89 protein-coding genes, 4 tRNA genes and 6 rRNA genes (2 of these 99 only partly in view) are annotated in these 115,343 nt (G+C 61.0%); 67 read left to right on the top strand and 32 right to left on the bottom strand.

From position 1 onward, the window contains the following. From mnmE to FG13_RS30705, 4 genes are all read left to right on the top strand, one after another. A protein-coding gene (gene mnmE / locus FG13_RS17500) for a tRNA uridine-5-carboxymethylaminomethyl(34) synthesis GTPase MnmE (RefSeq protein ID WP_035822920.1) crosses the window boundary here: on the top strand, positions 1-224 show its 3' end. It extends 1,156 nt beyond the left edge of the window; the window shows 224 of its 1,380 coding nt (coding positions 1,157-1,380); its start codon lies off the left edge, out of view; the stop codon is at positions 222-224. A gap of 9 nt (positions 225-233) precedes the next feature. Beyond that, complete coding sequence (locus FG13_RS17495; protein ID WP_035822918.1) at positions 234-533, top strand: hypothetical protein; 300 nt, start codon at positions 234-236, stop codon at positions 531-533. A gap of 246 nt (positions 534-779) precedes the next feature. Continuing rightward, positions 780-1,349, top strand: coding sequence for a hypothetical protein (locus FG13_RS17490; protein ID WP_035822916.1), 570 nt, complete (start codon positions 780-782; stop codon positions 1,347-1,349). Positions 1,350-1,469: 120 nt separating this feature from the next. Continuing rightward, entirely contained in the window at positions 1,470-1,670 is a 201-nt protein-coding gene (locus FG13_RS30705; RefSeq protein WP_035822914.1) for a hypothetical protein, read from the top strand. Positions 1,671-1,679: 9 nt separating this feature from the next. Here the strand turns inward: FG13_RS30705 and FG13_RS17480 are convergent, their stop codons facing one another. Beyond that, positions 1,680-2,315 (bottom strand): Hpt domain-containing protein, encoded by a 636-nt coding sequence (locus FG13_RS17480; RefSeq protein WP_035822911.1) that lies wholly within the window; start codon positions 2,313-2,315, stop codon positions 1,680-1,682. A gap of 108 nt (positions 2,316-2,423) precedes the next feature. Then, positions 2,424-3,377 carry a CAP domain-containing protein gene (locus FG13_RS17475; RefSeq protein WP_327062369.1) on the bottom strand — a complete coding sequence of 318 codons (954 nt, stop codon included), beginning with the start codon at positions 3,375-3,377 and terminating at the stop codon, positions 2,424-2,426. A gap of 270 nt (positions 3,378-3,647) precedes the next feature. Here FG13_RS17475 and pssA point away from each other — a divergent pair, with 270 nt between their 5' ends. Next, positions 3,648-4,388 (top strand): CDP-diacylglycerol--serine O-phosphatidyltransferase, encoded by a 741-nt coding sequence (pssA, locus tag FG13_RS17470; protein WP_225243950.1) that lies wholly within the window; start codon positions 3,648-3,650, stop codon positions 4,386-4,388. Here pssA and FG13_RS17465 read toward each other — a convergent pair. The 10 genes from FG13_RS17465 to FG13_RS17420 all read right to left on the bottom strand — a co-directional run bounded on the left by FG13_RS17465 (position 4,385) and on the right by FG13_RS17420 (position 14,180). Continuing rightward, complete coding sequence (locus tag FG13_RS17465) at positions 4,385-5,311, bottom strand: aldo/keto reductase (RefSeq protein ID WP_035822910.1); 927 nt, start codon at positions 5,309-5,311, stop codon at positions 4,385-4,387. The two genes, pssA and FG13_RS17465, sit on opposite strands and share 4 nt — an antisense overlap. Positions 5,312-5,458: 147 nt before the next feature. Next, positions 5,459-6,604 (bottom strand): D-alanyl-D-alanine carboxypeptidase family protein, encoded by a 1,146-nt coding sequence (locus FG13_RS17460; RefSeq protein ID WP_035822908.1) that lies wholly within the window; start codon positions 6,602-6,604, stop codon positions 5,459-5,461. Positions 6,605-6,719: 115 nt separating this feature from the next. Beyond that, a complete protein-coding gene (locus tag FG13_RS17455) occupies positions 6,720-7,373 on the bottom strand; it encodes an alpha/beta hydrolase (RefSeq protein ID WP_035828394.1) in 654 nt (217 codons plus the stop codon). A 62-nt stretch (positions 7,374-7,435) separates the two neighbouring features. Then, positions 7,436-7,753: a (2Fe-2S) ferredoxin domain-containing protein gene (locus tag FG13_RS17450; protein ID WP_034781335.1), complete on the bottom strand. Its 318-nt coding sequence runs from the start codon at positions 7,751-7,753 to the stop codon at positions 7,436-7,438. Positions 7,754-7,793: 40 nt separating this feature from the next. Continuing rightward, a complete protein-coding gene (locus FG13_RS17445; RefSeq protein WP_035822906.1) occupies positions 7,794-8,981 on the bottom strand; it encodes a VanZ family protein in 1,188 nt (395 codons plus the stop codon). Beyond that, the gene (locus FG13_RS17440) at positions 8,978-9,592 is read right to left on the bottom strand and encodes an ABC-type transport auxiliary lipoprotein family protein (RefSeq protein ID WP_035822904.1); all 615 of its coding nucleotides are present in this window, start codon (positions 9,590-9,592) and stop codon (positions 8,978-8,980) included. Before FG13_RS17440 ends, FG13_RS17445 begins: the two co-directional genes overlap by 4 nt. 12 nt (positions 9,593-9,604) lie before the next feature. Continuing rightward, the gene (locus FG13_RS17435; protein ID WP_035822902.1) at positions 9,605-10,564 is read right to left on the bottom strand and encodes an MlaD family protein; all 960 of its coding nucleotides are present in this window, start codon (positions 10,562-10,564) and stop codon (positions 9,605-9,607) included. After that, on the bottom strand, positions 10,564-11,469 hold the full coding sequence (locus FG13_RS17430) for an ABC transporter ATP-binding protein (RefSeq protein WP_035822900.1): 906 nt from the start codon (positions 11,467-11,469) through the stop codon (positions 10,564-10,566). Before FG13_RS17430 ends, FG13_RS17435 begins: the two co-directional genes overlap by 1 nt. Next, positions 11,469-12,602 carry an MlaE family ABC transporter permease gene (locus FG13_RS17425; protein ID WP_035822898.1) on the bottom strand — a complete coding sequence of 378 codons (1,134 nt, stop codon included), beginning with the start codon at positions 12,600-12,602 and terminating at the stop codon, positions 11,469-11,471. Before FG13_RS17425 ends, FG13_RS17430 begins: the two co-directional genes overlap by 1 nt. A 57-nt stretch (positions 12,603-12,659) precedes the next feature. Then, positions 12,660-14,180 (bottom strand): B12-binding domain-containing radical SAM protein, encoded by a 1,521-nt coding sequence (locus tag FG13_RS17420; RefSeq protein WP_035822895.1) that lies wholly within the window; start codon positions 14,178-14,180, stop codon positions 12,660-12,662. A gap of 133 nt (positions 14,181-14,313) precedes the next feature. On the opposite strand from FG13_RS17420, the gene FG13_RS17415 reads away from it, so the two are divergent. The 19 genes from FG13_RS17415 to rrf (FG13_RS17325) all read left to right on the top strand — a co-directional run bounded on the left by FG13_RS17415 (position 14,314) and on the right by rrf (FG13_RS17325) (position 39,852). Continuing rightward, positions 14,314-15,930 carry a DUF2138 family protein gene (locus tag FG13_RS17415; RefSeq protein WP_051959177.1) on the top strand — a complete coding sequence of 539 codons (1,617 nt, stop codon included), beginning with the start codon at positions 14,314-14,316 and terminating at the stop codon, positions 15,928-15,930. Further along, positions 15,927-16,598: a DUF1175 family protein gene (locus tag FG13_RS17410; protein WP_035822893.1), complete on the top strand. Its 672-nt coding sequence runs from the start codon at positions 15,927-15,929 to the stop codon at positions 16,596-16,598. The genes FG13_RS17415 and FG13_RS17410 overlap by 4 nt, the downstream gene beginning before the upstream one ends. Further along, entirely contained in the window at positions 16,595-21,145 is a 4,551-nt protein-coding gene (locus tag FG13_RS17405; protein ID WP_235211757.1) for an alpha-2-macroglobulin family protein, read from the top strand. Before FG13_RS17410 ends, FG13_RS17405 begins: the two co-directional genes overlap by 4 nt. Continuing rightward, complete coding sequence (locus tag FG13_RS17400) at positions 21,145-22,836, top strand: DUF2300 domain-containing protein (RefSeq protein WP_051959175.1); 1,692 nt, start codon at positions 21,145-21,147, stop codon at positions 22,834-22,836. Before FG13_RS17405 ends, FG13_RS17400 begins: the two co-directional genes overlap by 1 nt. 29 nt (positions 22,837-22,865) lie before the next feature. Beyond that, positions 22,866-23,594 (top strand): DUF2135 domain-containing protein, encoded by a 729-nt coding sequence (locus tag FG13_RS17395; RefSeq protein ID WP_051959630.1) that lies wholly within the window; start codon positions 22,866-22,868, stop codon positions 23,592-23,594. 431 nt (positions 23,595-24,025) lie between these two features. Further along, positions 24,026-25,556, top strand: a 16S ribosomal RNA gene (locus tag FG13_RS17390). Between the two features lie 98 nt (positions 25,557-25,654). Further along, positions 25,655-25,731: transfer RNA gene (locus FG13_RS17385), tRNA-Ile, on the top strand. Positions 25,732-25,755: 24 nt separating this feature from the next. Next, positions 25,756-25,831, top strand: a tRNA-Ala gene (locus FG13_RS17380). A gap of 249 nt (positions 25,832-26,080) precedes the next feature. Further along, positions 26,081-28,956: ribosomal RNA gene (locus FG13_RS17375) — 23S ribosomal RNA — on the top strand. 138 nt (positions 28,957-29,094) lie between these two features. Then, positions 29,095-29,207, top strand: a 5S ribosomal RNA gene (gene rrf / locus FG13_RS17370). Together the 16S, 23S and 5S rRNA genes with 2 tRNA genes alongside form the textbook arrangement of a ribosomal RNA operon. A 225-nt stretch (positions 29,208-29,432) precedes the next feature. Beyond that, the gene (locus FG13_RS17365; protein WP_035822888.1) at positions 29,433-30,122 is read left to right on the top strand and encodes a hypothetical protein; all 690 of its coding nucleotides are present in this window, start codon (positions 29,433-29,435) and stop codon (positions 30,120-30,122) included. Between the two features lie 62 nt (positions 30,123-30,184). After that, positions 30,185-31,663 carry a DUF2868 domain-containing protein gene (locus FG13_RS17360; RefSeq protein ID WP_035822886.1) on the top strand — a complete coding sequence of 493 codons (1,479 nt, stop codon included), beginning with the start codon at positions 30,185-30,187 and terminating at the stop codon, positions 31,661-31,663. Next, a complete protein-coding gene (locus FG13_RS17355) occupies positions 31,660-33,150 on the top strand; it encodes a DUF3482 domain-containing protein (protein WP_051959174.1) in 1,491 nt (496 codons plus the stop codon). The genes FG13_RS17360 and FG13_RS17355 overlap by 4 nt, the downstream gene beginning before the upstream one ends. 38 nt (positions 33,151-33,188) lie before the next feature. Then, positions 33,189-34,268 carry a tartrate dehydrogenase gene (locus tag FG13_RS17350; protein ID WP_035822884.1) on the top strand — a complete coding sequence of 360 codons (1,080 nt, stop codon included), beginning with the start codon at positions 33,189-33,191 and terminating at the stop codon, positions 34,266-34,268. A 402-nt stretch (positions 34,269-34,670) separates the two neighbouring features. After that, positions 34,671-36,201 (top strand): 16S ribosomal RNA (locus tag FG13_RS17345). A 98-nt stretch (positions 36,202-36,299) separates the two neighbouring features. Further along, positions 36,300-36,376 (top strand) — tRNA-Ile (locus tag FG13_RS17340). Between the two features lie 24 nt (positions 36,377-36,400). After that, positions 36,401-36,476, top strand: a tRNA-Ala gene (locus FG13_RS17335). A 249-nt stretch (positions 36,477-36,725) separates the two neighbouring features. Then, a 23S ribosomal RNA gene (locus tag FG13_RS17330) occupies positions 36,726-39,601 on the top strand. A 138-nt stretch (positions 39,602-39,739) separates the two neighbouring features. Next, positions 39,740-39,852, top strand: a 5S ribosomal RNA gene (gene rrf / locus FG13_RS17325). 213 nt (positions 39,853-40,065) lie between these two features. Here the strand turns inward: rrf (FG13_RS17325) and FG13_RS17320 are convergent. After that, positions 40,066-40,626: an acyloxyacyl hydrolase gene (locus tag FG13_RS17320; protein WP_035822882.1), complete on the bottom strand. Its 561-nt coding sequence runs from the start codon at positions 40,624-40,626 to the stop codon at positions 40,066-40,068. Positions 40,627-40,894: 268 nt separating this feature from the next. Between FG13_RS17320 and FG13_RS17315 the strand changes: the two genes are divergently transcribed. Continuing rightward, positions 40,895-41,791 (top strand): NAD(P)-dependent oxidoreductase, encoded by an 897-nt coding sequence (locus tag FG13_RS17315; protein ID WP_442905207.1) that lies wholly within the window; start codon positions 40,895-40,897, stop codon positions 41,789-41,791. A 1-nt stretch (position 41,792) separates the two neighbouring features. Here the strand turns inward: FG13_RS17315 and FG13_RS17310 are convergent, their stop codons facing one another. Beyond that, positions 41,793-42,986 (bottom strand): M20 aminoacylase family protein, encoded by a 1,194-nt coding sequence (locus tag FG13_RS17310; RefSeq protein WP_035822878.1) that lies wholly within the window; start codon positions 42,984-42,986, stop codon positions 41,793-41,795. 206 nt (positions 42,987-43,192) lie between these two features. On the opposite strand from FG13_RS17310, the gene FG13_RS17305 reads away from it, so the two are divergent. From FG13_RS17305 to FG13_RS17290, 4 genes are all read left to right on the top strand, one after another. After that, positions 43,193-45,268, top strand: coding sequence for a molybdopterin-containing oxidoreductase family protein (locus tag FG13_RS17305; RefSeq protein WP_035822876.1), 2,076 nt, complete (start codon positions 43,193-43,195; stop codon positions 45,266-45,268). A 2-nt stretch (positions 45,269-45,270) separates the two neighbouring features. Next, a complete protein-coding gene (locus tag FG13_RS17300) occupies positions 45,271-46,320 on the top strand; it encodes an aminopeptidase (RefSeq protein ID WP_035822874.1) in 1,050 nt (349 codons plus the stop codon). A gap of 276 nt (positions 46,321-46,596) precedes the next feature. Further along, positions 46,597-48,279 (top strand): long-chain fatty acid--CoA ligase, encoded by a 1,683-nt coding sequence (locus tag FG13_RS17295; RefSeq protein WP_035822872.1) that lies wholly within the window; start codon positions 46,597-46,599, stop codon positions 48,277-48,279. Between the two features lie 55 nt (positions 48,280-48,334). Continuing rightward, positions 48,335-50,017 (top strand): long-chain-fatty-acid--CoA ligase, encoded by a 1,683-nt coding sequence (locus FG13_RS17290; RefSeq protein ID WP_035822870.1) that lies wholly within the window; start codon positions 48,335-48,337, stop codon positions 50,015-50,017. A 112-nt stretch (positions 50,018-50,129) separates the two neighbouring features. Here FG13_RS17290 and FG13_RS17285 read toward each other — a convergent pair whose 3' ends face one another. Then, on the bottom strand, positions 50,130-51,311 hold the full coding sequence (locus tag FG13_RS17285; protein WP_035822867.1) for an acyltransferase family protein: 1,182 nt from the start codon (positions 51,309-51,311) through the stop codon (positions 50,130-50,132). Between the two features lie 158 nt (positions 51,312-51,469). On the opposite strand from FG13_RS17285, the gene FG13_RS17280 reads away from it, so the two are divergent. Next, the gene (locus tag FG13_RS17280; RefSeq protein WP_035822866.1) at positions 51,470-52,336 is read left to right on the top strand and encodes a LytTR family DNA-binding domain-containing protein; all 867 of its coding nucleotides are present in this window, start codon (positions 51,470-51,472) and stop codon (positions 52,334-52,336) included. On the opposite strand, the gene FG13_RS17275 is transcribed toward FG13_RS17280, so the two are convergent. Both FG13_RS17275 and FG13_RS17270 read right to left on the bottom strand, forming a co-directional pair. Continuing rightward, on the bottom strand, positions 52,333-53,925 hold the full coding sequence (locus FG13_RS17275; protein ID WP_035822864.1) for an alkaline phosphatase D family protein: 1,593 nt from the start codon (positions 53,923-53,925) through the stop codon (positions 52,333-52,335). The two genes, FG13_RS17280 and FG13_RS17275, sit on opposite strands and share 4 nt — an antisense overlap. A gap of 36 nt (positions 53,926-53,961) precedes the next feature. Further along, a complete protein-coding gene (locus FG13_RS17270) occupies positions 53,962-54,327 on the bottom strand; it encodes an acyl-CoA thioesterase (protein ID WP_223278886.1) in 366 nt (121 codons plus the stop codon). A 136-nt stretch (positions 54,328-54,463) separates the two neighbouring features. Here FG13_RS17270 and FG13_RS17265 point away from each other — a divergent pair, with 136 nt between their 5' ends. The 10 genes from FG13_RS17265 to FG13_RS31115 all read left to right on the top strand — a co-directional run bounded on the left by FG13_RS17265 (position 54,464) and on the right by FG13_RS31115 (position 64,142). Continuing rightward, positions 54,464-56,314: an ABCB family ABC transporter ATP-binding protein/permease gene (locus FG13_RS17265; RefSeq protein WP_035828383.1), complete on the top strand. Its 1,851-nt coding sequence runs from the start codon at positions 54,464-54,466 to the stop codon at positions 56,312-56,314. A 195-nt stretch (positions 56,315-56,509) separates the two neighbouring features. After that, positions 56,510-57,466, top strand: coding sequence for an amino acid ABC transporter substrate-binding protein (locus FG13_RS17260; protein WP_035822862.1), 957 nt, complete (start codon positions 56,510-56,512; stop codon positions 57,464-57,466). A gap of 98 nt (positions 57,467-57,564) precedes the next feature. Beyond that, positions 57,565-58,314, top strand: a complete 750-nt coding sequence (locus FG13_RS17255) for an amino acid ABC transporter permease (RefSeq protein WP_035828381.1) — start codon at positions 57,565-57,567, stop codon at positions 58,312-58,314. A 1-nt stretch (position 58,315) separates the two neighbouring features. Beyond that, positions 58,316-59,008: an amino acid ABC transporter permease gene (locus FG13_RS17250; protein WP_035822860.1), complete on the top strand. Its 693-nt coding sequence runs from the start codon at positions 58,316-58,318 to the stop codon at positions 59,006-59,008. Between the two features lie 19 nt (positions 59,009-59,027). Further along, on the top strand, positions 59,028-59,753 hold the full coding sequence (locus FG13_RS17245; RefSeq protein WP_035822858.1) for an amino acid ABC transporter ATP-binding protein: 726 nt from the start codon (positions 59,028-59,030) through the stop codon (positions 59,751-59,753). Positions 59,754-59,910: 157 nt separating this feature from the next. Beyond that, positions 59,911-60,975, top strand: a complete 1,065-nt coding sequence (gene pyrC / locus FG13_RS17240; RefSeq protein ID WP_035822857.1) for a dihydroorotase — start codon at positions 59,911-59,913, stop codon at positions 60,973-60,975. A gap of 6 nt (positions 60,976-60,981) precedes the next feature. Continuing rightward, complete coding sequence (locus FG13_RS17235; RefSeq protein ID WP_035822854.1) at positions 60,982-61,800, top strand: DUF3025 domain-containing protein; 819 nt, start codon at positions 60,982-60,984, stop codon at positions 61,798-61,800. Position 61,801: 1 nt separating this feature from the next. Further along, positions 61,802-62,806, top strand: coding sequence for a Gfo/Idh/MocA family protein (locus FG13_RS17230; protein ID WP_035822852.1), 1,005 nt, complete (start codon positions 61,802-61,804; stop codon positions 62,804-62,806). Next, positions 62,803-64,017, top strand: coding sequence for an MFS transporter (locus tag FG13_RS17225; protein ID WP_081922621.1), 1,215 nt, complete (start codon positions 62,803-62,805; stop codon positions 64,015-64,017). Before FG13_RS17230 ends, FG13_RS17225 begins: the two co-directional genes overlap by 4 nt. Beyond that, positions 64,017-64,142: a hypothetical protein gene (locus FG13_RS31115; protein WP_255206293.1), complete on the top strand. Its 126-nt coding sequence runs from the start codon at positions 64,017-64,019 to the stop codon at positions 64,140-64,142. Before FG13_RS17225 ends, FG13_RS31115 begins: the two co-directional genes overlap by 1 nt. 13 nt (positions 64,143-64,155) lie before the next feature. Here the strand turns inward: FG13_RS31115 and recG are convergent, their stop codons facing one another. Continuing rightward, the gene (gene recG / locus FG13_RS17220) at positions 64,156-66,258 is read right to left on the bottom strand and encodes an ATP-dependent DNA helicase RecG (protein WP_051959172.1); all 2,103 of its coding nucleotides are present in this window, start codon (positions 66,256-66,258) and stop codon (positions 64,156-64,158) included. Positions 66,259-66,436: 178 nt separating this feature from the next. On the opposite strand from recG, the gene queA reads away from it, so the two are divergent. From queA to FG13_RS30480, 9 genes are all read left to right on the top strand, one after another. After that, a complete protein-coding gene (queA, locus tag FG13_RS17215; protein WP_035822850.1) occupies positions 66,437-67,492 on the top strand; it encodes a tRNA preQ1(34) S-adenosylmethionine ribosyltransferase-isomerase QueA in 1,056 nt (351 codons plus the stop codon). A 1-nt stretch (position 67,493) separates the two neighbouring features. After that, positions 67,494-68,633, top strand: coding sequence for a tRNA guanosine(34) transglycosylase Tgt (gene tgt / locus FG13_RS17210; RefSeq protein WP_035822848.1), 1,140 nt, complete (start codon positions 67,494-67,496; stop codon positions 68,631-68,633). A gap of 196 nt (positions 68,634-68,829) precedes the next feature. Beyond that, a complete protein-coding gene (yajC, locus tag FG13_RS17205) occupies positions 68,830-69,162 on the top strand; it encodes a preprotein translocase subunit YajC (RefSeq protein ID WP_035822846.1) in 333 nt (110 codons plus the stop codon). A 97-nt stretch (positions 69,163-69,259) separates the two neighbouring features. Continuing rightward, positions 69,260-71,125 carry a protein translocase subunit SecD gene (gene secD / locus FG13_RS17200; RefSeq protein ID WP_035822844.1) on the top strand — a complete coding sequence of 622 codons (1,866 nt, stop codon included), beginning with the start codon at positions 69,260-69,262 and terminating at the stop codon, positions 71,123-71,125. Between the two features lie 90 nt (positions 71,126-71,215). Then, positions 71,216-72,238, top strand: a complete 1,023-nt coding sequence (gene secF / locus FG13_RS17195; RefSeq protein WP_035822841.1) for a protein translocase subunit SecF — start codon at positions 71,216-71,218, stop codon at positions 72,236-72,238. A gap of 74 nt (positions 72,239-72,312) precedes the next feature. Next, positions 72,313-73,062: a hypothetical protein gene (locus FG13_RS17190; RefSeq protein WP_152598794.1), complete on the top strand. Its 750-nt coding sequence runs from the start codon at positions 72,313-72,315 to the stop codon at positions 73,060-73,062. Continuing rightward, the gene (locus tag FG13_RS17185) at positions 73,059-73,760 is read left to right on the top strand and encodes a helix-turn-helix transcriptional regulator (RefSeq protein WP_035822837.1); all 702 of its coding nucleotides are present in this window, start codon (positions 73,059-73,061) and stop codon (positions 73,758-73,760) included. Before FG13_RS17190 ends, FG13_RS17185 begins: the two co-directional genes overlap by 4 nt. Positions 73,761-73,833: 73 nt before the next feature. Next, entirely contained in the window at positions 73,834-74,460 is a 627-nt protein-coding gene (locus tag FG13_RS17180; RefSeq protein ID WP_035822835.1) for a glutathione S-transferase family protein, read from the top strand. A 187-nt stretch (positions 74,461-74,647) separates the two neighbouring features. Next, complete coding sequence (locus tag FG13_RS30480) at positions 74,648-74,821, top strand: hypothetical protein (protein WP_161784187.1); 174 nt, start codon at positions 74,648-74,650, stop codon at positions 74,819-74,821. Here FG13_RS30480 and FG13_RS17175 read toward each other — a convergent pair. The 3 genes from FG13_RS17175 to FG13_RS17165 form a co-directional block, all read right to left on the bottom strand. Further along, complete coding sequence (locus FG13_RS17175; protein ID WP_035822834.1) at positions 74,818-75,666, bottom strand: HDOD domain-containing protein; 849 nt, start codon at positions 75,664-75,666, stop codon at positions 74,818-74,820. The genes FG13_RS30480 and FG13_RS17175 overlap by 4 nt on opposite strands. A 151-nt stretch (positions 75,667-75,817) precedes the next feature. Beyond that, positions 75,818-76,102, bottom strand: coding sequence for a hypothetical protein (locus FG13_RS17170; protein ID WP_034745526.1), 285 nt, complete (start codon positions 76,100-76,102; stop codon positions 75,818-75,820). 58 nt (positions 76,103-76,160) lie between these two features. Beyond that, positions 76,161-76,589 carry a MarR family winged helix-turn-helix transcriptional regulator gene (locus FG13_RS17165; RefSeq protein WP_035822833.1) on the bottom strand — a complete coding sequence of 143 codons (429 nt, stop codon included), beginning with the start codon at positions 76,587-76,589 and terminating at the stop codon, positions 76,161-76,163. 131 nt (positions 76,590-76,720) lie between these two features. Between FG13_RS17165 and FG13_RS17160 the strand changes: the two genes are divergently transcribed. From FG13_RS17160 to FG13_RS17115, 10 genes are all read left to right on the top strand, one after another. Beyond that, positions 76,721-77,665: a GlxA family transcriptional regulator gene (locus FG13_RS17160; protein WP_035822832.1), complete on the top strand. Its 945-nt coding sequence runs from the start codon at positions 76,721-76,723 to the stop codon at positions 77,663-77,665. A gap of 139 nt (positions 77,666-77,804) precedes the next feature. Continuing rightward, positions 77,805-79,046, top strand: coding sequence for an acetylornithine/succinylornithine family transaminase (gene astC / locus FG13_RS17155; protein ID WP_035822831.1), 1,242 nt, complete (start codon positions 77,805-77,807; stop codon positions 79,044-79,046). A 107-nt stretch (positions 79,047-79,153) separates the two neighbouring features. Then, positions 79,154-80,185, top strand: a complete 1,032-nt coding sequence (locus tag FG13_RS17150; RefSeq protein WP_035822830.1) for an arginine N-succinyltransferase — start codon at positions 79,154-79,156, stop codon at positions 80,183-80,185. A 13-nt stretch (positions 80,186-80,198) separates the two neighbouring features. Beyond that, entirely contained in the window at positions 80,199-81,263 is a 1,065-nt protein-coding gene (astA, locus tag FG13_RS17145) for an arginine N-succinyltransferase (protein ID WP_035822829.1), read from the top strand. After that, positions 81,256-82,752 (top strand): succinylglutamate-semialdehyde dehydrogenase, encoded by a 1,497-nt coding sequence (gene astD / locus FG13_RS17140; RefSeq protein ID WP_051959170.1) that lies wholly within the window; start codon positions 81,256-81,258, stop codon positions 82,750-82,752. The genes astA and astD overlap by 8 nt, the downstream gene beginning before the upstream one ends. 11 nt (positions 82,753-82,763) lie before the next feature. Then, positions 82,764-84,104 carry an N-succinylarginine dihydrolase gene (gene astB / locus FG13_RS17135; RefSeq protein ID WP_035822826.1) on the top strand — a complete coding sequence of 447 codons (1,341 nt, stop codon included), beginning with the start codon at positions 82,764-82,766 and terminating at the stop codon, positions 84,102-84,104. A 151-nt stretch (positions 84,105-84,255) separates the two neighbouring features. After that, positions 84,256-88,983: an NAD-glutamate dehydrogenase domain-containing protein gene (locus FG13_RS17130; protein ID WP_035822823.1), complete on the top strand. Its 4,728-nt coding sequence runs from the start codon at positions 84,256-84,258 to the stop codon at positions 88,981-88,983. Continuing rightward, positions 88,983-89,990: a succinylglutamate desuccinylase gene (locus FG13_RS17125; protein ID WP_035822820.1), complete on the top strand. Its 1,008-nt coding sequence runs from the start codon at positions 88,983-88,985 to the stop codon at positions 89,988-89,990. The genes FG13_RS17130 and FG13_RS17125 overlap by 1 nt, the downstream gene beginning before the upstream one ends. A gap of 146 nt (positions 89,991-90,136) precedes the next feature. Next, positions 90,137-91,105, top strand: coding sequence for a DUF2167 domain-containing protein (locus FG13_RS17120; protein ID WP_081922620.1), 969 nt, complete (start codon positions 90,137-90,139; stop codon positions 91,103-91,105). A gap of 68 nt (positions 91,106-91,173) precedes the next feature. Next, positions 91,174-91,683, top strand: coding sequence for a DUF1993 domain-containing protein (locus tag FG13_RS17115; protein WP_035822818.1), 510 nt, complete (start codon positions 91,174-91,176; stop codon positions 91,681-91,683). On the opposite strand, the gene FG13_RS17110 is transcribed toward FG13_RS17115, so the two are convergent. After that, entirely contained in the window at positions 91,680-92,252 is a 573-nt protein-coding gene (locus tag FG13_RS17110) for a glycine zipper 2TM domain-containing protein (RefSeq protein ID WP_035822816.1), read from the bottom strand. The genes FG13_RS17115 and FG13_RS17110 overlap by 4 nt on opposite strands. Positions 92,253-92,413: 161 nt before the next feature. Here FG13_RS17110 and FG13_RS17105 point away from each other — a divergent pair, with 161 nt between their 5' ends. Continuing rightward, positions 92,414-93,526 (top strand): NADH:flavin oxidoreductase/NADH oxidase, encoded by a 1,113-nt coding sequence (locus FG13_RS17105; protein WP_035822814.1) that lies wholly within the window; start codon positions 92,414-92,416, stop codon positions 93,524-93,526. 38 nt (positions 93,527-93,564) lie between these two features. Here the strand turns inward: FG13_RS17105 and FG13_RS17100 are convergent, their stop codons facing one another. Both FG13_RS17100 and FG13_RS29080 read right to left on the bottom strand, forming a co-directional pair. Further along, positions 93,565-95,025 carry a DUF3443 family protein gene (locus tag FG13_RS17100; protein WP_161784186.1) on the bottom strand — a complete coding sequence of 487 codons (1,461 nt, stop codon included), beginning with the start codon at positions 95,023-95,025 and terminating at the stop codon, positions 93,565-93,567. A 47-nt stretch (positions 95,026-95,072) separates the two neighbouring features. Continuing rightward, a complete protein-coding gene (locus FG13_RS29080; protein WP_161784185.1) occupies positions 95,073-95,555 on the bottom strand; it encodes a DUF2844 domain-containing protein in 483 nt (160 codons plus the stop codon). A 611-nt stretch (positions 95,556-96,166) separates the two neighbouring features. Between FG13_RS29080 and FG13_RS17090 the strand changes: the two genes are divergently transcribed. The 5 genes from FG13_RS17090 to FG13_RS17070 all read left to right on the top strand — a co-directional run bounded on the left by FG13_RS17090 (position 96,167) and on the right by FG13_RS17070 (position 103,929). Next, positions 96,167-97,750 (top strand): ABC-F family ATP-binding cassette domain-containing protein, encoded by a 1,584-nt coding sequence (locus FG13_RS17090; protein WP_035822812.1) that lies wholly within the window; start codon positions 96,167-96,169, stop codon positions 97,748-97,750. Positions 97,751-98,004: 254 nt separating this feature from the next. Beyond that, the gene (locus tag FG13_RS17085) at positions 98,005-98,463 is read left to right on the top strand and encodes a RidA family protein (RefSeq protein WP_034778908.1); all 459 of its coding nucleotides are present in this window, start codon (positions 98,005-98,007) and stop codon (positions 98,461-98,463) included. 130 nt (positions 98,464-98,593) lie between these two features. Continuing rightward, entirely contained in the window at positions 98,594-100,024 is a 1,431-nt protein-coding gene (locus FG13_RS17080; protein WP_035822809.1) for an amino acid permease, read from the top strand. A 412-nt stretch (positions 100,025-100,436) separates the two neighbouring features. Beyond that, on the top strand, positions 100,437-101,909 hold the full coding sequence (locus FG13_RS17075; RefSeq protein WP_081922617.1) for an amino acid permease: 1,473 nt from the start codon (positions 100,437-100,439) through the stop codon (positions 101,907-101,909). A 67-nt stretch (positions 101,910-101,976) separates the two neighbouring features. Then, the gene (locus FG13_RS17070; RefSeq protein WP_235211755.1) at positions 101,977-103,929 is read left to right on the top strand and encodes a S9 family peptidase; all 1,953 of its coding nucleotides are present in this window, start codon (positions 101,977-101,979) and stop codon (positions 103,927-103,929) included. Positions 103,930-103,940: 11 nt separating this feature from the next. On the opposite strand, the gene FG13_RS17065 is transcribed toward FG13_RS17070, so the two are convergent. Next, a complete protein-coding gene (locus tag FG13_RS17065; RefSeq protein WP_035822803.1) occupies positions 103,941-106,091 on the bottom strand; it encodes an FUSC family protein in 2,151 nt (716 codons plus the stop codon). Between the two features lie 91 nt (positions 106,092-106,182). Beyond that, on the bottom strand, positions 106,183-107,871 hold the full coding sequence (locus FG13_RS17060) for a M14 family zinc carboxypeptidase (protein WP_035822801.1): 1,689 nt from the start codon (positions 107,869-107,871) through the stop codon (positions 106,183-106,185). Between the two features lie 149 nt (positions 107,872-108,020). Between FG13_RS17060 and FG13_RS17055 the strand changes: the two genes are divergently transcribed. Then, complete coding sequence (locus FG13_RS17055; protein ID WP_035822798.1) at positions 108,021-108,602, top strand: hypothetical protein; 582 nt, start codon at positions 108,021-108,023, stop codon at positions 108,600-108,602. 68 nt (positions 108,603-108,670) lie between these two features. On the opposite strand, the gene FG13_RS17050 is transcribed toward FG13_RS17055, so the two are convergent. The 6 genes from FG13_RS17050 to purB all read right to left on the bottom strand — a co-directional run bounded on the left by FG13_RS17050 (position 108,671) and on the right by purB (position 114,979). Continuing rightward, complete coding sequence (locus FG13_RS17050; protein WP_035822796.1) at positions 108,671-110,824, bottom strand: S46 family peptidase; 2,154 nt, start codon at positions 110,822-110,824, stop codon at positions 108,671-108,673. 306 nt (positions 110,825-111,130) lie between these two features. Beyond that, positions 111,131-111,400, bottom strand: coding sequence for a GlsB/YeaQ/YmgE family stress response membrane protein (locus FG13_RS17045; protein WP_034778894.1), 270 nt, complete (start codon positions 111,398-111,400; stop codon positions 111,131-111,133). A 173-nt stretch (positions 111,401-111,573) separates the two neighbouring features. Beyond that, a complete protein-coding gene (locus tag FG13_RS17040; RefSeq protein WP_035822793.1) occupies positions 111,574-112,149 on the bottom strand; it encodes a YceI family protein in 576 nt (191 codons plus the stop codon). Between the two features lie 139 nt (positions 112,150-112,288). Further along, positions 112,289-112,843 (bottom strand): YceI family protein, encoded by a 555-nt coding sequence (locus FG13_RS17035; protein WP_035822791.1) that lies wholly within the window; start codon positions 112,841-112,843, stop codon positions 112,289-112,291. Positions 112,844-112,889: 46 nt separating this feature from the next. Further along, entirely contained in the window at positions 112,890-113,414 is a 525-nt protein-coding gene (locus FG13_RS17030) for a cytochrome b (protein ID WP_035822789.1), read from the bottom strand. Positions 113,415-113,599: 185 nt separating this feature from the next. Then, a complete protein-coding gene (gene purB / locus FG13_RS17025; RefSeq protein ID WP_035822787.1) occupies positions 113,600-114,979 on the bottom strand; it encodes an adenylosuccinate lyase in 1,380 nt (459 codons plus the stop codon). Positions 114,980-115,256: 277 nt separating this feature from the next. On the opposite strand from purB, the gene FG13_RS17020 reads away from it, so the two are divergent. Then, on the top strand, positions 115,257-115,343 hold the start of the coding sequence (locus tag FG13_RS17020; RefSeq protein WP_035822784.1) for a glutathione S-transferase N-terminal domain-containing protein. It continues 528 nt past the right edge of the window; only the first 87 of its 615 coding nucleotides appear in the window; its start codon is at positions 115,257-115,259; its stop codon lies beyond the right edge, outside the window.

Raw genomic sequence — 115,343 nt, 5'->3', positions numbered from 1 at the left:
GCGAATCGCTGTACCTGGCGCGCGAACGCCATCTGATCGCCTTGAAATCGGCCGGCAAGCACCTGGACATCGCCGCCGAACACGCGGCGCAGGACGACCAGTCGCTGGACCTGTTCGCCGAAGAACTGCGCCTGGCGCAGGTGCAGCTGTCGAGCATCACGGGCGAGTTCTCGCCTGACGATCTGCTGGGCGTGATTTTCAGCCGTTTCTGCATCGGCAAATAAGGAGGTTCGATGAAGCTGCTGCTTGCTCTGCTGTTCAGTTGCCTGCCCCTGCTGGCCAGTGCGCAGGAAAAGTTGCCGAAGGACGTGGCGCGGTTCGTCGAGAACGCCCAGATGTGCGAGCATTTTGCCGGCGAGTGGGATGACAACGACAAGGCGCGCCAGCGCGAGATCACGCAAGCCGTGGCCAGTTCGTGCGGGCAGGCGCAGCGGCAGTGGAAGCGGCTGCGCGTGAAATATGCGCAGCAACCAGCAATTCACAAAGTCATCGACGCGCATGCGAATGATGCGGTCAGGAGCTTTCGGAAATAAGTATCAGAGGTGTTTTTTTGCATACACCTCGAACGGCGAAAAGACCGGGGTTCGATCTGTTCGCCGAAGAGCTGCGCCTGGCGCAGGTGCAACTGTCGAGCGCCACGGGCGAATTTTCGCCTGATGATTTATTGGAGGTGGTTTTCAGCCGGCTCTGTATCTGCAAGCAAATTCATATTGATTGCGGAACAGCAATATCTTGCCGTGTGACGGTTTTATAGTCGGAATTCCCAACCAGGAGTTCCTATGACATATCCTTCATTCCCGCGTGGCACCGCTATTGTTTTTTTCGCATTGGCGCTTGTTTCTCCTATCGCGGTTTTGGCTGCCGCCCCATTGCAGTTGACGATCGACACTGTGCTACCGCCTGATCCTGGTGCTGCTGGCAAACAAACGCTTGCCGGTATTGATAGCAATGATAATGGCGTGCGCGATGATGTCGAGTTGTTTCTGCTGCGGCATTTTTCGCGAGATGCCCGGCTTCTGCGGGGCATGGCAAATGTTGCCATCAGCACCCAGGCGGCTATTCTGGCAACCACACCCTCGGAATCGTCACATGCGCATTCGATGGCGATACGCAGCGGTGAATGCCTGGCTGGCCTTGGCGAGCTGGTCCCCGAGGATGAAAACAAGGTAGGTCAAGTGATGGCCTTGCTTGTCAATACACCCCAGCGCAAGGAAGCCATCCAGGCGCACGGTGCGCGTCTTGCCAATATGACTTTCGTCATGCGGCAGAAGACAGAGTGGGAGCCTTACTGCATGGAACGGGCCGATCTTGTGGGGCCGAGTGTGCAAAGCCAGCCTCGTCGCGAATAGCGCCATTTGCTGCCATGTATCCCACGGGAGCGCTGTCTATTGAGCATGCTCATACCGCATCAACTTTAATGACGTAATCTTGCTGAGCGGCCTTGAAGTGCCGCTAGGAAAGGAAGCGCCATGGACCGCAAACAGCCCGATGTCGTGGAGTGCGAGGATGAGGTAGTGGCGCGGCCACTGCCGGCCATGCCGGAATTGATCGCAGCGCTGCCGCCAAAAGGCGCGTGCTGGTATTGCGACAAGCCGCTCGACGCCGTGCGCCGCTTTTGCGGCAAGAGTTGCGGCATGGCTTACGCGGAAGAGGCGCAGTACCACCCTTGAGCGTGGGGACTAGCGCCGCCGCAGCAGCGCCGCCAGTGCGCCGTCGAAATCGAACTCATGCGCGGCGGCCGCCACTTCCTGGTAGACGTGCACGCCCAGGCTGGCCGCCAGCAGGCTGGCCGAGTTTTCCAGGATGTCGATGGCCGCGCCGTCGCCTTCGCGCAGGTGGCTGGCCAGGCGCGCCAGCAGCAGCTGGATGGCAGGTGCGGCCGGATCGGGCGCCACGTCCTGCGCCGCCGTGTGGGTTGCCTCTGGCGTGCCCAGCATGCTGCTGACCGCGCCGAGCAATTGATCCTGGGCCAGTTCCAACTGCAGCATCTGCCGGGCCAGGTCGGGCGCTTGCGCGCGCAGTGCGGACTCCAGGGTGGCCGCCAGGCCGTGCACGTGGCGCGCGCCGATCATGCCGGCGGCGCCTTTTAATGTATGCGCCTTCAGGCGCGCGGAAGCGTAATTGCCCGTGTCGAATTCGGCGCGGATCTGGCACGGCGTGGTGCCGTGGTCATGCAGGAAGCGGCGCAGGATTTTCAGGTACAGGATGCGGTCGCCCATGATGCGGCCCAGTCCGTTCTCGACATCGAGAATCCGGACCATGTCGGACGCCGCAACGGCGGCATCATCATCGCAAGTGGCGTGTGGTTTCATCATGCCTGGTGTGCAGAGGGCCCCAAAACTTGTCAATTGCATTCATGCAATATCCGCTATTTTACATCCAGTTGCCCTTGCTACTGCGTCCGCTTGGCAGACACTGCCAGACTAACGCGTCGTGAATGACCAGCTGCGCGTGACGTTCGCGCCATTGACTTTGCCGATGAAACTCACGTCATAGGTGGTGGCCGCCAGCAGGGGGGCCAGCGGGATGATGGCCGCCACCGAGCGCGATGTATTGATGGCATCGCTCTCCTTGCTGAGCAGGCGTACCGTCAGGTCCGCGCCGGCGCCACGCGGGCGCATGGTGAAGGTCGTCACGCTGAGGGTGGCGTCGAAATTCGCATGGACGCTGATCGGGTAGCCGACCACGTTCTGGTTGGGCACGGGATCGGGCTCTTCTTCATCGCTGGAGAAACTGGTGGCGACCTTGGTCTGTCCGTTGAAAGGGTAGCTGACGATCTGTCCGGCCGGCAAGCCGGGGCCATAGCGGCTATTGCCGGCCAGGTCGGTGGTGAAATAGGCATAGCCGCTGTTGTTGACGGCCGCACCGGCGCCACCTTCCTTGAAGATAGGTTCAAAGATGAGGAAGCGGTGATACACGGCCGTGATCAGGTTTTCCGCCATGTAGAAACCGGAGTTGGTCGCCACGCCCGCGATGACTTCGCCCCAGACGGAGGTGACGCCATAGTTCGATGCAGTCAGGCGGTCATACAGTGTTTCGCCGGTAAAGCCGGGTTTGCCTTTAACTTGATTGTGCACCACCACATTATTGCTGTTCAGATAGTTGGAGTGGCCGAGTGCCGCGTTGTCGATCAGGCTATTGCGTACCAGTGGCGCCAGGCCGATCTGGCTGCGCCGGTAATTGATCCAGTTGAAACCATCGGTGGCGATATTGTTGCTGACGACGGGAGCGCCCGGTTCCTGTATCAGCTGCCCGGCCGCGGTCGAGGTGCTCAGCGACGTCTTGTCGCCGCCATCGCCACCGCCACAGGCGCTCAGCAGGGCTGCGCTCAGCAGGGCGGGTATCCAGTATTTCCAACGCAGTGACGAGGCAATCAAGTTGACTCCTGTATAGGTAGGCGGACAGCGGTGGGTGCCAGCGTGCTGCCCTGTGAAATGATTCTAAGGCATTTTTATATGCCGTAGAGCATCCATGACAAGATATGTCGCGCGCTCGTGCGCAGACGGTGCCGCAGCTGCGCAGGGTAGAATGAGCATAGTGCAGCGTTTGCCGCTGCGTAGCCTCATTACCGATTTCTTTGATTGCCCACAAATTTGAACACATTGCCCAAGTCGCGCCTGCAGCGCGCCAAGTACGCCTTGCCCAGCATGGTGACTTTGCTTTCGATAGCCTGCGGTTTTGCCAGCATCGTCATTTCCGTCGATAACGCGACTGTCGGCGACGCCGATGCCTACCGCCTGGCGGCCGCCTTGCTGGTGCTGGCCGGAGTATTTGACGCGCTCGACGGTTATGTCGCGCGCCTGACGAACACCAGTTCGCAGTTCGGCGTGCAGCTCGATTCCATCGCCGACGTGATGAATTTCGGCTGCGCCCCGGCCGTCTTGTTGTACTGCTATGGTTTTGTGCAGATGGGCGTGCACGATCCGCTGCTGCTGCGTTTTGGCGGCATGGCCAGCTTCTTCTTTGTGGCCTGCGGCGCCATGCGCCTGGCGCGTTTCAATGTGAATGTGGGGCGCACCGATCCCCTGTATTTCGTCGGCATGCCGATCACGGCCGGGGCCGCCTGCGTGGCGGCCGTGGTGGTGGCGTGGCCAGCGCCCATCGATTCCATGCTGCACAGCTATCTGCTGATGCTGCTGCTGGTCGGCGTGGGCAGCCTGATGGTGTCGACCTTGCGTTTCCCCAGCTCCAAGCAAAAGAAAAGCCTGGCCGCGCTGCTGGTGCTGATCGTCGCCATCGCCCTGCTGGTGTGGCTGAAGACCAGTTTCTTTGCGCTGTTCTTCGCCGTCTACATCGCCGCCACCCTGCTGCTCAACCTGGCGTGGTACCTGGGCTGGCGCGGCATTGCGCTGCCTCAAGTATTCAACGATCCGGACGAGATAGATTAGGCTACCTCGTGCCCGCGCGCGGCGCGCAGGATGGCGAACCAGTCGCTGCGGCTGAGCGTAAACTGCGTGCCTTCCACGGCCACGCCCACGGCCTCGATGCGGCCCGTGCCCGTCAGCGGCAGGGGACGGCAAGGCAGTTGCATGATCCAGGCAAACACCACGCTGGCAAACGGACGCTGCAGCTGATCCGCGATCTGCTTGATGACATTGCGCAAGTTCTCCACATTCGCATCGCCGCCCTGGAACAGCCGGCCGCCCGCCAGCGGCGACCAGATCATCGGCGCCACCCCCACGTCCTGCAAGCCGTCGAAGGTTTCATCGAACAGGGGCGCCACGTGCAGCGGTGAGCATTCCACCTGGTTCGTCACCAGCGGGAAGCGCCGGTGCAGGCACTCGAACTGGTGGCGGCTGAAATTCGACACGCCAAAGTGCAGCACCTTGCCCGCCTGTTGCAGCTGAGTGAAGGCACCGGCGATCTCGTCGAAATCCATCAGCGGGTCGGGACGGTGGATCAGCAGCAAGTCCAGGCGGTCCGTGTGCAACTGGTGCAAGGTGTGCTCCACGGAACTGGTGATGTGGGCCGCGCTCGTGTCGTAATGCTGGATGGCATGGCCGGGGCGGTGCGGCGACAGCAGTTTGATGCCGCATTTGCTGACCAGTTCCATCTTGTCGCGCAAGCCCGGCTGCAAGGCCAGTGCTTCGCCGAACAGCCCTTCGGCGCTGTAATCGCCATAGATATCGGCATGGTCGAAACTCGACACGCCCAGCGCCAGGCATTGCTCGATGAAAGCCAGGCGCTGCTGCGCCGACATATTCCACTCGCCGATGCGCCACATGCCGGCGACGATGCGCGACAGTTCGGGACCGTTGCTGCTCAAACGGCTGCGCGGCGCTTGCAGGCTGGCGGGAAATACATGGCTCATGGGCTGGCTTTCAGGTGGTGGAGACGAAGGTGACGCCACGATTATAGCCAGCTACGCTACAGCATGCTGCGGAGAAAGCGGCGGCGAGACAGACGAAAAAAATGCCCGCAGCATCTGCGGGCATTTTTCATGTGGTACGAGAAATAATTACTTCATCCACAGGCGCATCGAATCCCAGGCGCGGCCGAAGATCGTTGCCTGGTTGATGGTTTCCAGCGCCACGACAGGCAGTTCCAGCAGAACTTTGTCGTCGACCATCATTTTCAGCTTGCCGACCGGGGCGTTCTCAGCCAGTGGCGCGACCAGCGGGTCCTTGCGTTCCAGCACCGGTTTCATCTTGGCAGCCGTGCCTTTTGGTACGGTGACGAGCACATCGCGTGCGAAGCCGATTTTCACGGTGCCTTTCGAGCCCTTCCACACTTCCGGCGTAGCCACGGCCTGGCCTTTCGAGTACAGCTTGACCGTATCGAAGTTCTGGAAGCCCCAGTTCAGCAGCTTCTGGCTTTCCTGCGTGCGGGCCTGGTCCGACGTCGTGCCCAGCACCACGGAGATCAAGCGGCGCTCGCCGGTGCCGCCCGGACGGCGTGCCGAGGCGATCATGCAATAGCCAGCCGCTTCCGTGTGGCCCGTTTTCATGCCATCGACGGTTGGGTCCAGCCACAGCAGGCGGTTGCGGTTAGGCTGGGTGATCTTGTTGTACGTGAAGCTTTTCACGGAATCGATTTTGTAGAATTCCGGGTAATCGGCGATCACGCGCTTGGCCAGCACGGACAGGTCTTGCGCCGTGGAATAGTTATCGGGGCTAGGCAAGCCATGCGGATTGGCAAAACGCGTGTTTTTCAGGCCCATGCGCTGGGCTTCGCGGTTCATCAGCACGACGAACGTGCCTTCATCGCCGGCAACGGCTTCTGCCAGGGCCACGGCGGCGTCGTTACCCGATTGAATCATCAGGCCGTGCAGCAAGTCGTCGATCGAGACGGGGGTGGCCGGGTCGATGAACATCTTCGAGCTGCTCGAATCGACTTTCCATGCACGCACGGACACGTTCACTTTTTGGTCCAGCGCCAGTTTCTTTTCGCGGATGGCGGCAAACGTCAGGTAAGCCGTCATGATTTTGGTCAACGAAGCCGGCTCGATGCGGGCGTCCGGATCTTGCGAAGCAATGATCTGGCCGCTGGTGGCGTCAAGCAACAGCCAGGACTTGGCGGCGATGGTCGGGGCTGGAACGCTCTGGGCGTAGGCGGCGGAAAAGAAAAATACACTGGAGGCCAGTGCCGCTAAAAGTTTTTTCATGGAGGCTGGTCTGCGAGAAAAAGATGAAGGCTGAGGGCCATGTCGTTGCAACTTACATGGCCGCGTGGAAAAAACGGATCAATTATAGCCGTGGAGGCGCTAGTAAGCCCACACTTCAATGATCATCTGCTGCTATTGCGGGTTTGTCACCATGCCACAGGGCAATCACGAGGTTCTTGATGTGATTGAGCTTGCGGTGGAAAAAGTGGTCGGCGCCGGGGATCACGATCACGGGTATGTCTTGTGGACGGGCCCAGTCGAAGACGGCGGACAGGGGGATCGTGTCGTCCAGTTCGCCGTGGATCAGGATGGTGTCGGCGGGAATATCGGCCATGGCCCATTTGCCGGCCGCGCTGCCGATCAGCGCCAGGCGCTCGACGGGCGTGCCGGCGGCGGCCAGACGTTCCTGCAGTTTCGATTGCACGAAGGTGCCGAACGAGAAACCGGAGAGTGCGACGGGCAAGCCCGGGTACAGGCCGCGCATGTGTTCATATAACAACTGCATGTCGTCCGTCTCGCCCGCGCCATGGTCATGCACGCCTTCGGAAGCACCGACGCCGCGGAAGTTGATGCGCGCCACCACGTAACCGAGGGCGACAAACGCGCGCGCCAGGGTTTGCGTGACCTTGTTATCCATCGTGCCGCCGTACAGCGGGTGCGGATGGGCCACGAGGGCGATGCCGCGCGGGGTGTCTGCCGGGAAATCGAGCAAGCCTTCCATGCTGCCTGCATGGCCGGCGAGGGTAAATTTTTCCGAGTTTCTGTTCATGATGCTCATACTGGTGGCGTAGGCTTAATTTGAAGTTAAAACGTTGAAATTAAATATGCGGCTCAGATTTTCAGGCGTTCGACGATCTTGCCGCCCACCAGGTGCGTATCGATGATTTCATCGATATCGCTGGTGTCGACATAGGTGTACCAGGTCGCTTCCGGATAGATCACCAGCAGCGGGCCTTCCTCGCAGCGGTCCATGCAGCCGGCCTGGTTGATGCGGATCTTGCCCGCGCCATTCATGTCGAGTTCCTTGATGCGGCGCTTGCAATGCTTTTGCGCCGCTTCCGCGCCATGGTCGCCGCAACTGTTGCGGCCGTCTTCACGTTTATTCATGCAGAAAAAAACGTGGCGTTCAAAATACGGTGCGTCGCTCATACTATTCTCCCGCTGATTCATCAATGCGCCATGATAACGCTTATGGGTGGTCTTCGCGACGCTGGCGCTGCGCGTCATCCTGCCGGTTCAGGCGGTGCGAGGGCAGGCACAGGAACCACAGGGCCATGAAGGGCCACAGCAAGGCGAGGAATTGCGCCGCGCCATTGAAGTTGAGGAACTTGCCTTGAAACCAGCCTTGCAAGGTCGACATGAAGTAGGGGTTGATCGGCGTCGTATTCACCATCACCAGGCTCAGCAGCAAGGTGGCGGCCGCGATGCGGCGCTGCGCCACGTGGGGCGCGAACGCCAGGCCGCCCAGCATGATCAGGCCGATCAAAAAGCCGCCCTGGGCGCCCGGCGTGATCCAGACGAAAGCATTTTCCGGCGCAAACAGCAGCGCGCTGGCCATCGAGCGCACGGTCAGGGCGGCGGCGATGAGGGCCAGCATTAATATCGTGCGCGGCGCGGCGCGGCGCAACAGGCACAGCAAGGTCAGCACGGCGCCCGTCATGCCGCAAGCCGTGATGATGGTTTCCGAAAGCCAATATTGCTCGACGGTCAATATCACGTCGGGGCGCAGATACGCGGCCAGGTCGATCTCCATGCCCGCCAGGCGCGACAGCCAGTCCGACAGGATGGGCAGCAACTGGCCCAGGCCGAACAGATAGCCTTGCGGATAAATCTGCGCCAGCGGCCACAGGGCCACCAGCACCAGGCCCTGGCTGGCGTGCTGGGCAAACCAGCGCTGGCGCAAGCGGTACAAATGGCTGTGGTCGAGCAGCTTGCGCGCCGTCAGGGCGCCGATGATGGAACCGATGCAGCAGCCGGCCGCATTCGTATAAAAATCGAGGTTCGACGAGACGCGGCTGGGCAAATAGGTTTGCACGGCTTCCATGCTGCCGGAAATCAGCATGCCGCACAGGCTGGCGACGATGACGGCAAAGAAACCCGTGATCCTGGGAAACAGCGAATACACGATCAAGGCGCCCAGCGGGATGTAGCCGACGATATTCACGCCGACATCGAAGCCCGTCCAGTAACGGGGCATACGCGTGTTTTCCAGGAACGTCAGCGGCGACAGGCCATTGCTGTGCCAGCCCGTGAACGGGAACCAGCTGGCGTACACGATCAGGAAGACGTAGGCGAGCAGGGTCGCGCGCGACACGGGCGAGGAACGGACGGGCGGCAGCGGCGCCGCCGGACTGGCTGGGGATGCGGGCTCGGTCATTCTTTCGTGATATTCAGCGTGCCCAGCCAGGTCAGCAGGTCGGTGGCGATGGCGTCCGAGGCCGCGGCCAGCGCCTGCGCGCCGCCTTGCGCGTCGGCGCTGCCGGCCGGGCCGCTGCGGCTGAAGGTTTTCTGGTCGATCAGGTGGTGGCCGCGGAATACCGAGGCGCGCAGCGACACGTGGCCACTGCTGTGCGTCTGCGTGTCGAAGTTTTGCGAAAAATCATCGACGTCGATGCGCAGCAGGGGCATGCCGGCGGCCGCGTCCGTGGTCGACAGCACTTTCACGCCGCTTTGCGCGACGCGGGTTTTCAGGCGCTGGCTTAATAGTTGCAGCGGCGGCGTGTTCCAGCGGTTGTAGGCGTACGGACGCGATTGCTGCGCATCGGCGTACAGCAAGCGGTAATACATGCGCTGGCTGTCCAGCCAGGACGGACCGTTGGCGTCGGCGATCACCAGCACGGGCACGGCTGGCGCTGCGGCTTGCGTTGCCGCCTGCGGTGCTGCCGGGCCGAAATCATAGAAGGTGGGGACGGGGCCGCGGCTGGCGCAACCGCCCAGCAGGAATGCGGCGGCCAGAATGAGTGCGCTGAAATGGCGAGGGATAGGCATGCGGTGTTCTCCTTATTTGCCCGGTGCCGAAAAACCGGGCTCGCCCGGGCCGGGCGGGATGTCTGGGGCGCCGAACAAGATGCTCTGCGGCTGTTCATTGAGCGTGCTCATGGTGGTTTTCAGGGCGCGCATCGAGGAACGGGCTTCGCCGCTCAGCTCGATTACCTGCGGCAGCACTTCCAGCGACACGCCATTGGCCACCGTTTCCACGGAAGTGCCGACCCGGTCGACCGTGCCATTGACCTTGTCGAGCACGCCGCCGGGCGCCTGGATGTCGTTGCCCAGCTTTTTCCACGTGGCCGTCAAGTCCGACACGTTCTTGCTGGCCGTACTGACGGCCGTCAAGGTTTGCCGCGTTTGTTCCGTCAGTTGCGGCAATTGCGTCAGGGTCGGCTCCAGCTGCTGCGGAATGGCGCCGAAGGCCTTGGCCGCCTTGCCCACTTCCGTGAAGGCGCCCAGCATGGCCGCCTGGTTGTCGGGGCTGAGCAGGTTGTTGACTTTGTTGGTGATCTGCTCGGCTTGGTCAAGAATGCGCTTGCCACGCTTTTCCAGCTGGTCGAGCAAGCCCGCGCGCAGGGGAATCTGCGACGGCTTGTCCTTGCTGGTGCCCAGCAGTTTCGAGCCCACGTGTTCATCGTCGAGCTGGATGTAGGCGATGCCCGTCACGCCCTGGTAGCCGAGGGTGGCAAAAGTGGTATTGGTGACGGGGGTGTCGGGCGCCACGCTGATGTGCACGAGGATTTGCCCCGCCTTTTGCGTGTCGAAGTCGATGGCGTCGACCTTGCCCACTTCCAGGCCCCGGTAGCGCACGGTGGCCTGCGGGTTCAGGCCCGGCACGGACAGGGTGGTGGCGAGCAGGTAGGGGACTCTTTCCACGCGGTCGCGGTTGAACCAGACGCCGAACAGAATCGCGGCCACCAGCAAGGTGAGTGTAAAAAATCCCGTCATCAGGGCATGTGATCTGTTTTCCATTACTTCTCCGCTTTCTTGTCTGTGCCGGCGTCGTCGCCTGGCTGCGCCGCCTTGCCCGCCGCCGCCTGTTTCTCATCGAGGACGGCCAGCGCGCGCTTGCCGCGGTCGCCGAGGAAAAATTGCTTGATGAACGGGTGGTCGACTTCGATCACCTCGCGTGTGGGGCCGATGGCGATCACGTGTTTTTCCGCCAGCACGGCGATGCGCGTGGACAGGGCGAACAAAGTGTCGAGGTCATGCGTGACCATCACCACCGTCAAGCCCAGCTCGCGGTGCAGCGACTGGATCAGGGCAACAAAACTTTCCGACAGGTCCGGGTCCAGGCCCGCCGTGGGTTCGTCGAGGAACAGCAGCTTCGGCTCCAGCGCCAGGGCGCGCGCCAGCGCCACGCGCTTGATCATGCCGCCCGACAAGTCCGACGGCATTTTGAGCGCATGTTCCGGGCCCAGGCCCACCATATTCATCTTTAATAGTACCGCGTCGTGCACCAGCGCTTCGGGCAGCACGCGCAATTCGCGCATCGGCTGGGCCACATTGTCGAACACGGTCAGTGCCGAATACAGTGCGCCTTGCTGGAACAGCATGCCCCAGTGGTTGCGCAATTGCTGCAACTGGTCGGAACTTGCCTGGTTGATATCTTCGCCAAACACTTTGACGCAGCCGCGCGCCGGATGTTCCAGGCCCAGCATCTGGCGCAGCAGCACCGTCTTGCCCGTGCCGGAGCCGCCCACGATGGAAAGGATTTCGCCCCGTTCGATTTCCAGGTTCAAGTCCTGGTGCACGACGGTACGGCCGAACTTGGTCCACAGATTGGTGATTTCCACCACGGGCGCGCTGCCATGCAGGTTGAACTGGCCCCCGTTGCCTTCGCTCACCTTGCAAGCGATTTCGGTATCGTCCGTCATCAGTAGCCCACTCCATTGAAGACGATGGCGAACACGGCGTCGGCCAGGATCACGACCGTGATGGCCGTGACGACGGCGGTGGTGGTGCCGCGTCCCAGGCTTTCCGTGTTGGCCTTGATGCGCAGGCCGAAATGGCAGGAGACCAGTGCGATCAGCATGCCGAAAATCACGCCCTTGCCCAGGCCGATCATGTAGTTGGCCAGCGGCACGGCATCGGGCAGCTTCTGGATGAAATAGCGCGCCGACAAATTCAGTTCCACCTTGGCCGCCACCATGCCGCCGATCAGCGCGGCCGTATCCGTCCAGATGACGAGCAGGGGCATGGAAATGGCCAGGGCCAGCACTTTTGGCATGATCAGGCGGAAACCGTGCGAAATGCCCATCACCAGCATGGCGTCGAGCTCTTCCGTGACGCGCATGACGCCCAGCTGCGCCGTGATGGATGAACCGGAGCGCCCGGCCACGAGGATGGCGGCCAACAAAGGCCCCAGTTCGCGGATGACGCTCATGCCCAGCAGGTTGACCAGGTAGATGTCGCCGCCAAAGGCGCGCAGCTGCTGTGCGGACAGGTAGGACAGCACGACGCCGATCAAAAAGCCGACCAGGGCCGTGATGCCCAGCGCCTGGAAGCCCGCATGGAAGATATTGGCGGAAATTTCACGCCATGGCCCGCGCATGGGATGGCGCGCGAAGCGGCCGATATCCTGTGTCACCTGGCCGACCAAGGCAATAAAACCCTTCAAATGTTCGAAAAACAGCAGGATGGCCATGCCCAGCTTCATTACGGGCGTGAGGCGGTTGGCGCGCGAGGGCGGCGTTGCCAGCGGCCCCGTTTCTTCGATGCGCCGGAAAAACTCTTCCTGCGATGGCGCCAGGGTCAGCTGCGCGGGGCGCTGCTTGCCCCAGGCATTCCAGAACAGCTGGGCGCCAATATGGTCCATGCTGTCGATGGCCGACAGGTCCCATTGCACCTTGGCATCGCCCTGCAAGGGCTTGAGCTGGGCATCGATGGCCTTGATGGCATTGTCATGCGCCAGCGCGTGCACCTGCCAGGTGCCGCTGGCAGTGACAAGGGCTCCCTGTTGGGAGCTGGTCTGGGAGAGGGTCAGTTTCGGCGATTGTACAGTCGGCATCGTGCCAGTTTAAGGGAGAATGGCGCAGACCGCCACCGCTGTTCAATCGCCGGCCCCTCAGGACGCCAGGTGGCGCGCCTGCCGCTGCGGCAGGGCGACGTCCGGGCGCAGCTTGGCGCTGCCAGTACCCACTTCGGCTGGCTTGGCATGTGCGGCGGCCTGCGCGCCGCCCGCATAGTCGCTCGCCACGAGGGCGTTGGCCTCGACCGCGCTCATGCCGCGCGTCTGCAGCCATTGCGCTACCAGCTTGGCCAGGCGTTCCATGGCGATGCGGTGGGTGGCGTCCGTATGGGCATACAGCCAGTTCGAAAAATCCATGAAGTTTTCAAACGGCGCATCGCCGAGCATCCATTGCACCGTATTGGCGAAGCGGCCCGAGTTGGCGACCAGGTCCCAGTAGCGGGCGAAGCGCACGAGACGCTGCATGCTCATGAAATCGAGCTGTTTATTCGCCAGGATGGTGTACGGCGGGTGCGGGTCGAACACCATGCCATAGTTTTCCGTATGGCGAATGATGGGCGTGCCGCGCAGCCGCTTTAAGATGCCGAACTGGATTTCATGCGGTTTCAAGGCCACCAGCTTGTTGAAACCGGCCGCGAAGCTCGCTTCATCCTCGCCCGGCAAGCCGGCGATCAAGTCCACATGCAGGTGGGCGTTTGATTTTTCGCAAAGCCAGCGGATATTGTCGGCCGCCTTTTGGTTGTCCTGCTTGCGGCTGACCAGCGATTGCACGTCCGGATTGAAACTCTGGATGCCGATCTCGAACTGCAGCGCGCCGGGCGGAAACTTGCTGATGCCTTCTTTCAAGGCGTCGGGCAAATGGTCGGGCACCAGTTCGAAGTGGGCGTAGATCGGGTCGTCCGGATTCGCCTCGATCTTGTCCAGGAAGAACTGCATGATCTTCAAGCTGGTCTTGATATTCAGGTTGAAGGTGCGGTCGACGAACTTGAACAGGCGCGCGCCGCGTGCATGCAGGGATTCCATCTCGGCCAGGAAATTTTCCAGCGCAAAGGGCCAGGCCGTCTTGTCCAGCGCCGACAGGCAGAACTCGCACTTGAACGGACAGCCGCGCGACGCTTCCACGTAAATCGTGCGGTGGCGGATATCGTCGTCTGTATACAAGGAGTAGGGCAGTTGCAGTTCCGCCAGCGGCGCTTGCACGCCCGCGTGGATCTTCATCAGCGGTTTTGGTCCGTTGAGGATCTCGCCGCACAGCTTGGGGAAGGTGACGTCGCCCCAGCCCGTGATCAGGTAATCGGCCAGTTTGACGATTTCCTGCTCGCCCGCCTCATGCGACACTTCCGGCCCGCCCAGCACGATGATGACCTCGGGCGCGACCCTCTTGAGCATGGCCACCAGCTTGGTGGTTTCCTCGACGTTCCATATGTATACGCCAAAACCGATGATGCGCGGCTTGTTGACGAGGATGCGTTCGACCAGTTCCGTGGTTTTCGTGCCGATGACGAATTCCTGCAGCCGCGTCTGCGCTTGCAGCGGCCCCATATTGGCCAGCAAATAGCGCAATCCCAGCGAGGCGTGGGTGTAGCGGGCGTTCAGGGTGGAGAGCAGGATGGTCATGGCGGCGATGGAAACGGCGAAACCGCTATTTTACGCTGTCGCGTCAGCTGTGCGCTGCGGCCACAAATGCCATGTTACCATTTGTCAATAATTACTAACTTGTCAATGCTACGGCAGGGTAAAGGGATACACGGTGCTGGCGAAAAACGTACTCAATAAAAAAGTCCTGGTCGGGACGCTGGCCGGGGTGGCCGTGGTAGCCGCCGCGCTGGTCGGCTACCGGGTCTTCGGCTGGGGCGCGATGGGGCCGGTCAACGGCTTGAAGCTCGATTTGTCGCGGCCCGACGCGCTGGTCCGCACGAAAAGCCTGTCGGCCTTGCCGCGCGACTTGCTGACGGTGCCGCTGGCGCGCGACGTGCTGCGCGAGGATTTCCTGTTCTATTACGAGCAGAGCGAAGACCGGCTGGGCCTCAAGGGCAGCTTGCGCCGCATCGCTTATGAGCATGAATTGGGCTGGGGCGACCAGCTGCTGCGCATGGTGCTGGACCAGCCGGCGGAAGTGGCCTTGTGGCGCGACGCCGACGGCTCGCTCAAGCACTTTGCCATTGCCGTGTCGCGCAGCCAGCTCACGCGCCTGCTCGAGGAAGCGGGCAAGATCGCCTTGAAGGATACGCAGATGCGCGTGGCCGGCAGCTTGCGCGTCGATGGCGACAGCGTGCCCGTCTACGCGCTGAACTATGCCTACCAGCGCACCTTGCTGTTTGCCGCGCACGGCCAGCGCCTGGTCATCCTGTCCCATCCCGGCATGCTGTATGGCGGCAGCGATGGCAAGCATGGCGATGGCACGGCCGAGAAAACCGTGGCCAGCCTGCTGGCGCCAGAGCCGGCCAAACAAAACGTTTTTCATCCGCAGTTCCATCTCGACGGCGCCGCGCCCGAGGGCCACAGCATCGCCGTCAAGGCAGATTTCCTGTCGTTCGGCTACCAGCCCTTCTTTGGCGCCTTAGAGGCGCTGCGCTTCGATTTTCAACAGGGCGCCTGGCAATCGAAGGTGCTGCTCAATGCCGATAAGTTGAACAAGAGCGGCAAGGACGGCTACGACAGCAGCGCCTTGTGGCCCGTGCTGCCGCACAACCCGAGCGCCTGCTTCAGCGTGCCCGTCGACTGGACCGCGCTGCAGCCCGTGTTGAAGCACCTGGGCAGCAAGACATCGGAACCGGTGGCGCCGCTGGCCGAACACTTGCAAGGCCCTGCCGCCGCCTGCTGGTACGGTAACTCGCGCCTGCATACACCGGTGTTTGTCGCCACGCGCAGTGCGCAGGCCGGTGATGACGCTGTCTATGGCAGCCTGTTCGAGGCGGCCATCGGCGGCAAGGATCCCGTGCGCAAAACGACAGGTAAAGATGGCGCCGTTCGCTGGGAGCGCAGCGTCGCCACGGCGCTGGGCCAGTCCACGCCGGCGCTGGCCGTGGCCGGCAATACCGTCGTTTTTTCCGCCGACGGCAAGCTGGTGGACCAGGTGCTGGCCGTGCGCCGCAAGCAGGCGCCGGCCGCCAGCGACCTGCTGCCCGATGGCGCGCGCACCATCGGCCTGATCGCGCCGGCGTCGCTGGCCCGGCTGATCCAGCTGGAAGCCTTCGATACCCTGCCGGCGAATAACGAACCGGTCTTGCGCGCAGCCGCCAACGAACACCTGGTGCCGCGCCTGAACGCCTTGAAAAAATATCCGCCGCTGCGCATGGTGCTCAAGCGGCAGCCAGCCAGCGGCACGTCGTGGGAAACGCTGGAATGGCAAGAGGCCGCGCGATGACGCTGTGGCATGGACGCCGTGCCGCCTTGCGATCGCTGGCGGCTTGCGCCGCCACCGTGGCAATGCCCGCCTGGGCCTTGCGCGTGGCCGCCGAACCGCAGGTGCAGCTGTCGCAGGCGCAGAGCCGCGCCTTCCAGGCCTGGATGCTGCGCATCGTCAACGCGCAGATCGAACGGGGGCCGTCGCCGCGCTGGACGCACCGCGATTGCGCCGGCCTGGTGCGCTTTGCCGTCAATGAAGCGCTCACCGTGCATGACGCGAAGTGGCTGCATGCGAACGGCATCGCCAGCGACCGTCGCCTGCCGCCCGAGCTGGAACTGGACGCGAAGCAGGCCGCCTTGCGCAACCGCTGGGTACAGACGGGCGGCCAGGTCGGCCACTTCGTCACGGCGCTGGCGCTGGTGCAGCACAACAGCCGTTTCATCGCCCGCGAAATCAGCCAGGCGCTGCCCGGCGACCTGCTGTTTTTCGACCAGGGCGACGAACAGCACCTGATGGTCTGGATGGGGGCGCGCATCGCCTACCACACCGGCACCGTCACCCCCGACGACAATGGTCTGCGGACCGTCGATATCAAAGAACTTACGAGCTGGAAGGACACGCGGTGGCAACCTGTGGTCAACAATCCCAATTTCGCCGGTGTGTTCCGGCTGGCGTTTTTATCATGAAGCTGCTATTTATGGGCCTTCTCGCGCTGCTCATGCTGGGCAGCGCCTCCGCGCAGGAACGCGAGCCGAGCAACGAGTCTAGCAACTACGCCACCTTCAAGGGTGAACCCTTCTTCCTGCTGTCGGACGCCAGCTACGGCAGTGTTGATGAAGCGCGCGTGCGCCTGGAAGTGCCGGGCCGCGACATGGGGCGCATGAATCTGGAAGCGTATTCGGGCGCCGACATCGTCGTCTACCGCGTGCCCGAACCGATGGAATTCCTGAAAAAGCAGCGCAATCTGCACCGCATCCAGGTCGAGGGCAATTACCAGGGCGAGGGCCTGGCCAACACCTTGAGTTTTCTGTGGGATCGCTGGTGGAAGCAGTCGCGCCTGGCCTGGCGCAAGCTGTTTTCCGGCGAGGCGCGCCTGGCCGTTACCAAAGAGCAGCCGCAGCTGGCGACGAATGACGCGATCCGCCGGCGCACCGTGTTCGCCAATCATCCGCAGTACAAGCCGATCAAGGGCATGGAGCTGGTCGACAGCTTCCGCTATCCGATCTGGCAGGCCAGGGCCATCGCGCCGCCCAAAGGCGTCAAGCTCGATGGGTCCAGCAGCGACTTCATCGTCGCCGGCGCCGGCAACGTGATGATCCCGTTGGGCAAACGCAAGCCGGGCTTGTACCTGATCGAAGCGATCATCGGCGAGCACCGCGCCACCACGCTGGTATTCGTGTCGGACACGGTGGCCGTCACCAAGGTATCGTCCGGCCAGATGCTGGTGTGGACGGCACGGCGCGACAACAGCGCCGCCGTGGCCGGCGCCAATGTGGCATGGACGGACGGTACCGGCGTGCTGCAATCGGCCACCACGGGTGTCGACGGCGTCGCCTCGCTCGAGCGCGGCAGCCCGGAACACACGTATGTGCTGGGCCAGGACCGCGACGGTGGCGTGTTCGTATCCGAGAATTTTTACTATGACAGCGAGATCTACAACACCAAGATCTATGCGGTGACGGACCGGCCCCTGTACCGGCCCGGCGACGAGGTCAACGTCAAGTTTTTGGGCCGCGAATTCACCTCCGCGCGCAACTCGCAGGCAGCCGCCGCTGCGCCGATCAGCTTGAGCGTGCTCAATCCGAATGGCACGCCGCTGCTGACGCAAACGCTGCAGCTGTCCGGCGACACGGGCGCGGACACGCGCTTCCGCCTGCCCACGGAAGCGACCGCCGGCGGCTATGAACTGCGCTTCAATTACAAGGATGGCGTGTATGGCGCGGCCTTCCGCGTGGCCGAATACGTCAAGCCGCACTTTGAAATCAACGTCCAGCCCTCGAAGCCGGAATTCAAGACGGGCGAGGCCGTCAAGGGCAGCATCGCGCTGCGCTACCCCGATGGCAAACCGGTGAAAAATGCGAAGATGACCTTGTCGCTGCGCGGCCAGCAAAACACCATGGTCGAAGGCGAACTGCGTTACAGCGGCCTGTTCCCGGTGGCCTTGAAGACCGAGGAAGTGACGAGCGACGGCAGCGGCAATGTGGACTTCAGCTTGCCTCCGGCCGCCGATCCTTCGCGCTACATCCTGACCGTGCTGGCGACCGATGGCGCGGCCTACCGCGTCAAGGCGACGCGCGAGCTGATGATAGAACGCTCGAGCAGCAGCTACCAGCTGAAGGCCACGCGCCAGTTTTCCGATCCGGGACAAAACGTGCATTTTGACTTGCTGGCCGATGGCCAGGGCGCGGCCAAGCCCGTGCGCTGGGAGATGGTGCAGCTGGAAAAACAGAGCAAGACCGACGGCGCGTTCGACCCAAACGCCAAGGGCTGGGACGTGACGTTCCCCGCCTCGGGCTCGTATCAGCTGGCGCTGCGCGACGAGCGTGGCAACTTGCTGGCCGCCGCCAGCCACTGGGTGTCGGGTGATGGCGTGCAAACGACGCCGGGCAGCATCGAGATCGTGCTGGACCGCGCCCGCTATCGTCCGGGCGACACGGCCGAAGCCCTGATCACCTTCTCCGACAAGGTCGAGCAGGCGCTGTTCACGTTAGAACGCGACAAGGTGGAGCACCATGGTTTGATGGCCGGCGGCGCTGACTGGTACCAGGCGAAACGCGTGGCGCCGCGCCAGTGGCGAGTGCGCATTCCGGTAAAAGAAGAGCATGGCCCGAACATGACGTTCTCTGTGGCGTACACGCGCGATGGCGACTTCGTCTTCGAGAACGCCGGCCTGCAAGTGATCGAGCCGCGCATCGCGCTGCAGTTCAAGGCGGACAAAGAGGTCTACCAGCCGGGCGAGAAGGTCACGCTCGATGTGAAGGCGACGCTGGACGGCAAGCCTTTGAGCACGATGGTGGCGCTGGGCGTGGTCGATGAAATGATCTATGTGCTGCAGCCGGAAATCGCGCCGGACATCGGCGACTTCTTCTATCACCCGCGCCGCAACAACGTGCGCACCACGGCCAGCCTGTCTTTCATCAGCTACGACATGGCGCAGGGCCGCACGGCCGGCGCACCGGCGCGCCACAATTACAACGAGCGCGGCGTCAAGGTGCTCGAACGTCCTCGCCGCGACAATATCGATACGGCTTACTGGGCGCCTTCGCTGAAGACCGATGCGAATGGTAATGCGCGCGTGAGTTTCACCATGCCCGATGCGCTGACCCGCTGGCGTATCACGGGCCGCGCGATGGATGAGCAGGGGCGCGTCGGCCAGCGCACCGCCTATCTGCGTTCCGATAAAAACTTCTATGCCAAGTGGACGGCGCCCGACTGGATGCGTGCTGGCGATGCGCCGCGCGCTTCGGTGGCCGTGTTCAACCAGACAGGCAAGGAGCAGGCGCTCGACGTCGTTCTCTCTGGCGGAGCGCAGCCGAAGACGGAAAAACTGTCTGCCAAACCGGGTGTCAATTACGTCGAATTTCCGTTGACTGCTGGCGGTGGGCCGCTGCGCCTGGAAGTAAAACAGAATGGCAAACTGGTCGACTCCTTGGACACGGCCATGCAAACCTTGCCCGCGGCCTGGAGCAGCCCTCGCTCGCTGGTGCTGCCGCTTGATGGCGCCACCGGTGATATTCCACTCAAGCTGCCGGCGGACGCGCGCAATATCCGCGTCTCGTTCGCGCAAGGCGCGGCCAGCCAGTTCGCGCGCATCGCCGACGATCTGATCGACTATCCATATGGCTGCGTGGAGCAGACGGCCAGCCGCTTGATTCCGCTGGCGCTGGCTACGCAAAGCCTGGGGCCGGACGCGGGTGCTGCAAGCGAGCGCCTGCAAACGCTGCTGACTGCGCAGCGCCTGCGTCTGGTGTCCATGGCCGGTCCGAACGCCGTCTTCGGCTGGTGGGGTAATGCCACGGCCGGCAATGCCCTGATGACTGCCTACGCCTATTACGCGGACTGGTACGCGGCGCGCGCGCTGCGCATCGAGCTGCCGCCCGAGCACTGGAACAAGCTGCTGGCCGTCTACAGCGAACATGGCTTGAAGGATGCGATGGGCGACCGTGCGCTGGTGTTGTGGATGGCGCGCGAGATGGGCCTGCCCACGCAGACGCTGGCGGCGGGCCTCGTGGACGACAGCGCCATCGCCGTCCTGGGCGGCAAGCCGCGCCAGCCTGGCGACACGAGCAGCCTGCTGCTGGGCGGCGCACTTGACCGCGAAGCGCAAGCGATGGGCCTGGGTCTGGTGGCGCTGGTGGCCGCCCAGAACGGCATCGCCCTGCCGCATTCGCTGCAGCTGCAAGTGGCCAGCTCATGGCAGGTGTTGAGTGTATCGAAAGCGCCGGTGGCGCAGGCCTTGCTGATGCTGGCCGGTGAAGTGCCGGCTACCCAGGCCGAGGTGGTGCTGGCCAGCGTGCGCGCCGAGATGCCGACCCTGGACCGCGCGATGACCTTGATGTGGGTGCAAAAGAAGCTGGGCGGTGCATCGTTCGGCAAGGGGCCGGTCGTTACGCTGGACGGCGCCTGGCAAAAACGCGACAGCCGCAGCGGCCAGCCGGTCTGGCGCTGGAGCGATACCAAGAGTATTCCCGATAAATTGCGTCTCGCCGCATCGACCGCGGCGCCGGCCGGCACGGTGGCCGTGCTGCAGTACGATAGCCACGCGGCCGAAGCGCCAACCTTGCCGGTTGCCGTCGAACGGCGCATCCTGCGCATGAAGGCGGGCAAGGGCGGTTACACGACGGAGCTGGTCAAGCCGGGCGAGGCGCTCAGCACGGACGCGCTCTACCTCGATGAAATTACCTTGAAAGCGGCGCCGGGCGCGAAGCACCGTTTTGGCTTGCTGGAAGTGGCGCTGCCGCCGGGCGCCATGGTCGAATCGACCACCTGGGGCATGGTCATGGCGGGCGACAAGCCGGCGGCGCTGGAACGCGCGCGCCACACCGAGCGCCGCGACGGCTACGCCGTGCCGGTCGAGCCTTTGGCCGGCGAGGTGACGGTGCGTCATTTGATTCGCTTTGCGCAGAAGGGCAGTTACGTGCTGCCGCCAGCGCGCTTTTACCGCATGTATCAGCCGGAGCAGAAAGCCTTCGAAGGCGGCGGCAAGACCACGCGCGCGTTGAAGGTCGAGTGATGGGCTTTGTACGTCCGGCCTTGATGCTTGCCACGCTGCTGGCGACGCCCGCTTTTTCGGCCTCCTTGGATGTGGCCTGGTGGCGTGACGGCAAAATCGAAGTGCGGCAGCTGCGCCAGGGCGGCGCCACGCTGCCACTCTCGCCGCCGTTTGACGGCGCGCGGCAAGTGCCGCTGGCCAGCCTGTGGAAGCTGTTCGTATATGTGTATGCGAGTGATAACAAGGTGGCGATGCCGGACTACCGCTGCGGCGGCCGTGATCCGGAAGAAGTGTATTGCTGCGATGCGGGCCAGAGCATCGGCCACGACGCGGCGCTGGCGCAATCGTGCGGCCCATTTTTCTCGCCCAAGCGCCTGATGATCGCGCCAGCGTCATGGCGGCAGTACTGGACGGGCCGCCTGGGTAGTGCGCCGGCAGGGGACTTTGCCTGGCTGTCGGATCCCGCGCAGCTGGCACCAAATCGCATGGTGCGCCTGGACAGCCTGCTGCGCGCGCTCGACAGCATCCCGGCCGCCAGCCGCGTGGACGCGGAAGCGGCGCTGCTGCGCGTGGTGCTTGATGGACGCGGCGCCGGCACTGCCCGCTGGTTCGGTAGCCAACTGCGCGTCAAAACGTATTCCTGGCACGAGCAGCGCCGGGCGGACGAACGCATCGGCGGCGCGGCCGGCTGGCTGGCCGACGGCACGCCGATCTGGTTTGGCGGCGCGGGCGGCAGCAGCAATGTCTTTGAACAGTGGGCGCCCAGGCTGGCCGCCAGCTTGCCGAAAGTGGGCGCGGCCGACGATGGCGGCTGTGTGGTGGTCGATTACTTCAAGCGCTATCCGATTCGCGCCGTGCGCGGCGAGCGTGGCGTGGCTGCGGTTGGGCCGCTGAATGGCCGCTACCATGTGCAGTTCGACAATGGCCAGAACCTGGCCTTGCGCAGCAGCGGTGAACTGATGCTGCTACAAGAGAAGGGCGGCCGCCCGCAACTGCGCGGCCGCTTCGGCGTCAATGAGTATGTGGCGCGCGTGCTCGATCGCGAAGCGAGTACTGGCGAGCCGGAAGCGGCCAAGGCGCTGGCAATCGCCGCGCGCACGTATCTGCAGCAGAACGCGGTGACGGTGGCCGGCTGCCAGCAGATTGCCGACAGCAGCGCGACCCAGCGCGTCAGTCCCAGCCCGGCCACGCCGGCGGCGCTGGCCATTGCGCGCTGGACCGACCAATTGATCATCGATGGCGTCACCGTGCGCTATCACAGCAACCAGGCGTCCGAAGGGACCATGGCGTGGAGCGAGGCGGTGCGCCAGGCGAAACAAGGCAAGCACTATGATGAATTGCTGGCGACGGCCTATCCTGGGGGTGCGCTGAGCACCTTTGGCAATACGGGCGCGCGTTGCCGGCGTCTGGCGCAGAACGAGGAGTGGCTGGCGCGCTCCGTGCCGCGCTGGCAGCGCGTGCTGCTGCGCGAGGCCGGCTACGAGGCGCCGCCGCAAGCGCCGCTGGTCTGCGCCTTGCAGAGCGGCGCGCCGTATTCGGAGCAGTCGCGCAACCGCATCTACATGCGGCCGCTGGCCACGCGCGAAGACCGCATCACCCTGGCCCATGAATACCTGCATCTTGGCCTGCGCAACCATCCGCGCGGCCAGGACGAAGAATATGTCGAGCGGCTGGCCCGCCGGCTCGTCGACCTTAACCTGGAGGCCCTGTGAGTTTTTATATCCGTTGCGCGATTCCCCTGATGCTATTGCCACTCTGGGCGCAGGCCCAGGTCACCATCGACGCCCCCAAGAGTGGCTGGCGCAATTCGGCCGGCGCTAGCGAGGAATACACGCAAGCGGTCAACTACCCCGCCGCGTCGGTCAACCTGCAGCCGGGCCAGGCCGAAACGGCGCAGATACGGGGGCGCATCGCCGGCGCCGTCAAGGGCAAGCCCGCTACGTTGGTGGTCAATGGCGTGGCGATGCCGATGGAAGTGGGTGAGGATGGCAGCTACAGCCGTCCCTATGGCTTCGGCAGCGGCTCGAACAGCGTGGAAGTGCGCTCGCCCGATGGCAGGAGCCGCGCGCGGACCCAGTTCGTCGACAGCTACCAGGGCAAGACCCAGGCGCGCTTGCGCGTCGTGCTGTCGTGGGACAGCGCCGGCACCGACCTCGATATGCACGTGGTCACGCCGGACGGTGGCCACGCCTGGTACGGCAATCGCGTCTTGAAAGATGGCGGCGCGCTGGATGTGGACGTAACCACCGGTTATGGCCCGGAGATCTTTTCCAGCGCGGCGCCCCTGAAGGGCAATTATCACGTCTACGTCAATTACTACGGCAGCGGCGAGAATACCGCCATGCTGACCGTCGCCCGCATATCGGTCATCACCAACGAAGGCACGCCGCGTGAAAAGCTGCAGAGCTTCCAGGTGCCGATGCGGGCCGCCGGGGAGCTGACCCTGGTGAAGTCATTCGTGTTGCCATAAATGGCTCTTGCGGAGCCGCGGCACCTTGGCTATAATTCGCCCCCTCGCTGAACGACGCATGCAAATGCCGAGTGAGACGAGAGAAAAGAAGGAGTTGACGGATTTAGCGAAATGCTTCATACTCTTCCTTCTTCGCAGCTGACAAACACAACGCTTTGTCGATAGCGCGAGAGTAGTAAATAAGCAGCACCGAATACAGTTCTTTAACAATTAACAGTCGATAAGTGTGGGCATTTGATGTAAGTGCAGCGTCAATCTTCGGATTGGCGTCTAACTTAAAATATCAAATGTTCACAAGAAATAATGAAATAGGATACTTCTTCGGAAGTAGCCTGTCAGTTTTTTGAGTGAGCAAACACCTCGCAATGCGAGGGGTTTGAACTAGTTAAATAGTTCGACCATGCCGGTAAAACGGCAAAGTAACAGAGATTAAACTGAAGAGTTTGATCCTGGCTCAGATTGAACGCTGGCGGCATGCCTTACACATGCAAGTCGAACGGCAGCACGGAGCTTGCTCTGGTGGCGAGTGGCGAACGGGTGAGTAATATATCGGAACGTACCCTAGAGTGGGGGATAACGTAGCGAAAGTTACGCTAATACCGCATACGATCTAAGGATGAAAGTGGGGGATCGCAAGACCTCATGCTCGTGGAGCGGCCGATATCTGATTAGCTAGTTGGTAGGGTAAAAGCCTACCAAGGCATCGATCAGTAGCTGGTCTGAGAGGACGACCAGCCACACTGGAACTGAGACACGGTCCAGACTCCTACGGGAGGCAGCAGTGGGGAATTTTGGACAATGGGCGAAAGCCTGATCCAGCAATGCCGCGTGAGTGAAGAAGGCCTTCGGGTTGTAAAGCTCTTTTGTCAGGGAAGAAACGGTGAGAGCTAATATCTCTTGCTAATGACGGTACCTGAAGAATAAGCACCGGCTAACTACGTGCCAGCAGCCGCGGTAATACGTAGGGTGCAAGCGTTAATCGGAATTACTGGGCGTAAAGCGTGCGCAGGCGGTTTTGTAAGTCTGATGTGAAATCCCCGGGCTCAACCTGGGAATTGCATTGGAGACTGCAAGGCTAGAATCTGGCAGAGGGGGGTAGAATTCCACGTGTAGCAGTGAAATGCGTAGATATGTGGAGGAACACCGATGGCGAAGGCAGCCCCCTGGGTCAAGATTGACGCTCATGCACGAAAGCGTGGGGAGCAAACAGGATTAGATACCCTGGTAGTCCACGCCCTAAACGATGTCTACTAGTTGTCGGGTCTTAATTGACTTGGTAACGCAGCTAACGCGTGAAGTAGACCGCCTGGGGAGTACGGTCGCAAGATTAAAACTCAAAGGAATTGACGGGGACCCGCACAAGCGGTGGATGATGTGGATTAATTCGATGCAACGCGAAAAACCTTACCTACCCTTGACATGGCTGGAATCCCCGAGAGATTGGGGAGTGCTCGAAAGAGAACCAGTACACAGGTGCTGCATGGCTGTCGTCAGCTCGTGTCGTGAGATGTTGGGTTAAGTCCCGCAACGAGCGCAACCCTTGTCATTAGTTGCTACGAAAGGGCACTCTAATGAGACTGCCGGTGACAAACCGGAGGAAGGTGGGGATGACGTCAAGTCCTCATGGCCCTTATGGGTAGGGCTTCACACGTCATACAATGGTACATACAGAGCGCCGCCAACCCGCGAGGGGGAGCTAATCGCAGAAAGTGTATCGTAGTCCGGATTGTAGTCTGCAACTCGACTGCATGAAGTTGGAATCGCTAGTAATCGCGGATCAGCATGTCGCGGTGAATACGTTCCCGGGTCTTGTACACACCGCCCGTCACACCATGGGAGCGGGTTTTACCAGAAGTAGGTAGCTTAACCGTAAGGAGGGCGCTTACCACGGTAGGATTCGTGACTGGGGTGAAGTCGTAACAAGGTAGCCGTATCGGAAGGTGCGGCTGGATCACCTCCTTTCTAGAGTTTGCACGAATCAGAAATGATTCACGCATCAAATGTTCACACTTATCGGCTGTTAGTAAGAGAAGAAACAGTAGTCGTAGTAGTTCCGCGTTGGGGCTGTAGCTCAGCTGGTTAGAGCACCGTGTTGATAACGCGGGGGTCGTTGGTTCGAGTCCAACCAGCCCTACCAGTAAAAACCGAGTAGTAAATCTCAGGGGGATTAGCTCAGCTGGGAGAGCACCTGCTTTGCAAGCAGGGGGTCGTCGGTTCGATCCCGTCATCCTCCACCAAAGTTTTACTCGAAAGTGCAAATGTAAGCCAGTCAAACAGACCCGGTTTAGATTTGATCTTTTAGCGATCAAAGCTGTTTCGTTCTTTAACAATCTGGAAGAAGTAAAGATTATTTATTGATCGGTTTGCCGTAAAAAGCGAATCGATGGGTAATGATTGTATGTATCAACAAACAAGCAACAACGTTGTACTTTCTTATCCCTGTAGCGCTCTTTCCTCATGCAAATGATGAGAGGCTAACGTTATAGGGACAAGCGAATAAGTGCACATGGTGGATGCCTTGGCGATTACAGGCGATGAAGGACGTAGTAGCTTGCGATAAGCTGCGGGGAGTGAGCAAACACACTTTGATCCGCAGATTTCCGAATGGGGCAACCCACCCTTTTAGGGTATTGCATACTGAATACATAGGTATGCAAGGCGAACGCGGCGAACTGAAACATCTAAGTAGCTGCAGGAAAAGAAATCAACCGAGATTCCCAAAGTAGCGGCGAGCGAAATGGGAAGAGCCTGTACGTGATAGTCGGACCGATAACAGAATCCTCTGGAAATAGGAGCCATAGTGGGTGATAGCCCCGTATGTGAAATCGGACCGGTGATACTAAGCGTACGACAAGTAGGGCGGGACACGTGACATCCTGTCTGAATATGGGGGGACCATCCTCCAAGGCTAAATACTCGTAATCGACCGATAGTGAACCAGTACCGTGAGGGAAAGGCGAAAAGAACCCCGGAAGGGGAGTGAAATAGATCCTGAAACCGTGTGCATACAAACAGTAGGAGCGGACTTGTTCCGTGACTGCGTACCTTTTGTATAATGGGTCAGCGACTTACATTCAGTGGCAAGGTTAACCGAATAGGGAAGCCGTAGAGAAATCGAGTCCGAATAGGGCGATCAGTCGCTGGGTGTAGACCCGAAACCAAGTGATCTACTCATGGCCAGGATGAAGGTGCGGTAACACGCCCTGGAGGTCCGAACCCACTAATGTTGAAAAATTAGGGGATGAGCTGTGGGTAGGGGTGAAAGGCTAAACAAACTTGGAAATAGCTGGTTCTCTCCGAAAACTATTTAGGTAGTGCCTCAAGTATCACCATCGGGGGTAGAGCACTGTTATGGCTAGGGGGTCATTGCGACTTACCAAACCATTGCAAACTCCGAATACCGATGAGTGCGAGCTTGGGAGACAGACGTCGGGTGCTAACGTCCGGCGTCAAGAGGGAAACAACCCAGACCGCCAGCTAAGGTCCCAAAGATTGGCTAAGTGGAAAACGAAGTGGGAAGGCTAAAACAGTCAGGATGTTGGCTTAGAAGCAGCCATCATTTAAAGAAAGCGTAATAGCTCACTGATCGAGTCGTCCTGCGCGGAAGATGTAACGGGGCTAAGCCAGTCACCGAAGCTGCGGATATCTAGCAATAGATATGGTAGGAGAGCGTTCTGTAAGCCTGCGAAGGTGTCTTGTAAAGGATGCTGGAGGTATCAGAAGTGCGAATGCTGACATGAGTAGCGATAATGGGGGTGAAAAGCCTCCACGCCGTAAGCCCAAGGTTTCCTGTTCAACGTTCATCGGAGCAGGGTGAGTCGGCCCCTAAGGCGAGGCAGAGATGCGTAGCTGATGGGAAGCAGGTTAATATTCCTGCACCGTCGTATGATGCGATGGGGGGACGGATCGCGGAAGGTTGTCCAACTGTTGGAATAGTTGGTTTTTGGCTCATAGAAGGCACTTAGGCAAATCCGGGTGCGGAATTCAAGGGGTTGAGACGAGTGCACTTGTGCACGAAGCAATCGGAAGTGGTTCCAAGAAAAGCCTCTAAGCTTCAGTCATACGAGACCGTACCGCAAACCGACACAGGTGGGCGAGATGAGTATTCTAAGGCGCTTGAGAGAACTCGGGAGAAGGAACTCGGCAAATTGGTACCGTAACTTCGGGAAAAGGTACGCCCCGGTAGCTTGAATGGTTTACTCCATGAGGGTGAAAGGGTTGCAATAAACTGGTGGCTGCGACTGTTTAATAAAAACACAGCACTCTGCAAACACGAAAGTGGACGTATAGGGTGTGACGCCTGCCCGGTGCTGGAAGATTAAATGATGGGGTGCAAGCTCTTGATTGAAGTCCCAGTAAACGGCGGCCGTAACTATAACGGTCCTAAGGTAGCGAAATTCCTTGTCGGGTAAGTTCCGACCTGCACGAATGGCGTAACGATGGCCACACTGTCTCCTCCCGAGACTCAGCGAAGTTGAAATGTTTGTGATGATGCAATCTACCCGCGGCTAGACGGAAAGACCCCATGAACCTTTACTGTAGCTTTGCATTGGACTTTGAACCAATCTGTGTAGGATAGGTGGGAGGCTTTGAAGCGGGGACGCTAGTTCTCGTGGAGCCAACCTTGAAATACCACCCTGGTTTGTTTGAGGTTCTAACCTTGGTCCGTTATCCGGATCGGGGACAGTGCATGGTAGGCAGTTTGACTGGGGCGGTCTCCTCCTAAAGTGTAACGGAGGAGTTCGAAGGTACGCTAGATACGGTCGGACATCGTGTTGATAGTGCAATGGCATAAGCGTGCTTAACTGCGAGACTGACAAGTCGAGCAGGTACGAAAGTAGGACATAGTGATCCGGTGGTTCTGTATGGAAGGGCCATCGCTCAACGGATAAAAGGTACTCTGGGGATAACAGGCTGATTCCTCCCAAGAGTTCATATCGACGGGGGAGTTTGGCACCTCGATGTCGGCTCATCACATCCTGGGGCTGTAGCCGGTCCCAAGGGTATGGCTGTTCGCCATTTAAAGTGGTACGTGAGCTGGGTTTAAAACGTCGTGAGACAGTTTGGTCCCTATCTGCCGTGGGCGTTGGAAATTTGAAGGGGGCTGCTCCTAGTACGAGAGGACCGGAGTGGACGAACCTCTGGTGTACCGGTTGTCACGCCAGTGGCATTGCCGGGTAGCTAAGTTCGGAAGAGATAACCGCTGAAAGCATCTAAGCGGGAAACTTGCCTTGAGATGAGATTTCCCAGAGCCTTGAGCTCTTTGAAGGGTCGTTCGAGACCAGGACGTTGATAGGCTGGGTGTGGAAGTGCAGTAATGCATTAAGCTAACCAGTACTAATTGCCCGTACGGCTTGTCCCTATAACCTTAGCAGGTACAGAGGATAAGACGGTACAACGTTGCGTGTGTGTTGATACTACCAGTCATTACCCCAATCTTTGCTTCTTCCAGATTCAGGCTTTGTCGTCCAATTGGAGACAAATGCCAGTACAAGTTATGCCTGATGACCATAGCAAGTTGGTCCCACCCCTTCCCATCCCGAACAGGACCGTGAAACAACTTTGCGCCGATGATAGTGCTGCAACCAGTGTGAAAGTAGGTTATCGTCAGGCTTGTTATTCGCAGTAGAGAAAAACCCGTCAAGTAATTGGCGGGTTTTTTTTCGTCTGGTGGTTTGATATGCCGTGGATGGTGTCGGCTTACGCGCTGCGCGCTAAGCCGACCTACGTCTGCCTTTGTCATTTTCACCACATGTTGTGCACGGCGGGCATCGTCATGTTCTCTTCATATTGACACTGTACGATGACTTCCATTCTCATCAAGTAGTGTGTGCACCCATGTTGGCCAAGCTTAAACTCGTCAAAACTCCCAAAGGCATCGATAGCGCCTTGATGCTGTCGGCCATGCTGATAATTTGGATCGGCAATTACAGCAACCTCGACCTCATGATCGCCGACAGTATGTTCGACGGAATGCGCGGGCAATTTGTCGGCGCTGGCAGTGCGTGGACGCGCGGTTTCCAGTTCTGCATGACCTTGCTGGCCGCAGCTGCGATTGCTCTGGCGGTCTGGGACACGCAGCGTCCACTGGCCTGGCCGGCCTCACGCCGCAGCGCCTTGCATGTCGTGGCGCTGTCGGCTGTCCTGGTGCCATTAAGTATTTATTTGCTATCCTCATTCAGTGATGTGCCTTGCCCCACGGATTTGTTGCGCTACGGCGGAATGGCGCCGTACACGCGCCTGCTGGAAACATTACCGGCCAGCGCATCTGCCATGGTCTGCCTGCCCGCTACACAGGCGAATACTGCCTGGTGGATGCTGGCCTTGCCATTGTTCTGCCTGCCCGGACGGCCGCGCACGGCGTTTCTGCTCGTCGGAGTCATATTGCTGTGCGGTTTGGTCGCAGGCTGGCAGCAACAGTTGCAAGGTACGCAATTTTTTACACACACCTTGTGGTCTGCCTGGATCGCTTCTTTCCTGATATATCTGCTGCATAAGCTGCTCCGGGCCGAGGACGCGTTGGCCTGAAACACAAAAGTACGTCACAATCTGCCTGTGTAGTTGTCGTTTCATACAAAAACAGGAGCACCATGAACGAGCAGATTGCGAGAGAAGTGGTATTGGTCCGTGCTATCGAGACGGCCGACCAGAAAAAAGAAGTCCTCAGTGAGGATGACCGCATGTATGCCAGCCGCAGCGCGCGTGAGCTTGCGCAGTGGCAAGCTTCGGGCAAGCAGGCCGAAGTGACAGGTGACGATTTCCTGCAGCAGCGCTCGGAACTGATCCTCAAGCGCATCACCGAGCGCACGCCCGCCTTCGCCGCTTTCGCGAAACGCCGCAATGGCATGAAAACCCTGGCGCTGGCCCTGCCCCTGCTGGCTTTGCTGCTGGGCGCCGGGCTGGACCGCATCACAGATCCCCATCGTGTCGACTTGCTGTCGGCGCCCTTGCTGCTGATCATCGCCTGGAATGTGCTGGTCTACCTGGGCTTGCTGATCTGGCTATGCATCCCTTCGCGTTCCCTGGGCTGGCCGAAGGCGGGACTGGTGCGCCACCTGAGCGTGGGCCGCCTGGCGTTGCCGCGCAAGTTGCCGCACGCCTTGTCCTCGGGCTTGCTCAGTTTCATGGGGGAATGGGCGCACTTGAGTGCCAAACTGACGGCCGCGCGCCTCAGTCGTACCATTCACCTGAGCGCCGCCATGTTTGCCATCGGCGCCGTTGCCTCCCTGTATGCGCGCGGTTTCCTGTCGCAATACGCAGCCGGCTGGGAAAGCACCTTTTTGAATGCCGGCCAAGTGCACAGCCTGCTTTCGACCTTGTTTGCGCCGGCTATTGCTCTGTTTCATTTGCAAGGCTTTTCGCTGGCGGAAATCGAAGCGCTGCGCTTCCCGCAAACGACGACCGTCGAAGGCGGCGCGCGCTGGGTGCATTTGTATGCGGCAACGATTTTCCTGCTGGTCGTCGTTCCCCGCCTGATCCTGGCCCTCGTCAACAACTGGCGCGCCGCACGCCTGGCCAGGAACTTTCCGCTGGATCTAGATCAACCGTATTTCCGCAAGCTCAATGAAAGCATCGGCGTGGCCACGGGCGGCATGCTGCGCGTCTTGCCATACAGCTTTACTGTTGATGAAGCACGCCACATGGGATTGGGCCAGCTGTCCATCATGCTGTTCGGCGAGCAAGGCCGCATGATGCTGCGTCCATCGACGTCGTATGGCGAAGAACCGCAGGACGTCTTGCGCGACACGGACTTGAATGATCCGCAAGTCAATATCACGGCCGTGCTGTTCAATCTGACGGCGACGCCGGAGAAGGAAAATCACGGCGCCTTTCTCGATTACCTGGCGCAATCGTCGGCACGCGGCATCGCCGTGCTGATCGACGAGTCCAGCTACCTGGAGCGCGCGGGCGAACAGGTGGATAACGGCGCGCGCCTGGCGGAACGAATCGCCTTGTGGCAACAGTTCTGCCAGTTCCACAAAACCACGGCCACCGTGGTCAATTTGCTCAACCCTGCCTTGCGCCCGCTCGATGCCGGTGTCGGGCTGAAAGTATCGGCAGCAGCATGAGTGTGAATGTGAATAAAGATGTGCAGGAGGATGCGGTGCAGATTCAGTTTGCGCTGATTTCGCACACGAATAATGGCAAGACTACCCTGGCGCGCACTTTGGTCGGCGTGGACATCGGCGAAGTGCGCGATGCCGCTCACGTGACGGTGTTTGCCGAATCGCATACCTTGCTGGCCACGCCGCAGGGCGATGCCTTGCAATTGTGGGATACGCCAGGCTTTGGCGATTCCGTGCGCCTGCTCAAGCGTCTGGGGCAGTCGGGTAATCCCATCGGCTGGTTCCTGCGCGAAGTGCTGGACCGTTACCGCGACCGTCCGTTCTGGCTCAGCCAGCAAGCGCTGCGCACGGCCAAGGACTCCGCCGATGTGGTGCTGTACCTGGTCAACTCCTCTGAACACCCAAAGGATGCGGGCTACTTGCCGGCGGAAATGAAAATCCTTGCCTGGCTGGATAAGCCCGTGGTGGTCTTGCTCAACCAGATGGGGCCGCCGCGTCCTGGCAATGAGGAGCACGGCGAGCAGGCACGCTGGCGCGAGCACCTGCAGCAGTATCCGATCGTGCGCGACGTCCTGGCGCTCGATGCCTTTGCCCGCTGCTGGGTTCATGAGCGCGTGTTTTACGAAGCCGTGGGTAAATTGTTGCCGCAGTCGCAGCAAGGCGGTTATACGCGTCTGTTTGCTGCCTGGCAAGGGCAGAATACGGCGCGTTTCCGGCAGGCCATGCACCTGCTGGCCACGCAGTTGGCTGTTGCCGGACAGGATCGCGAAGCCATTGATCCGGCGTCCAGGGGCTTGTTGAAATCGGCCTTGCAGGTGGTGGGTATCGGCAAGAATGCAGAGCAGCAACGCCAGGAAAAGGCCATGGCCAGCCTGGTGGCGCGACTCAATACGCATAGCGGTACCACCACGCGTGAGCTTTTGATATTGCACAAACTCGACCCGACCGATGCGCATAAGATCAATAGCCGGATACGGGAGAACTTTGCCGTGCGCGCGCCTATCGACAAGGCGCAAGCGGGGCTATTGGGTGCCATGATTTCCGGTGCGGCGACGGGCCTGTCGGCCGACCTGATTTCCGGCGGCCTGACCTTGGGCACTGGCGCTTTGCTTGGCGGCGTGGTCGGTGCGCTGACGTTTGCAGGCGCAGCCTGGGGCTTTAATTCCGGCACGGACCGCAATGAGCCCACGATGCAATTTACCGATGCTTTCCTGCGCACCCTGGTGGTGGCGGGCGTGCTCCGTTACTTGGCGGTGGCGCACTTTGGCCGTGGCCGCGGCAATTTCGTTGAAAGCGAAGCGCCGGCCTTCTGGCAAGATGAAGTCGAGCAGGCGGTGGCGCGCCATGAGGGCGCATTGGCCGAGTTGTGGAAAGAGGTGCGCCGCGAGAAATCAACTGAACTGGCGGCCGAGCGTGTGCAGCCCATCATCGCGGCGATCACTGCCGATGTACTGGCGCGTCTGTACCCGGACGTGGCGCAGCCGATGTAAATACGGGCTTCCATCGCCTATTTCCAACAGGGTTTCCCATGTGCACACATAAAATCGCCGTCATTGCCGGTGACGGCATCGGCAATGAAGTCATGCCGGAGGGCTTGCGTGTCATTGAGGCGGCCGCCCGCCGCTTCAATATCGACTTGCAGTTCACGACAATGGCTTGGGCCAATTGCGATTATTACCTGGAGCATGGGCAAATGATGCCCTCGGACTGGTTCGCCCAGCTCAAGGATTTCGACGCCATCTATTTTGGCGCCGTGGGCTGGCCGGACAAGGTGCCCGACCATATCTCGCTGTGGGGTTCGTTATTGAAATTCCGGCGCGAGTTCGACGAATACGTCAACTTGCGGCCTGTGCGCCTGATGCCGGGCGTGCCGTGCCCGCTGGCGCATAAAAAGCCTGGCGATATCGATTTTTATGTGGTGCGTGAAAATACGGAAGGAGAGTATTCATCCGTGGGCGGGCGCATGTTCGAGGGGACGGAGCGCGAAACGGTGCTGCAGGAATCCGTGTTTACCCGCAAGGGCGTCGACCGTATCCTGAAGTATGCGTTTGAACTGGCGCAAAGCCGGCCTAAAAAACACCTGACATCGGCGACCAAGTCGAATGGCATTGCCATCAGCATGCCATATTGGGATGAGCGGGTGGAAGCGATGGGCCCGAGCTTTCCCGATGTCCGCTGGGATAAATACCATATCGATATCCTGGCGGCCCGCTTTGTATTGAGCCCCGAGCGCTTCGATGTGGTGGTCGCTTCAAATCTGTTTGGCGATATCCTGTCGGACCTGGGGCCCGCCTGCACGGGAACGATTGCCATTGCCCCATCGGCCAATATCAATCCGGAGCGGACTTTTCCTTCCGTCTTCGAACCGGTACACGGTTCCGCACCCGATATCTATGGCCAGAATATCGCCAACCCGATCGGCATGATCTGGTCGGGCGCCATGATGCTGGACTTCCTCGGTAATGGTGATGCCAATTACACGGCGGCGCATGACGCGATTGTGCGCGCCATCGAGCAGGTGCTCGAGCATGGTCCGCGCACACCGGACATGGGCGGCAGCGCCAGTACGACCGATGTCGGCATGGCGGTTGCCGAATTACTCAAATAAAGCTTGCCGCCCATGGGCGGCTTTGCTATAGTTCGCCTCCCCAATGAGACGCAGTCACTGCGGCAGTTGAGGATCACCGGAAACGGCGATGAGTAGTAAAGAAGGAGTTGACGGATTTAGCGAAATGCTTCATACTCTTCCTTCTTCGCAGCTGACAAACACAACGCTTTGTCGATAGCGCGAAAGTAGCACCGAATACAGTTCTTTAACAATTAACAGTCGATAAGTGTGGGCATTTGATGCAAGTGCAGCGTCAATCTTCGGATTGGCGTCTAACTTAAAATATCAAATGTTCACAAGAAATAATGAAATAGGATACTTCTTCGGAAGTAGCCTGTCAGTTTTTTGAGTGAGCGACCCGTCGCAAGACGGTGCCAATAAAATGGCAAAGTAACAGAGATTAAACTGAAGAGTTTGATCCTGGCTCAGATTGAACGCTGGCGGCATGCCTTACACATGCAAGTCGAACGGCAGCACGGAGCTTGCTCTGGTGGCGAGTGGCGAACGGGTGAGTAATATATCGGAACGTACCCTAGAGTGGGGGATAACGTAGCGAAAGTTACGCTAATACCGCATACGATCTAAGGATGAAAGTGGGGGATCGCAAGACCTCATGCTCGTGGAGCGGCCGATATCTGATTAGCTAGTTGGTAGGGTAAAAGCCTACCAAGGCATCGATCAGTAGCTGGTCTGAGAGGACGACCAGCCACACTGGAACTGAGACACGGTCCAGACTCCTACGGGAGGCAGCAGTGGGGAATTTTGGACAATGGGCGAAAGCCTGATCCAGCAATGCCGCGTGAGTGAAGAAGGCCTTCGGGTTGTAAAGCTCTTTTGTCAGGGAAGAAACGGTGAAAGCTAATATCTTTTGCTAATGACGGTACCTGAAGAATAAGCACCGGCTAACTACGTGCCAGCAGCCGCGGTAATACGTAGGGTGCAAGCGTTAATCGGAATTACTGGGCGTAAAGCGTGCGCAGGCGGTTTTGTAAGTCTGATGTGAAATCCCCGGGCTCAACCTGGGAATTGCATTGGAGACTGCAAGGCTAGAATCTGGCAGAGGGGGGTAGAATTCCACGTGTAGCAGTGAAATGCGTAGATATGTGGAGGAACACCGATGGCGAAGGCAGCCCCCTGGGTCAAGATTGACGCTCATGCACGAAAGCGTGGGGAGCAAACAGGATTAGATACCCTGGTAGTCCACGCCCTAAACGATGTCTACTAGTTGTCGGGTCTTAATTGACTTGGTAACGCAGCTAACGCGTGAAGTAGACCGCCTGGGGAGTACGGTCGCAAGATTAAAACTCAAAGGAATTGACGGGGACCCGCACAAGCGGTGGATGATGTGGATTAATTCGATGCAACGCGAAAAACCTTACCTACCCTTGACATGGCTGGAATCCCCGAGAGATTGGGGAGTGCTCGAAAGAGAACCAGTACACAGGTGCTGCATGGCTGTCGTCAGCTCGTGTCGTGAGATGTTGGGTTAAGTCCCGCAACGAGCGCAACCCTTGTCATTAGTTGCTACGAAAGGGCACTCTAATGAGACTGCCGGTGACAAACCGGAGGAAGGTGGGGATGACGTCAAGTCCTCATGGCCCTTATGGGTAGGGCTTCACACGTCATACAATGGTACATACAGAGCGCCGCCAACCCGCGAGGGGGAGCTAATCGCAGAAAGTGTATCGTAGTCCGGATTGTAGTCTGCAACTCGACTGCATGAAGTTGGAATCGCTAGTAATCGCGGATCAGCATGTCGCGGTGAATACGTTCCCGGGTCTTGTACACACCGCCCGTCACACCATGGGAGCGGGTTTTACCAGAAGTAGGTAGCTTAACCGTAAGGAGGGCGCTTACCACGGTAGGATTCGTGACTGGGGTGAAGTCGTAACAAGGTAGCCGTATCGGAAGGTGCGGCTGGATCACCTCCTTTCTAGAGTTTGCACGAATCAGAAATGATTCACGCATCAAATGTTCACACTTATCGGCTGTTAGTAAGAGAAGAAACAGTAGTCGTAGTAGTTCCGCGTTGGGGCTGTAGCTCAGCTGGTTAGAGCACCGTGTTGATAACGCGGGGGTCGTTGGTTCGAGTCCAACCAGCCCTACCAGTAAAAACCGAGTAGTAAATCTCAGGGGGATTAGCTCAGCTGGGAGAGCACCTGCTTTGCAAGCAGGGGGTCGTCGGTTCGATCCCGTCATCCTCCACCAAAGTTTTACTCGAAAGTGCAAATGTAAGCCAGTCAAACAGACCCGGTTTAGATTTGATCTTTTAGCGATCAAAGCTGTTTCGTTCTTTAACAATCTGGAAGAAGTAAAGATTATTTATTGATCGGTTTGCCGTAAAAAGCGAATCGATGGGTAATGATTGTATGTATCAACAAACAAGCAACAACGTTGTACTTTCTTATCCCTGTAGCGCTCTTTCCTCATGCAAATGATGAGAGGCTAACGTTATAGGGACAAGCGAATAAGTGCACATGGTGGATGCCTTGGCGATTACAGGCGATGAAGGACGTAGTAGCTTGCGATAAGCTGCGGGGAGTGAGCAAACACACTTTGATCCGCAGATTTCCGAATGGGGCAACCCACCCTTTTAGGGTATTGCATACTGAATACATAGGTATGCAAGGCGAACGCGGCGAACTGAAACATCTAAGTAGCTGCAGGAAAAGAAATCAACCGAGATTCCCAAAGTAGCGGCGAGCGAAATGGGAAGAGCCTGTACGTGATAGTCGGACCGATAACAGAATCCTCTGGAAATAGGAGCCATAGTGGGTGATAGCCCCGTATGTGAAATCGGACCGGTGATACTAAGCGTACGACAAGTAGGGCGGGACACGTGACATCCTGTCTGAATATGGGGGGACCATCCTCCAAGGCTAAATACTCGTAATCGACCGATAGTGAACCAGTACCGTGAGGGAAAGGCGAAAAGAACCCCGGAAGGGGAGTGAAATAGATCCTGAAACCGTGTGCATACAAACAGTAGGAGCGGACTTGTTCCGTGACTGCGTACCTTTTGTATAATGGGTCAGCGACTTACATTCAGTGGCAAGGTTAACCGCATAGGGAAGCCGTAGAGAAATCGAGTCCGAATAGGGCGATCAGTCGCTGGGTGTAGACCCGAAACCAAGTGATCTACTCATGGCCAGGATGAAGGTGCGGTAACACGCCCTGGAGGTCCGAACCCACTAATGTTGAAAAATTAGGGGATGAGCTGTGGGTAGGGGTGAAAGGCTAAACAAACTTGGAAATAGCTGGTTCTCTCCGAAAACTATTTAGGTAGTGCCTCAAGTATCACCATCGGGGGTAGAGCACTGTTATGGCTAGGGGGTCATTGCGACTTACCAAACCATTGCAAACTCCGAATACCGATGAGTGCGAGCTTGGGAGACAGACGTCGGGTGCTAACGTCCGGCGTCAAGAGGGAAACAACCCAGACCGCCAGCTAAGGTCCCAAAGATTGGCTAAGTGGAAAACGAAGTGGGAAGGCTAAAACAGTCAGGATGTTGGCTTAGAAGCAGCCATCATTTAAAGAAAGCGTAATAGCTCACTGATCGAGTCGTCCTGCGCGGAAGATGTAACGGGGCTAAGCCAGTCACCGAAGCTGCGGATATCTAGCAATAGATATGGTAGGAGAGCGTTCTGTAAGCCTGCGAAGGTGTCTTGTAAAGGATGCTGGAGGTATCAGAAGTGCGAATGCTGACATGAGTAGCGATAATGGGGGTGAAAAGCCTCCACGCCGTAAGCCCAAGGTTTCCTGTTCAACGTTCATCGGAGCAGGGTGAGTCGGCCCCTAAGGCGAGGCAGAGATGCGTAGCTGATGGGAAGCAGGTTAATATTCCTGCACCGTCGTATGATGCGATGGGGGGACGGATCGCGGAAGGTTGTCTGACTGTTGGAATAGTCAGTTTCTGTCTCATAGAAGGCGCTTAGGAAAATCCGGGCGCGGAATTCAAGGGGATGGGACGAGTGAACTTGTTCACGAAGCAATCGGAAGTGGTTCCAAGAAAAGCCTCTAAGCTTCAGTCATACGAGACCGTACCGCAAACCGACACAGGTGGGCGAGATGAGTATTCTAAGGCGCTTGAGAGAACTCGGGAGAAGGAACTCGGCAAATTGGTACCGTAACTTCGGGAAAAGGTACGCCCCGGTAGCTTGATTGGTTTACTCCATGAGGGTGAAAGGGTTGCAATAAACTGGTGGCTGCGACTGTTTAATAAAAACACAGCACTCTGCAAACACGAAAGTGGACGTATAGGGTGTGACGCCTGCCCGGTGCTGGAAGATTAAATGATGGGGTGCAAGCTCTTGATTGAAGTCCCAGTAAACGGCGGCCGTAACTATAACGGTCCTAAGGTAGCGAAATTCCTTGTCGGGTAAGTTCCGACCTGCACGAATGGCGTAACGATGGCCACACTGTCTCCTCCCGAGACTCAGCGAAGTTGAAATGTTTGTGATGATGCAATCTACCCGCGGCTAGACGGAAAGACCCCATGAACCTTTACTGTAGCTTTGCATTGGACTTTGAACCAATCTGTGTAGGATAGGTGGGAGGCTTTGAAGCGGGGACGCTAGTTCTCGTGGAGCCAACCTTGAAATACCACCCTGGTTTGTTTGAGGTTCTAACCTTGGTCCGTTATCCGGATCGGGGACAGTGCATGGTAGGCAGTTTGACTGGGGCGGTCTCCTCCTAAAGTGTAACGGAGGAGTTCGAAGGTACGCTAGATACGGTCGGACATCGTGTTGATAGTGCAATGGCATAAGCGTGCTTAACTGCGAGACTGACAAGTCGAGCAGGTACGAAAGTAGGACATAGTGATCCGGTGGTTCTGTATGGAAGGGCCATCGCTCAACGGATAAAAGGTACTCTGGGGATAACAGGCTGATTCCTCCCAAGAGTTCATATCGACGGGGGAGTTTGGCACCTCGATGTCGGCTCATCACATCCTGGGGCTGTAGCCGGTCCCAAGGGTATGGCTGTTCGCCATTTAAAGTGGTACGTGAGCTGGGTTTAAAACGTCGTGAGACAGTTTGGTCCCTATCTGCCGTGGGCGTTGGAAATTTGAAGGGGGCTGCTCCTAGTACGAGAGGACCGGAGTGGACGAACCTCTGGTGTACCGGTTGTCACGCCAGTGGCATTGCCGGGTAGCTAAGTTCGGAAGAGATAACCGCTGAAAGCATCTAAGCGGGAAACTTGCCTTGAGATGAGATTTCCCAGAGCCTTGAGCTCTTTGAAGGGTCGTTCGAGACCAGGACGTTGATAGGCTGGGTGTGGAAGTGCAGTAATGCATTAAGCTAACCAGTACTAATTGCCCGTACGGCTTGTCCCTATAACCTTAGCAGGTACAGAGGATAAGACGGTACAACGTTGCGTGTGTGTTGATACTACTATTCATTACCCCAATCTTTGCTTCTTCCAGATTCAGGCTTTGTCGTTCTACAGGAGACAAACGCCAGTACAAGTTATGCCTGATGACCATAGCAAGTTGGTCCCACCCCTTCCCATCCCGAACAGGACCGTGAAACAACTTTGCGCCGATGATAGTGCTGCAACCAGTGTGAAAGTAGGTTATCGTCAGGCTTGTTATTCGAAAAAACCCCTTCCGGTGATCCGGTTGGGGTTTTTTTTCGTCTGGTGGTTTTATCTAGCACCGGTGGTGGCGTCGGCTTACGCGCTGTGCGCTAAGCCGACCTACGGTCAGACCCTCCATACCGCCAACGTAAAAATAATTGCCAATGCAACAGACGAAAAAAAGGCAGCGCTACGCGCTGCCTTTGTCATGTATCACCTTCATTAAAAGTGATAAGCGACTTTGACGTTCAGGTAATTGACGCCGCTATTCGGTTTCTTGTAGCCGCCATTCGAGAAATGCTGGATCTTCGCAGCGACTTCCCATTTGTTATTGAAGATATAGCCAACGCCGATATGGTCGCCGAACTGGAAGTGGGTCGACAGGCGGTCATCGTCGTTGTTGTACAGTTTCGACAGCATGTGCACGCCGATGCCGGCTTCCGCATAAAAACCCAGCTTGTTCGTGTTTTCAAAACGGAACACGGGGGTAAAGCCCAGGTCCCACAGCTTTTGATGCTGGCCAGAGACATTCTGATAGCTCTTGGCATCCCAGCCGCCTATGCTGGCATCCCAGTAACCGCTCAGCTGTGTGCCATTCGATACGAACCAGGCCTTATCCCAGTTCGAGGTTACGCCGGCGCGTACCATTTGTACCTTCACGCCCTTGGCATACTCGCCATAGACGGAGTCGATCAGTTTGTCGTCGGCGGCAAAGCCGGCATTGGCTGCCATCAGCGCGGCAACGGCGGCGATGGATTTGAGGATATTCTTCTTGAAGGACATAGAGACTTTCATCGTAAAATTGGCCGTCAGGCTTGTCTTGTTTGCGCAGGCACCCAAGTAACCCCACAATAAATTATTGTGATTTCTGACTTCCATAACCGGCGCTCTGCGGCGTTGCTCACTGCTAGCAGTGCTTGCACTGCGTCGCGGCGAGCGCCTTGCATAGCATCCGGTTCTGTTCGTCATAAATTCACACTAATTTCCCGAGGATTACCTAGTCTTGCACACTACTCCCGCCACCTGTTTGATCTCAGAGGTTGAATTGACATTGTCTACAAAAATCGCATTTCTCGGTATTGGCCTAATGGGAGGGCCGATGGTTCGGTGCCTGCTGCGCGCTGGATATTCTGTCACAATTTGGAATCGCACGCACAGCAAGGCCCAAGTCCTGCGTGCGGCAGGGGCGCAGCCGCTTGTTTCCGTGGCTGAGGCTGTCAAGGGCGCGGACGTGGTCATCTCGATGCTGGAAGCCGGTCCCATCGTGGCAACAGTGCTGCAACAGGCGTTACCGGCCCTGGCAGCCGGCGCGATCTGGATCGACATGAGTTCCACCAAGCAAGCAGAAGCCCGGCAATTTCACGCCACCTTACATGCGGCAGGCCATGGCTTCATCGATGCACCCGTGTCGGGGGGCGTCGGCGGGGCGCAGGCGGGTAGCCTGGCCATCATGGCTGGCGCCAGCGCCGGCGATTACGCACGGGTTGAAACGATTCTGTCGGCAATGGGCCGCCCGACGCTGGTGGGGCCGGCCGGCAGCGGGCAGGTGGCCAAGCTGTGCAATCAGCTGATCGTGGGAGCCACCCTGAATATCGTCGCCGAAGCGCTGTTGCTGGCCCAGGCGGCCGGCGCCGATGCGAGCGCCGTGCGGGCAGCGATCCGCGGCGGTTTTGCCGAAAGCAAGATTTTGGAGGTGCATGGTGAGCGCATGCTGGAGCGCAATTTTGTAGCCGGCGGCCAGGTGAAAAGCCAGATCAAGGATATGCACAACATCCTCGCGGCGGCCGAAGCGGCCCACGTCACCTTGCCGGTGACGCAACTGGTGACGCAGCGCTATGAAACCCTGGCCATCAGCCATCCGACGGCCGATCACGCGGCCGCCTTGCTGGCACTGGAAGCGTTGAATCCGGGCCAGCGCCTCGGCACCGTTCCGGATCAACTGAGCTGATTCAAGCGATGGGCAGGCTCGCTTCGGCCAGCTTGACCCAGAAACTGGCGCCGATGGGCAGCAGATTGTCGTTGAAGTCGTAGCTGCCATTGTGCAAGACGCACGGACCCAGGCCGTGGCCGCCATCGCGGTGCTCGCCATCGCCATTGCCGATGAAGATGTAGCAGCCGGCCTTTTCCTGCAGGAAGAAAGAAAAATCTTCCGCGCCCATGGTCGGCTCGACATTCGCGTTGACCTTGTCCGCACCGACCACGCTTTTCATGACTTCGACGGCAAACGCCGTTTCCTTCGCGTGATTGACCAGCGGCGGATAGTTGCGCTTGAAGCGGAAGTCCACTTCCGCGCCAAAGGCGGCGGCCGTGTGCACGGCGATGTCGCGCATGCGCTCTTCGATCAAGTCCAGCACGGGCGTGGTGAAGGTGCGCACGGTGCCGACCAGGCTGGCGTCATCGGGAATCACATTGGTGGCGCTGCCCGCGTGGATTTGCGTGATCGACAGCACGGCCGTGTCGAGCGGACTCTTGTTGCGTGTGATCACGGTTTGCCAGCTTTGCGCGATTTGCACAGCGACCATGACGGGGTCAATGCCCTTGTGGGGCTGGGCCGCGTGGGCGCCCTTGCCTTTGACGGTGACGTGGAATTCATTGCTGGACGCCATCATGGGCCCTTCCACCACGCTCAAGGTGCCCGTTTCGGCGCCCGGCCAGTTGTGCATGCCGTAGATGGCATCCATGGGGAAGCGCGTAAACAAGCCGTCTGCTATCATTTCGCGCGCGCCGGCGCCGCCTTCTTCCGCTGGCTGGAAGACGAGATACACGGTGCCGTCGAAGTTGCGGTGCTGCGCCAGGTAATGGGCCGCGCCCAGCAGCATGGCCGTGTGGCCGTCGTGGCCGCAGGCGTGCATCTTGCCCGGATGGCGTGAAGCATGCTCGAAGGTATTCATTTCCTGCATCGGCAAGGCATCCATGTCGGCGCGCAAACCGATGGCGCGTGTCGACGTGCCATTCTTGATGATGCCGACCACGCCAGTGCGGCCCAGGCCGCGTACCACGGGGATGCCCCATTCCGTCAGTTTGGCGGCGACCACGTCCGAAGTGCGCTGTTCTTCGTAGCACAGCTCGGGATGCGCGTGCAGGTCGCGGCGAATACCTTGCAGCTCGGATTGAAACGCCAAGATCGGATCAACTAGTTTCATGGGACTCTCCTGTGGATGCTGGCACGCAGCAATGTATGGCGCGCCGTACCGCGTTTGTTTGATCGAAAACAGACGCGGCTAATAGTGCATTGTAGCCCTTGTTTGCCGGGTAAATCCAGCGCACGGACGTGCTTGCCACGGCGCCAACAGCAAGCGCGCGGAATGGTTTACAGTATCGCCTTCCCCCAACGTTTTTGGATTGCCCCATGACCACCACCCAAGTGCGCGCCGCCTGCCCGCTCGATTGCCCCGATACCTGCGCCTTGCTGGTCACCGTGACCGATGGCGTGGCCACCGCCGTCAAGGGCGATCCCGACCACCCGACCACGGCTGGCGTGCTGTGCACGAAGGTGTCGCGCTTCACGGAGCGCACCTACCATGCGGATCGGCTGCTGCATCCGCTGCGCCGCGTGGGCAAGAAGGGCGAAGGCAAGTTCGAGCGCATCAGCTGGGAAGAGGCATTGCAGACCATCGCGGCCCGTCTGAAACCGATCGCCGCGCGCGATCCGCAGGCGATCCTGCCGTACAGCTACTGCGGCACCATGGGCCTGGTGCAGGGCGAATCGATGTCCTCGCGCTTCTTCAACCAGCTCGGCGCGTCCCTGCTGGACCGCACCATCTGCGCCTCGGCCGGCGCCACCGGCTACCGCTACACGGTGGGCGCCAGCATCGGCACGGACATGGAGCAGTTCCAGAACGCGAAATTGATCATCATCTGGGGCGGCAACCCGATCGCCTCGAACCTGCATTTCTGGATGCGCGCGCAAGAAGCCAAGCGCAATGGCGCCACCTTGATCGCCATCGACCCCTACCGTTCGCTGACGGCCGAAAAGTGCCACCAGCATATCGCCTTGCTGCCGGGTACCGATGCGGCCCTGGCGCTGGGCTTGATGCATGTGCTGATCACGGAAGATTTGCTCGACCATGACTATATCGCCCAGTACACCATCGGCTATGCTGAACTGAAACAGCGGGCCCTGGAATGGCCACCCGAGCGCGTGGCCGAGGTGTGCGGCATCACGGCCACGGAAGTGGTGGAACTGGCGCGCCTGTACGGCCAGGCTTGCCGCTCTGGTGACGGCGCCGCCATCCGCACCAACTACGGCGTGCAGCGCGTGCATGGCGGTGGCATGGCCGTGCGCAATATTGCCTGCCTGCCCGCACTGACGGGCGCCTGGCGCCACCCTGCCGGCGGCATGCAGCTGTCGAGCTCGGGTTCCTTCCCCGTCAACCGCAAGGCCCTGCAGCGCCCGGACTTGCTGAAAGGCACGCCGCGCACCATCAACATGAGCACCATCGGCGACGATCTGCTGAAAACCAGCTCGCCCGAGTTCGGCCCGCAAGTCGAAGCCGTGATCGTCTACAACTCGAACCCGCTGGCCGTGGCGCCCGATTCCTCGAAAGTGGCGCAGGGTTTTGCCCGCGAAGACTTGTTTACGGTCGTGCTTGAGCATTTCCAGACCGATACCGTCGATTACGCCGACATCGTGTTGCCCGCCACCACGCAGCTGGAACACGTCGATGCGCATTCCACCTACGGCCACCTGTACATGATGGCGAACAACGCGGCCGTGGCGCCGCTGGGCGAAGCGAAGGCGAATACGGAAATTTTTCGTTTGCTGGCGCAGCACATGGGCTTTGATGATCCGTGCTTCCAGGAAAGCGACGATGCGCTGGCGGCCAAGGCCTTCGACACGACGGATGCGCGCGCCGTGCATTTCGACTGGGAATCGCTGAAACGCACGGGCTGGCAAAAGCTGGCCATGGCCGAAGCGCCATTTGCCGAAGGCGGTTTCCCCACGCCATCGGGCAAGTGCGAGTTTTATTCCAGCGCCATGGCGCAGGCGGGACTCGATCCCTTGCCGACGTATATCGCGCCGCACGAATCGCTGGCCAGCAATCCTGCGCTGGCGGCCCGTTTTCCGCTGGCCATGATTTCCCCGCCGGCACGCAATTTCCTCAATTCCACGTTCGTGAACGTGAAAAGCCTGCGCGCGGCCGAAGGCGAACCGCATCTGGACATCCATCCCGACGATTGCGCCACGCGCGGCATCGCGGCCGGCGACATGGTGCGCATCTTCAATGACCGCGGCAGCTTTGTTGCCAAGGCCAGGGTGACGGACAAGGCGAGACGCGGCCTGGTGGTGGGCTTGTCCGTGTGGTGGAAGAAACTCGCCAGCGATGGCAAGAACGCCAATGAAGTGACGAGCCAGCGCCTGACGGACATGGGCCGCGCGCCGACCTTCTACGATACGCTGGTCGAAGTGGAAAAGGCTGGCTGAGCATGGCCCGCTGGCCGGCCCGCTTGCTTGTCGGCATGCTGTGCCTGCCGCTGAGCGGCTGCACGCAGCTGCGCTACTACACGCAGGCGGCGCAGGGGCAATATGCCTTGTGGTCGGGCGCGCGCCCCATCGGTGACTGGCTCGACGACCCGGCCACCGAGCCGCGCCTGAAAGTGCGCCTGGCCAAGGCGCAGCAGATTCGCCGCTTTGCCGTCAGCGAGCTGGATTTACCGGACAATGGCAGCTACAAGAACTACGCCTCCCTGCGGCGCCCCTTCGTGCTGTGGAACGTGGTGGCCACGCCGGAACTGTCGTTGCAGCCGCTGCAATGGTGTTTCCCCATCGCTGGCTGCGTGAATTACCGTGGTTACTACAGCAAGGAAGAGGCGCTCGCGTATGCCGACGAATTGCGCGCCCAGCATTACGACGTGCAGGTGGGCGGCGTGCCCGCGTATTCCACGCTGGGCTGGTTCGACGATCCCCTGCTGTCGACCTTTATCAATTACAACGATGCGGAACTGGCGCGCCTGATCTTCCATGAACTGGCGCACCAGGTGGTGTACGTGCCCGGCGATTCGGCCTTCAACGAGTCGTTTGCCAGCGCCGTGGAAGAGGCGGGCGTGCAGCGCTGGCTGGCGCGCGAGGGCAATGACGCGATGCGCGCCGCGTACGCCCAGTATGCGGCGCGGCGCCAGGATTTCCTCGCCTTGCTGCTGACATACCGGGGCGAACTGGAAGCCGTGTATGCGAGCGGCGCCAGCGATGCGGAAAAGCGCGCGCGCAAGGCGCAGGTGTTTGCGGCATTGCAAAACGCGTATCAGGTACTGAAGCAAAACTGGGGTGGTTTTGCCGGTTATGACCGCTGGTTCGAGCAGCCATTGAGCAATGCGCACCTCGCTTCCGTGTCGACCTACAATGAATTTTTGCCTGCCTTCAAAAAATTGCTGGAAGAAAAAAAGAACTTTCGTGCTTTTTATGCTGCAGTGCACACAATGGCCCAGATCAAGAAGCCTGAGCGCAGGCGTGCGCTGGAACAATTGTCCAGCCCGTGACCCGTAAAGATTGTCCAGTATGCCGAGCCGGACGATCCTGCAACAGTGTATTTATCATGTTGCATTGCAGCATAAAATACCCCTAGAGTTGCCGCTCGAATACTGTTGAAAGCGCTTGCATGGAAGCCCGGCGCCCGATAGCATCGCATTAGTAGCATAGAGCAATTGCTCGTCAGAATGCTCAAACTGACTGCAGGACGACAGAATCCGCAGCAATGATCCGCGTCGGCAAGATGCGCCGGCTCCCCCACGATTATTCGAGACAAGAGGCACAGGATGGAAAAAATTTGGCTGAAGTCGTATCCTCCCGGCGTTCCCGCCGACATCGATCCTGATCAATATCGTTCGCTGGTGCATGTGCTGGAAGAAGCGTTTCAAAAATATGCGGATCGCAATGCCTATGTCTGCATGGACAAATTTCTCACCTATGCCGAACTCGACACCTATTCGCGCCAGCTCGGTGCCTGGCTGCAGAGCCGTGGTTTGAAAAAGGGGGCGCGTGTCGCCCTGATGATGCCGAACGTGCTGCAGTATCCGGTGGCCATCGCCGCCGTCCTGCGCGCCGGTTACACGGTGGTCAACGTCAATCCTCTCTATACGCCGCGCGAACTCGAGCATCAGCTCAACGATTCGGGCAGCGAAGCCATCATCGTGCTGGAAAACTTTGCCCATACCTTGGAGCAAGTGCTGGGCAAGACGGCCGTCAAGCACATCGTCGTCGCCAGCATGGGCGAGATGCTGGGCGGTTTGAAAGGCATGATCGTCAATTTTGTCGTGCGCAACGTCAAGAAGATGGTGCCCGCGTATTCCTTGCCGAACGCCATGCGTTTCAAGCAGGCGCTGGCGCTGGGCAGCCGCATGAAACTCACGCCTGTCGAGCTGAGCATCAATGACGCCGCTTTCCTGCAATACACGGGCGGCACGACGGGCGTGTCGAAAGGCGCGACCTTGAGCCACCGCAATGTGATCGCCAATGTGCTGCAAAGCGAAGCGTGGTCGGGCGCGGCGCTCGACCAGAACAGCACGGAACAGATGATCGTCGTCTGCGCCTTGCCGCTGTACCATATCTTTGCCCTGACGGCGTGCGCCATGTGGGGCACGCGCGTGGGCGCCCTGAATATCCTGATCCCGAATCCGCGCGATATCCCGGGCCTGATCAAGGAGCTGGGCAAGTACAAATTCAATCTGCTGCCAGCGGTCAATACCCTGTATAACGCGCTGGTGAATCACCCCGACTTTGCCAAGCTCGATTTCTCGGGCCTGAAGATCGCCAATGGCGGCGGCATGGCGGTGCAGCAAGCCGTCAACGACAAGTGGCTGCAAGTGACGGGTGTGTCCATCATCGAAGGCTATGGCTTGTCGGAAACGTCACCGGTCGCCACCTGCAACCGGGCCGACAGCACGGCGTTTTCCGGCACCATCGGCTTGCCCGTGCCCTCGACCGATATCGCCATCCTCGACGATGACGGCAAGGAAGTGCCGCTGGGCCAGACGGGCGAAATCGCCATCCGTGGCCCGCAAGTGATGAGCGGCTACTGGAACCGTCCCGATGAAACGGCCAAGGTCATGACGCCCGATGGATACTTCAAATCCGGCGACGTGGGCATCATGGACGAGCGTGGCTACGTGAAGATTGTCGACCGCAAGAAAGACATGATTCTCGTTTCCGGCTTCAATGTGTATCCGAACGAAGTGGAAGCCGTCATCGCGGCCCATCCGGGCGTGCTCGAGTGCGCCTGCGTGGGCGTGCCGGACGAACACTCGGGCGAAGCCGTGAAAGTGTTTGTCGTGCGCAAGGATCCGAACCTGACCCAGGCAGTGCTGGCCGCGTACTGCAAGGAACAATTTACAGGCTACAAGCGGCCGAAATACATCGAGTTCCGCGATGAACTGCCGAAGACCAACGTCGGCAAGATTTTGCGTCGCGCCCTGCGTGACGAAACGAAGACAGCAGCATAAACAGTGTGGGATGCGCCAGGAGGCGCATCCCTTTTACAGATAAAGATGAGGCGAGATGGACAAGATTTGGTTGAAGTCGTACCCGGACAGCGTTCCCGCAGAGATTGATTGCACGCAATACCGTTCCGTCACGCATTTGCTGGAAGAGTCGTTCCAGAAATATGCGGACCGCAATGCTTTCGTGTGCATGGATAAATTTCTGACTTACCGCGAGCTCGACAAACTGTCGCTGCAGATGGGCGCCTGGCTGCAAAGCAAGGGTCTGAAGACGGGCGCGCGCGTGGCGATCATGCTGCCGAACGTGCTGCAGTATCCGGTGGCCATGGCGGCGATTTTGCGCGCCGGCTATACGGTGGTGAACGTCAATCCGCTGTACACGCCCCGAGAATTGCAGCATCAGCTGACCGATTCGGGCAGCGAAGCGATCATCGTGCTGGAAAACTTCGCCACGACGGTCGAGCAGGTATTGCCGCATACCCAGGTCAAGCATGTGATCGTCGCCACCATGGGCGACATGCTCGGCGGACTGAAGGGGACCATCGTCAACTTCGTCGTGCGCAAGATCAAGAAAATGGTGCCCGCGTTTTCTTTGCCGGGCGCCATCAGTTTCAACAAGATGCTGGCTGAAGGCGCACGCCTGAGCCTGACGCCGGTGCAGCAGGGCCATGACGATATCGTCTTCCTGCAATACACGGGCGGCACGACGGGCGTGTCGAAGGGCGCGATGTTGTTGCACCGTAACGTGATCGCCAACGTTCTGCAAAACGAGGCGTGGATGTCGCCCGTGATGACGCCTGAAATGCGCGCCACCTCGATGGGATTCATGTGCGCCTTGCCCCTGTATCACATCTATTCGCTGACCGTCAGCGCGCTGATGGGCATGCGCTTGGGCGGCATGAGCGTGCTGATTCCCAACCCGCGCGACATCCCCGGTTTCGTCAAGGAATTGTCCAAGCACAAGATTGTCGTCTTCCCGGCCGTCAACACCTTGTACAACGCGCTGCTGAACAATGCCGACTTTGCCAAGCTCGATTTTTCCAGCTACAAAGTGTGCAATGGCGGCGGCATGGCCTTGCAGCGCAACGTGGCCGAACGCTGGCTGAAACTGACGGGCTGCCCGCTGATCGAAGGCTATGGCATGTCGGAAACGTCGCCCGTGGTGACGGGCAACCGCGTCGACATCACGGAATTCACGGGCACCATCGGCTTGCCTTTCCCTTCGACGGAAGTGGCGATCCTGAACGACGATGGCGTGGAAGTGCCGCTGGGCGAGCCGGGCGAGATCGCCGTGCGCGGCCCGCAAGTGATGGCCGGCTACTGGCAGCGTCCAGACGAGACGGCCAAGTCGATGACGGCCGACGGTTACTTCAAGACGGGCGACGTGGGTGTCATGGATGAGCGCGGCTACGTAAAAATCGTGGATCGCAAGAAAGACATGATCATCGTCTCCGGCTTCAATGTGTATCCGAACGAAGTGGAAGACGTGGTCGCGTCGTGCCCGGGCGTGCTGGAATGCGCCTGCATCGGCGTGCCGGACGCCAACGCGGGCGAAGCCGTGAAAGTGTTTGTCGTGCGCAAGGATCCGAACCTGACGGTGGAACAGATCCGCGAGCATTGCAAGCATGAATTGACGGCCTACAAGAAACCGAAATACATCGAGTTCCGCGATGAATTGCCGAAGACCAACGTCGGCAAAATCTTGCGCCGTCAATTACGCGACGAAAAGAAGGTTGCCTAAGAACACCTATCAAAACCTACTGCGCGTCGCGGGTCGCGGTTTCTGATGCTCACTGTGCATTCGCACAGTTCCGCTTCTCAACCACGACGCGCATCCGCTCGCTACGGTTTTGTTAGGCGTTCTGATTCGCTGCCAGGGCCGTGTCCGCCGCCAGGTTTTGGCCTGGGCGGGCGGGCAAGCCGAAGCAGGGGCGTAACCAGTTCACCTTGCTGATCAACAGCGACGTCCCCAGCCAGCAAGTCGCCACCGTGCCGGCCAGTATCAGCAGCGGTTCCGCCACTGGCCCAAGCTTCAGGGGCACGAGCCAATAAGCCAACAGCACGATCGCGCTCTGGTGCAATATGTACCAGGGAAAGACGGCCTGGCGCGCCCAAGGCAGCCAGGCAAACGGTGTATTGAGCAAGGTGTGCGACCAGCCAAGGATGGCGCAGATGGCCAGCCACATGTACAGGTTGCGCATGGGCCAAGAGCCGGCCGATGCCCAGGTCAGCAGGTTCTCCGAATACACCAGGTCAAAGCCCAGATACACGGCAAACGCGCAGGGCGCCAGCAGCAGCGCATGCCAGCGCAAGCGTGCCAGCTCTTGCCACACTCCTTTGTCATTGCCCAGCCACCAGCCATACAGATACATGGTGAAATAGACGGCGTGCGCGTACCAGTCCTTCACCAGCGCGTGGTTTTCCGGATAGCGCAGTTTCAGGAAGGCCGTTGCCGCCAGCGCTGGCAGGGCTGGCAGGATCAACAGGCGCCAGCCGCGCAACCCCGTAAACAGCGGCCTTGCCTTGGCCAGCAGGGGCTGCAGCGCCACCAGCACGATGGTGTACAGCAACAAATACACGAGATACCACAGATGATTCCAGGTAAAACTGGTCTTCCAGCCCGTAAATGCGCCGGCCGGCCAGGCATGGCCGCCAAAGTAATCCAGCAGAAATTGTCCATAGCCAGGCTCGACCAGGCCGTTCGTGACGCCTTCGCAATACGGCTGCACGGGTATCACCACGAGCACGCCAAACAGCAGGGGCAGCAACAGGCGCTTGACCCTGCGCCACAGGAAGGCCTGCCTGGACGTTTGCGTCATCATGGCGCAGGACACGCCGGAAATGAGGAACACGATTTCCATGCGCCAACGGTTGATAAAGACCATGGGATAGTTCAACGTTTCCGTCAGGTAGCTGCTCTTCATGTGGAAGGCGGCGCCGTCCAGGTACAGCATGGCCGTGTGGTAGACGATCAGCAGGCTGAAGACAAGAAAGCGCAAGGCATCGATATCGTAACGGCGAGAGTTGGTGGTCATGGTCGCGGGATCCGTTGGTCAGGAAAGGCCCCAGCATAGGCAGGCCGCGCAGGGCAAACCAGCGAAAAGTGACCAATTGCGGGCTGTTTGTGACGAGCGGTGATGCTGGGACGGCTTTGGGACCTTACAATCATGCAACTCATCCACCGTCCGACACCATGCGCCTGTCTTCCACCGATTTGTTGCAACGATATCAACGCTGGCGCCAGATCGCCGAACCAGCTTTCTGGATCGTCCTGTATCTGCTGCAAACGTCGCTCAACTGCTGGATCAGCTGGACCGACCGCCAGCGCGCGGGGCTCGCTACGCCTTTCTGGGAAGTGGCCGTGTGGGAGTGGAGCAGCAACCTGGTGTTGCTGGCGCTGGTACCGCTGGTGATCCTGGCCAACCAGCTGCGGCCGCTGCATCTGGTGTTCCAGCGCCAGAACCTGCGCTGGCACCTGGCCGCCTCGCTGGTCTACAGCCTCGTGCATGTGCTGGCCATGGTGGCCTTGCGCAAACTGGCCTACTGGAGCGCCGGCAGCGATTACGATTTCGGTAACTGGTGGCGTGAATTGCCATACGAATACGTCAAGGATGTGCGTACTTACTTCTCCATCTTATTGTTCACGGGCTTTTACCAGTTGCTGCTGATGCGCTGGCAAGGCGAGGCGACCCTGCTGGGCGAACCTGACGAAGGCCCGGCTGTGGAACCGGTGCTGCAGCCGGAACGCTTCCTGGTACGCAAGCTGGGCAAGGATTTTCTCTTGCCCGCCGGCGACATCGAATGGATACAGGCCTGGGGCAATTATGTGAATTTGCACGTGCGCGGTCACGATTACCCGCTGCGCTCGACCATGGCCGCCATCGAGCGCCGCCTGGACGGCAAGCGCTTTGTGCGCGTGCACCGCAGCTATATCGTCAACCTTGTATTTGTGCGGAGCATCGTGCCGCTGGAATCGGGCGATGCGCGCGCCGTGCTGTCCACGGGCGGTGAAGTGCCCGTCAGCCGGCGCTACCGCGATGCCTTGAAAAGCATGTGCTAGATGCGTTGCACGCCAGCCTTGCCGTCGCGCACGACAAAGCTGGCCAGTGTCGCGATGCTCGACGAGTTGTCGCGCACGTTGTCCAGGCCCTGGAACAGGGTCGTGGTTTTCTCCGGCGTGATCTCCATCAACATATAGCCGCGCTTGTCGCTGCGCCCGTAGCGGATGTGCGGGTTCATCGCCACGTACTGTTCCGTGCGCGCCTGCGGGCGGGAACTCGAGGTGATGGAGGTACCGCAAAACTCGGTGGCCAGCACGGGATTGTTCTTGCCGGTGGGCCGCATGGCGTTGCGGCTCAGTTCGGTGGCATAAAAGGTGTGCACGTCGCCAGACAGCACCAGCGGGTTGCTGGCCTTGCTGCTTTGCAAGGCGTCGAGCAGGTGCTGGCGCGCCATCGGATAGCCATCCCAGCCATCGGTCCAGACGCGTTCGTCGCCGGGCCGCAAAATCGGCACCTGGCTCGATTGCGCCATCAGGGTTTGCTGGGCCAGAATATTCCAGCGCGCGGGAGAATCATCGAGACCGGCTTGCAGCCAGCGCTGCTGTTCTTCGCCCAGCATCGTGCGTTGCGGTTTCAGCAGGTCGGGGCAATTGCGCGTGGTGACGGAATTGGAGCCGCCGCGGCCCGGTTTGGCGCACGCGTGGTGGGCGCGGTATTGCCGGTCATCCAGCATGTGAAAGCGCGCCAGCCGGCCCCAGTCGTAGCGCTGGTAGATACGCATGTCGACAAATCCCCGCCGTCCCAGCGGCAGCAGGCGTAGCGGCATGTGTTCATAAAACGCCTGGTAGGCGGCCGCGCGGCGCTGCAAAAAGGTGGGCGTGAGCAACTCGTCGCGGTCATTGCCGTAATCGTTGGCCACTTCATGGTCATCCCAGGTGACGATCCACGGCGCGGCCAGGTGCGCGCCCTGCAAGTCGCGGTCGCTCTTGTATTGCGCGTAACGGGCGCGGTAGTCGTCCAGGCTGAAACTTTCATGCGTACGCACGGCCCGGCTTGGATGCTGGAGCTGGTACGGCCCCCATTCATAGATGTAATCGCCGAGGAAGGCCACCAGGTCGGGCGCGGCTGCGGCGATGTGCCGGTGCGCCGCATACGCGCCGAATTCCCAGTGCTGGCACGAAGCGACGGCCAGTTTCAGCGAGGCAGGCATGGCGCCGGGCTCGGGCGCCGTGCGCGTGCGGCCCACGGGACTGACGGCGTCGCCAAAGATAAACCGGTACCAGTACCAGCGTCCGGGCGCGAGACCTCCCGCGTCGACGTGCACGCTGTGCGCGAGAGCGGGCATGGCCGTGGCCTGGCCCTTGGCGGCGATACGGCGAAACGCCTCGTCTTCGGCCACTTCCCAGCGTACGTTCAGGGCGATGGCGGGCGTGGCGGCTGCGTGCAGTGGGTCGTAGCAGATGCGCGTCCACAGCACCACCGCATCAGGTAACGGTGAGCCGGAAGCGACACCGAGCGCAAACGGATAACCTGTGCCATTCATGCGCGTGGCGGCGCTCGCACTGGAACCGGACAGCACGCTGCCGGCGGCGGCCAGCGCCGTGATGCGCGCAGCGCTCTGCAGGAAAATGCGGCGCAGGCTATCCATGCCGTCTGAAAATAAAACGTGGGATTATTGCGACAATCAAGACGACAACAAGGTCTCGATCGGCGGCACCTTGCGCGGCTTGCGGTCAGAGTCCGTCGCCACGTAGATCAGGGTTGCTTCCGTGACTTTCACGATGCACGCCTGCAGGCGGTTGCGCTCGGCATATACCTCGACATTGACGGTGATCGAGGTATTGCCGACCTTGACGATGTCGGCGTAGAAGGAGAGCAGATCGCCGACGAAGACGGGGTTTTTGAAGACGAAGGAATTGACGGCAATGGTGGCGACGCGGCCGTTGGCGCGCCGCGTGGCCGGCAGGGAACCAGCGATATCGACCTGCGCCATGATCCAGCCGCCGAAGACGTCGCCGTACACATTGGCGTCGGACGGCGCGGGCATCATGCGCAATTCCGGCATTTTTCCGGCGGGCAGGCCGGAGGCGAGGCAGTTGTCGGGGCGGTCGGGGGAGGTGCTCATCTTTTATTCTCATGAAAGGCTACAATTGCCCCGATTGAACCATAAAAAGCCGACATTCGCCATGCGCCGTTCCCAGACTCCCCCTCCGCCCCGCTCGCCAGCCTCCGCCAGCCACAGCGATTTCGCCACCATCAAGACCTTGTTGCCGTATCTCTGGGTCTACAAATGGAGAGTATTGCTGGCGCTGCTATGCCTAGTGGGCGCCAAGCTGGCCAACGTGGGCGTGCCCCTGATCCTGAAAAAACTCGTCGACGCCATGACGATCACAGCGGCCCATCCGCAGGCGCTGCTGGTGCTGCCCGTCGGCTTGCTGGTGGCCTACGGCTTGCTGCGCCTGTCGACCACCTTGTTTACGGAATTGCGCGAATTCCTGTTCGCCCGGGTCACCCAGCGGGCCGTGCGCACCATCGCCCTGCAAGTGTTCCGCCACCTGCATGCGCTGTCCCTGCGTTTTCATTTGAACCGCCAGACGGGCGGCATGACGCGCGACATCGAACGGGGCACGCGCAGCGTCGGCTCGCTCATTTCCTACACCCTGTTCAACATCTTGCCGACCCTGGTGGAAATCACCCTCGTGCTCGGTTACCTGGTCTTGCATTACGACATCTGGTTCACCGTGATCACGGCCGTGGCGCTGGTGTCCTACATCGCGTTTACCGTGCTGGTGACGAACTGGCGCACGCATTTCCGCCGCACCATGAACGACCTCGACTCGAAAGCGAATACCAAGGCCATCGATTCGCTGATCAACTATGAAACCGTGAAATATTTCGGCAACGAAGATTACGAGGCGAAGCGCTACGATGAAGGCTTGCAGCGCTATGAATCGGCGGCCGTGAAATCGCAGACTTCCCTCTCCCTGCTCAATACGGGCCAGTCCCTGATCATCGCCACGGCCGTCACCTTGATTTTGTGGCGCGCCACGGTGGGCGTGATCGCCGGTACGATGACCCTGGGCGACCTGGTGCTGGTGAACGCCTTCATGATCCAGCTGTATATTCCCCTCAATTTCCTGGGCGTCATTTACCGCGAAATCAAGCAAAGCCTGGCCGACATGGAGCGCCTGTTTTCCTTGCTGAACGAAAACCGTGAAATCGCCGATACGCCGGAAGCCAAGCCGCTCGTCACGCGGGGCGCGGCCGTGCGTTTTGACCACGTGAATTTCAGCTACGAAGCCAAGCGGCAAATCCTGTTCGACGTGGATTTCCAGATTCCTGCAGGCACGACGACGGCCGTGGTGGGCCACAGCGGTTCGGGCAAGTCGACCCTGTCGCGCCTGCTGTTCCGCTTCTATGAAGTCGATGGCGGCGGCATCACCATCGATGGCCAGGACTTGCGCGGCATCACGCAGGACTCCCTGCGCGCGACCATCGGCATCGTGCCGCAGGACACGGTGCTGTTCAACGACACCATCGAATACAACATCGCCTATGGCAAGCCGGGCGCCAGCAAGGACGCCATCGTGGCGGCGGCAAAGGCGGCGTCGATTCATGATTTTATTGAAAGTTTGCCAGATGGATACAACTCCATGGTGGGCGAGCGGGGTTTGAAACTGTCGGGTGGCGAAAAGCAGCGCGTGGCCATCGCCCGCACCCTGCTGAAAGACCCGGCGATATTGATCTTCGACGAAGCCACGTCTGCGCTCGACTCAAAGGCCGAGCAGGCGATTCAGTCGCAGCTGAAAGAGATCGCCAAAAACCGCACCACCCTGGTGATTGCGCACCGTTTGTCGACGGTGGCCGACGCCCAGCAAATCCTGGTGCTCGACCATGGCCGCATCGTCGAGCGGGGCACGCATCCGCAATTGCTGGCCGCGAATGGCCTGTACGCGCAGATGTGGCAACGCCAGCAGGCGAATATGGATGATGAGGCGCAAGAGGACGAGTTGGCGGGTCTGGCGCCGGCAAAATAAATCGGGAATGTGAAATCAGTAGGAAAAATGCTACAGCCGCGCTGATTCCAGCGCGGGTATAGCGCCTATTTGCGGGCAATCGCAGAAAATGGCTGGTCCGGTGCTGAAAATGAAATAAAATTAATTCCAATGGTGGCGTCTGCACCACAGTTGTTTCGTTCGGAGTCCATCCGGTTTGTCCGCCCAGGAGAATTTATGAAATTGACCAAAATAATCGCCACGCTGCTTAGCGTCGGTGTCATCAGCAGCATGTCGCCAGTCCAGGCTCAGGAATTGACCGGCACCTTGGCCAAGATCAAGAAAGCCGGTTCCGTCACGCTCGGTGTGCGCGACGGCTCCGTTCCCTTCTCCTATCTCGATGACAAACAGCAATACCAGGGTTACTCGATCGACCTGTGCATGAAAGTCGTCACGGCCCTGCAAAAGCATCTGGGCTTGAGCGAACTGAAAGTGGTGATGAGCCCCGTTACGTCGGCCAACCGCATCCCGCTGATGGCCAACGGCACCATCGACCTCGAATGCGGCTCGACGACGAACAACCTGGAGCGCCAGCAGCAGGTGGCATTCGCCCCCACCATGTTCGTCATCGGCAACCGCGTGCTGTCGAAAAAATCCTCGAACATCAAGACCCTGGAAGACTTGCGCGGCAAGACCCTGGTTGCCACTGCCGGCACCTCGACCATCAAGCAGATGACGATCCTGAACAAGGAAAAAAACCTGGGCATGAATATCGCCGTCGGCAAGGATCATCCTGAATCGTTCCTGATGCTGGAAACGGGCCGCGCGGTGGCCGAAGCCAACGACGATATCCTGCTGGCGTCGCAAGTGGCCAACTCGAAAAACCCGAACGACTACGAAATCACCAAGGAAGCGCTGTCGGTCGAGCCGTACGGCATCATGCTGCGCAAGGGCGACCCGGCCTTCAAGAAAGTGGTCGACGACGCGTTGATCCGCCTGTACAAGAGCGACGACATCAACCGCATTTACGCGAAATGGTTTACCTCGCCGATCCCGCCGAAAAACATCAACCTCAAATTCCCCATGCCGCCGCAATTGAAGGCCGTGTTTGCCAACCCGACCGACTCCGGTGACCCGGCGGCCTATGCGGCCGTACCGGAAGCGCAGAAGACGTCGGACAAGCGGAAAAAGTAAAGATTGCGTAACAAATCGGGGGGCGCAAGCCTCCCGTTTTATTTGCGGGGCGGGTGGCCGGCTGGCCGCTGTCCTCGGGCTGCATGCGAAGGATGATCATGAATTACAACTGGAATTGGCGCATTTTCTGGGAGATTTCTCCCGATGGCGTGGGCACGTATATGGACACCCTGTGGTCCGGCCTGATCTGGACCCTGGCCACGGCCGGTACGGCCTGGATCATGGCGCTGATATTGGGCCTGGTGATCGGCACCATCCGCACCTTGCCAAACAAATGGCTGGTGGGCGTAGCCAATGCCTACGTCGAACTGTTCCGCAACGTGCCGCTGCTGGTGCAGATGTTCCTCTGGTATTTCGTCATGCCGGAACTGCTGCCGCCTGACCTGGGCGCCTGGGTCAAGTCGCTGCCAAATGCGCCCTTCGTCACGGCCGTGCTGTGCCTGGGATTCTTTACCTCCTCGCGCGTGGCGGTGCAGGTCACGACGGGTATCGAGGCGCTGCCGCGCGGACAGAAACTGGCCGGCACGGCGCTGGGCCTGACCCTGCCGCAAACCTACCGCTTCATTTTGCTGCCGATGGCCGCACGCGTCATCATGCCGCCGCTGACCAGCGAATTTTTGAACATCATCAAGAACAGTTCCGTGGCGCTGACCATCGGCTTGATCGAACTGACGGCCAGCGCGCGCGCCATCCAGGAATTCTCGTTCCAGGTATTCGAAGCGTTTTCGGCCGCCACCATCATCTACGTCGTCGTCAATCTGCTGGTGGTGGTGCTGATGTACCTGATCGAGAAAAAGGTCGCCATTCCGGGCTTCATCGTCGCCGGCGCCAAGACGGGAGGACATTGATATGTTCGGTAATTTCGACTTCGATGTCATCTCCCGCTCGTGGGTCTACCTGTTCCAGACCGGTATGATCTTCACCCTGAAACTGACGGCGCTGTCCATGGTGGGCGGCATCGTGCTGGGCACCCTGCTGGCGCTGATGCGCTTGTCCGGCAGCCGCCTCATCTCGGGCGTGGCGTCGAGCTACGTCAACCTGATACGCTCGATCCCGCTGGTGCTGGTGATCTTCTGGTTCTACTTCCTGGTGCCGTACATCGCCGCCTGGATCATCGGCGCGGAAGAACCCGTGAAAGTGGGCGCGTTCTCCTCCGCGCTGATCACCTTCATCATGTTCGAGGCGGCATACTATTGCGAGATCATGCGCAGCGGCATACAGTCGATCCCGCGCGGCCAGGTCTGGGCCGGTCAGGCGCTGGGCATGAACTACTCGCAGACCATGGCCTTCATCGTGCTGCCGCAAGCGTTCCGCAACATGATCCCCGTGCTGCTGACGCAAACCATCGTGCTGTTCCAGGACGTGTCGCTCGTGTACGTGCTGTCGATCCCCGATTTCGTCGGCGCCGCCTCGAAGATCGCCCAGCGCGACGGCCGCCTGGTGGAGATGTACGTGTTTGTCGCCGTCGTGTATTTCGTGCTGTGCTATGCCTTGTCGTTCCTGGTAAAACGCCTGCAGAAACGCGTCGCCATCATTCGCTAACCGTAAAAGAAAGAACAAGATGATTGAACTCAATAACGTCAGCAAATGGTATGGCCAGTTCCAGGTACTGACCGACTGCACCACCAATGTCGCCAAGGGCGACGTGATGGTCATTTGCGGCCCGTCCGGCTCCGGCAAGTCGACCCTGATCAAGACCGTCAACGGCCTCGAGCCGATCCAGCAGGGGCAGATCTTCGTCGACGGCATCAGCGTCAACGATCCGAAAACGAATTTGTCGAAACTGCGCGCGCGCATCGGCATGGTGTTCCAGAATTTCGAGCTGTTTCCGCACCTGTCGATCCGCGAAAACCTCACCATCGGCCAGATCAAGGTGCTGGGCCGCAGCGCCGACGAAGCCAATGCCAAGGGCTTGAAATACCTGGACCGCGTGGGCCTGCTGTCGCAGCAGGACAAATTCCCGGGCCAGCTGTCGGGCGGCCAGCAGCAGCGCGTGGCGATCGCCCGCGCGCTGTCGATGGATCCGATTGCCATGCTGTTCGACGAGCCGACATCGGCGCTCGACCCTGAAATGATCAACGAAGTGCTCGACGTGATGGTGGGCCTGGCGCAGGAAGGCATGACCATGATGGTCGTCACGCACGAAATGGGCTTTGCCAAGCGCGTGGCCAACCGCATCGTCTTCATGGACCAGGGCAAGATCATCGAAGATTGCAGCAAGGACGACTTCTTCAACACGACGCGCTCGGACCGCGCGCGCGATTTCCTGGCCAAGATCATTCACTGATCCCAAGTTTTCTCGATAAAAGCGGCCGGCCTTCACCGGCTGTTTTTGCGTTCACAGTACGCTTGCGCCCGGTTTTCCTCACGCACCCTGGCCGCTAAGGCTGCCCCGCGACTGGTAAAATGGCGCTATTCGCAATGACCGCCTGAGAGCAGCCGCCATGTCCACACTCGATCACACCCCAGTCGCCGTTCCATCTTCCATCACCATCACCCGGCCGGATGACTGGCATCTGCACCTGCGCGACGGTGCCGTCATGGCCAGCGTGCTGCCGCACAGCGCGCGCCAGTTCGGCCGCGCCATCGTCATGCCGAACCTGAAACCGCCCGTCACCACCACGGCCGATGCCAGCGCCTACCGCGAGCGCATCCTGGCCGCCGTGCCGCAAGGCGTAAACTTCGATCCGCTGATGGTGCTGTACCTGACGAACAACACCTCGCCCGACGAAATTCGCCGCGCGCAAGATAGCGGCATTGTGCAGGCTGTGAAACTGTATCCGGCTGGCGCGACGACGAATTCCGACCTGGGCGTGACGGACTTGAAGAATTGCTACAAGGTGCTCGAAGTGATGCAGGAAGTGGGCATGCCCTTCCTTGTGCACGGTGAAGTGACGGACCCGGAAATCGACATTTTCGACCGCGAAGCCGTCTTCATCGAGCGCGTGATGCGTCCGCTGCGCAGCGCCTTCCCGGCCCTGTCCGTCGTGTTCGAGCACATCACCACCAAGGATGCGGCGCAGTACGTGGCCGAAGCGGAAGGCCCGATCGCCGCCACCATCACGGCGCATCATCTGCTGTACAACCGCAACGAGATTTTCAAGGGCGGCATCCGCCCCCATTACTACTGCCTGCCCATCCTGAAACGCGAAGAGCACCGCCTGGCCCTGATGACGGCCGCCGCCAGCGGCGACGAGCGTTTCTTCCTCGGCACCGATTCTGCGCCGCACGCGCAAGGCGCCAAGGAAATGGCCTGCGGCTGCGCCGGTTGCTACACGGCCCTGCACGCGATGGAAATGTATGCGGAAGCGTTCGAACGGGCCGGCGCGCTCGATAAACTGGAAGCGTTTGCCAGCTTCCACGGTCCGGCTTTCTACGGCGTGCCGCGCAACACGGACACCATCACCCTGAAGCGCGAAAGCTGGACCTTGCCGGCCTCGCTGCCGCTGGGCGACAGCCATGTCATTCCGCTCAACGCGGGCGAGCAGATCAACTGGAAAATGGTCTAAGCGTTCATGCTGCCATCGATAGACTGGACCCGCCCCTGGTTTGCCACGGTGCTGCCGGCGCGACGGCAGCTGGATCTGCAGCGCGACACGGTGATTGCCGCGCTGAACGCACGGGCGCGGGCGCTGGACTTGCGCAATCCCACCGGCTTGCCGCTGGCTTTCGTGCCGCAAGCGGACCTGCCCGAAGGCGTGGCCTACGAAGAGTTCATCGGTGCGACGGGCGGCGTGCCCACGCGCGACAATCTGCACGATTTTTTCAACGCCCTCGTGTGGCTGACCTTCCCCCGCATCAAGCGGCAGCTGAATGCGCTGCAGGCGGCGCAGATCGCCCTGTCCGGCGTCGGAAAATCGCGCGGTCCCGCGCGCGATGGCGCGACGATTTTTGACGAGAATTCCGCCTTGCTGGTGCTGCGCGACAGCGACGCAGGGCGCGCGCTGGACGCGGCCTTGCGCGGGCACGACTGGCGCAGCGCGTTCATCGCGCAGCGCGACAAATTTGGCGCGGGCGGCGACGCCGATGTCTGGTTGTTCGGCCACGCGCTGATGGAAAAACTGGTAGCGCCGCGCAAGGCCATCACGGCGCACACGCGCGTGATCTTCGCCGGCGACGCCTACTTTGCGCTCGACGATGCGGCACGCCGCGCCTGGCTCGACGAGCGGGTGGCGCAAGACCTGGCGCAGCAAGGCCTCACCACGGCGGACTTCACGCCGCTGCCCGTACTGGGTTTGCCCGGCTGGTGTGAAGGCCAGGACGACGATTTTTACAATGACGCGGCGGTGTTCCGCCCGAAGCGCAAGGCGGCTGGCGCAGAAAGAGATCAATAGTATGGAAAATACCGTCCGCTGGGGCATCCTCGGCACCGGCAAGATCGCCCGCGCGATGGCCAATGGCTTGCGTGACGCGCCCGGTGCGCAACTGGTGGCGGTCGCCTCGCGCAGCGAGGCTGGCGCACAGGCTTTCGGCGCCGAATTCGGCATCGGGCGTTGCCACGGTTCCTACGAGGGGCTGGCCATGGACCCTGACGTGGACGTGATCTACATCGCCACGCCGCACACCCTGCATGCGGAAAACGCCTTGCTGTGCCTGGCCGCCGGCAAGCACGTCGTGTGCGAAAAACCGTTCACCATGAATGCGCGCGAAGCGCAGGCCGTGGTTGACATGGCGCGCGAGAAAAAGCTGTTTTTGATGGAAGCCATGTGGAGCCGTTTCCTGCCCGCCGTGCAGGAAGCGCAGCGCATCATCGCCAGCGGCGAGATCGGCGTGCCGCGGCAGGTGCAGGCTGATATCGGCTTCGTCGCCAATTTCCCGCCCGAACACCGCATGTTCAACCCGGAACTGGGCGGCGGTGCGTTGCTCGACGTGGGCATCTATCCGCTGTCGATGGCGGCCTTCTTCCTCGGCCCCGTATCGCAGGTGCAGGCGCTGGCCGAGATGGGCGTCACGGGCGTCGATGAGCAGGTCGTGTTCTCGCTGCTGCACGCGGGCGGCGGTACCTCGTCCTGCGCCTGCAGCCTGCGCGCGCAGACGCCGACGGAAATGACCATTTCCGGCAGCCTGGGACGCATCCGCCTGCCCAGCCGCTTTTACAAGCCCGATCACTTGACCGTCGAAGCGATGGATGGCGCACGCCGCGTCGTTGCCGCGCCGCACCTGGGCAATGGCTACGCGCACGAGGCCATCGAAGCGATGCGCTGCATCCGCGCCGGCCTGCTGGAAAGCCCCCTCATGCCGCACGCCGACAGCGTGGCGCTGATGCGCAACCTTGACACCATGCGCGGCCAGATCGGCCTCGTCTACCAAGCCGACCAGGCGTACACAGGAACCCCATGACATTGCACTCATCCCGTCCCAGCCTGAAAACTGTTCTCATCGCCAGCGGCGTCGTCCTGACCCTGGCGATGGGCGTGCGCCACGGCCTGGGCTTCTGGATGCAGCCAATCTCGCAAGCCAATGGCTGGACGCGCGAAACGTATTCGCTGGCGCTGGCCATGCAAAACCTGATGTGGGGCGTCTTCGGCCCGTTCGCCGGCATGGCGGCCGACCGTTTCGGCACCATGCGCGTCGTCATCGTCGGCGCCATCAGCTACATGGCGGGCCTCGTGTGGATGGCGCTCGTGACGCAGCCGACCCTGTTCATCGTCGGCTCCGGTATCTTCATCGGCCTGGCGCTGGCCTGCACGGCGTTCGGCGCCATCAGCGGCATCATCGGCCGCAGCGCGCCGCCCGAGCAGCGCTCGTGGGCCTTCGGCATCTCGTCGGCGGCCGGCTCGTTCGGCCAGTTCCTCATGATGCCGGTGGAGCAGCAGCTGATTTCAGCCGTGGGCTGGCAAAATGCCTTTTATGTGCTGGCAGCGCTGGTGCTGCTGGCCATGATCCCGATGGCCTTCTACCTGCGCGAGCCGCCCGTCTCGCACGCCAGCGGCCCGCAGCAAAGCGTTGGCGCCGCCTTCAGCGAAGCCATCGCCAGCCGTTCGTTCTGGCTGCTGCTGGCAGGGTATTTTGTCTGCGGTTTCCAGCTGGTCTTCATCGGCGTGCACTTGCCGGCCTACCTGAAGGACCAGGGCCTGATGAACCCGAACATCGCCGTCACGGCGCTGGCGCTGATCGGCCTGTTCAACATCGTCGGCTCCTACTACGCGGGCAAACTCGGTGGCAAGATCGCCAAGCGCTACTTATTGTCAGCCATCTACGTGACGCGCGCCGTGGTCATCACCGTGTTTCTGCTGGCGCCATTGTCGGCGTGGTCCGTGTACCTGTTCGCCGCCGGCATGGGCGTGCTGTGGCTGTCGACCGTGCCGCTGACGAACGGCATCATCGCCGGCATCTTCGGCGTGAAGCATTTGTCGATGCTGGCCGGGATGGTGTTCTTCTCGCACCAGGTGGGCAGTTTCCTCGGGGCGTGGCTGGGCGGCTATCTGTACGAGCACCAGGGCAGTTACCACATCGTGTGGATGATCACCATCGGCCTGGGCTTGCTGGCCGCGCTGATCAACCTGCCCATCGACGAGCGCGCCGTCAAGCGCGTGGCGGTGGCCGCGTAATGGCCAGTTGGCGCACATGGCTGTGGCGCCTGGCCGGCGCCGCGCTGCTGGCCCTCGTCTTCCTGGCCTATCTGCGCCCCGACTTCATGCTCGACCTGGCGAACCGCTTCTGGATGTGCATGTAGCAGGCATCCGGTCCTACACCTTCAAAAATTCCTCTTTCCCACCCAGCCAGCGCGCCAGATGCGCTTCCACGGTGGCCGCTGCGGCGGCCGTGGTGGCATGCAGCAGATCGTGCGCCACGTCGCGGGCCTGGTCTACCAGCCATTGATCCGTTTCCAGGTCGGCGAAGCGCAGCATGGCCTGGCCGGACTGGCGCGCGCCGAGGAATTCGCCGGGGCCGCGGATTTCCAGGTCGCGGCGGGCGATTTCAAAACCGTCCGTCGTTTCGCGCATGGTCATCAAACGCTGGCGCGCCACGCCACCCAGGGGGCCCTGGTACAGCAGCAGGCAGACGCTGGCCGCCGTGCCGCGGCCCACGCGGCCACGCAGCTGGTGCAGCTGCGACAAGCCAAAACGCTCGGCGTGCTCGATCACCATCAGCGAGGCGTTCGGCACGTCGACGCCCACCTCGATGACGGTGGTGGCCACCAGCACGTGGATATGGCCGGCGATGAAGGCATCCATCACTTCCTGCTTTTCCGCCGGTTTCAAACGGCCGTGCACGAGGCCCACCTGCAGCGCGGGCAGGGCTTCGGCCAGCATCATGCAGGTGTCGGTGGCCGTCTGCAGCTGCAGCGCTTCCGACTCCTCGATCAGCGGGCAGACCCAGTACACCTGCCGGCCTTCCAGCGCGGCCGCATACACGCGGGCGATGACTTCGTCGCGCCGGTTCTGGTCGATGGCGCGCGTGACGATGGGGCTGCGTCCGGGCGGCAGCTCGTCGATCACGGACACTTCCAGGTCGGCGTAATACGTCATGGCCAGGGTGCGCGGGATCGGCGTGGCCGACATCATCAGCTGGTGCGGCACGGCCGCGCTGTCGCCCTTGTTGCGCAGGGTCAGGCGCTGACCCACGCCGAAGCGGTGCTGCTCGTCGACGATGACCAGGCCCAGTTTGGCAAACAGCACGTTGTCCTGGATCAGCGCATGCGTGCCGATCACCAGTTGCGCTTCGCCCGATTCGATCAGGGCCAGCGCCGCCGTCTTTTCCTTTTTCTTCAGGCTGCCCGTCAGCCACGCCACCTTGACGCCCAGCGGCTCCATCCAGGCGGCGATCTTGCGGAAGTGCTGCTCCGCCAGGATCTCCGTGGGCGCCATCAGCGCGGCCTGGTAGCCGCTGTCGATCGCTTGCGTGGCCGACAACGCGGCGACGACCGTCTTGCCGCTGCCGACGTCGCCCTGCAGCAGACGCTGCATCGGATACGGCTGGTGCAGATCGGCGCGGATTTCCTCGAGCACGCGCGCCTGCGCACCCGTCAGCTTGAAGGGCAGGGCGGCGCCGAAGGCATTCGATAAATTGCCGACGATGGGCAGGCAGGCCGCGCCTTTCGAGCGGCGCGCGCGCTGGGCGCGTTTCAGCGACAGCTGCTGCGCCAGCAGTTCATCGAACTTCATGCGCACCCAGGCCGGGTGCGAGCGGTCCATCAGCGCGCTTTCATCGATGTCCTGCGGCGGGTAGTGCAGCAGGTGCACGGCGGCGCGGAACGGCGACAGCTGCATCTGCTGCAACAGCTCGTCCGGCAAGGTGTCTTGCCAGTCGATGCGACGCATGGCGTCGGCGATCTCGCGCCGCAGCACGTGCTGCGACAGGCCTTCGCCGGACGGGTACACGGGCGTCAGGGCCGTCGGTAGCGGCGCGCCTTCGTTGACCACCTTATACGTCGGGTGCACCATCTCGGCGCCGAAAAAGCCGTGTTTGAGTTCGGCGCGCGCACGCACGCGCGTGCCTTCGGCCAGCTGCTTGACCTGGCTGCCATAAAAATTCATGAAGCGCAGCAGCAAATTGCCCGTTTCGTCGGCGATCGTCACCAGCAATTGCTTGCGCGGCTTGAAATTGACTTCGCACTTGGTGACGATACCCTCGACTTGCCACGACTCGCCACCGCGCAGGCAGGCGTCGCGTATGGTGTAGACCTTGGTCTCGTCCTCGTAGCGCATCGGCAGGTGCAGCACCAGGTCCATATCCGTGCGCAAGCCCAGTTTGGCCAGCCGGCTTTCCGTGCTGACCACTTTTTTGACGGCTTTCGGCTTCGCGGCCGGCTTGGCTGCGGGAGGAAGATCGGGCTTGGGTTCGGACATATCGGAGATTTTTGTGCCGCTAGCGTAAAATAGAGGGTTGTCCGGCACACCCTGTGCGTACCGCGGTTGTAAATTGTTGCGGCGGATTATTGTAATGCCTGTATAGGCGCACAGTATAGTGCCAGATGTTCCATTGCGCACTCCTAATCATTTTTGACGTACTTTTGAAGCAAAACGCATGTATTCGCTTTCCGATTTCGATTTTAATTTGCCGCAAGAAAACATTGCGCAAACTCCGTTGGCCGAGCGCAGCGCCTCGCGCCTGTTGCATCTGGACGGCGACACCCTGGTTGACCGCAGCTTTGCCGACATCGTCGGGCTGTTGCAGGCGGGCGACCTGCTGGTGATGAACGATACCCGCGTACTGAAAGCGCGTTTCTTCGGCGTCAAGGAAAGCGGCGGCAAGATCGAGGCGCTCGTCGAGCGCGTACTCGATGAGCGCACCGTGCTGGCCCAGGTGCGCGCGTCGAAGTCGCCGCCGCCCGGCTGCCGCATCCGCCTGGCCGATGCCTTCGATGTGACGGTCGGTCAGCGCGCCGGCGAATTCTTTACCTTGCACTTCGAGGCCGACGTGTTCGAGCTGATCGAGGCGCATGGCCGCTTGCCGCTGCCGCCGTACATCGAGCACGATGCGGACGAATTCGACGAAACGCGCTATCAGACCGTCTTCAACAAGGTGCCCGGCGCTGTCGCCGCGCCGACGGCCGGCCTGCATTTCGACCAGGCCCTGCTCGACCAGTTGAAGGCCAAGGGCGTCAACTTTGCCTATGTGACCCTGCACGTGGGCGCGGGTACCTTCCAGCCCGTGCGCACGGAGGTGCTGGCCGAACACAAGATGCACACCGAGTGGTACACCATGCCGCAGGAAACCGTCGACGCCGTGCGCGCCGCCCAACTTGCCGGGCGCGACGTGGTGGCCGTCGGCACGACCAGCTTGCGCGCGCTGGAATCGGCCTCGCAAAGCGGCCAGCTGGTGGCCGGCAGCGCCGACACGGCCCTGTTCATCACACCCGGCTATGCGTTTAAAACGGTGACGCGTTTGATCACCAACTTCCATTTGCCGAAGTCGACCCTGCTGATGCTGGTGTCGGCCTTTGCCGGCTATGAGCCGATCCGCAGCGCCTACGCGCATGCGATCGCGCAGAATTACCGTTTCTTCAGCTATGGCGACGCGATGCTGCTCACCACGCAATCGCGCGCTCCGTTGAACCTTGATACTCCCGTGAAAGACTGACATGCTGGAATTTAAACTACTCAAGACCGACACGAGCGGCCTGACCAAGGCACGCCGCGGCACCTTGAAACTCAACCATGGTGTCGTGCAGACGCCGATCTTCATGCCAGTGGGCACTTACGGCTCCGTGAAAGCCATGTCGCCGCTGGAACTCAACGAGATCGACGCGCAGATCATTCTGGGCAACACCTTTCACCTGTGGTTGCGTCCTGGCAACACCGTCATGGAAAAATTCGGCGGCTTGCATGGCTTTATGGGCTGGAACAAGCCGATTTTGACGGATTCGGGCGGTTTCCAGGTGTTTTCGCTGGGTGCCATGCGCAAGATCACGGAAGAGGGTGTGCATTTCAATTCGCCGATCAACGGTGATAAATTGTTCCTCTCGCCGGAAGTGTCGATGCAGGTGCAGCGCGTCTTGAATTCCGACATCGTCATGCAGTTCGACGAATGCACGCCGTACGAAATCCAGGGCCGTCCGGCCACCATCGAGGAAGCGGCCAAGTCCATGCGCATGTCCTTGCGCTGGGCGCAGCGCTCGAAGGACGAGTTCCACCGCGGTGAAAACCCGAATGCGCTGTTCGGCATCGTGCAGGGCGGCATGTTCGAAATGCTGCGCGACGAGTCCCTGGCCAAGCTCGAAGAGATCGATTTTCCCGGCATCGCCATCGGCGGCCTGTCCGTCGGCGAACCGAAGGAAGACATGATGCGCATGCTGGCCCACGTGGGCCCGCGCCTGCCGGCCAACAAGCCCCATTACCTGATGGGCGTGGGCACGCCGGAAGATCTGGTGGCCGGTGTCTCGAACGGTATCGACATGTTCGATTGCGTCATGCCGACGCGAAACGCCCGCAATGGCTGGCTGTTTACCCGTTTTGGCGACATCAAGATCAAGAACGCCAAGTACAAGGAAGACCAGGCGCCGCTCGACGAGACCTGCAGCTGCTATGCCTGCCGCAATTTCTCGCGCGCCTACCTGCACCATCTGCACCGCTCCAAGGAAATTCTCGGCGCGCGCCTCAATACCATCCACAACCTGCATTACTACCTGGACTTGATGCGCCAGATGCGCGAGGCACTGGACGAAGACCGTTTCCACGCGTTTACGCTGCAATTCCACGCGGAACGCGCACGCGGAACTTAAGAAATCCTTAGCTTGCACCCTGGCGGCAGCATGGCCGGAAGTTTTGTGTATTGGTGCTTGGACTGGGGCGATAAAGCATTGCATAATGCTTTTTTAGCCCCATTTAAAGTTGCCATGGCTGCAATTCGGGTTATGACGTATAGCCAATGCTAGAATACAGCGCTATTTTTTCAAACTGATTAGAACTGGAGTCACCGTGTTTTTCATTTCCAACGCTTATGCGCAAGCCCCAACCGAAGCCCTGGGCCTCGGCGGCAACCTGACCAGCTTCCTGCCGCTGGTATTGATGTTCGTGGTCATGTATTTCCTGATGATCCGCCCACAGCAAAAACGCGCCAAAGAACAACGGGCGATGATGGACGCGCTGGCCAAGGGTGACGAAGTCGTCACCGCCGGCGGCATGCTGGGCCGTGTTGTCAAGGTAGTGGACGCTTACGTCACCATCGAAGTGGCGGCCGGCACCGAAATCACGGTGCAAAAGAGCTCCATTACCACCTTGCTGCCTAAAGGCACCCTGAAGGCACTGTAATTCCTCGCTGTCATTGCTTCTGCAATGACAGACCCGGGGCGGCTATCCGCCGCCCCTCGGGACGCCTCCGACGCTCAACACTGAACGCTGAATCACTATGAATCGCTATCCTGCCTGGAAATACATCATCATCGTCGTCGCCTTATTGCTGGGCGCACTTTATACGGCGCCCAATTATTTCGGTGAATCACCGGCGCTGCAAGTAACCAGCGGCAAGTCGACCGTCAAAGTGACGGGCGATCTGATGACGCAAGTCGAGCAAATATTGACGAAAGAAAACGTCAAGTCGGAAGGTGTCACCATGGATGGCGCCGGCAACCTCGCCTCCGTGCGTGTGCGTTTCGCCGATCCCGATACCCAGTTCAAGGCGAAACTGGTGCTGGAAAAGGACCTCAATCCCGATTCCACCGATCCCGCGTACATCGTGACGGTCAACCTGCAAGCCAATACCCCGATGTGGATGCAAAAGCTGCATGCCTTGCCCATGTTCCTGGGCCTGGACTTGCGCGGCGGCGTGCACTTCCTGATGCAGGTCGATGCGAAAGCCGTACTGAACAAGAAAGTCCAGGGCGTCCAGTCCGCTTCGCGTAGCGTGTTGCGCGACAAGAATATCCGTCACGCCGGCATCGAGCGCGTGGGCGACAGCGTGCAAATCAACTTCCGCGACGCGGAAACGCGTGTGAAAGCTAAAAATGTCCTGTCCGACCAGATGACGGAGCTGACGTTTGCCGATGCGGGCGAAGGCAGCGACCTGAAACTGAACATCACCCTGAAGCCTGCCGCCCTGAAGGCGACCATCGACGAAGGCGTGAAACAGAATATCTCCACCCTGTCCAAGCGCGTCAACGAGCTGGGCGTGGCCGAGCCGCTGATCCAGCAGCAAGGCCCTGACCGCATCGTGGTGCAATTGCCTGGCGTGCAGGACGTGGCCCGCGCGAAAGCCATCATCGGCCGCACGGCGACCCTGGAAGTGCGCCTGGTCGATGAAAGCATCGTGCCTGGCACCGAACTGTCGAGCGCCATTCCATTCAACTCGGAACTGTTCACCGTCGGCAAGGGCGTGCCTGTCGTGCTGGCGAAAGACGTGATCCTGACGGGCGACTATATCTCCAGCGCCACGGCCAGCTTCGACCAGAACCAGCAGGCTGCCGTGTCGATCGACCTGAACGGCGACGGCGGACGCAAGATGCGCGAAGCGACGCGCGAAAGAGTCGGCAAGCGCATGGCCATCGTGCTGTTTGAAAAGGGCAAGCCGGAAGTGCTGTCGGTTGCCACCATCCAGCAGGAACTCGGTTCGCGCTTCCAGATCACCGGCATGGGCGGCGCGGAAAACGCCAACGAACTGGCGCTGCTGCTGCGCTCGGGCGCCCTGTCCGCACCGATGACCGTCATCGAAGAACGCACGATCGGACCGCAACTGGGCGCGGAAAACATCGCCAAGGGCTTCCATTCGACCCTGTACGGCTTCATCGCCATCGCCATCTTCATGATCGCCTATTACATGCTGTTCGGCGCCTTCAGCGTGCTGGCCCTGGCCACCAACCTGCTGTTGCTGGTCGGCTTGCTGTCGATGATCCAGGTGACCCTGACACTGCCAGGTATCGCCGCTATCGCGCTGGCGCTGGGCATGGCGATTGACGCCAACGTGCTGATCAATGAACGTATCCGTGAAGAGCTGCGTGCCGGCAATACGCCGCAAGCGGCGATCGCCGCCGGCTTCGACCGCGCCTGGGCCACGATTCTGGACTCGAACGTGACCACCCTGATCGTCGGCCTGGCACTGCTGGCCTTCGGCAGCGGTCCTGTGCGCGGCTTCGCCGTGGTGCATTGCCTGGGCATCCTGACCTCGATGTTCTCCTCCGTCTTCGTCTCGCGCGGCGTGGTCAACCTCTGGTATGGCCGCAAGAAAAAGCTGACGACCTTGTCGATCGGCACGGTGTGGGTACCGGGCGCCAGTAAATAAACGGCGGCCCAGACTCACTCCATAGCGACAACAGCGATAGCGTCCGGTGGCACAGCCGCCGGACGCACAGAAAAGAACTCAGAGGATTTCATGGAATTTTTCCGGATCAAAAAAGATATTCCCTTCATGCGCCATGCGTTGATTTTCAACGTGATTTCGGCCGTGACCTTCATTGCCGCCGTCTTCTTCCTGTTCCACAAGGGCTTGCACCTGTCCGTGGAATTCAAGGGCGGCACCGTGCTGGAGGTGAAGTACCCGAAAGCGGCCAACCTCGAAGGCATACGTGGCACCCTGATCGGCATGGGCTACGAAGAACCTGGCGTGACCAGCTTCGATACGGCGCGCGACGTCATGATCCGCCTGCCGGTGGAAAAGGGCGTGACTGCCGCGAATACCTCGCAGCGCGTGTTCGAAACCCTGTGCAAGGTCGAGCAAGGCACGACCAAGGGCATCGATACCGTCACCGACAAGGGTGAGCATGTGATCAAGAGCGCCTGTATGGACGCCGCCGGCAATGAAGCGCTGGTGCTGCAGAAAGTCGAATTCGTCGGCCCGCAAGTGGGCGACGAATTGACGCAGAACGGCCTGAATGCGCTGGTGGTGGTGATTCTGGGCGTGATGGCATATCTGGCCGTGCGCTTCGAATGGAAATACGCTGTCTCGGCGATTATCGCCAACTTGCATGACGTGGTGATCATCCTGGGCTTCTTCGCCTTCTTCGAGTGGGAATTCTCGCTGACGGTACTGGCGGCGATCCTGGCGGTGCTCGGCTATTCCGTCAACGAATCGGTGGTGATCTTTGACCGTATCCGCGAAAACTTCCGCAAGCAGCGCAAGGCAACCGTGCATGAAGTGATCGACAACGCGATCACCAGCACCATTTCGCGTACCATCATCACCCACGGCTCGACCCAGATGATGGTGCTGTCGATGCTGGTCTTCGGTGGCCAGACCCTGCACCACTTCGCACTGGCGCTGACCATCGGTATCTGCTTCGGTATTTACTCGTCCGTGTTCGTCGCGGCCTCGATCGCCATGTGGCTGGGCGTCAAGCGCGAAGACTTGATCAAGCCGATCAAGGAAAAAGACGAAACCGACGGCGCCGTGGTGTAAGCGCAGGTTTTTTTGCAGGTCGAATGAAGAACGATCACCGTTTGCGGTGGTCGTTTTTTTTATGGCGGATGACGATGAAGCGTTTTTTATGGGCAGGTGTGATGGCGGGCGTGACGGCGTTGGCCGGCGCCGCCGATTTCAGCCGCACTGGCAGCGGCAGCATTGCCATGCGCGGCCCGGTCGCCGAGGGTGACGTGGACAAGCTGCGGCGGCTGGCCACGCCGGGCACCAGGCTGTTGCGCGTCAATAGCGATGCTGGCGACGCGCAGGCGGCGATGCAGCTGGGCCGCCTGGTGCGCCAGCTGCGGCTCGATATCGCCGTCGACACGGTGTGCGCAGGCAGCTGCGCCCTGTACGTTTTTCCCGCTGCTCGCGGCAAGCGCATTCCGATGGACGCCGTGCTGGCGCTGCAGGAATCGGCGTTCCTTCGCGCGCAGGCGGACCGGGCGCAGCTGCGGCGCACCCTGGTCGAAGCGGGCGTGGCGGCCGAGGACCTGGACAGTGAAACGCAAGCGCTGGCAGCTCAATTGGCAGAGACGGCGGCGCTGGAAGCGGCGTTTGCCGCGCAGTTGGGCTTTTCTCCCGCCTTTTACCGCGACTTCCGGCAAGTGGCGGCGCAGGCCGAGAGCGTGCGCCAGCGCTTTCCCGACCAGGAGGCGGCCGTCTACTGGTGGCCGGCCGGCACCCGCCTGCGGCGCTGCTACGGTATCGGCGATGTGGACGAAGGGACGCGCGCGGCGCGCCTGGCGCCCGATGGCTATCTGTACGTGCCGGCCCTGTCCGCCCTGGTCATGGGCGACCAAGGCTTGCAGGGCTGTCCATGAGCCGCAGCGGCCGTTTGTTCCTGCTGATGGACGCCATGCGCGCCAGGCGCGTGCCCGTCACGGCGGCCCAGCTGGCGCAGCAGCTGGGTGTCTCCGAACGCACGATTTACCGCGATATCCAGACCCTGGCCGAACTGGGCGCGCCCCTGCAGGGGGAGGCCGGCATTGGCTATGTGCTGCGCCGTGGCGCCTTCCTGCCGCCACTGATGTTCGGCGCCGATGAACTGGAAGCGCTGGTGCTGGGTGCGCGCTGGGTGCGCCGGCAGGGCGATGCGGGCCTGGCGCAGGCGGCCAGCAATGCCCTGGCCAAGATCGCGGCCGCCTCGCCGCGCGACCTGCGCGACAGCATGGCCGAGACCAGCTTGTGGGTGCCGCTGGGGCGCCCCGCCGATGGCACGCAGGCGGCCGACCGTTACGTGCAGCCCGTGCGCGAAGCGATCCGCTACGAACAGAAAATCACGCTCGCCTATCAGGATGAGCATGGCAGCGCCACCTCGCGCACGGTGTGGCCGTTCGCGCTGGCCTTTTTCGAAGGCAAGCGCCTGCTGGCCGCCTGGTGCGAGCTGCGCGGCGATTACCGGCATTTTCGCATCGACCGCATCGCCAGCGTGCGGCAGCACGAGGAACGCTATCCCACGCGGCGCCACGTGCTGCTCGATGCCTGGCGCAAGGCGCACGAGATTGATCCGGAATCCTGATTTCGCTCCTGACAAAAACTGTCAGTGACGGCGACTACGATGGTGACTTCCTCACTCACCGGAGCCATCTACTATGCGCCTGTACCACCACCCCATGTCCTCGAATGCCCGCCGTGCCCTGATGACGGCGATCCACCTCGGCCTGCCTCTGGAACTGGCCGAAGTCGACTTGATGAATGCGGACGACCGCCGCCGCCTGGGCGAACTGAACCCGAACGGCAAGGTGCCCGTGCTGGCCGATGGTGATTTCCTGCTGTGGGAATCGTGCGCCATCATGCAATACCTGGCCGAGCAGGTGCCGGGTCAGACGCTTTATCCGCAGGCGCCGCAAGCCCGCGCCGACGTCAACCGCTGGCTGTTCTGGGCCGCGCAGCACTTCGCGCCGGCCATCAGCGTGCTGGCCTGGGAACGCGCCTGGAAGGGCATGACGGGTAATGGTCCGGCGGATCCGCTGGAAGAGGCGCGCGGCGAGCGCGACCTGCATGAGTGTGCCGTGGTGCTGGACGCGCATCTGGCGGGGCGCAGCTGGATCCACGGAGACGATGTGACCCTGGCCGATTTCGCCGTGGCCGCGCCGCTGATGTACAGCGAGGCCGTGCGGCTGCCGCTGGCGCAGTACCAGCATATCCAGGCGTGGTTTGCCCGCGTGCGGCAGCTGCGCGCCTGGCAGGAAACGGATGTGGAGCTGTTGCCGGGATAATCTGCGCGCTAAGTGTGCCAGCGCACGGAGCTGGTGCGGAGCAACGCATAAGATAGGGCTGTCTCTTTCAGGACATCCCTAGCTTTGGACTTTACCCGCTTTCGAGCGGGTTTTTTTTTGAATAGCGGCTTGATAAATTGATAATCGCTGCGCAGATGGGATGCATCTCCCTTCCAGCAGGTACGCCATGTTCATGCCACGCCATCCGAAACCCCTGTTGAGTACCAAGGCGGCCGCCATGCAAGTCGTCCAGCAAAAGCAGGGAACGCAGGCCATGGACAAGCATGTGCTGATCGTCGACGTGCCAAAGCCGGCGCCAGGCGTGTCGATCATGCCGCCGGTGCCGGTAAAACAGGATTAATGCACCAGCACCTTCAGCAGCGACTGCACTTCATCGTCCGATTCTTCCATGATGCTCGACAGGGTCGCATCGTCGCCGATCACGCAATCGATGCTGCCGGCGGCGCGGGCGGCGCGCACGGCGATGGCGGCCGGGCTTTCGTTGAGGGGCGACGAGACGGGCGCCAGGTCATTCGCCAGCAGCAGGGTGTCGCCCAGCGATTCGGGCGGAATGGCGCGCAAGCCTTCCCACAGCGCACCGATGGCGCCCATCACCGCTTCCGGCACCTTCAGTTTGGCCAGGACGCCGTGGCCGATGGCCTGTTCGCCATGTTCGACCCAGTCTTCTGGTTCGCCGTCGAGGATGCCGGGGAATTCGGCCGCGCGCGACAACAGATAAAAGCCGCCCACTTCATGCATGATGCCTGCAAACAGGGCCGTATCGGGGTCCACCTTGGTGACGCGGCGGGCCAGTACCTGCGACAGGGCCGCCACGTGGGCCGTATGCTCCCACAGCTGGTTGGCCTTCGCTTGCAGCACGGGATCGGTGATGGTGCTGCCCAGCTGGCGCACGATCAGCGATGCCACCACCGATTGCAGGGTGCGCACGCCGAGCCGCTGCACGGCGTTGCGCACGCTGGTGATTTCATTGCCGGAACGGTTGAACGCCACGGAATTGGCGATGGCCACCGTGCGCGCGGCCAGCAGCGGGTCAGCCTGCACCAGCTTGGCGGCGGCCTCGATATGGCAGTCGGGATCGGCCAGCGCCTCTTGCAGCTTGAGCGAAGCGTCCACATTGGCAGGAAAGGTCAGCTCGCCACGAGCGGCTTGTGCGGCGATGCTTTTAAAGGCGTCGAGTCTGTTCATTGAAAAAATTATACTCGCAATATTTCCGTACGGAACTTTTTAACCATGATCTTTTCGCAAACAGCTTAGCAAAAGGCAAGCAAAGCCCCGTAAACGGAAAAAGGCATGCCCCGGTATCGGCGGCATGCCTCTTTTGATAACGCGAGCGTTATCAGTCTGCTTCGCTAAATATCGCGTCGCAGCCTTCAACGAGCTCATCGCTGTCTTCAAGCTCATCCGTCAAGCCCAGGTCGAACAATTCCTCGACGGCGTTCATGAAGCTGTTGTGCTTGGTGGCGCCGATCAGGCGGTAGATTTCGCCGTCTTCGTTGCGCACGCCGATGATCAGTTTTTCCTGGCGCACCAGTTCCGGCGTGCTGGCGTTGAGCAGCAGGTTGCCGATGATGTGTTTATCGAAATGAGCAGGCTTTTTGCCTTCGAGCAGTGAGGTTTTCAACTTGGTTTCCTTTGTCTTGTTTGAATGTATTGTTTGAATGTCTGTGCTTGGTGAATGGTCAGCCGTTGGCGATGGCCTGTTTCAAGCCCGCCAGGGTGCTTTCCAGGCGTATGAAATCGTCTTCGGTATAGCCGTCGAACAGGCGCTGGCCCTGTTTTGTCAGCTTGGGGAACACGTCATGGAACACCTGTTCTCCCTCGCAGCTCAGGCGCACGTAATAGGAACGCTTGTCGCGCGGACAACGTTCGCGGATTACCAGCCCCTTTTGTTCCAGCCGGTCCACCACGCCCGTCAAGGTACCCTTGGTAATCAGGGTTTTCTGGCCCAGTTCCTTGTAGGACATGCCACAGGTGTTGCCGAGCGTGGCGATGATGTCGAATTGCGCATGCGTCAAGCCGTACTGGCGCACGAAGTCGCCAGAAAACCGCTCGAAGCCTTGCATGCATTCGGCCAGCAGCCGGATACTTTTTAAATATCGTTCACCCATGGGGGTGATTATATCCTTCCGCCCCGCTTTTTTCCGCCGCGCCAGGATGGACCCTTGCACGGAGGGCTGGAGAGGGCGGAAGTCCGGTATCATGTGGGCAACTCAGCCCTTGCCCCAGGCCCGCCTCGCCGATGTCCTTCGCTAATCTTTCCCGTATCGGCCTCGACAAACCGCTGCGTTTGCTGCTGGTGCATGCCGGCGATGCCGAGTCGATCACCTGGGCCGGCCTGGTGCAGCCGCTGCGCCTGTGCGCGCGGGCGCTGGGGCCGGACGCCTTGCGACTGGACGTGCGCACGCCGGAACAGGTGGCCGCGCAGGGCGGCAACTGGCATATCGCGCTGCTGGTGGCCGACGAGACGGAAGCGCCGCTGCGCGCCGAGCTGTGCCGGGCCGTGATCGAACGCTGCCGTTCGGCGCCATTCTGGGGCGGCGTGGGCGCGGCCGTGCTGTGGCTGGCCGACGCGGGCGTCATGGATGGCGTGCGCATCGCCTTGCCGTGGGCCCTGTACGCGGATGCGGAAGCGAAGGCGGAACGGGCCATTTTAACGCCGCACCTGTTCGATATCGACGGCCCGCACATCACCTGTTGCGGCGGCGCGGCCAGCATCGACTTTTCGCTGACCCTGATCGAGACCATCTTTGGCGCCGACGTGCAGGCCCTCGTCAAGGAAGCGCTGTGCGTGGACAAGGTACGCGGCAAGGAAGAGCGCCAGAGGGTGGCCCTGCAGGCGCGTTTCGGCGTGCTGCAGCCGAAATTGTCCGAAGCGGTGACCTTGATGGAAGCCAATATCGAGGAGCCGCTGTCGACCGACGACATCGCCAGCCTGGTGGGCCTGTCGCGGCGCCAGCTCGAGCGGTTGTTCAAGCAATACCTGGGCAGCCTGCCATCGCGCTACTACCTGGAACTGCGCCTGCAGCGCTCGCGGCAATTGTTGCTTGATACGCATTATTCCATCGTGCAAGTCGGCCTGATGTGCGGCTTTTCTTCCGGTTCGCACTTTTCCACTGCCTTTGGCACCCTGTTTGGCAATACGCCGCGGGAAGAGCGGCAGCGCAAGCTCATGCCTCCCGCGTAATTAAGCAAGCCCGGCTGTGATGAATTGTGAAAATCCTTGTCGCAGATTCAAAAGAGTTTTAGCATCCCGCTTTTTATAATGCAGTACACACGTAGCTGTCGTAGCTGCGGAGTACCTAACATATCGATGGGGAAATGCTATGAATGCCAAGCTTGATTCGACCGTAACGGCTCGTCCAGTCACCCGGGAAACCTTTGACCAGGTCCTCGTTCCTACCTACGCCCCTGCAGCCATGGTGCCCGTGCGCGGTTCCGGTCTGGATCTGTGGGACCAGACCGGCAAGCATTACCTCGATTTCACCTCCGGCATCGCCGTCAACAGCCTGGGCCACTGCCATCCGGCCCTGGTCGACGTGCTGACCAAGCAAATCAATAATTTGTGGCATTTGGGCAACGGCTACACCAACGAGCCTGTCCTGCGCCTGGCGCTGGCCCTGACGGAAGCGACCTTCGCCGACCGCGCCTTCTTCTGCAACTCGGGCGCGGAAGCCAACGAAGCGGCCCTGAAACTGGCGCGCAAGTACGCGCACACCAAGTTTGGCGCGCACAAGTCGCGCATCATCTCGTGCTTCAGCTCTTTCCACGGCCGCACCCTGTTTACGGTCTCCGTCGGCGGCCAGGCCAAGTACACGGAAGGCTTCGAGCCGCTGCCGCCGTCGATCGACCACATCGCCTACAACGACATCGAAGCGGCGCGCGCCGCCATCGGCGATGACGTGTGCGCCGTGATCGTCGAGCCGGTACAAGGCGAAGGCGGCGTCGTGCCGGGTAACCCTGAGTTCCTCAAGGAGCTGCGCGCCCTGTGCGACAAGACGGGCGCCCTGTTGATTTTCGACGAAGTCCAGAGCGGCATGGGCCGCACTGGCGCGTTGTTCGCCTACATGGGTTACGGCGTCACGCCGGACATCCTGACGGCCGCCAAGGCGCTGGGCAACGGCTACCCGATCGGCGCCATGCTGACCACGAATGAACTGGCGCAGACCTTGGCCGTCGGCACCCACGGCACCACCTACGGCGGCAACCCGCTGGCCGCCACCGTGGCCTTGACCGTGCTGGAGACGATCAACACGCCGGCGTTCCTGGCGCGCGTGAAAGAAGCGAGCGTCAACACCATCGCCATGCTGCAAGGCTTGATCACGGATTACCCGCAAGTGTTCTCCATCGTGCGCGGCAGCGGTTTGCTGCTGGGTCTGGTAGTCAGCGATGCCTGGAAAGGCCGCGCGAAAGACATCCAGAAAGCGGCCGAAGCGCAAGGCTTGATGGTGCTGATCGCCGGCATGGACGTGGTGCGCCTGGCGCCGGCCCTGATCGTCTCGGACGAGCAGATCGCCGAAGCAGGCCGTCTGCTGCGCGTGGCCATCGATGGCATGCTGAAAGCCTGAAGCTAGCCCCGCTCCCTGTTTGATCACCGGCCCGCCGCTTTGCTGCGGGCCGGCTTGGTTCTACCCGGGTATTCAGCCCAAGTATCGTCAGCATTGAAGGAGTACCCATGTATGTTGTCCGTCCGGTAGAAATTGCGGATATCGCAGCCCTCGAAGCGCTGGCCGCGGTAACCATGCCGGGTGTCCATACCCTGCCGAAGACGCGCGAAAAAATCGCCGCCTCCGTCGAGCGCTCCATCGCCTCGTTTGCCGCCCATGTCGACATCCCCAGCGAAGAGTCGTATCTCTTCGTGCTTGAATCCCTGCTCGACAAGAGCATTGCCGGCACGGCCGCCATCTTCGCCTCGGCCGGCTCGAACGGCACCTATTTTTCCTTTCGCAACGACGTCATCCAGCAAGTCTCGCGCGACCTGAACATCAGCCACAGCGTGCATGCGCTGACCCTGTGCTCGGAGTTGACGGCGTACTCGCAGCTGTCCGGTTTCTATGTGCGCAACATGGAGCAGGCGGGCCTGGAAGCGGCCCTGTTGTCGCGCGCGCGGCTGCTGTTCGCCGTGCTGGCGCCGCACCGCTTCGGCGACCGCTTCTTCGTGCCGCTGGCCGGCATCACGGATGCCAACGGCCAGTCGCCATTCTGGGATGCGCTGGGCCGCAAATTCTTCCAGATGGATTTCCTCGATGCCGAGAAAGTCATCGGCGGCGCGCGCAATCGCACCCTGATCGTCGAACTGATGCCGCATTACCCCGTCTACGTGCCGCTGCTGCCCGGCGACGCGCAGGCGGCCATGGGCCAGATCCATCCGAGCGGCGAACTGGCATTCAATTTGCTGACGGAAGAAGGCTTTGAAGCCGACGACTACGTCGACATCTTCGATGGCGGTCCGATCCTGCAAGCGCACAAGCATGCGCTGCGCTCATTTACGGGTTCGCTCACGCGCCGCGTCGTCGCAGGCGTCACACCCAGCCGCACGGGCCTGAAAGTGCACTATGCGGTCGCTTCCGGCGCCGAACGCAATTTCCGCGCCGTGACTTTTACCTGCGATGCGCTCGAAGCGCAGGACAGCGTCGGCTTGCCGGCAGACTTGCTCGAGGCGCTGGCCGTGGCCGAAGGCGACAGCGTCATTTGCGTGCGTATCTAAGGGAGTTAATTTTATGCTAGTAGTACGCGCCATCAACGCCAATGACCTCGATGCCCTGTATGGCCTGGCCAGCCAGGTCGGCACCGGCATGACCACCCTCAAGCCGGACATGAAAATGCTGGGCGACCGCCTGGCCATCGCCTGCGCCTCGTTCGCCGAAACCATCCCGCCCGAAAAGCGCGACTACATGTTCGTCATGGAGGATACGGATACGGGCCGCCTGGCCGGCGTGTGCGCCATCAAGGGCGCCGTGGGCCTGGACGAACCGTTCTATAACTACCGCATCGGCACCCTGGTCCATTCCAGCCGCGAACTCGATGTGTTTACGCGCATGGAAACCCTGTACCTGTCGAACGACCTGACGGGCAGCACGGAACTGTGCTCGCTGTTTCTGCACCCCGATTACCGCAGCGGCAACAACGGCAAGCTGCTGTCGAAAAGCCGTTTTCTCTTCATCGCCCAGTTCCCGCAGCTGTTCACGGAAAAGCTGATCGCGGAAATGCGCGGCTACCAGGCACCGGACGGCAGCTCGCCGTTTTATGAAGGCCTGGGCCGCCACTTCTTCAAGATGGATTTCCACCACGTCGACGATTTGACGAGCCTGGGAAAAAAATCGTTCATCGCCGAACTGATGCCGCGCCAGCCCATGTACGTGGCCTACCTGCCCGACGAGGCGCAGGAAGTCATTGGCAAGGTGCATCTGAGCACGGCGCCCGCGCGCCGCCTGCTGGAACAGGAAGGCTTGCACTTCGAAGGCTATGTCGATATTTTCGACGCCGGTCCCGTGCTGCAGGCGCGCGTGTCCGAGTTGCGCGCCATGCGCGACAGCATGCCGGCGGTGCTCGACGCCGCGACTGTGCCAGTGCCTGCACCTGAAGTGTGCGGCGACGTTGCCCAGACCGAGCCTTACCTGGTGTCGAACACCGACCTGAAAGATTTCCGCATGATCGTCACCAGCGCCAATCCACACAGCGGCAAGATCGCGCTCGATGACGATGAACTGCATCTGCTGCGCTGCCATCACGGCGACACCGTGCGCACCTTGTCACTCAACCCGAGGAAGCATCCCCATGTCTAAATCGTCCAACCTTAATTCATCTACCGCAGCATCGAACTTCATCAACGGCGCCTGGCTGCCGGGCACGGGCCGCGAACTGCTCACCATCGACCCGTCGACCGGCAAGCAGACCTGGGCCAGCCTGGAAGCGACAGAGAATGAAGTCGAACAGGCTTGTCAGGCCGCCCGCGCCGCCTTTGAAGCGTGGGCAGAGACGCCCGTCGAAGAGCGTATCGCCATCTGCGTGCGTTTTCGCGAACTGCTGAAGGAACATGCGGAAGCGCTGGCGCTGCTGATCTCGGAAGAAGTGGGTAAACCCTTGTGGGAGTCGCGCACGGAAGTGGCCACCATGGCCAACAAGATCGATATCTCGGTGCAGTCGTACAACGCGCGCACGGGCATCACGCAAAGCAAGATCGCCGATGGCGACGCCGTGCTGCGCCACCGCCCGCATGGCGTGTTCGGCGTGTTCGGCCCGTACAATTTCCCCGGCCACCTGCCGAACGGCCACATCGTGCCGGCCCTGATCGCCGGTAACACCATCGTCTTCAAGCCCAGCGAATATGCACCGCGCACGGCCATCAAAACCGTGCAGCTGTGGCAGCAGGCCGGCTTGCCCAATGGCGTCGTCAACCTCGTCAACGGTGGGCGCGATACGGGCGTGGCCCTGGGCGCCAATCCACACCTCGACGGCGTATTGTTTACGGGTTCGTGCCAGACGGGCATCAGCCTGCACCGCCAGTTCGGCGGCCAGCCGGGCAAGATGCTGGCGCTGGAAATGGGCGGCAATAACGCTTTGGTGGTGTGGGACGTCAAGGACGTGGACGCGGCCGTGCACCACGCGATCTTCTCTGCCTTTGTTTCGGCCGGCCAGCGCTGCACCTGCGCGCGCCGTTTGGTGGTGCAGGATAACGCCGCCGGCGCCGCCTTCATCGCGCGCCTGGTGGAAGTGGCCGCGAAACTGGGCATCGGCGCGTCCGACGCCCAGCCGCAGCCATTCATGGGTCCAGTGGTATCGAGCGCCGTGGCCGCGCGCCTGGTGCAGGCGCAATCGGACATGGTTGCCAAGGGCGGCACCACCTTGCTGCAGATGCGCCAGTTGAATCCCGAGGCGGGCTTTGTCACGGCTGGTATCGTCGATGTCACCGCTGCTACCGGCATCCCCGACGAGGAATGGTTCGGCCCACTGTTGCAAGTGATCCGCGTGGCCGATTTCAACGCTGCCCTGAAGGTCGCCAACGCCACCGAATTCGGCCTGGCCGCGGCGCTCCTGTCCGACGACCCGGCCCTGTGGCAAACCTTCCAGGTACGCGCGCGCGCTGGCATCATCAACTGGAACCGTCCGACCACGGGCGCGGCCAGCACGGCGCCGTTCGGCGGCGTCGGCAAGTCGGGCAACCACCGTCCGAGCGCGTATTACGCGGCCGATTACTGCGCCTACCCGGTCGCCTCGATCGAGAACAGCGCGCTGGAAATGCCGGCCAAGCTGTCGCCCGGCCTGAATTTTTAAGGAAACTCCCCATGCACAGCACGCGTGAATACAATTTTGACGGCCTGGTCGGGCCATCGCATAACTATGCCGGACTCTCGTTCGGCAACGTGGCCTCGTTCAGCAATGTGAAAAGCGCTTCGAATCCGAAGCAGGCCGCCTTGCAGGGCCTGGCCAAGATGCGCGCCCTGGCCGCGCGCGGCTTTGCGCAAGCCTTGCTGCCGCCGCAGGACCGGCCGAATTTCCGCCTGCTGCGCTCCATCGGCTTCACGGGCACGGATGCCGAGGTGCTGGCGCGCGCCTACAAGGAATCCCCTGTGATTCTGGCCTGCGCGTATTCCGCCTCGCCCATGTGGACGGCGAATGCCGCCACGGTCAGCCCGTCGGCCGACACGCAAGATGGCCGCGTGCATTTCACGGCCGCCAACCTGAATAACAAGCTGCACCGCGCCTTCGAGCACGCGCAGTCGGCGCGCAGCCTGCGCGCCATTTTCAGCGACGACAAGCACTTCGCCGTGCACGAGGCGCTGCCGTCGACGCCCGCCTTTGGCGACGAGGGCGCGGCCAACCACACGCGTTTGGGTGCCAGCCACGGCGCGCCATCCGTTGAATTGTTCGTGTATGGTCGGGTGGAGTTCGACCCTTCCGCGCCATCGCCGAAGCGCTATCCGGCGCGCCAGACGCTGGAAGCGTCGCAAGCCGTGGCGCGCCTGCATGGCCTGGACGCGAAGCGCACAGTGTACGTGCAGCAGAATCCGGACGTGATCGACCAGGGCGTGTTCCATAACGACGTCATCGCCGTCGGCAATGGCAATGTGCTGTTCTACCATGAACAGGCGTTTGCCGATGAAGAGGCAAGCCTGTCGCAGCTGCATCGCGCCATCGCCGCCACGGGTGCCGAGTTGCACGCGCTGCGCGTGGACACGGGCCAGGTACCGATCCAGGATGCGGTGACCAGCTATCTGTTCAACAGCCAGTTGCTGACGAAAGAGGGCGGCAAGATGGCGCTGGTGATACCGCAGGAGTGTCAGGAAAACCGCGCCGTGTCGCGCTACCTGGAAGGTCTGGTGGCCAGCGGTGGTCCGATTGACGAACTGATTCATTTCGATCTGCGCCAGAGCATGCGCAACGGCGGCGGGCCCGCCTGCCTGCGTTTGCGCGTGGCCCTGATGGAAACCGAGGCGCGCGCCATGCATCAGGGCGTGATCATGACGGAAACGCTGTACCATCGGCTGGTGCAGTGGGTGGAAAAACACTACCGCGACCATCTGGAGCCGGGCGACCTGGCCGATCCGCAGCTGGCGCTGGAAGTGCATGCGGCGCTTGAAGAATTGACGATCATCCTCAACTTACCGGGATTGTACGACTTGTAGGCGATAGAAAAACACACAGAAAATCCGAGACAACTATCCGTAGCACAGACAGAATTGGACGGGCGACCCCCGTCTCTTGACACCGCTGCCGCCCAGCCACAAGCCCGAACGACAGCGTTGGACATTCACATTACCGTAATGGAGATGCAAGATGAATCACACGCCACAAGATTTGCGTACACAAACGCTGGAGTTGATTAACGCGGCTGGCAATGCAGGCAAGGCGGCAGCGCCTGTCGTGCAGCTGGTGCAGGCATGGCTCGATTCGCTCGACGCCGAAGACCTGGCCGACATCGCGCCCGACAGCCTGGCACCCGTGCTGGTGGACGGCTTCACGCAAGCGGCCAAGCGCACCGGCAACGGCTGCCAGATTGCCACCCTGCGTTATGCGGATGGCCGTGGCGGCATGGCGAGCGCCTTGCTGATCCTGAACGAAGACATGCCTTACCTGGTCGACTCCATCGTCATGACCATGCGCCGCCAGCACCTGGCCGTGCGCGGCGTGATGAACACCGTGCTGCCCGTGCGCCGTGCCGCTGACGGTAGCGTCGAAGCGGTGCGCCAGCCGGGCGACCCGCTCGAATCGTATGTGCTGGTGCTGCTCGACGAAGAGCTGGCGCCGGAAGCCCTGGCCGCGCTGGTCACTGCCATCGACATGGTGGCGCGTGACGCCGCCATCGTGCGCCGCGATGCCGCCGCCATGAGCGAGCGCCTGGCCACCGTGGCCACGGCCGCAGCGCAGCATGGCGAAGAAGGCGCGGAAGTGGCCGCCTTCCTGGAATGGGTCCGCAGCGGCGGCTTTGAAGTCTTCGGCTACGCCTATTACCGCGTCAAGCCGGGCGTGCGCGAACTCGAACGCGACATTCCCAGCCGCGTCGGCGTGCTGCAGGATACGGCGCATCCGGTCTACGGCACCTGCCTGGCGAATATCCCGGGCGACTTCGACACCCTGGCCAAGCGCGACTCGGCGCTGTCCATCGTCAAGGCCGACGTGGCGGGTACTTTGCACCGCGACCAGCAGCTGGACTTCATCGGCGTGCGCGACATGGATGCGCAAGGCGCGATCCTGGGCGAGCATTGCTTCGTCGGCCTGTTTACCCGCGCCGGCAATTCCACCCCGCTGGCCGCGCTGCCGTTTGCGCGTGGCCGCGTGGCCAAGGTACTGAGCCTGGCCGGCGTGCGCCAGCAAGGCTTCCGCGCCGAGAAATTCCGCGAAATCCTCGAATCGCTGCCGCGCACGGAAGCGCTGGAAGCGGACCTCGACTGGCTGGCGCAAGTGTGCGGCGCCGTCGTCTCGCTGTACAAGCAGCCGCGCACCAAAGTCTTCGCGCGTCGCGACGTGTATGCGCGCCACCTGAACGTGCTGGTCTACCTGCCGCGCGAGCGCTACAGCGCCAGCGTGGCATCGAGCCTGGCAAAAGCCCTGCAAGCCAGTTCCGGCGCCACGCATGTGAGCACGCAGACCCTGGTGGCAGACGGTCCCCTGGCGCGCGTCTACCTGATCGCCCACGCCGCGCGCTACCCGCTGGACCTGGAAACGGATATCGAACAGCCGCTGCTGAGCGTGCTCGATGGCTGGCATAACGGCTTTGCCGCCGTGGCCGACGCCGTGCCCGACGTGGCCCTGCGCACCAGCCTGCGCAAACTGTGCGCGACTTTGCCGCTCGATTACGTGGCCGCCACCGCGCCGGCCATCGCCTTCCGCGACCTCGACACCATCCTGCGCAACACCGATCCGGCGCACGTGGCCGTGCGCATCGAGACGGGTGCCGTTACCACCATCCGTTTGTACTCGGCCAACAAGGTGCCGCCGCTGTCGACCATCCTGCCGGCCCTGCACAATGCGGGCGTGGCCATCGACCGCGAACAGGCGTATTCGGTTTCGCTGTCCGACGGCACGCGCTATTTCGTCACCAGCCTGACGGTCGATGCCGCCAGCGCGGCGAAACTGGCGCAACCATCTGTTGTCGCCGTGGCGCAGGAATTGTTTGCTTCCCTGTTCAACGACACGGCCGAAGATGGTCGCCTGAATGGCCTGGTCATTGAAGGCGGCTTGTCGACGCGCGAAGTGCAATTGGTACGCGCCTACACCAGCTACTGGCGCCAGACGGGCAGCCGCTTCTCGGTGCGCTACATTGCCGAAAGCCTGCGCAAACAACCGGCCCAGGTCAAAGCCCTGGTCGAAGCCTTCCTGCAGCGCTTCGATCCTTCGCTGTCCGACGCGCAGCACGCGCAAGCCCTGGAAAGCATCGCCGCCATCAAGGCCGGCCTGCCCTCCGTGAACCATGCCGATACCGAGGAAATCCTCGGCGCGCTGGCCGACCTGATGGCCGCCACCCTGCGCACCAGCTACTTCCAGAACAATCAACAAGGCGACAAGATCATCTTCAAGTTCGACACCAGCAGCCTGGCGCTGGTGCCGGAACCGCGTCCTTACCGCGAGATTTTCGTCTTCTCGCGCCGCTTCGAAGGCGTGCACCTGCGCGGCGGCCCTGTCGCTCGTGGCGGCTTGCGCTGGTCGGACCGCATGGAAGACTACCGCACGGAAGTCCTGGGCTTGGTGAAAGCGCAGATGGTGAAAAACGCCGTCATCGTGCCGGCTGGCGCGAAGGGTGGTTTTGTCTGCAAGATGATGCCGAAGGATGCCGTGCGTGAAACCATCGCGGCCGAAGGCGAAGCCGTCTACCGCCTGTTCATTTCCAGCCTGCTGGAAGTGACGGACAACCGCTCGCTGGGCAATATCGTCCCGCCAGTCGACACCGTGTGCTTCGATGACGCCGACCCGTATCTGGTGGTCGCTGCCGACAAGGGCACGGCCACGTTCTCGGACATCGCCAACGGCATCGCCGTGCAGCGCGGTTTCTGGCTCGGCGACGCGTTTGCCTCGGGCGGCTCGAACGGTTACGACCACAAGAAACTGGGCATCACCGCCAAGGGTGCGTTCGAAGCCGTCAAGCGCCACTTCTATGAAATGGACCACGACCTCAATACCACCCCGATCACCATGGTCGGTGTGGGCGACATGTCGGGCGACGTGTTCGGCAATGGCGTACTGCTGTCGCGCCAGCTGAAACTGGTGGCCGCATTCGACCACCGCCACATCTTCCTCGATCCGACACCGGACGTCGCCGTCTCGTTCGAAGAACGCGCGCGCCTGTTTGCCTTGCCGCGTTCTTCGTGGGACGACTACAACAAGGACTTGATCTCGGCAGGCGGCGGCGTGTATCCGCGCACCGCCCGCACGATCGAACTGTCGCCGCAGATCCGCGCCGCGCTCGATATCGCGGAAACTGCGCTGGCGCCGGAAGAACTGATGCATCGCATCCTGAAGTCGCCCGTGGACCTGTTCTACAACGGCGGCATCGGCACCTACATCAAGGCGTCGACGGAGAGCCACGCGCAAGTGAAGGACCGCGCGAATGACCACATCCGCGTCAGCGGCAATGAGCTGCGCGTAAAAGTCGTTGCCGAAGGCGGTAACCTGGGTGCGACGCAGGCGGGCCGTATCGAGTTCGCGCTGGCCGGTGGACGCATCTTCACCGATGCGATCGACAACTCGGCCGGCGTGGATTGCTCGGACCATGAAGTGAACGTGAAAATCTGGCTGGACGTGGAAGTCAATGCGGGCAAGCTGACGGAAGCCGAACGCAATCGCGAACTGTATGCGATGACGGACGACGTCGAGCGCCTGGTCTTGCGCGACAACACGCAGCAGACGCATTTGCTGGTGCGCGAGTTGCAGGCGCAAAGCGAAAGCGCCGTGCAGGATGGCTATGCCGCGCTGATCGCCAGCCTGGAAGAAGAAGGCGCCCTGTCGCGCGAACTGGAGCAACTGCCGTCGGTGGCCGAACTGGCACGCAGGAAGAGCGATGGCCGCGGTCTTACCACGCCGGAACTGGCGGTGGTGATCGCCAACGTGAAGAACCGCTTCAAGCGCATCCTGTCCGCCTTGCCGTTGACGGGCGAAACATGGGCCGAGCCGGTCCTGAAACCGTACTTCCCGTCCCTGCTGGTGGAAACGCGTTCGGCGCTCGACCACCCGCTGGCCAACGCCATCCTGGCGACCGTGCTGGCCAATGAAGTGATCAACCGCTGCGGCCCGCTGATGATCCGCAACCTGGCGGCGGAACATGGCGTGGACGAATCGACCGTGATCCTGGCCTGGGGTCAGGCATGGGTGGCGCTGAACCTGGCGCCCGTGTTCGATGCGCTCGATGCGGACGCCTTGACGATTCCACGCGACGTGTCGATCAAGGTCGACGCGCAAACGCGCGTGCTGCAGCAAACCATGATCGCCGGTGTGCTGTCGGTGCCGGCCGAGCAATTGCGCGGCGCCGGTCTGGCCGAACTCACGCGCCTGTTTGGCGCGGAATCGAAGCGCGAGCTGCTCAAAGCCGTTGGCATCAAGTCGGAAGCGGCGCTGGTGCCGGGCTTGAGTCCGGCCTTCGTGCAGGCGTGGGATGCGGTCGACGCGCTGGAAGTCGTGGCCGGCTTCCTGTTCCCGGCCCTGTCCGTGCCGCGTCCTGCTTCGATGGATCTGGCCGCCTTCCTGCAAGTGGGTCTGGCCCTGCGCAGCCAGGCGGGCATCGACACGCTGGAGCGTGGGCTGAAGCTGGCCGCGCAAGGCAAGTCGCAGGAACAGTTGCGCAACTACGCGCAGCAAGCGCTGCGCCGCACGCAACAGCGTCTGCTGACGCAGGTGCTGGCGCGCGCCGAGCAAGGCAATGCGGGCCAGGCCGTCGATGCCGTGACGGGCGCGCTCGGCCTGTCGGCCTATGTGGCAGCGACGGAACTGGAGCAAGCCATGCTGGACGTGTGGACCTTGTCGGAAGCCGTGAATAAAATCACGGCGAAAACCCCAGCGGAAGCGGCGGTGTAATGACGCAAGAAGTAACGCAGGTAATAGCACCGGTAGTAACACCGGTAGTGCAGGCGCTGGCGCAGGCCGATTTCAGCGGCGTGGCGCAGTTGTTTTCGGACGCCGGTTTCACGGTGGCCTTGCCGGCGCCCGGCATGCTGCAAGTCGTCAAACCGGGAGCCGGCCGCGCCAGCGTGGCCGTCTCGGTGGGCGTGCATGGCGACGAGACGGGGCCGATTGAAGTGCTGGCGCATCTGCTCGACGCCTTGTCGCGCGATGCGTCCGCACTGGCCGTCGACCTGCTTGTCTGCGTGGGCAATGTCGATGCGATCCGGGCCGGCAAGCGTTTTATTGACGCCGACCTGAATCGCATGTTCCGCCCCGTGCGGGGCAGCCTGGCGCAAGCGGCGGAAAGCGCGCGCGCCGATGAAATGATCGCCGCCACGAAAGCGTTCTTTGAAGGGGCGGGCCCCGTGCGCTGGCACCTGGATTTGCACACGGCCATCCGGCCTTCCGTGTATCCCACGTTTGCCATCGTGCCGGACCTGGTGGCCGACGACGCCAAGGCGCAGCTGATCGCCTGGCTGGGCCAGGCGGCCATCGGCGCCATCATCATGAACCCGCAGTCGGCCGGCACCTACAGCTATTATTCGGCCGAGCATTTCGGCGCGGCCGCCAGTACGGTGGAGCTGGGCCGCGTGGGCACCCTGGGGCAGAACGATTTGTCCCTGTTCGACGACGTGTCGCGGGCGCTGGACGGCTTGCTGCGGGGCTTGCCTGCGCAGCCGGTCAAGGCGCAACCGCACGTGTTCAAGGTGGCGCAGGAAATCATCAAGCACAGCGATGAATTCCGCATGGCGTTTGATCGCAGCACGCAGAATTTCACGTCCCTGCCGCAGCACGCCGTGATCGCCAGCGATGGCGACCACGTCTACACGGTGCGGCACGCGGAAGAACTGGTGGTGTTTCCGAACCCGGACGTGCGCGTGGGTTTGCGTGCGGGCTTGATGGTGGTGCGTACCTCCTGATCGTCCAGCCAAGCACGGCATCAAGCGCCAGCCGGGGAAACCCGCCTGGCGCTTTTTTCATAAAAAGATGCCGCACAGAAATAATTATCCATTAAGCAATCAACTGGTTTAAAATATTTGCCCTTTTGTAAATTCCTGGACCGATCATGTTGAAACGCCTGCTGACAGCGCTGCTGTGCCTGACCCTCTCCGGCCTGACGGCTGCCGCCCCTGCCGAGGAAAAGGCTGCTGCAACGGAAATGACGGCCGAGCAATTCCTCGCCCAGTTGCACCTGCAGCGCGGCAAGATCACTTTGCCGGGCGGCATCGCCACCCTGGATTTGCCCGCCAACTTCCGTTATTTGTCGCCGACGGACGCCGAGCGCGTATTGGTCGACGCCTGGGGCAATCCTCCGGGCATGGAATCGCTGGGCATGATCGTGCCCGCCAAGATCAGCGTGCTTGAGCGCGATAGCTGGGGCGTGGTGGTGACGTATGAAAAGGAAGGGCATATCAAGGATGACGATGCGGACAGCATCAAGTACGACGAATTGCTCAAGGATATGCAGGCGTCCGTGCTGGAAAACAATGCGGAGCGCAAAAAGCAGGGCTATCCCGGCATCCATTTGATGGGCTGGGCGGAAAAACCCAGCTATGCCAAGGATACGCACAAGCTGTACTGGGCCAAGGATTTGATGGTCGATGGCGGCGAGCACTCGCTGAACTACAACGTGCGCGTGCTGGGCCGTGAAGGCGTGCTGAACCTGAACGCGATTGCCAGCATGCAGCAGATCGCGACGATCAAGAAAGAGATGCAGCAAGTGACGGCGTTCACGGAATTTACCGACGGTAACCGCTACACGGATTTCGACAGCAAGACGGACAAGGTGGCCGAGTATGGCCTGGCGGCGCTGGTGGCTGGTGGCGTGGCCAGCAAGCTGGGCCTGTTTGGAAAATTGCTGGCGCTGCTGCTGGCCTTCAAGAAAGTGCTGCTCCTGGCCGTCGTGGGCGGCGGCGCGGCCATCTTCAAGTTTTTCACTGGCAAGCGCAAGGACAAGCCGGCGCCGATACAGCCGCAGGAGTCCGTTGAACAGCCAGCGCATTTACCGGACGGCAAGGTCAACCTGGACAAGTAAGCTTGTGTGCGTACCCGCAGGCGGCGCCTCGGGTACACTGATTCATCGTTCACTATCAGGAGTCCGCCATGTCCGTGTCCATGTATCAGGCAACCATTCCCGTCTTCATCCGCGGCTTGCGGGTCGTCTCGGCCCTGCTGGAAAAAGCGCAAGCCCATGTGGAGGAAGATGGCATCGTGCCCGAGATTTTACTGGGCGCGCAGCTGGCGCCCGACATGCTGGACTTGACGGCGCAGGTGCAGCGCGCCAGCGATACGTCGAAGATGTCGGTCGAGCGCCTGAGCGGCGTGCCGTCGCCGAAGTTCGAGGATAACGAAGCATCGTTCGAGCAGCTGCAGGAACGCATCGCCAATACCATCGCCTACATCGACAGCGTGAATGCGGGCCAGATGGCGGGCAGCGCGCAGAAGGAAGTCGTGCTGAACTGGACGGACGAGGGGACAACATTCTCGGGCGACGATTACCTGCTCAGCTTTGCCTTGCCGAACTTCTATTTCCACGTCTCCATGGTCCACGCCATTTTGAGAAACAATGGCGTGGCCGTGGGCAAGCTCGACTATCTGGGACCGTACGATTAACGTTGTGGCTGTTGCACCTGGTTCTGCACCGCATTGCCCAGCATGCCGCCGCCGATCACGCCGGCCACCGTCGCCAGCGCCTTGCCGCGGCCGCCACCGACCTGATTGCCGATCAAGCCGCCGATGACGGCGCCCGTGCCTATGCCCACGTAGTTCGGTTGTGCCGGTGCCGGCGCAGGCACTGGCTGCTGGCGCACGGGTTCGCGGTAGGCCGTGTCGCGGTAGCCGTCGTTGTTGTCATTGTAGGCAGGACGCGCTTGCGCCACTTGCGTGTGGCGCACGACGCGCTTGTGCACGACGGGCGCCGGTGCCGGTGCCGGTGCCGGGGCGGCTTGCGCGACGACAGGCGCGGCCACCGGTGCAGTCACGGGAGCGGCCAAGGCAGCGGCGCTGGCCGGCGTCATGGCGGCCACGTCGGCAGGGATGGCTGGCGTGGCCGGCACGTTCGCCCGCGAATTGGGCAGGATGCCGGCGATGGACGCCGCGCCCACCAGGCACAGGACCGTCACGGAAATGGCGGCGCCTGCCATCAAAGGGTGGATGCGGCTGGCGGTAGTCGTCGTGTTCATGTGTTCTCCTGGGGTGGTGCTGCGGGTGTTATTGATGTGTCCAGATTAGCGGCTGCGCCGGCCCAAGGCTAGCCCTTGCGCTGTATCAAACGTAAGCAGGTGTAAGCCGCGCTTTGCAAAGCACAGTAGAATCGGTGCTTCCCCTTTTCCGAAAGTCCGCCATGAGCCAGCTATTCACGCCATATGCCCTTGGCCCCTTGCAGGTGGCCAACCGCATCGCCATCGCGCCCATGTGCCAGTACTCGGCCGACAACGGCAACGCCACCGACTGGCACATGATCCACCTGGGTCACCTGGCCCTGTCCGGCGCGGGCTTGCTGATGACGGAAGCGACGGCCGTCTCGCCCGAGGGACGCATCTCGGCCGAGGACCTGGGTCTGTGGTCGGATGCGAATCAGACGGCGCTGTCCAACGTGGTGCAGGCCATCCGCCGCCATTCTCCGATTCCGCTGGTGGTGCAACTGGGTCACGCGGGGCGCAAGGCGTCGAGCCGCGCGCCATGGCAGGGCGGTGCCTGCGTGCACCTGGCCGACGGTGGCTGGCAAACGGTGGCGCCATCGGCCATCGCCCATGCGCCCGGCGAAACCGTGCCGATCGCCCTCGATGAAATGGGTTTGCTGCAGATCAAGGGCGCCTTTGTGGCGGCTGCGCAGCGCGTGCATGCGCTCGGCATCGAGGGCATCGAACTGCACGCGGCGCACGGTTATCTGCTGCATCAGTTTTTGTCGCCCCTGTCCAACCAGCGCACGGATGCGTATGGCGGTAGCCTGGAAAACCGCATGCGCTTTCCGCTGGAAGTGGTTGAAGCCGTGCGCGCCGCCGTGCCCGCCACGGTGGCCGTGGGCGTGCGCATTTCCGCCACCGACTGGGTCGAAGGTGGCTGGGAAATCGAGCAAAGCGTGCGTTTCGCGCAGGAACTCAAGCAGTTGGGCGCCGACTTCATCCATGTCTCCAGCGGCGGCATTTCGCCGCAGCAGCAAATCCCCGTGGGCCCCGGCTACCAGGTGGCGTTTGCCGAGCGCATCAAGCGCGACAGCGGCTTGCCCACGATTAGCGTGGGCTTGATCACGGAAGCGCAGCAGGCGCAAGACATCATCGCCAACGGCCAGTCCGACATGGTGGCGCTGGCGCGCGCCATCCTGTTCGACCCGCGCTGGCCCTGGCATGCGGCGGCCCAGCTTGGCGCGCAAGTGCAGGCGCCACCGCAGTACTGGCGCTCGCAGCCGCGCGAATTCAAGAACCTGTTTGGTGACACGACGCTGGGCCAGCGCTAAGTCTCGGGCGGGAGCGTCTTTCGCTGCCAGCTGGCGGCTTAAGGCGTATGGGTAAAGGCGGGGCCCGTGGCGCTCACTCCCACCGCGGAGCGGCCATCGATCAGCATGCCAACGGAGCGGCCAAAGAAGAAGCTCGCCCCCATGTTCAAGGTCTGGTAAGGCGCTCCGACGGCGCCAGCCAAACCCTCAAACGCATGGGCGCCCGGATTTGCGTTGAACGCGGCCAATGCGTCGACGGTGAGGATGGAGACGGTCGATACTGTGCCGGCGCGGCCAGTGTTCGAGGCAGTCAGCGACAGGGCGCCGCCGGGGCAGAAGAAGGAGGCGATTGCACCACCGCAGGAAATGAAGTTGCCGCCAGCCGGGAAGAAGTTAATGGTCGAGCCGCTGTCGATGAAGCTGTTGCTCAAGGTGCGGCCATTGAAGTCCGACGAAAAATAGCCGAGATTGGTGGCGCCCAGTACCGAACTGCCCGCCGGCAGGGCATTATTCGAGCGGGTTCCCAGGCCAAAGATCAGCATGCCATCGGCGCGGTTGGCAACATGGTTCGACAAGGGGGGCAAGATGATGATGTTGCCGTTGTTGTCGGCGCCAAAGCCTGTGAGGGGATTGCCAACCTGGTCAGCCAGCGGCACTGGAATTTGGCGGCATGGAGCCGACGAGCACGCGTAGTAGACCGGAGCGGCGAAGACAGTGCACGCGGAGCCGCAGTCTTGCGCGAACAAGCCCACGCCAATGATGCCCTTGGCGCCCATGTCCGCGGCCGTTTTCAGCAGGGTGCCCTGAGTTTGGCAACTGGCAGGGATGCTGGCAAATTTGGCATCCGGATCGGCGATGATCTGGATCGCCATGTTGGTGGCCAGTTTGCCGCCTTGATTGGTGCCGCCCATGCGGATGTCGGCCTTGCGGACGCTGCCCCAGGTGGTGCCGGAAATGAAAGAAATACACTGGCCCAAAGGCTCGCCGCCCGAGGTGGCGCTGGCCAGGCTCCCCAGCAACTGGGAGGGCATGTCGGCGGCAAACACGCGCAGGCCGACCGAGCCGGTGTCGACCAGGACATGGTCGATGACGGCGCAGTTGCTGGCGTTGCCCGGAGCGCAAATTTTGACATCGACAAAGATTGCATTCGGCGTATTGCCGTTACCGTTCGCGGGGCCGGCATCGACATAGACAGGCGCGACATTGTCGTCGCCGATGACGGCGGCGACCGGATTCAACGGCGAGCCGCCGGGCTTGTTCTCTGGCGGCTTGATGATGATCGGTGGATCGATCGGGGTGACGGGGGGATCGGTGACCACAGGTGGCGCCACCACGACCGGTGGAGTGACGACAGGCGGTGCCACCACTGGCGGTATCACGGGCTGGGTCCCGTCCGCGGGGGATGGAACGGATGAGCCGGAGCCGCCGCCGCAAGCGCTCAGGGCAATGGCGCTGGAGAGGGCAATGGCGGCGGACATCATTGTCGCGCGGCAGCGGTGCGCGAAGGAGGTCGTTTTCATGGAATCCTTGATGGTGTTGAGTTGGAATAGCGGGGGAAGGCGGGCGCTTAGCGCAGCTTCGCCAGGTCAAAGCCTGCGGGTAGCCGCGAACTCAGGTAGGAGTAGCCCGCATAGGCGCGCAGGTGTCCGCTTGAAACGATGGTCCAGTCGCCGGCGGTGGCATTGAGCAGGCGCGGCGAGCGTATCCGCGACGAGCGTTGGGCGACCTGGGCGCGATCAAGGGCGGGTTTGTAGGCGCCCAGCAGGGATGCCAGGTCGGGCATGGTTGGGGCGGCCCACGACACGGCGAAGACGAAGCCGCCGGCATCGGCATACTCCGTGGCGACACCGCCATCGGGCAGGGCTATCCTGTGGCTTGAATACGGCAAACTCGTCGAGGCCGATGCGTCCAGGACGGTTGAAAAGGAGCGCGCGTGCATGGCCTTGGCGTCGGCGACGGGGCCCTGGGCCGGCGAGATGATGTCGCCCAGGCCTGCCTGGGCGACAGGAGAAAAAATGCACAGCAGACATGCCAGGACAGCGGGGAGCATGGAGACACGCGCATGGCGCCACATTGGCGCGGCTCTGCGGTTGGCAAATTGTCGCCAGTATGCATCGCGCCGATTCGATGGCCAGAAAATAGTCGCTGCGGCTAGCGCAGGCGAAGAAGAGGACGCCATCGCCAGGTGGTTTGTGAGTCGCGCTGGCCCGCTTCGTGGATCATTAAACATACCGACACCTTTTCATTTTCTAATCATAAATAATCGCCACTCTTTACGACTTGCGTCATTGCGAGTCTGCAGGGAGGCGTCTCTATCGGCAATTGTTCGAATGCCGCTCCGGCACCGGCGTCCACCGCTGTGATGGGCCACGGTGGATGGAATTCTTGCTTTGCGACAAGAGGGAAAATACAGTAGCCGTTGAGAAAAAGATTGAATCTGTCCGACACATGCCGATCAAGTTGAAAAAACAGGCTCTGTCATCGGCAAGTAGGGAAATGTCGGAATCTTCTGCTAAACTCCGGTTTCTTCCCTCATTCCTTCCAGGACGCTTCGACATGCGCCATTGATACTGCCGTGCTGTGCACGGCCTCGCCCATCCCGCCACAGCGCCTTGCGCCGCGCGGGTTCGCCAGCCCTGTCTGCACGTACCAGGAGTATCCATGCCCGCATTACTACAACTCGACCGTCTTTCCTTTGTGCTGCCCGATGGCCGCACCCTGTTTTCCGATTTGCAATTTGTCTTTGCACCGCAACGTATCGGCCTCGTCGGCGATAACGGCGTGGGCAAGAGCGTGCTGGCGCGCCTGCTGGCGGGCCAGGCGCAGCCGTCTTCCGGTACCGTGCGCTGTGACGGCAGCGTGCATTACGTGGCGCAGGAACTCGATCCGCAGCGCTATCCCACCGTGGCGGCCCTTGCTGGCATGCAGGACTTGCTGGCGGCGCTGGCGCGCATCGCCGAAGGCAGCGTCGATGAAGCCGATTACGCGCTCGTGGGAGATCGCTGGGATGCCCACGCCCGTTTGCGCCAGGCGCTCGATGCGCTCGATTTGCGCCATGTCAATGCCGCCACGCCCACGGCCAGCCTGAGCGGCGGCGAACGCCAGCGCATCGCCCTGCAAGGGGCCTGGCTGTCGCAGGCGGACTGGCTGGTGCTCGATGAACCGAGCAACCATCTCGACATGCAGCAGCGCGCCCGCCTGGTGGCGCAGATGGCGCGCTGGCCGGGCGGCTTGCTGCTGGTCAGCCATGACCGCGGCTTGCTGGAGCACGTCGATGACATCGCCGAGCTGTCGCCGCAGGGCTTGCGCAGCTATGGCGGCAATTACGCCATGTATGCGCAGCAGCGCGCGCTGGAGCAGGCCGGTTTTGCGGCCGCCCTGCAGGCGGAAAAGGCGGGCGCCAGACGCGAACAGCGTGAAGCGCAGCAGCAGGCCGAACGTCAGCAGAAACGGGTGGTGCGTGGTGAAAAGGACGGCCGCGAAGGCAATCAAAGCAAGCTGCTGCTCGACGCGCGCAAGGAGAAAAGCCAGGATAGCCAGGGCAAGCTGCGCCTGCGCGCGCAAGAGGCGCAGCAGGCGCGCCAGCAAAGGGTGATGGATGCCAGCGCCCGCTGCGCGCCCGAGGCCGAACGTCTGCTGCTGGCGCCCGACAGTGCCGTGCCGAACGGCAAGCTGATCCTGGAATTGCGCGATCTGGTCTTGCCCTATGGCCAAGCCCAGCCTGTGAGCCTGGTCATCAGCGGCGCGCGCCGCCTGGCCGTGACGGGTAATAATGGCAGTGGCAAGTCGACCCTGTTGCGCGTGATCGCCGGCCAGCTGGCGCCCGCCAGCGGCGAGCTACTGTGCCATGCGCGGATGGCGTGGCTGGACCAGCATGCCGGACTGCAAGACGGCGAGTGGAGCGCCGTGCAGCGCTTGCAGGCACGCAACAGCCTGCTGCCGGAAGGCGAGCTGCGCACGCGGCTGGCGCTGCTGGGCATTGCCGGCGCGCGCGCCACCATGCCCAGCCGTTTGCTCAGCGGCGGCGAGCGCATGAAGGTGGCGCTGGCGGCCGAACTGTATGCGCAGGCGCCGCCGCAACTGCTGCTGTTAGACGAACCCGACAATCATCTGGACCTGGCCAGCCTGCAGGCGCTGGAGCAGATGCTGCTGCAATATCGGGGCGCGCTACTTATGGTTTCGCACGACCAGGCATTTCTGAAGGCGATAAACCTTGACCCCGAGGGCTTGACATTGCATCAGTGACAATTTAATGAAAAAAGTCACGCTCGATGCCTGTAGAGCATGCTTCATGAACCGATGCTGAATTTTGTTTGATTGTCGGTATAATCCACTGAATAACCGGGCCTATTTGTGAACTAAAACTGCTGGTTCACCAATATGATGACGTTTAATCTGGCACTGTTGTCGGTCACTACCGCGCTGCCAGGGCGTCATCCTGCGTGCCCTGCCGTGCATGAATTTTGGTTTCGCTTATATTGTTTTCTTGGAGAAATAGCATGTCGTTTTACGAAAAACTCAAAGCCCTCAACATCGAACTGCCAGTCGTTGCCGCGCCAGCTGCCGCCTACGTGATGCATGCCCGCACGGGCAACACCGTCTTCCTGTCCGGCCACCTGGCCAAGAAGGATGGCAAGGTATGGGTTGGCCAGCTGGGCAAGGACGTCACCACGGAAGAAGGCAAGATCGCCGCGCGCGGCATCGCCATCGAGCTGATCGCCACCCTGCAAGACGCGTGCGGCGGCGACTTGAACAAGGTCAAGCGCATCGTCAAGGTCATGAGCCTGGTCAATTCCACCTCCGCATTCACGGAACAGCACCTGGTGACCAATGGCGCTTCGGAACTGTTCGTCGAAGTCTTCGGCGACAGCGGCAAGCACGCCCGCTCCGCCTTCGGCGTGGCGCAAATCCCGCTGGGCGCTTGCGTCGAGATCGAGCTGATCGCCGAACTGGCCTGACGCAGTAGCCTGACCACATGAGCATGCCGGCGCTCAGCCGCCGGCCAGCCTTTTCCTCCATTCCAGCAAGAGCGGAACCGCCATTGGGGTGGAGGGATCGGTGTATTCAAGAAAAAAACGGAGACACGTAATGAAAACGAGTGAACAAGGCTTGCACCGCGGCCTGGGCGAGCGGCAGATCCGCCTGATGGCGCTGGGCGCCGCGATTGGCGTGGGCCTGTTTTTGGGTTCCGGCAACGCGATCAAGATGGCCGGCCCCGGCATCATGCTGTCGTACATCATCGGTGGCGCGGTCATCTTCATGATCATGCGCGCACTGGGCGAAATGGCCGTGCACAATCCCGTGGCCGGCTCCTTCAGCCGCTATGCCCAGGATTATCTGGGTCCCCTGCAAGGCTATCTGACGGGCTGGAACTACTGGTTCCTGTGGCTGGTCACGTGCGTGGCGGAAATTACCGCCGTCGCCATCTACATGGGCATCTGGTTCCCCGACACGCCGCGCTGGATCTGGGCCTTGGCGGCCCTCGGTTCCATGGGGGCCATCAACCTGCTGGCCGTGAAAGCCTACGGCGAGTTCGAATTCTGGTTCGCCCTGATCAAGGTGGTCACCATCATCCTGATGATCATCGGCGGCACGGGCATGATCGTCTTCGGTCTCGGCAACGATGGCGTGGCCATCGGCATCTCGAACCTGTGGACGCACGGCGGCTTCTTCCCGAACGGCGCGCAGGGCGTGCTGATGTCGCTGCAGATGGTGATGTTTGCCTACCTGGGCGTGGAAATGATCGGCCTGACGGCCGGTGAAGCGGCGAACCCGAAGAAATCGATTCCCGACGCCATCAATTCCGTGTTCTGGCGCATCCTGATTTTCTATGTCGGCGCACTGTTCGTGATCCTGTCGATCTACCCATGGAATGAAATCGGCACCACCGGCAGCCCCTTCGTCATGACGTTCGAACGCCTGGGCATCAAGACGGCTGCCGGCATCATCAACTTCGTCGTGCTGACGGCGGCCCTGTCGTCGTGCAATGGCGGCATCTTCAGCACGGGCCGCATGCTGTACAACCTGGCGTTGCAAGGCCAGGCGCCGAAAGCGTTTGCGGAAACCACGGCCAGCGGCGTGCCGCGCCGCGCCATTTTGGTATCCGTCTTCGCGCTGCTGCTGGGCGTGCTGCTGAACTATCTGGTGCCGGAAAAAGTGTTTATCTGGGTCACCTCGATCTCCACCTTCGGCGCCGTCTGGACCTGGGGCGTGATCCTCGTCACGCAGATCCAGTTCCGCAAGACCTTGACGCCGCTGGAAATCAAGAACCTGGCCTTCCGCATGCCGTTCGCGCCGTATGGTTCCTGGATTTCGCTGGCCTTCCTGGCGCTGGTGATCGGCCTGATGGCGTATTTCCCCGATACGCGCATCGCCCTGATGGTGGGACCGGCCTGGCTGATCCTGCTGACGGTGCTGTACTACGCGCTGGGCCTGGCGCCGAAAGCGCGCCGCGACGATGTGCCGCAAGGCTACGAAGCGGGCTGGCCGCCGGCCGATGCGCCACACGGCAAGAAGTAATTCAGCTGAACTGAGCTGAGCCAGAAGCGCGCCCCTGCCCCTGCAGCGGCGCGCTTTTTCTTTCATGGAAGCAATTTTTTCTTCAGCAGCACTCTTGCGGGTTTAGCGGCGCACGCCAGTCGTTGTTTCCTTACATCAAAGTTCTGTTTAGCTGAGCCGATGAAAGCCCTATAATCGCTTAGTTTTGAGAATGGACGCGATCTTTCCGGTTTTTTGCCAGGTAGGGCCGGAGCGCTATTTGTTTTTACCCGTCATGTTCCGAACAACACCTGACAAAACCGTAGCGAGCGGATGTGAGTCGTGGCTAAGAAGCGCAGCTGTGCGAATGCACAGTGAGCATCGCAGGCCGCGAATCGCGACGCGCAGTAGGTTTTTGCAGGTGTTTAAGTGCATGCCTCATAAAGGAATGTTAGTGAGCCAAACCCTGGTCCAGAAACTCTGCCGCACCAAGCCGATCGATACCACGGTCGAATATGGTGAAGGCCTCAGCAGCAGTGGCTTGAGCCGGTCCATCGGCCTGTTTTCCCTCACCATGATCGGCGTCGGCGCCACCATCGGCACGGGCATTTTCTTTACCATGGTCGAAGCCGTCCCCAAGGCGGGTCCTTCGGTCGTCCTGTCTTTCCTGATCGCCGCCATCACGGCCGGCCTGACGGCCTTGTGCTATGCGGAATTGTCGTTCCGCATACCCGCTTCCGGCTCCTCGTATTCGTTTGCCTACGCCACCGTGGGCGAGTTTCTTGCCTTCATCATGGCCGCCTGTCTGCTGCTCGAATACGGCTTGGCGGGCAGTGCCGTGGCCATCGGCTGGTCGTCCTACTTGAACAACTTCCTGGAAAACGCGTTTGGCTGGCACATCCCGGAGATGCTGCGCACGCCGATGATCGTTTCTGGCCCGCATGGCATGGAGTTTCATGCCGGCCACATCAACCTGCCGCCGATCTTTTTGATCTGCATGTGCGGCTTCCTGCTGTTGCGTGGCGCCAAGGAATCGGCCCTGATGAACGCCATAATGGTCATCATCAAGCTGGCGATCCTCGTGTTTTTCATCGTCATCGCGTTTTCCGGTTTTAACGCCGACAATTTCTTCCCCTTCTTCAATACCGACAACAGCAAGGGCTTTGCCGGCATGACGGGCGTCACGGCCGCGGCCGGCACCGTCTTCTTCTCCTTCATCGGCCTCGATACGGTGGCGACGGCGGGCGACGAAGTGAAAAATCCCACGCGCAATGTGCCGCGCGGCATCCTCGGCGCCTTGCTCATCGTCACCGTGTTTTATTTGCTGGTGGCCGTGGCCGCCCTCGGCGCGCAACAGGCGAAATTGTTCGAAGGCCAGGAAGCGGGCCTGGCGGTGATCCTGCAAAACGTCACGGGCAAGACCTGGCCCGCGCTGGTGCTGTCGGCCGGCGCCGTCATTTCCGTCTTCAGCGTGACCCTGGTGACGATCTACGGCCAGACGCGCATCCTGTTTGCCGTCAGCCGTGATGGTTTGATCCCGAAATCGTTCCAGAAGATCCACCCGCGCACTCTGGTGCCGGTCAGCAATACCATCATCGTCTGCCTGGTGGTGGCCGTGGTGGCCGGTTCCGTCGATGCGACTTACCTGTGGGACATGGTCAGCATCGGTACCCTGACGGCCTTCATGGTCGTCTCGATCGCCGTGCCCGTGCTGCGCCACAAGCAGGGCGCCAACCGCATCGAAGGCTTCAGCGTGCCGTTCGGCCCGTACGTGATTCCGGGTCTGAGCATTCTGGCTTGCCTGTACATCATGCGCGATTTGCCGCATACGACGTTTGTCGTGTTCAGTGTGTGGATGGCGGTGACGGTGGCCATTTACTTCCTGTACAGCATGCGGCATTCGCATCTGGGCAAGAAGGCCCGCTAATGCAGTCTGTTCCATCCGAAACCGCCGCGCTTGCCGGCGGTTTTTTTTATTTCTAACCGGAATTTACATGATGAAAATAACTGATCTGGCCGCTTGCGGCTTGCTGGCAAGCAGCCTCCTGGCCACCCTGGCGCAGGCCGCGTCTGCATCCGAGCCAGCATTGCGCGATTACCGCGCCGTGGCCTTGTCGGCCAATGGCCAGCGCATCGCCGCCATCGAGTCGAGCAGGGTGGAACAGCCACTGCCGCAGCGCCCGCATGCGGTGATCGTCGTGCGCGACGCCGCCAACGGCGCCATCGTGCAGCAATTCGATCCGTGTGCCGTGTGTTCCTACGACAAGCCCAGCTGGTCGCCGGACGGCAGGCAACTGGCCTTCATCGGCTATGACGCCAAGGCGGGCACGGCGCAGCTATATCTGGCCACCCTGTCGCAGGCGCCGGTGCGGATGTTGACCAGTATCAAGGGCGTAGCCAGCACGGCGCGCTGGTCGCCGGACGGCAAGCAGCTGGCCCTGCTGGCGACGGTGGGCGCGCGCAAGCTGGCCGGCGCCGTCGAGGCGGGCGCGCGCCAGGTGGGCGAAGTGGGCAGCGAAGACGATGCCCAGCGTATCGCCGTCGTGCCGGTCAGCGGCGGCGAGCCGCGTCTGCTGTCACCAGGCGACACCTATGTGTATGAATACAGCTGGACGCCCGATGGCCGCGGCTTTGTTGCCACCAGCGCGCAGGGCAATGGCGATAGCAACTGGTGGGTCGCCAAGCTCAGCCATATCGATGCGGCCACGGGCGCCCTGCGCGTGATCGCGTCGCCGGCCATGCAGCTGAACCTGCCCTCGGTCTCGCCGGACGGCAAGACGGTGGTCTTCATCGGCGGCCTGATGAGCGATTTCGGCTCCATCGGCGGCGATATCTACACGGTGCCGCTGGCTGGCGGCACGCCGCGCAATCTCACACAAGACTACCGCGGCACCTTCAATGGCGTCGTCTGGCGCGGCGCCGGCTTGCTGGCGACGGCCCTGATCGATTCGCAGCTGGCGCTGGTGCCCGTCGATGCGCAGACCGGCCCCAGCCAACCTGTGATGCTCGGTGAACTGAGCAGCAGCGGCAGCGATGGCCGCTTGTCGTTCAGCGCCGATGGCCGTCACGCCGCCGCCGCGCAGGAAGATTTTACGCACGCCAGCTACCTGGTGGCGGGACCGGTGGGCCAGCTGAAAAAGATCACGCGCGACAATGACGGCTTTGCGCCACAACTGTCGGTGCAGAACGTGGGCTGGAGCAACGAGCAATACAAGGTGCAGGGCTGGCTGCTGGGACCGTTGAAGACGGAGGCAGGCAAGCGCTACCCGATGGTCGTCAACGTGCATGGCGGCCCCGGCGCGGCTGCCTCGCCCCGTTATGTAGCGGCGAGCACCCTGATCCACGAATTGACGCAAAAAGGTTATTTTGTCTTCCTGCCCAATCCGCGCGGCAGCTTTGGCCAGGGCCAAGCCTTTACGCGCGCCAACATGGCTGACTTTGGCGGCGGCGACTGGCGCGACATCCTGGCCGGTATCGACGCGGTGGAAAAAGTGGCGCCCGTCGATGGCCAGCGCCTGGGCCTGATCGGCCATTCATATGGCGGCTTCATGACCATGTGGGGCGTCACGCACAGCGACCGCTTCAAGGCGGCTGTGGCGGGCGCGGGCGTGTCGAATTGGATCAGTTATTACGGCCAGAACGGCATCAATCAGTGGATGATCCCGTTCTTTGGCGCCTCCGCGTATGACAATCCGGCCGTCTACCGCAAGGCGTCGCCCATCGAATCGATCAAGGCGGCCAAGACGCCGACCCTGATCTACGTGGGCGAGCGCGACGTGGAAACGCCTGCCGCCCAGTCGCTGGAATTCTGGCACGGCTTGCGTGCCATGGGCGTGCCGTCCAGCCTGTTCATCTACGATGGCGAAGGCCATTCCTTCCGCAAGCCCGAGCACCAGCGTGACTTGCAGAAGCGTACTATCGGTTGGTTTGAACAATACCTGAAGTAAGCTGTGCAGGCTTAGCGCGGTGCCACAATATGCACGATCGCCGCGCTATGTATCACAATCTTGTCCGCATCCGCCTGCAACAGGCGGATGCGCCGCTGCACCAGCGGCCAGCCAGACCAGGCTACGTCGCTGACGGGCGGCGCTGGCAGGGTAGCCAGCGGGGCGCTGATGGCAGCCTTGTCGTCGAGCTGTTCCAGCGCGCGCGACAGGGTCAGACACACTTGCGTATGGCTGTGGCCAAGCAAGGCATTGACGGGCGCGACGGGCAGCTGGCTGGCATGGCGCCCGAGGATGGAGCGCAGCGCCGCCACGTGGGCGACCAATAAATAATTTTGCACGATGAACAGGTTGATGTCTTCCACGGCGCGCTGCTTGCTGGCCGGTTCATCGAGCATGCGCACCAGCGCCGAGCTGAGCGCAGCCAGGCTGTCCATCAATCGTTTGCGCTCGATGCGGTAGGCGAAATCATCAAAACATTTGCCTTGCAGCAGCGCGAAGCTGGCCTGCATATAACTCACATTTACAGTCAACACCTGGCGCACCAGGCGTGGCAGGCTCTGGTATTCCCAGTTGGCCAGTACAAAGCTGAACACGGTGGCCACCGCCGCGCCGATCAGGGTATCGATCAGGCGCTCGCTGACGAGGTTCGGGTTGCTGGGCGCCACCAAATGCATTTGCAGCAAGATCATCAGGCTGACGGCGATGGCCGTGTAGCGGTAGCGCAAATAGATGAAGGTGGGCGTGGCCACGATGGAGAGAAATAAAATGGCCATCAGCACGATATTACTGTGCACGTAGCGGATCACGATGGCCGTGACCACGCAGCCGATGATGGTGCCGATGATGCGGTCGGCGCGGCGCTGGCGCGTCATGCTGAACGTGGGGCGCAGGATGATGACGATAGTCAAGACAATCCAGTAGCTGTGCGCCGCATATGGCAGCCAGTGGCCGATCAGCAATCCCACGGAAATGGCCATCGACACGCGCAGGGCGAAGCGGAACACGGGCGAGTCCAGGCGCAAATTCGACAGCAGGGTTGTCAGCTCATATTTCTGCTGCGACAAGAAGGGCGCCATGTCCGCACCGCTCCAGAACGGCACGTCGGCATAGACTTTTTGCGTGGCCAGGTGCAGCTCGGCGATCATTTTCAGAATCGCGCGGATCTTGTTGCGCTGCGCGCGCAGGGTGGCCAGCGCTTCCTGCGCAGCGTCACCTTTTGCGTGAAGGCGGGCAATTTCCGCTTCGATGTCGGCCCATTCCTTGTCATAGATGATCTGCGCGTACGAAGCGCGCTTGCGCGTGACGGCGTAGGCGACGGCTTCGATGTCGCGGGCCGCCTTGTAGGCCAGGTCGTGCAGGGATTTCAGCACGTCGGAGTCGGCCAGGTGCTGGCGCAGCAGCGCGTAATCCGTGTGCGTGGAAAGGATCAGTTCATACAGATCGAGCATGCATACGTGCACCTGCACGACGATGGCGTCCTTGCTGTTCTTGTGGCTGCGCAGAATCAGGTCGCGCGACGCTTGCTGGCGGTCGGCCAGGATGCTTTGGTGGCGCACCAGCTTGTTGAATTGTTCCGTCAGATTAAAACGCGTGTCGTAGAAGTCGGCCTTGATGTCGATGTAGGCGGCCAGTTCGAACAGGGCTTCGGCCAGCACTTGCTGTTTGATGCGGTGGCGCAAGACCCAGGCAATGGCCATGGCGTAGGCCAGATAGATCAAGCCGCCCAGCATGAACAGGCCCGCATGGTGGAACGATTGCTGCCACGTCATCTGATGCTCCATCGACATGGTCATGATGAACAGGGCGGCCAGCTGCAAGGGCATGGATTTCTTGCCGTACACCACCATCATGCTGGCGAGGAAACTCACGAGGACAAGTACCGTCATCAACAGCCACTGCACGGGGCCGCACAGGCTGATCAATAAGGTTACGGCGCTGCACAGCAGCACGGAAGCGAGCATTTCATTGAACTTGTGGCGCAGCGGGCTGGGCATGTCCATCAGGGTGGTGCACAGGGCGCCGATGCACACCGTCATGGCGGTGGCGCTGTCGCTGATTTCCTGGGTCAGCAAGGCCAGGCCGACCAGGCCGATGGCCACGCGCAAGCCCAGGTAAAAATAATGGCTGTAAATGAAGGTGCGCAGGTTCAGTGCGTAGTGCATGGGATTACCTTGTGGGCAGGGCACAGAAAGAGGCGCCGCACCGGGGTCTCCGATGCGGCGCCAGGATGTTGCATTCGCTACAGCCCCTGAGTTACATCAGGGCGATCACCGGATAGCGCCGCCATTCCGGCTCGGCAAAGCGCTGGCAGTGTGCAAAAATGAAGTCGAGCACGGCTTCCTGATTGCTCAGCAAGGCCGGATTGGCTGCTTTCCACTCGGCAAACTTGGCCGCCAGCGCCGGTTCGTCGCGCAGCAGTTCGGAGGCCATGTCTTCGAACACGTAATCGGAAAACGCTTCTTTCTTTTCCAGCACGCTGTTGAAGAAACCCCAGCGGAAGAAGCTGTCGTGCGCCTGCGGTTCCAGGGTTTCCACGGCGTAGCGGGCGTTGTCCTGCTCCAGGGACACTACATAATCGCCGGCCTGTACGGTGAACTGGCCCGTGCGCGCTTCCACGTCGACCATGTCGTGGAACATGTGGCCTTCGTAGGCCGTGGCGCGCGTGCCGACGGATGCGATGTGGTAGTAGCGTGCCGTTAGCGTCTGTTCGGTGGTGATGCGGCTCATTTCGACGCCGTTCCAGCGCAAGCGCTCGATGACTTCGCGCCACGCTTGCGGCACGATGTAGGCTTTCGGGGCGGCCACGGTGACGTCCGCATCGAAGCGGTTGTAGTAGGCGATATCGCGTTCCCACGGCTGCGAGCGGTCGTAGGACAGGCGCTGGTAGTCGCCCAGGATACTCGGCGTGTATTGCGCCGCATAGCCCTTGAAGGGGACGGTCGACGGCTGCTCTTCGTTCATGGCCCAGTGGATCGGCCACTCGGCTTGCGTGCGTCCGGCCGCCTTGGCTTGCGCGCGCAATTGGCGGATTTTCTCGCCGTGTTCCACCGTGAACGCCATCGTGATGTCGAGCAGGGCGCGCATGGAAGCGTAGCGGTCGGCAAACGGTTTCAGCATGTGCGTTTCCGGCATGAAACCGATAACGTGGTGCAGAGCCGCAAAGCCGGTCGAGAAACGGGGCACTTCAAGGAATTCGGCGATGCCGTGGTCGGGACTGTCCTTGACGGGGTTCACGTACGGGCAGGTGGGCCAGCCGGCGCTTTCCATGTGCGCAAAGATGTGCGGCAGCATGGTGTCTTGCAGGAAGGGGCCGAGGCCATTGCCCAGCTTATCCGTCTGCGTGTGGATCAGGGTCATCGTGTACGGGTAGTCGGCGCCGTTCGACGTATGCGTGTCGACCATCACGTCCGGGTCCCAGCTGGCCAGCAGGCGGTTGAACACTTGCGCGTTCAGGCTGTCGCACTTGATGAAGTCGCGGTTCAGGTCCAGGTGGCGGCTATTGCCGCGGAAACCGAATTGCTCCGGGCCATCCTGGTTCACGCGCGACGTATTGGCGCGGTTCAGGCTGCCATCGACGTTGTAGATCGGAATGAAAAGCAGCACGGTGCTGCCCAGCGCCGCCAGGCGTTCCGGCTGCGTACACAGGTCGCGCACGATGGCCATGCAGGCGTCGATGCCTTCCGGTTCGCCCGGGTGGATGCCGTTGTTGTTGAAGAACACGGTGCGCCCCGCGCGCTTGATCTGCTCGCGGTCGAACACGCCGTCCGCGCTGACGACGCCAGCGTGGATGGGCACGCCCGAGTCGGACAGGCCGATCTGTTCGAAATGCAGCACTTGCGGGTAGCGTGCGGCGAGATCCTTGTAGAAGGTGATGCATTCCAGCCAGGTCGTGGTCTGGTTGTGGTTACCGAGTTCGTAGGTCGTGCGCAAGTCTGGTGGCATAGCGGTCTGAGTCTGGGAGGGGGAAGGCGCGCTGGGTAAGTACGCCCGCTAGGCGCCAATTGTAGCACCGGCGCTGCCGCCTTGAGGCGCCGCAGGGGCTAGTCGCCGTACTTGTGTTATGAATACGTTTCACGCGCAAGGGAGGTGGCATGGGCAAGATGGCGACTGCGATGGCGATGGCGGTGCTGGTGTGGTGGGCTTGCCAGGCGGCACAGGCGGCGCCCTTGCGCTTGCCGGCGGGCAAGGGACCTGTGGCGCAGGGCGGGTCCGTCACGGCCAGTGCGCAGGGTGCGCTGATACGCTACCGGGGCTGGCTGCTGGCCGTCGATGGGGCGGTCTCGGAAGAACGGCCTGACGTCGTGCTGACGTCGGCGGTGGCGGGCCACGCGCCGCAACTGCAGACCGGGTCCACGCAGCACAGCTTGCCCCTGTGGTCAGCCTTCGAGCTCGTCAAGGGGAGTGCGCGCCTGCGCATCACGGCGCTGCCGGGGCCGGATGAGCTTCCCGCACTGCTGCTCGATTTTGGCGAGGCCGATTATCGCATCGTGATTCCCGCCGCTACCATCGCGCGGCAAGCCTATCCGCTGCTGGCGCAGCGCTTTCCCGGCGCCGACCTGGCCTTGCTGCTGCAGGACGGACGCAGGGTGATGTTGCCGCTGGGAAGTGGCCGGGCGCAAGTGTTTGGCGAGGAGCAAGCCGTGCCTTACCGCTTCACCAAGGTAAAACGCTAGGCGAAAAAAAGCCACTCCCTCAGGAGTGGCTCAGCTTAAAGCGCCCGTTGCCGGGTTATTGCTTCTTGTTATTCAGCGCCCATTTCTTTCAGCAGGTTGTCTGCGTGGTCGATGTGTTTCATGTTCCACAGCATGTAGCGCAGGTCGACCTGGATCGAACGGGTATTGGCCTTGTTGTAGTCCCAATCGGAAATGATCGAGTCCAGGGTGCCATCGAAGGCCAGGCCGATGAATTCGCCTTTGGCGTTCAGGGCAGCCGAACCGGAGTTGCCGCCGGTGATGTCCAGGGTGGCCAGGTAGTCGACCGGTACGGTTTTCAGCTTCGGATCGACGAATTTACCGAAGTCCTTGGCTTTGATCGCGGCCAGTTGATTGGCTGGTGCATTGAACTCGCCCTGGCCCGTGGCTTTGGCGGCGACGCCATTGACGGTGGTGAAGGCGGACCAGGTGGTGCCGTCGGCGCCATGGTCGCGGCCGGCTACTTTGCCGAACGTGACGCGCAGGGTGCTGTTGGCGTCAGGATAGACGGCTTGGCCCTTGCTCTTCATGAAGGCAATTTTGGCTTTCATGTAGTTGGCGTAGGCTTGCTGGATCTTGCCTGCCAGTTCTTCGTCTTCCGCTTCGTTTTTCAGCGAATCCGGGTACATGGCGACGGCTGCCTGGATGAAGCTGTCCTTGCTGGCCTGGAATTCGGCTGGCGTGCGTTTCAGCCATGCTGCGCGCTCGGCCTTGTCGGCCAGCTTGCTGCCCGCATACAGTTTGTCCAGGGCGGCGGACAGGTCGGCTGGCGACATGCCATCCTTGATGCCGATGGCGGCGTCGAAGCTGGCGCGGCGCTGTGCTGCCGGTTGCGCGGCGTACTTGGTCAGGCTGTTCAGTACCAGTGCCTTGTCGACTTTTTCATCGTAGGTACGTTCGACCGAGGTGATGCCCGCTTCCAGGCGTGGCAAGTCGCGCGTCTGGTAGCCGGATTTGCGTTCCGTATCGGACTTGGTGCCTTCGTTCGACAGGCGGTACAGGCTGCGTGCCGTGTTCAGCAGGCGTGGCTGTGCGTAGCCCAGGAAGAAATCGCGCTTGGTGTCGGCATCGCGCTCGGCGATCAGCTTTTCCACTTGCTCGATGTCGCCGGCAAATTCGGCCTTGCGTGCTGGCGTGGCGTTGACCCAGGTCTTCAGGGCTTCGTGTTCCGCCGTCTTGCGTGCCAGGAAATCGCTGCCGGCGTAGGAGTCCAGCATGCCTTGGCGGTTCTTGTAGTAATTGTTGACGCCGGCAACTTGACCCGCGTACTTCAGGGCAACATCCTTGTTGTCCTTGGTTTCGCGCGCGATGATGGCCAGGGTTTCGCCCGATGCTTTCACGAAGGCCGGGTAGTTCCAGTCAAACGTGTACGCCACTTCCGATGGCAGGCGGTGACGGTTGGTGCGGCCAGGGTAGCCCAGGACCATCACGAAATCGCCTTCTTTCAAGCCATCCTTGGCCAGTTTCAGCACGTGTTTTGGCTGGTAAGGCACGTTGTCCTTGCTGAAGTCGGCAGCTTTGCCGTCTTTGCTGACATAGGCGCGGTAGAAACCGTAGTCGCCTGTGTGGCGCGGCCACATCCAGTTGTCGGTGTCGCCGCCGAACTTGCCCACGCCCGCTGGAGGCGCATGCACCAGGCGCACGTCGCGGATTTCCAGTTGCTTGATCAGGTAGAACTCCAGGCCGCCGTAGTAGGCCGACACGGTGCAGCGGAAGCCGGCTTCTTTTTCGCATTCGGCGACCAGTTTCTTCTGGTTTTTCTCGATCGCGTCGATGCGTGCCTTGCCTTGCAGCTTGGCCACATCGGCGGTGATGATCTTGTCGCTGACATTGGTTACGGCCGAGGTGACGAAGATGCGGCTGCCTGGGGATGCCGGCAGTTCTTCAGCGAACGTCTTGGCCAGGAAACCGTTGGCCAGCAAATCGCGCTCTTTGGTCGAATTGACCGCTACGCTGTTGTAGACGCAATGGTGGTTGGTGGCAACCAGGCCTTGCGGCGAGACGAACGAGGCCGAGCAACCGCCCAGGCTGACGATGGCGCCCATCGGGAACTCGGTCAGTTTAGTCAGGTTGGTCGGATCGAGTTTCAGTCCGGCCGCTTTCAGTTCCTTGGCTACTTGTGGTAGCTGTTGGGGCATCCACATGCCTTCGTCGGCGTGTGCGAAGTTGCTCAGGATGGCGAGCGCGATTAAAGATTTTTTCATTCGAGTTCTAGTCTTTTACATGAAGGGAAGTCGGAACCAACGTGTACCCAGTGTTTTTTCTCAGCGGGCGACATAGAGTATCCGTATCGAACTCGCACTAGTCAATCACATTTTCCCGACAGCATGTTTGTAGTGGCTTGTGGAAATTGCACTATTTTCGGCATTGCAGGGGCAGGAGCGGGCTGCGAACGGGCATTTTCTTGTGCCGCGGCTGTGGTATTGTCCATACAATTGTCTTGCCAGCAATAAAAATGGCCGGGCGCTTGCGCGGCCCGGCCACTTGCTGATGCGCTGCGATTGGTCTGCTCAGCGTATTTTGCCGCGGCGCAAAAGATTCACGATGCCCAGCAGGATCACGGCGCCCAGGAACGAGACCAGCAGCGAAGCCAGGCTGAAATTGTCGCTATTGATGGTGCCCGTGCCGAACAGGGGGGCCAGCAGCCAGCCGCCCAGGAAGGCGCCGACGATGCCGACGACGATATTGAGAAAGATGCCCTGTTGTGCATTGGTTTTCATGACCATGCTGGCCAGCCAGCCGATGACACCGCCAATAACGATCCAGATAATGAAATTCATGTAATCCTCCGCGCGATGGATGAGTGGTTGTGCCAGAGCGGTGCGGCCTGCACGTCATGGCAAATTGATACTGATGCCGCACGATAGAAAAGTCCAGCGGATTCGCATGGCGCATGCAAAAGCCCGCCTGGCTGCGGGCAGCGAGGCGGGCTTGTCATGCGGCAAGGTCGTGTTTAGTCGGCCTTGATGGCTTCCACCTGGATGGCCAGCTTTACTTCCGGCGAGAACGCCGGCATGCCGTAGTTCAGGCCAAAGTCGCTGCGCTTGAATTCCGCCGTGGCGTCGGCGCCGCACACTTCACGCTTGTAGCGCGGGTGCATGATGCACTTGAACTTGCTCACGTTCAGCTTGACGGGTTTGGTCACGCCCAGCAGGGTCAGTTCGCCGTCGACTTCCACCAGCTGCTCGCCGTTGAACTTGAGCGACTTGCTCTTGTAGGTGATCTGCGGGAATTTCTCGACATTGAACATGTCCGCTTTTTTCGCGTGCGTGTTCATGGCGTCCAGGCCGAAGTCGATCGAATCGGCATCGATGACGAGGTCCAGGCTGCCCGTCTTGGCGGCGCGGTCCAGGGTGACCGTACCCTTGGTCTTGTTGAACTTGCCGCGCCACACGGACATGCCCATGTGATCGGCTTCAAAGCTGGGGAAAGTGTGCGTCGGATCGAGGTTGTAGGTGTCGGTAGCGGCCATGGCCGAACCCGCGCCGGCGGCTGCCAGCATGGCGATCATCAAGTGCGAAAATTTCATGCAGATCCTATAGTTGAACAGGTTTTGGGGTTGTTTTTCATAACGCCTGAAAAACGTTCAGGGCAAGGCGCCTTGCCGAAGGCAGTGCGAATAGCACGACGAGGCAAGAGCAACGCAGCCATGGACGTTTTCTCAGGTGTTACTGGGCTGCGACGTGGAATTTGATCGTAACCTCGTCTGCGACCATGCTCGTGTCTTTCCACTCGCCTTCGCCGATGTTATAGGTCAGGCGCTTGATCGGCAGGGCGCCGTCAAATGCATATTTTCCGCCATCGGCTTTCACCGCCAGGGGGAAGGTGACTTCGGTGGTCTTGCCTTTGATGCTCAGCTTGCCGGTGACCGTCAGCTTGCCCGCGCCGGCGGCCTTGATGCTGCTCGAGACGAAGGTGGCTTTCGGGAACTGTGCCGCGTTAAACCATTCCTTCTTGGCCACTTCCTTGTTGTACTCGGGGTCGCCGATATCGATGCTGGCCGTCTCGATTTCCACCGACGCCTTCGAGGCGTCCGGCGTGGCCGGGTTGTAATCGATGGCGATATTGAATTTCTTGAACTTCGCTTCCACCGGCACGTTCATTTGCTTGAACACGGCCGACACGCTGGTCTTGGCGGGATCGACTTTCAGCAAGGTGGCGGCGGTGGCGGCCACGGACAGGCCCAGCAGGGAAGCGAGGACGAGGCGTTGGGTGGTTTTCATCTTGTTTTTTTCCTGTAGTTTTTCAGTGAGCAAGGGGAAGTCGGTGTTACGGCAGCATGCGCTTGAGGACGCCGTCACGGTCGATGAACTGGTGCTTCAGCGCCGCCAGCACATGGGCGGCCACGGCGGCGGCCATCGTCATGTTCAGAACATAATGAATTTCTTTTAAGAGCGGCTTAAGTTCCGGGTTCGGCGCCATGATGACGGGCAACTGGAACAGGCCCAGGTAGACCACGGGCACGCCGGCGGCCAGGGTGTACAGGTAGCCGGAGACGGGCACGGCGAAGATCAGGATGTACAGCAGCACGTGCATGGCGTCGGCCGCCTTCTTTTGCCAGGCAACCATGCTGGCCGGGTGCGGCGGCGGCACGTTGGCCTTGCGCCACAGCAGCCGGATGGCGGCGATGGCCAGCACGGTCACACCGAGCCATTTATGCCACGAGAAATATTTGAGCTTGGTGGGCGTCAGGCCGGGAATATCGACCATGACCAGGCCCATGATGAAGGCGCTGATGATCAGCAGGGCGGTCAGCCAGTGCAGGATGATGGCGGTGGTGGTGTAGCGTTGCATCGACGGCTTTCTTGAAAGTAGTACGTGTTAGGACTAATTCGGCCTAATATACCAAAGAAAAGCAAATTGCGCTGCGTGCTGCAGATTCTACAAGAAAGATTGCCGGAAAAACCGCGGGGCGGGCAGCATTTGTGTGCTGGCCGCCCCGCGGGAGTGGGATAGCAAGATCCCCATGTGGAAACTGCTTAGATGGCTTTGGCCAATTGCGCGGCGATACCGATGTAGTTCGCTGGCGTCATGGTCAACAGCACGTCCTTGGCATCCTGCGGAATGGCCAGGCCATTGACGAAGGTTTGCAGCGCTTCTTTCGAGATGCCCTTGCCGCGCGTCAGCTCTTTGAGCTGCTCGTACGGGTTTTCGATGCCATAGCGGCGCATCACGGTTTGTACGGGCTCGGCCAGCACTTCCCAGGTCGCGTCCAGGTCTTGCGCCAGGCGCGCGTGGTTCACTTCCAGCTTGTTCAGGCCGCGCAGGCAGCTGTCATAGGCCAGCAGGGTGTAGCCGAGGCCCACGCCGATATTGCGCAGCACGGTCGAATCGGTCAGGTCGCGCTGCATGCGCGAGACGGGCAGTTTTTCCGACAGGTGTTTCAGCACGGCGTTGGCCAGGCCCAGGTTGCCCTCCGAGTTTTCGAAGTCGATCGGGTTGACCTTGTGCGGCATGGTCGACGAACCGATTTCGCCCGCTTTCAGCTTTTGCTTGAAGTAGCCCAGCGAGACATACGTCCAGATGTCGCGGTTCAGGTCCAGCAAGATCGTGTTGGCGCGCGCGAAGGCGTCGAACAGTTCGGCCATGTAGTCGTGCGGCTCGATCTGGATGGTGTACGGATTGAAGACCAGGCCCAGGCGCTGTTCGATGACGGCTTTCGAGAATGCCGGCCAGTCGAAGCCGGGATAGGCGGACAAGTGGGCGTTGTAGTTGCCGACGGCGCCATTCATCTTGCCGAGGATTTCCACTTGTTCGATGCGTTTCACGGCGCGCTGCAAGCGGGCCACGACGTTGGCAAATTCCTTGCCCAGGGTGGTCGGGCTGGCCGTCTGGCCGTGTGTGCGCGACAGCATCGGCACGTCGGCGTTGTCGTGCGCGATCTGCGTCAGCCTGGTCACCAAGCCTTGCAGGGCCGGCAGCATCACGCCATCGCGCGCGGCTTTGAGCATCATGCCGTGCGAGGTGTTGTTGATGTCTTCCGAGGTGCAGGCGAAATGGATGAATTCCGACGCCGCCACCAGTTCCGGCACGTCCGCCACTTGTTCCTTCAGCCAGTACTCGACGGCCTTGACGTCATGGTTGGTGACCGCTTCGATGGCCTTGATGCGGGCCGCGTCGGCTTCCGAGAAATCGGCCGCCATCTTGTCGAGCAGGGCGGTTGCTTCCGCCGAGAACGGCTTGATCTCGGCGAAACCGGCTTGCGACAGCGCTTGCAGCCAGGAGATTTCCACTTTCACGCGGTGGTGCATGAAACCGGCTTCGGACAGGATCGGGCGCAGCAGATCGGTCTTGCTGGCGTAGCGGCCATCGAGCGGAGACAGGGCCGACAGCGTGGAATACGGAGTAGTAGAAGTCATGAGAGCGGACGCAAGTTAAAGAAACGGTTGGCGTGTGGCGCGCGGGGAGGGCAGGGCTATTGCAATACAGCAACACTGACGGCGCCACAGTAAAGGGCGATTTTACCACCGCTGGCCGCTGGCCAGCCGTCCCTCGGCTGCGGATGGCCCCCATTTTGGCCGAATCCGGCCCCGATGCGGCGTGCCTGCCACACCCGAGTGACCGTCGGGCGCGTGCTGCCAAACACCGCTGTCGCCGATGCTATACTGCTTGCTGCTCCCTTACCTTAAAGTACCTATGAAACTGATCGGTTCCCTCGCCAGCCCGTATGTCCGCAAAGCCCGTATCGTGCTGGCGGAAAAAAAGCTCGACTATGTCTTCGAG

Source organism: Janthinobacterium sp. RA13, from assembly GCF_000745325.1.
In the GTDB taxonomy this organism is placed as follows: Bacteria; Pseudomonadota; Gammaproteobacteria; order Burkholderiales; family Burkholderiaceae_D; genus Janthinobacterium; species Janthinobacterium rivuli.
Note: the sequence above shows the minus strand (reverse complement) of the source record. Positions and strands in the feature narration are given on the sequence as shown.

What these genes read in the sequence shown, in the direction of transcription:
- FG13_RS17495 (WP_035822918.1), top strand. Translation starts at nt 234, where the DNA reads ATGAAGCTGCTGCTTGCTCTGCTGTTCAGTTGCCTGCCCCTGCTGGCC.
- FG13_RS17490 (WP_035822916.1), top strand. Translation starts at nt 780, where the DNA reads ATGACATATCCTTCATTCCCGCGTGGCACCGCTATTGTTTTTTTCGCA.
- FG13_RS30705 (WP_035822914.1), top strand. Translation starts at nt 1,470, where the DNA reads ATGGACCGCAAACAGCCCGATGTCGTGGAGTGCGAGGATGAGGTAGTG.
- FG13_RS17480 (WP_035822911.1), bottom strand. Translation starts at nt 2,315, where the DNA reads ATGATGAAACCACACGCCACTTGCGATGATGATGCCGCCGTTGCGGCG.
- pssA (WP_225243950.1), top strand. Translation starts at nt 3,648, where the DNA reads ATGGTGACTTTGCTTTCGATAGCCTGCGGTTTTGCCAGCATCGTCATT.
- FG13_RS17465 (WP_035822910.1), bottom strand. Translation starts at nt 5,311, where the DNA reads ATGAGCCATGTATTTCCCGCCAGCCTGCAAGCGCCGCGCAGCCGTTTG.
- FG13_RS17460 (WP_035822908.1), bottom strand. Translation starts at nt 6,604, where the DNA reads ATGAAAAAACTTTTAGCGGCACTGGCCTCCAGTGTATTTTTCTTTTCC.
- FG13_RS17455 (WP_035828394.1), bottom strand. Translation starts at nt 7,373, where the DNA reads ATGAACAGAAACTCGGAAAAATTTACCCTCGCCGGCCATGCAGGCAGC.
- FG13_RS17450 (WP_034781335.1), bottom strand. Translation starts at nt 7,753, where the DNA reads ATGAGCGACGCACCGTATTTTGAACGCCACGTTTTTTTCTGCATGAAT.
- FG13_RS17445 (WP_035822906.1), bottom strand. Translation starts at nt 8,981, where the DNA reads ATGACCGAGCCCGCATCCCCAGCCAGTCCGGCGGCGCCGCTGCCGCCC.
- FG13_RS17440 (WP_035822904.1), bottom strand. Translation starts at nt 9,592, where the DNA reads ATGCCTATCCCTCGCCATTTCAGCGCACTCATTCTGGCCGCCGCATTC.
- FG13_RS17435 (WP_035822902.1), bottom strand. Translation starts at nt 10,564, where the DNA reads ATGGAAAACAGATCACATGCCCTGATGACGGGATTTTTTACACTCACC.
- FG13_RS17430 (WP_035822900.1), bottom strand. Translation starts at nt 11,469, where the DNA reads ATGACGGACGATACCGAAATCGCTTGCAAGGTGAGCGAAGGCAACGGG.
- FG13_RS17425 (WP_035822898.1), bottom strand. Translation starts at nt 12,602, where the DNA reads ATGCCGACTGTACAATCGCCGAAACTGACCCTCTCCCAGACCAGCTCC.
- FG13_RS17420 (WP_035822895.1), bottom strand. Translation starts at nt 14,180, where the DNA reads ATGACCATCCTGCTCTCCACCCTGAACGCCCGCTACACCCACGCCTCG.
- FG13_RS17410 (WP_035822893.1), top strand. Translation starts at nt 15,927, where the DNA reads ATGACGCTGTGGCATGGACGCCGTGCCGCCTTGCGATCGCTGGCGGCT.
- FG13_RS17405 (WP_235211757.1), top strand. Translation starts at nt 16,595, where the DNA reads ATGAAGCTGCTATTTATGGGCCTTCTCGCGCTGCTCATGCTGGGCAGC.
- FG13_RS17400 (WP_051959175.1), top strand. Translation starts at nt 21,145, where the DNA reads ATGGGCTTTGTACGTCCGGCCTTGATGCTTGCCACGCTGCTGGCGACG.
- FG13_RS17395 (WP_051959630.1), top strand. Translation starts at nt 22,866, where the DNA reads ATGCTATTGCCACTCTGGGCGCAGGCCCAGGTCACCATCGACGCCCCC.
- FG13_RS17365 (WP_035822888.1), top strand. Translation starts at nt 29,433, where the DNA reads ATGTTGGCCAAGCTTAAACTCGTCAAAACTCCCAAAGGCATCGATAGC.
- FG13_RS17360 (WP_035822886.1), top strand. Translation starts at nt 30,185, where the DNA reads ATGAACGAGCAGATTGCGAGAGAAGTGGTATTGGTCCGTGCTATCGAG.
- FG13_RS17355 (WP_051959174.1), top strand. Translation starts at nt 31,660, where the DNA reads ATGAGTGTGAATGTGAATAAAGATGTGCAGGAGGATGCGGTGCAGATT.
- FG13_RS17350 (WP_035822884.1), top strand. Translation starts at nt 33,189, where the DNA reads ATGTGCACACATAAAATCGCCGTCATTGCCGGTGACGGCATCGGCAAT.
- FG13_RS17320 (WP_035822882.1), bottom strand. Translation starts at nt 40,626, where the DNA reads ATGTCCTTCAAGAAGAATATCCTCAAATCCATCGCCGCCGTTGCCGCG.
- FG13_RS17310 (WP_035822878.1), bottom strand. Translation starts at nt 42,986, where the DNA reads ATGAAACTAGTTGATCCGATCTTGGCGTTTCAATCCGAGCTGCAAGGT.
- FG13_RS17305 (WP_035822876.1), top strand. Translation starts at nt 43,193, where the DNA reads ATGACCACCACCCAAGTGCGCGCCGCCTGCCCGCTCGATTGCCCCGAT.
- FG13_RS17300 (WP_035822874.1), top strand. Translation starts at nt 45,271, where the DNA reads ATGGCCCGCTGGCCGGCCCGCTTGCTTGTCGGCATGCTGTGCCTGCCG.
- FG13_RS17295 (WP_035822872.1), top strand. Translation starts at nt 46,597, where the DNA reads ATGGAAAAAATTTGGCTGAAGTCGTATCCTCCCGGCGTTCCCGCCGAC.
- FG13_RS17290 (WP_035822870.1), top strand. Translation starts at nt 48,335, where the DNA reads ATGGACAAGATTTGGTTGAAGTCGTACCCGGACAGCGTTCCCGCAGAG.
- FG13_RS17285 (WP_035822867.1), bottom strand. Translation starts at nt 51,311, where the DNA reads ATGACCACCAACTCTCGCCGTTACGATATCGATGCCTTGCGCTTTCTT.
- FG13_RS17280 (WP_035822866.1), top strand. Translation starts at nt 51,470, where the DNA reads ATGCGCCTGTCTTCCACCGATTTGTTGCAACGATATCAACGCTGGCGC.
- FG13_RS17275 (WP_035822864.1), bottom strand. Translation starts at nt 53,925, where the DNA reads ATGGATAGCCTGCGCCGCATTTTCCTGCAGAGCGCTGCGCGCATCACG.
- FG13_RS17270 (WP_223278886.1), bottom strand. Translation starts at nt 54,327, where the DNA reads ATGATGCCCGCGCCGTCCGACGCCAATGTGTACGGCGACGTCTTCGGC.
- FG13_RS17265 (WP_035828383.1), top strand. Translation starts at nt 54,464, where the DNA reads ATGCGCCGTTCCCAGACTCCCCCTCCGCCCCGCTCGCCAGCCTCCGCC.
- FG13_RS17260 (WP_035822862.1), top strand. Translation starts at nt 56,510, where the DNA reads ATGAAATTGACCAAAATAATCGCCACGCTGCTTAGCGTCGGTGTCATC.
- FG13_RS17255 (WP_035828381.1), top strand. Translation starts at nt 57,565, where the DNA reads ATGAATTACAACTGGAATTGGCGCATTTTCTGGGAGATTTCTCCCGAT.
- FG13_RS17250 (WP_035822860.1), top strand. Translation starts at nt 58,316, where the DNA reads ATGTTCGGTAATTTCGACTTCGATGTCATCTCCCGCTCGTGGGTCTAC.
- FG13_RS17245 (WP_035822858.1), top strand. Translation starts at nt 59,028, where the DNA reads ATGATTGAACTCAATAACGTCAGCAAATGGTATGGCCAGTTCCAGGTA.
- pyrC (WP_035822857.1), top strand. Translation starts at nt 59,911, where the DNA reads ATGTCCACACTCGATCACACCCCAGTCGCCGTTCCATCTTCCATCACC.
- FG13_RS17235 (WP_035822854.1), top strand. Translation starts at nt 60,982, where the DNA reads ATGCTGCCATCGATAGACTGGACCCGCCCCTGGTTTGCCACGGTGCTG.
- FG13_RS17230 (WP_035822852.1), top strand. Translation starts at nt 61,802, where the DNA reads ATGGAAAATACCGTCCGCTGGGGCATCCTCGGCACCGGCAAGATCGCC.
- FG13_RS17225 (WP_081922621.1), top strand. Translation starts at nt 62,803, where the DNA reads ATGACATTGCACTCATCCCGTCCCAGCCTGAAAACTGTTCTCATCGCC.
- FG13_RS31115 (WP_255206293.1), top strand. Translation starts at nt 64,017, where the DNA reads ATGGCCAGTTGGCGCACATGGCTGTGGCGCCTGGCCGGCGCCGCGCTG.
- recG (WP_051959172.1), bottom strand. Translation starts at nt 66,258, where the DNA reads ATGTCCGAACCCAAGCCCGATCTTCCTCCCGCAGCCAAGCCGGCCGCG.
- queA (WP_035822850.1), top strand. Translation starts at nt 66,437, where the DNA reads ATGTATTCGCTTTCCGATTTCGATTTTAATTTGCCGCAAGAAAACATT.
- tgt (WP_035822848.1), top strand. Translation starts at nt 67,494, where the DNA reads ATGCTGGAATTTAAACTACTCAAGACCGACACGAGCGGCCTGACCAAG.
- secD (WP_035822844.1), top strand. Translation starts at nt 69,260, where the DNA reads ATGAATCGCTATCCTGCCTGGAAATACATCATCATCGTCGTCGCCTTA.
- secF (WP_035822841.1), top strand. Translation starts at nt 71,216, where the DNA reads ATGGAATTTTTCCGGATCAAAAAAGATATTCCCTTCATGCGCCATGCG.
- FG13_RS17190 (WP_152598794.1), top strand. Translation starts at nt 72,313, where the DNA reads ATGAAGCGTTTTTTATGGGCAGGTGTGATGGCGGGCGTGACGGCGTTG.
- FG13_RS17185 (WP_035822837.1), top strand. Translation starts at nt 73,059, where the DNA reads ATGAGCCGCAGCGGCCGTTTGTTCCTGCTGATGGACGCCATGCGCGCC.
- FG13_RS17180 (WP_035822835.1), top strand. Translation starts at nt 73,834, where the DNA reads ATGCGCCTGTACCACCACCCCATGTCCTCGAATGCCCGCCGTGCCCTG.
- FG13_RS30480 (WP_161784187.1), top strand. Translation starts at nt 74,648, where the DNA reads ATGTTCATGCCACGCCATCCGAAACCCCTGTTGAGTACCAAGGCGGCC.
- FG13_RS17175 (WP_035822834.1), bottom strand. Translation starts at nt 75,666, where the DNA reads ATGAACAGACTCGACGCCTTTAAAAGCATCGCCGCACAAGCCGCTCGT.
- FG13_RS17165 (WP_035822833.1), bottom strand. Translation starts at nt 76,589, where the DNA reads ATGGGTGAACGATATTTAAAAAGTATCCGGCTGCTGGCCGAATGCATG.
- FG13_RS17160 (WP_035822832.1), top strand. Translation starts at nt 76,721, where the DNA reads ATGTCCTTCGCTAATCTTTCCCGTATCGGCCTCGACAAACCGCTGCGT.
- astC (WP_035822831.1), top strand. Translation starts at nt 77,805, where the DNA reads ATGAATGCCAAGCTTGATTCGACCGTAACGGCTCGTCCAGTCACCCGG.
- FG13_RS17150 (WP_035822830.1), top strand. Translation starts at nt 79,154, where the DNA reads ATGTATGTTGTCCGTCCGGTAGAAATTGCGGATATCGCAGCCCTCGAA.
- astA (WP_035822829.1), top strand. Translation starts at nt 80,199, where the DNA reads ATGCTAGTAGTACGCGCCATCAACGCCAATGACCTCGATGCCCTGTAT.
- astD (WP_051959170.1), top strand. Translation starts at nt 81,256, where the DNA reads ATGTCTAAATCGTCCAACCTTAATTCATCTACCGCAGCATCGAACTTC.
- astB (WP_035822826.1), top strand. Translation starts at nt 82,764, where the DNA reads ATGCACAGCACGCGTGAATACAATTTTGACGGCCTGGTCGGGCCATCG.
- FG13_RS17130 (WP_035822823.1), top strand. Translation starts at nt 84,256, where the DNA reads ATGAATCACACGCCACAAGATTTGCGTACACAAACGCTGGAGTTGATT.
- FG13_RS17125 (WP_035822820.1), top strand. Translation starts at nt 88,983, where the DNA reads ATGACGCAAGAAGTAACGCAGGTAATAGCACCGGTAGTAACACCGGTA.
- FG13_RS17120 (WP_081922620.1), top strand. Translation starts at nt 90,137, where the DNA reads ATGTTGAAACGCCTGCTGACAGCGCTGCTGTGCCTGACCCTCTCCGGC.
- FG13_RS17115 (WP_035822818.1), top strand. Translation starts at nt 91,174, where the DNA reads ATGTCCGTGTCCATGTATCAGGCAACCATTCCCGTCTTCATCCGCGGC.
- FG13_RS17110 (WP_035822816.1), bottom strand. Translation starts at nt 92,252, where the DNA reads ATGAACACGACGACTACCGCCAGCCGCATCCACCCTTTGATGGCAGGC.
- FG13_RS17105 (WP_035822814.1), top strand. Translation starts at nt 92,414, where the DNA reads ATGAGCCAGCTATTCACGCCATATGCCCTTGGCCCCTTGCAGGTGGCC.
- FG13_RS17100 (WP_161784186.1), bottom strand. Translation starts at nt 95,025, where the DNA reads ATGAAAACGACCTCCTTCGCGCACCGCTGCCGCGCGACAATGATGTCC.
- FG13_RS29080 (WP_161784185.1), bottom strand. Translation starts at nt 95,555, where the DNA reads ATGCTCCCCGCTGTCCTGGCATGTCTGCTGTGCATTTTTTCTCCTGTC.
- FG13_RS17090 (WP_035822812.1), top strand. Translation starts at nt 96,167, where the DNA reads ATGCCCGCATTACTACAACTCGACCGTCTTTCCTTTGTGCTGCCCGAT.
- FG13_RS17085 (WP_034778908.1), top strand. Translation starts at nt 98,005, where the DNA reads ATGTCGTTTTACGAAAAACTCAAAGCCCTCAACATCGAACTGCCAGTC.
- FG13_RS17080 (WP_035822809.1), top strand. Translation starts at nt 98,594, where the DNA reads ATGAAAACGAGTGAACAAGGCTTGCACCGCGGCCTGGGCGAGCGGCAG.
- FG13_RS17070 (WP_235211755.1), top strand. Translation starts at nt 101,977, where the DNA reads ATGATGAAAATAACTGATCTGGCCGCTTGCGGCTTGCTGGCAAGCAGC.
- FG13_RS17065 (WP_035822803.1), bottom strand. Translation starts at nt 106,091, where the DNA reads ATGCACTACGCACTGAACCTGCGCACCTTCATTTACAGCCATTATTTT.
- FG13_RS17060 (WP_035822801.1), bottom strand. Translation starts at nt 107,871, where the DNA reads ATGCCACCAGACTTGCGCACGACCTACGAACTCGGTAACCACAACCAG.
- FG13_RS17055 (WP_035822798.1), top strand. Translation starts at nt 108,021, where the DNA reads ATGGGCAAGATGGCGACTGCGATGGCGATGGCGGTGCTGGTGTGGTGG.
- FG13_RS17050 (WP_035822796.1), bottom strand. Translation starts at nt 110,824, where the DNA reads ATGAAAAAATCTTTAATCGCGCTCGCCATCCTGAGCAACTTCGCACAC.
- FG13_RS17045 (WP_034778894.1), bottom strand. Translation starts at nt 111,400, where the DNA reads ATGAATTTCATTATCTGGATCGTTATTGGCGGTGTCATCGGCTGGCTG.
- FG13_RS17040 (WP_035822793.1), bottom strand. Translation starts at nt 112,149, where the DNA reads ATGAAATTTTCGCACTTGATGATCGCCATGCTGGCAGCCGCCGGCGCG.
- FG13_RS17035 (WP_035822791.1), bottom strand. Translation starts at nt 112,843, where the DNA reads ATGAAAACCACCCAACGCCTCGTCCTCGCTTCCCTGCTGGGCCTGTCC.
- FG13_RS17030 (WP_035822789.1), bottom strand. Translation starts at nt 113,414, where the DNA reads ATGCAACGCTACACCACCACCGCCATCATCCTGCACTGGCTGACCGCC.
- purB (WP_035822787.1), bottom strand. Translation starts at nt 114,979, where the DNA reads ATGACTTCTACTACTCCGTATTCCACGCTGTCGGCCCTGTCTCCGCTC.